Source organism: Streptomyces sp. NPDC002467 (assembly GCF_042889825.1).
Lineage (GTDB): Bacteria > Actinomycetota > Actinomycetes > Streptomycetales > Streptomycetaceae > Streptomyces.
On record NZ_JBIARJ010000014.1, the window covers coordinates 1 to 111784 of the forward strand.

Sequence of the window (111784 nt, forward strand, 5' to 3'; positions counted from 1 at the left end):
GCCCCCGCAGGGCGTCGAACGAAACCCGCTCGTCTTGCCGGTGCCGCATCGGGTTCGACGCCCGAGGAGGTGCCCCGGCGCGCGCCCGGCCCCGACGGCCCATCCTGCGGCCCGGCCCGGGCGGGGGTTCCGCTGCGCGGGGCTGGGTCCCCTACCCGCCCTTCCGCCGTTCCCCGGGCCCCGCGCCTCAAACGCCGGCGAGGCTGGAATGTCGGCGGGGCTGGATCTTTCAGCCCGTCCGGCGTTTGAGGACCGGGGTCCGGGGCGGAGCCCCGGGGCCTGCCGGCCCCGCCGGCGTTTGACGCGCGGGGTCCGGGGCGAAGCCCGGCGGTGGGGGTGGTGGGGCTACAGCTCCGCGTACACCGCCGACGCGTCGTCGTGGCGTTTGCCGCGCGGCACCGCACGGGCGGGGTCGGATTCGATCGCGCGCACCCGCCCGATCAGGGCCTCCGCGCCCTCCTTCCGCAGTACCGCCAGGCACGCGCCCCAGTCGCCCTCCCCGAACGTGTCCGTCCACCGGCTCGCCCCGTCCGTCAGCGCCGCCACCGCCCGCACCCGGTCGCGCGGCCGGCGCCCCGTCACCGCCCGCCGCGCCACCGCCGGATCCGCCGCCGCGGTGAAGAAGCCGCCCTCCGCGTTGCGCAGGGCGTCCGTCGCGGCCGCCGACCGCAGCGCCTCCCTCGGCACCCGGTCCAGCCGGTCGTCCCGCACCGCCGTCACCCCGCCCCCGGGCGCCTGGAGGAGCAGTACGGAGTCCGAGAGCACGAGGTGCTCCACGTACTCCTCGTCCCAGCGGACCATCACCACCGTCACCTGGGGCGTGCGGACGTGAGAAAGGTCACACGTCCCCCGATGGGCATCGGCCGTGCCGCGGATCGCCTCCGCCAGGATCCGGTCCAGCGGCATGTCCCGCCGCGATCCGGACAGTTCGGTCAATCGGCCGCCGAGCCGGGCCGTGAACCACGGCACCCCGTGCGCGCACCCGACCTCGCCGGCCGGTGGAGTGACCCCGTCCAGGGTGATCAGGACCCCGCCTCCCGAGGCGGGGATCGCCGCCGACACCCAGTCCTCATTGGGGCGTTCCCGGTCGCCGGGGGCGGAAGCGAGGTCGATGCGCATGCGGACATACTGCCCGGCGGGCCCCGCCGCACGCGGGAAGGTCCGTACCAAGTGATGCCAGGTTCCGCGTGAAGTTCCGTACCGGGGCGCCAACGGGCGGGCGGCGCCCGGCGCCGGTGTGGGCGCGCATATTGCCAAGCCCCCCTCGATCTTTCAACCGCCCGTCCACGGCGGCGCTGTGGAGCCACCTGTCCGAGTTGGAAGCCAACTCATCCGTGATGTTCACTCGTTCGAGTGGCCGGGTGGGCGATGTGCGGCTCTCTCCCCTACACGCTGCAAAGGTCTGAAGCGGTACGAGGGGGCAGGGGGCGTTTACTTGTTGACCGGCCGTTACCTCGGCCACACGAGTAGACGAGCTAGAGCACACGTACAGGATTGCGAGCACCGGTGCAGAAGAAGCGGTCTCGGAAGAACGGCACCGCCACCGACGGCCCGGCCCCCGCAGGACGACGCGTCCGCGTGCGCCGCAGGCTGGTCGTCGGAGTGGCGGTCACCGGCCTCACCGTCCTCGCGGCGGGCGCACCCGCCGTCGTCTCCGCCACGAGGGAGCTGAACGACTCCCAGCACCTCGTCACCCTCGCGGAACAGACGGGGCAGGCGCTCACCCTCACCCACCTCCTCGGCGACGAGCGCGACGCCGTCGTCGAGTACGCCGCCAAGGGTCGCCCCGGCAACGCCAAGGGTCCCGTCCAGGAGCGCATCGCCCGTACCGACCGGCAGCTCGCCGAGGTCCAGGCCGACGCCGACGAGGCGACCGCCCGCTCCCTCGCCCGGATCCGGGCCGTCCGCACCGAGGCCGTCGACGGCAAGGGCAGCGCCCTCGCCGCCCACCAGGCCTACGCGGGCGTCATCGCCGAACTCCTCGCCCCCGGCGACCGGCTCGCCGAGCTGACCCCGCCGCGCGCCACCGCCGCCCTCGCCACCACGCGCCCCCTGGCCCCGCTCGGCCAGGCCGTGGAACAGGCCTCCGCCACCCGCGGACTGCTGCTCGCCGCACTGGCCGTCCCCCGCGGCGAGCAGCTCCCCAACTCGGCCGTGGTCGACGAACTCACCACCGCCGCGCAGCGGGCCCGCGTACGCGAGCAGGCCGCCCTCGACGACTTCGCGCGGGCCGCGCGTCCCGACGTACGGCAGACCCTCGCCGCCACCGTCACCGGCCCCGAGGTCAAGGCCGCCGACGACTACCTGAAGAAGCTCACCGACCGGCCCACCCTGAACCCGGCCGACCGCAAGACCGACGCGGGCGCCGTGGGCTCCGCGCTCACCGCCCGCCTCGACCGCATGCGGTCCGTGGAATCGACGCTGGCCGGCCAGCGGTCCTCCGCGCTCGCCGCCCAGCGCGACGACGACGTGACCCGGCTCGAACTGGTCATCGCGGCGATGGGCGTCCTCTTCCTCTTCGCCGTCGGCTTCGCGACCGCCGTCGCGCGCTCGCTCACCCGGCCGCTGTCCGTCCTGCGCCGCGGCGCGGAGCGGCTGGCGACTCCGGAGGGCTCGGTCGAGCCGGTGCGGTTCACCGGCCGCAACGACGAGTTCGCCGAGGTCGTGCGCCACCTGAACGCGGTCCGCGAGCAGACGGTCTCCCTGCACACCAAGATCGCCGGGCTCGACGCCGACAAGCGCCGCATCAACGGCCGCAACGAGGCGCTGACCGCCGGCCGCGAGGCGCTGGAGGAGGAGCTCACGCAGCTGCGGGCCGGTCTGGAAGAACACCGCCGCATCATGTCGACGACCTCCGTCTCGCTGTCGCTGCGCACCCTGGGCCTGGTGGAACGCCAGCTCTCCGTCATCGAGGAGCTGGAGTCCAAGGAGCAGGACCCGGACCGGCTCTCGACCCTGTTCAAGCTGGACCACCTGGCGACGGTGATGCGCCGCCACAACGAGAACCTGCTGGTCCTCGCCGGTCAGGAACACGGCCACGGGCAGGGCCTGCCGGTCCCGCTCGTCGACGTCATGCGGGCCGCCGTCAGCGAGATCGAGCGCTACGAGCGGGTCGACCTCGCGGTACTGCCCGCGGGCACGCAGGTCGCGGGGCACGCGGCCGACGACATCTCGCACGTACTGGCCGAGCTGCTGGAGAACGCCACCACGTTCTCGCCGCCGGACGTGAAGGTGAAGGTGTCCGGGTGGCTGGTGGACTCCGGTGACGTGGTGCTGTCCGTCGTGGACGAGGGCATCGGCATCACCGAGGACCGCCTGGAGTCGCTGAACGCCCGCCTCTCCACCCCCGACGCGTACGACGAGGAGCCCGAGGAGGAACACGGCCTCGGCCTCGGCCTGTACGTGGCCGGCCGGCTCGCGGCCCGGCACGGCGTGACGGCGGAGCTCCGCGCGCCCCGGCACGGCGGCACCGAGGCACTGGTCGTCGTCCCGGTCTCCCTCCTCCCGACCACCCCGCCGGCCTCCCCGGTCCACGCCCTGTCCACCCCGGGCGGGCCCGCGCTGCACCTGCCGGGCGTGATAGCGGAGGCGAACGAGAACACCCTCCTGGCCCGCCCCCGGGGCGCGGACGCGGTGGCCGAGGACACGGAGCCGACGGAGGACGCCGCGTTCGACGCGGCGGCCGACACGGGTTCCGAGCCCGGTGCCGCCTCCGACGTGGACGCCGGTTTCGGTGTGGCCGCGGACCTGGAGGCCGCCTTCGGCACGGGTGTCGACGTGGCGCCCGAGGCCGAGGCGGACACCGTCGAGCCGGACGCCTTCGCGGGCGACCCGGAGCACGGCTTCGCCCCCTCGGTCGAGGAGAGCTCGGACGCCGCGCTCCGCGTGACCGCCGACGGCGCGGGACTGCCCCCGGCCGACCAGGTGTTCACCGTGTCCGCGGGTGCCGATGCGGCTGTCGGTGCGGCGGAGGAGGCCCCGGAAGGGGCCCCGTTGGCGGACGCCCCCGGGGAGCAGCTGCTCGCCCGTGTCGTGCCCGACGCCGACGCGACCGCCGCCTTCGTGCCCGACCCCGCGCCGGGGGACCCGGCCGCCGCGGACCACGCCGACCGCGTGGCCGACGTACCGCGGACCCCGGCGGAGCCGGACCCGCACAGCCACACCCCCGCCGAGGGGAACTGGCTGCCCCGCCAGGGCAGCCACCCCGACGGGGAGGACGTCACCGACAAGGGCCTGCCCAAGCGGACCCCCCGCTCCGCCACCGCAGCCGCCCGCGCCGAAGCGCCCCGCCCCGCCCCGGCCCGGCGCGTCGACGCCGACGAACTGCGGCGCCGGCTCGGCGGTTTCTACCAGGGGGCCCAGGACGGGCGCAGGGTCTTCGCCGCCGAGGTGGCGGAGGCTGCCGACGCGCAGGAACAGGGCGAGGGGCACACCGACCAGGGGGACACCGCACAGGAGGCACGCACATGACCGCGCCCAGTACGTACGGACTGAGCACCCAGGCCCGCAACCTGCAATGGCTGCTGACCGACCTGGTCGAGGAGGTACCCGGCGTCAATTCCGTCGCCGTGGTCTCCTCGGACGGGCTCCTGCTCCTGTCCTCCGACCCCGGTGCGGCCGACGCGCAGTCCGGGAACGCGGGCAACGGCGCGGGCAACGGCCGGAGCAAGGGCCCGCGCGGCGCCTCCGCCGACCTCGCCACCATCGTGTCCGGTCTCGGCAGCCTCACCACGGGCGCCGCGTCTCTCATGGACTGCGGATCCGTCAAGCAGACCATGGTGGCCATGGAGCACGGATCCGTGTTCGTCATGGCCATCAGCGACGGCTCGTTGCTGGGCGTGCACGCCACCCCCGACTGCGACATGGGCGTCGTCGCCTACCACATGGCCCTGTTCGTCGGCCGCGCCGGCCACGTCCTGACCCCCGAAGTCCGCAGTGAGCTGCGCCAGTCGATGGAGAAAACCCCGTGAGGAGTCCGGCCTCCGACCGGCTGCCTATACGCGGCGCCGACCGCCGCCCCGCCCGCGTCCGCCCGTACTCCCTCACGGGCGGCCGGACCCGGTTCACGCAGGTCCTGCTCGTCGAGACCTTCGTCGCCGCCCTGGAGACGAAGGCCTCGCAGCCGCAGAAGCCCGACCGCATGCCCGAGATGCGCGCCATCGTCGAGGTGACCCGCCGCATGCGCACGATCGCCGAGATCGCCGCACTGCTGAAGCTGCCGCTCGGCGTCGTCCGCGTGCTCGTCAGCGACCTCGCCGACCAGGGACGGATCCGTGTCTACGGGACCGGCCACGGCACGGGCCGTCCGGACCGCGCGCTGCTGGAAAGGGTGCTCAGTGGTCTTCGCCGTCTCTGACGAACCGGTTTCCCCGCCGGAGTCGGACGACGAGCCCGTCCAGCCCTGGCAGTACGACCGCTCCCGCGCCCCCGTCGCCGTGAAGGTGCTGGTCGCGGGTGGCTTCGGCGTAGGGAAGACCACGTTCGTCTCCTCCCTCTCCGAGATCACCCCGCTGCGCACCGAGGCGGTGATGACCCAGGCGAGCGCACCGACGGACGACCTGACCGGCACGCCGGACAAGAACACGACGACCGTCGCCATGGACTTCGGCCGTGTCACGCTCGATGACGATCTCGTCTTGTACGTGTACGGGACCCCGGGCCAGGAGCGCTTCTGGTTCATGTGGGACGACCTCGTACGCGGTGCCGTCGGCGGCATCGTGCTCGCCGACACCCGGCGGCTGCGCGACTGCTTCCCCGCGCTCGACTACTTCGAGACCTGCGGGCTTCCGTACGCCGTCGCCGTGAACCACTTCGAGGGCTCCGACTCCTACGAGCCCGAGGACGTGCGCGAGGCGCTGACCGTGCCGCCGCACGTACCCGTCGTGATCATGGACGCGAGGAACCGCCGCTCGGTCGTCGAAGCCCTGCTGACGCTGGTCGGGCACGCCCTCGACACCACTCCCGATTCCGAATAGAGAACGTGAGAGATGCGCAAGATACTCGTCGTGGGAGCCGGCCAGGCCGGTCTCCAGCTGGCCCTCGGACTCCAGGCGAAGGAGTACGACGTCACCCTCATGTCCAACCGGACGGCGGACGAGATCCGCACCGGTCGGGTCATGTCGACGCAGTGCATGTTCGACACGGCGCTCCAGCACGAGCGTGACCTCGGGATCAACTTCTGGGAGCAGCAGGCACCGAAGATCGAGGGCCTCGGAGTCTCGGTCGCCGGCCCCGACAGCAGCCGCGCCGTCGACTGGCTGGGCAAGCTCAAGGGGTACGCGCAGTCAGTCGACCAGCGCGTGAAGATGGCCGGCTGGCTGGACACCTTCACGCAGCGCGGCGGGCAGCTGGTCGTCCACGGCGCGTCCGTCGCCGACCTGGACTACTTCTCCCGTGCCTACGACCTGGTGCTGGTCGCCGCCGGCAAGGGCGAGCTGGTGTCGATGTTCGAGCGCAACGCGGTGCGTTCCCCGTACGACGCCCCGCAGCGCGCCCTGGCCGTCTCCTACGTGCACGGGCTCGGCCCGCGCCCGGAGCACCCCGGGACCGAGGCGGTCCGCTGCAACCTGGTGCCGGGCGTCGGCGAGCTGTTCGTCATGCCGACGCTGACGACGTCGGGGCGCGCGGACATCCTGTTCTGGGAGGGCGTCCCGGGCGGCCCGCTGGACGTCTTCAACGGCGTGCGGGACCCGAAGGACCACCTCGCGCTCACGCTGGAACTGATGGAAAAGTTCACGCCCTGGGAGCACGCGCGGGCGACGAAGGCGGAACTGACGGACGCGGGCGCCACTCTCGCGGGCCGTTACGCGCCGGTGGTCCGCAACCCCATCGGGCGGCTGCCGGGCGGCGGGCTGGTGCTGGGCGTGGCGGACGTGGTCGTAGCGAACGACCCGATCACGGGGCAGGGCTCGAACTCGGCCGCCAAGTGCGCGGCCTCGTACCTGTCGTCCATCCTGATGCACGGCGACAAGCCGTTCGACGAGGCGTGGATGAAGGGCACCTTCGACAAGTACTGGTTCACCACCGGCAAGCCGGTGACCCAGTGGACGAACGCCATGCTGGGCGTCCCGCCGGAGCACGTACTGAACCTGATCGGCGCGGCCGGGCAGCTCCAGCCGGTGGCGAATCGATTCGCCAACGGCTTCGACAACCCGGCCGACTTCGACGCGTACTTCTACGACCCGGAGGACGCGGCGGACTACCTGGAGGAGGCTGCGGCTGCTGTCGCGGCTGCTTCGGCTTCTGGTTCCGCTTCCGGTGCTTCGGCTGGTTCCGCTGGTTCCGCTGGTTCCGCCGGGGACTCCTCCGACGAGTAGCCCGTGTCGTCCCCCTCCGCCGCGGTCGCTTCAGGCAGCGGCGGAGGGGTGAACTCCGCCAGCGGGGCCCCGTCCGGGTCCGGTCGCACCGCCCCGAGCAGCGGGTTCGCGGCGATCGGGGAGACCTTGACCCGGGTTCCCGGGCGGGGGGCCTGGATCACCTTGCCGCCGCCGACGTACAGGCCCACGTGCGTGGCCTTGGGGAAGTACACCACCAGGTCCCCGGGCCGCAGCCGGTCCAGCGGCACCTTCGGCAGCCGGGCCCACTGCTCCTGGCTGGTCCGCGGGATGGCGCGCCCGGCGTGCGCCCAGGCCTGCGAGGTCAGCCCCGAGCAGTCGAACGAACCCGGCCCCTCCGCTCCCCACACGTACGGCTTGCCGATCTGGGCCGCCGCGTACCTGAGGGCAGCGCCGCCCGCCGCCGTGGGCGTGCCGGTGCGGGTGGGGAGCCGGCCGGAGTCCAGCAGCTTCTGCTGCGCCGCGTTGGTGTTCTCGGTCTCCCGGGCGCCGAGCTGGGTGAGTTGCTCCGGGGTGAGGGCGGCCAGCATCCGCTCGACCTCCTTGAGCTGCGCCCCGACCTCCTCCTTCTGGGTCTTCTGCCGGGCGGCCAGGGTCTGCTGGGTCTCCAGGGACTTCCGGGCCCGGGCGGCCAGCGCGTCGGCTTCCGCCTTGTTCCGGGTGAGCTTGTCCAGTACGCCGGCCCGCCGTGCCCCCTCACGGGCGGCGAGCCGCCGCTCGTCGAGGGCGGCCTGCGGGTCCTTGGCGAGCAGCATCCGGGCGTACGGGGAGAGCGCGCTCCGGGTGCCCTGGTACTGCTCCCGCGCCAGCCGTCCGGCGAGGGCCTTCTCGGCATCGAGGGCACCGCGCGCCTTTCCGAGCTCGGCGCTCCGCAACCGCTCCTCCTCCCGGCCGGCCTTGAGGGCCACCTCGGTGGCGTTGTACGCCTCGGTGGCCTCCTCCGCCTTCTGGTACAGGCCCTGGAGGCGGGCGAGCAGCGCGGGGACGGGCTCGGTGGGGGCGGCGGGGACCGGGGCCGGCGCGGCGGGGGCCGGAGCGGCGGGGTTCGCCGGCTCGGCGCCGGCCTGCGGGACGGGACCCGCGACGAGGAACGCTGCGGCGACGCAGCAGGCAGCGCGAAGCGGCCGCTGTGACATGGGAATCACCTCCGAGGCGCCCGATGCTGCCACGCCCGGTATGACAAATCGCCCAGGCGAGTCGGCGGGGTGAGGCGGGGTCACCCGGTTGGGGGGAGGGGGAGACGGGTTCACGCGTGGGCGGGACTTCTACCCCCTTGGGTCCGCCCCCCGGGTCAGGGGCGTTCGCGTTCGCGGAGGAGTTCCTCGACCGCGCTGGGGAAGGTGGTCTCGAAGTCGATCAGTTTCGCCCAGGTCGGGGTCACGACGATCCGCACCATCTCGCGGTAGAGCGAGCGGACCTCGGCCTCCCACTCGGCCCGTTGCTCGGGGGTCATCGCCTGTGTGGAGTTGGCCTGGAGGTACTCGTCCGGGATGCCCTCGACGACGTCGAGCTCGGCACGGCCGCGGATGAGCAGGATCCGTGGTGGGTGCGCCTCGGTGTCGATGGTCAGGGCGACGGCCGGGTTGTGGCGCAGGGCCGTCAGTTTCGGGGCGTTCGTCGGAGTGCACATGACGATCTGCGCGTCGCTCCAGACGAAGGAGATCGGGATGGCCCGGGGTGTGCCGTCCTTGGCCACGTAGGCCAGGCGGGCCACGTCGCGGGCCAGGAGTTCCCGGCTGATGGGGCGGTTCAGGATCTCGGTGATCTCGCTCGGCTGCACGGTCGGATCCTGCCCGATGGGGAGGCGGCCGGCCGGGAGGGGGGCGGGGCGGTCCCCCGGATGGGGGACCGGGCCCCGGTCCGGGGGTCAGTTCACGGACTGCTTCACCAGGGTGGCGATGGCGGCCTCGGTGGCGGCGGTGATCTCCTTCAGGGCGTAGGTGGTCGGCCACATGACGCCCTCGTCGAGGTTCGCCTGGTCGCTGAAACCGAGGGTCGCGTACCGGGCCTTGAACTTCTCCGCGCTCTGGAAGAAACAGACGATCTTGCCGTCCTTGGCGTACGACGGCATTCCGTACCAGAGCTTCGGCGCGAGGCCCGGTGCGGCGGACTTGACGATCGCGTGGACGCGTTCGGCCAGGACGCGGTCGGAGTCCTGCATCTCGGCGATCTTCGCGACCACCGCCGCTTCGTCCTCCGCCGCCTTGTCGGCCTTCGAGGTGCGCCGCGCGGTCGTCTTCAGCTCCTTGGCGCGCTCCTTCATCGCGGACCGCTCCTCGTCGGTGAAGGCGTCGGCCGTGGTGTCGGTGGTCGTGTTCATTTCGGGTTCCTCTCGTCGGGTGGTCTTCGGGTGGTGGGGGGGCGTCCGTCAGCCCCAGGCGCCGGCGATCTGACGGGTCGTGGCGTTCAGGCGGTTGAACATGTTCGTGACGCCGATCATCAGGATGATCGCGGCGAGCTGCTTCTCGTCGAAGTACGTGGCGGCGGTGTCCCAGACCTCGTCGTTCACGGCGTCGGGACGGTCGGCCAGCCGGGTCGCCGCCTCGGCGAGCGAGAGCGCGGCACGCTCCTCGTCGCTGAAGTACGGGGTCTCCCGCCACACGGCGACCGTGGCCAGGCGCTCGTCGCTCACACCGGCCTTGCGGGCCGACTTGGCGCCGCCGTCGACGCAGGCGCTGCAGCCGTTGATCTGGCTGACCCGCAGGTGCACCAGCTCCAGGATCTGGCCTTCCACCCCACCGGAGTGCACGGCCTTGAAGATGTCCTGGATGGGCTGCATCGCGCCGGAGAGGACCATGGCCGGGTTCTGCATACGAGACTTCATGTCTGTTCTCCTCTTTCGTGGTTCTCGCTTGCGGTGTGACTCCATAACAGCCGTTGCCGGCCGATCGCAGGAGGGCGATGGGACGCCGTGGGACAGGCGGAACAGCCTTGACCAGCGAAGATTCGGGCGGAAATACTGCTGCCCGAGCGGGACAACGAAAGAGGGGGAACGGTGGAACAGGACGAGCTGGCCGGCCGGTTGCGCGCACTTCAGGAGCTGTCCGGGTTAGGCGTACGAGCCCTCGCGCGGGACAGCGGTCTGAGCTCCTCGTCGCTCTCGCGCTACCTCAGCGGCCAGACCGTGCCGCCCTGGCCCGCCGTGGTGGCCCTGTGTCGCCTGGTCAAGCGCGACCCCCGCCCGCTGCGCCCTCTGTGGGAACGCTCCTCGAACCCGCTGCCGGCGCCCCCGAAGGCCAGCCGCCAGGTCCCGCCGCGCCCCCGCAACGATCTGCCCCGCGACGTACCGGACTTCACCGGCCGCGAGGACCAGCTCGCCGCTCTGCTGGCGGCGGTGAAGAGTCATCAGGTGGTCGCCGTCGACGGCATGGCCGGTGTCGGCAAGACCTGCCTGACCGTGCACGCCGCGCACCGGCTCGCCGCCGACTACCCGGACGCCCAGCTCTACGCGGACCTGCACGGATTCACCGAGGGCCGGGAGCCGATGACTCCCGACTCCGTACTGCGCATGCTGCTCGGCGCGCTCGACGTCCCCTCCGAGAGGGTCCCGCAGGAAGGCCTGGAGCAGCTGGCCGCGTGCTGGCGCGCGGAACTGGCCGGCCGGCGGGCCGTCGTGGTCCTCGACAACGCCGCCGACGCCGAGCAGGTACGACCCCTGCTGCCCGGCGCCGGACCCTCCGTCGTCCTGATCACGAGCCGCAACCGGTTGCTGGGCCTCGACGAGGTCCCCCCGGTCTCCCTCGACGTACTGAGCCCCCAGGAGAGCGCGGAGCTCCTGACCCGGGCCAGCGGCGCCGACGCCCGGCTGTCCAAGGACCCGGATTCCGCCGCCGAGGTGCTCCGCCTGTGCGGCCACCTCCCCCTCGCCCTCCGGCTGGCCGCCGCCCGGCTGCGCCACCGTCCCGGCTGGACCGTGGGCATCCTCGCCGAGCGGCTCTCGCAGGGCACGGGCGAGTTCGACGCGGCGTTCGCGATGTCCGTCAGACAGCTGGACCGCTCCCAGGCCCGCCTGTTCCGACTGCTGGGCCTGCTGCCCGGCGGAACCTTCGACGAGTACGTCGTGGCGGCCCTCGCGGACCTCCCTCTGGCCGGCGCCCGCGTGATGCTGGAGGACCTCCTCGACGCCCACCTGGTCCAGCAGCCGACCACGGGCCGCTACCGCCTGCACGACCTGGTGCACCAGCACGCCCGCCGCGCTTGCGCGGAAGAGGACTCGCAGACGGACCGCGAACGCGCCCTCTCCCGCTTCCTCGACTACTACGTCCACGCCGCGGCCGCCGCCGACGCCGCGATGCCGGTCCTGGCACCCGGCCGATCCGCCTCCGCGGGCCGCCCCCCGGCCGAGCTCCCGCGGTTCGCCGACAAGAACCACGCCATCGCCTGGCTCACCGCCGAGTACGAGAACATGATCGCCGCCTTCGAGACGGCGGACGCCGTCGGTGCCGACCTCCACGTGTGCGAGCTGCCCCGCTTCCTCCGCGCGTACTTCGCCCGCCGCTGCGGCACCACGCACCTCAACTACCTCTTCGAACGCTCACTCGCCGCCGCCGAGCGCCTCGGCGACCCCCTCCAGCTGGCCGAAGCCCACAGCGACCTGGGTTTCGCCCGCTACAACGCGGGCCGGATGGCGGAGGCCGCCGCCGAGTACGAGGCGGCCGAACTCCACGGCGACACCCCCGAGCTGGCCATGCGCCGGGGCTACCTCAGCTGGGACGAGGGCCACGCCGAAGAGCCCCTCGAACTCTTCCGGCTGGCCGCGAAGCTCTACGAGGAATCCGACTGTCCCACCGGCGCGGCCCACGCCGCCGCATCCGAGGCCTGGTCACTCCTCCAACTGGGCCACCGCGACCGGGCCGCCCGGCGCGCCCGCGAGGTCCTGGACGTCCCCCACCCGGACCCCGCATGGCCCCCCACCCTGACGGCCCGCATCACCCTGGGCGTGGCCATCGCGACCGAAGCCCCCGACGAGTCCATGGAACACCTGGACCGCGCCCTCGCACTGGCCCGCGAGGACGGCCACATGAACAACGAGGCCTGGTGCCTCAACTGCCAGGGCGTCGCCCTGCGCGAGATGGGCCGGTACGAAGAGGCACTGAAGAGCCACCGCGAAGCCTTCGCCCTCCTGGACGAGCTCTTCGAGGACCACTGGAAGATCCGTTTCCTCAACGCCTACGCAGAGACCTGCCGCCTGGCCGGCCTTCCCGACGAGGCCCTCCGCCTCCACCGCCAGGCCCTGGAGCTGGCCCCCGACCTGGGATACCGCCACGAGGAAGCCCTGGCCCACGAGGGCATCGCCACCCTCCTCCAGACCACCGACCCGACCACCGCCGCCGAACACCGCACAGCGGCCGAATCCATGCTCGTCCGCCTCTGACCAGCCCCGAACGACCGCCGGCCGCCGCCAAGGAGAAGCACGCAGCGATCCACCGCGAGACCAGCCCCGGACGGGGGCCGGACGCCGTCGTGGAGGAGCGCGTAGCGATGTGAGGCGCTCGGCCCCCCCGGTGGTGGACGGGGGAGGGCCGAGCCTGGGAGGCCCCACCGGAGCCGGGTCGGGCATCCGGGAAACCCCCAAACCCTCTCCGACTCCGTCCAGCCGTCACTCCCGCAACAAGCGCCCCTTGGCCGTCGCGAATTCCTGCGGGGTCAGCAGCCCCTCCCTGGCCAGTGAGGCCAGCTGTGTCAGCTCCGCGACGAACGACCCCGCCGGGCTGCCCTCGGCATGGCCGCCGGGCCCGGGCTCAACGTCCGCCACCTCCACACCGTCCTCCAGGCCCTCCTCCACACCGTCCTCCCCCTCCACACCGTCCTCCCCCTCCACACCGTCCTCCACCCCCACGGGCTCCGGCTCGATCGGCCCGGCCGTACTCCACCGCACCCCCTGACGCGGCCCGTCCACGTCCACGGACCCCGTCCCGGTGGCCTGCGCCAGCAGCCCCCGCAGCAGCGGATGCCCCGAGGGCCGGTCCGCCGATCGCACCGTCACTCCCACCGGCCGAATGAACATCAGGAAACCTCCACCCGATCCGCCGGAATCCGTACCGAGCCCGCGATGTGCCCGCCGGCCGCCCGTACCGCGATCGCAGCGTCCTCGGCCCACACGTGCTCGACCAGCAACAACAACGCACAGCTCCCGCGTTCGAGCAGCTCCGCCGCCTCCCGCACGTCCTCCGGACCGATCAGCCGCGCCGCCTCCCGCCCCGTCAGCAGGCCCCGCAGCTCCACGAACTCGTCGAACTCCGCCGCGAGCACTTCCCCCGCAGCCGTCCGCGTGGCCACCAGCCCGTCGATCAGCCGGACCACGCCCGTCTTGCGCAGCCCCATGACGGCCTCGACCGCAGGCACCCGCAGCTGTTCCTCCGGGAACGCGAGGACGATGAATTCCACAGGCCCCATCAGCTACCCCGTCTCCCACTCCCACCGACCACAGCCGACAGCCGACAGCCGACAGCCGACAGCCGACAGCCGACAGCCCACCGACCACAGCCGACAGGCCACAGACCTGACCGTTTCTGACGACTCTTCGGCACACTATGACATAAGCGGACATAGCATCCATCCGCTTGCTACGTTTCGCTGTATGACCGCTCTGACGGCACAGGTGGCGGAGCCCGCCCCGCCCCCGCCCCCCGACGCCCACGCCCCCAAGCGTCGCGGCGTCGAGTTGGCGCTCCTCGCCGGAGCCGTCCTGATCTCGGTGCTCGGCTACCTCTACGTCGGTCTCGCGACCACCGGCCGCATCCCCGGCCCCGCCGCCCACTACGCCGGCGGCCTCGCCGCGGCCGCGCTCCTCGCGCACCTCGCCGTCCGCCTGAGGGCCCCGTACGCCGATCCCCTCGTGCTCCCCATCGCCGTACTCCTCAACGGCCTCGGCCTCGTCCTCATCCAGCGGCTCGACGCGACCACCCCCACCCACCTCACCGCCGGGGACCAACTCCGCTGGTCCGCGCTCGGGATGGTGCTCTTCGTCCTCGTCGTCTCGCTGCTCCGCGACCACCGCGTGCTCCAGCGCTACGCGTACCTCTCGGTCGCGGCGGCCCTCGTCCTCATGCTCGTCCCCGTCTTCTTCCCGGCCGTCAACGGCGCCCACATCTGGATCCGCTTCGCCGGACTCTCCTTCCAGCCGGGGGAGTTCGCCAAGATCCTGCTCGCCGTGTTCTTCGCCGCCTACCTCGCCGCGAACCGCATCGCCCTCGCCCTCACCGGCCGCCGCCTCTTCTGGAAGCTGCGCCTTCTCCCCGGCCGCGTCCTCGGTCCGATCCTCGCGATCTGGCTGCTCAGCGTCGCGGTGCTGGTCCTGGAACGCGACCTCGGCACCTCGCTCCTCTTCTTCGGCCTCTTCGTGATCATGCTGTTCACCGCCACCGGCCGGATCGGCTGGATCGCGATCGGCCTGCTCCTCGCCGGCCTCGGCGCGTACGCCGTCGGGACCTTGGAGCCGCACGTGCACAGCCGCGTCGACGACTGGCTGAATCCTTTCGCCTCCATCGACCGAGGCGAGGGCCCCGGCCAGCTCGCCCAGTCCCTGTTCGCCTTCGGCGCCGGGGGCCTCCTCGGGGCCGGCCTCGGCCACGGGCAGTCCTTCCTCATCGGCTTCGCCGCCAAATCGGACTTCGTCCTGGCCACCGCCGGCGAGGAACTCGGCCTCGTCGGCCTCGCCGCGATCCTGCTCCTCTACGGACTCCTCGTCGCCCGCGGATTCCGCGCCGGGCTCGCGCTGCGCGACTCCTTCGGCCGTCTGCTCGCCACCGGGCTCTCCTCGATCGTCGCGCTCCAGGTGTTCGTCATCGCCGGCGGCGTCACCGGGCTGATCCCGCTGACCGGCATGGCCATGCCCTTCCTGGCCCAGGGCGGCTCGTCGGTGGTCACCAACTGGATCATCGTGGCCCTCCTCGTCCGCCTGAGCGACAGCGCACGCCGCCCCCGCCCAACGGCACCCAACCCCGCACCCGCACCCAACCCGGCACCAACCCCCACTCCCCAGGAGCCCAAGGCGTGATCCGCTACATCCGCTGGTGCGCCTACTTCTGCGCGGCCCTCCTGGTCGCCCTGCTGGTCAACGTGGCCCGCGTCCAGGTCTGGGAATCCGCCTCCTACGGCGCGAACCCGGCCAACAAGCGCCCCGTCATCGAGCGCTACGCCGAGCCCCGCGGCGACATCCTGGTCGACGGCCGCCCGGTCACCGGCTCCCGCGACAGCCGTCAGCTCCTGCGCTACGAGCGCACGTACGAGAACGGCCCGCTCTACGCCCCCGTCACCGGCTTCTCCTCCCAGACGTACGGGACCAGCTTCGTGGAGCGCGCCGAGGACGGCATCCTCTCGGGCACCGACCCCGGCCTGTCCGCCTTCCCCCTCTGGTACGAGCTCTCGCGCGGCCGCCCCGCCGGCGGGAACGCGGTCACCACCGTCCGCGCCGCCGTGCAGCTGGCCGCGTACAAGGGGCTCGCGGGCAAACGCGGCGCGGTCGCGGCGGTCGAGCCGGCCACCGGGAGGATCCTCGCGCTGGTCAGCAGTCCCTCGTACGACCCCGCCCTCCTCTCCGGTACGGGTACGCGCGTCAAGGCGGCCTGGGCGCGGCTCAACGCCGACCCGACCAAGCCGATGCTCAACCGGGCACTGCGCGAGACGTACCCGCCCGGCTCCACCTTCAAGATCGTGACGGCGGCCGCCGCCCTGGACGCGGGCGTGGTCACCGATGTGGACGCCCCGACGGAGACCCCCGACCCGTACCCGCTGCCCGGAACGAGCACCCTCCTGCCGAACGCGGGCACGGGCTGCCAGGACGCCTCGATGGCCGACGCCGTGCAGTGGTCCTGCAACACGGTGATGGCGAAGATCGGCGTACAGGTCGGTCTGCGCGGGATGGTGGAGGCGGCCGGGCGGTTCGGCTTCAACGACGACGGGCTGCGCGTGCCGTCCTGGGTCTCGCGCTCGAACTTCGACACCGACATGAGCCAGGACCAGCTGGCCCTCTCCTCGATCGGCCAGTTCAACACCAAGGCCACGCCGCTGCAGATGGCGATGGTGGCGGCCGCGGTCGCGAACGGCGGCGAGCTGTACTCGCCCTACCTGGTGGAACGCACCACCCAGGACGACGGGGACCAGGTCCGCCGCGGGAGCCTGCGCAGCATGGGCCGGGCCATGAACCCGGCCACGGCGCTGCGGCTGCAGCAGCTGATGGTCAAGGTGGTGGAGAACGGAACGGGCCGGAACGCGGCGATCCCGGGCGCGGTCGTCGGCGGCAAGACCGGCACGGCGCAGCACGGCGTCGGCAACGCCGGCACCCCGTACGCGTGGTTCATCTCCTGGGCCAAGACGGAGGGCGCGCCGCTGCCGGCGGTCGCGGTGGCGGTGGTGGTCGAGGACGCGTCGGCGGACCGCGGCGAGGTCTCGGGCAACCTGGCGGCCGCCCCGATCGCACGGTCGGTCATGGAGGCGGCCCTCAAGCACTGAGCCGCCCCACACGGCGACGGCCGCCGGGACGGCTCTCCGGGGGTGTCGACTAGGGTTTCGGAGGCAGAACAGCCGGCCCCACGCCAACTGCACGCCAACCCGCACGCCAACCCACGCACGACCCCGAGGAGCAGCCGTGAGCGAGCCCGCGTCCACCGCCCTGCAGCAGGAGATCGCCCGCGACCTCCTGGTGAGCGAGACCTTCGACGCGGAGCGCGAGATCGAGCGCCGGGTGGCCTTCCTCACCGAGCGGCTCACCTCGACCGGCCTGCGCTCCCTGGTCCTCGGCATCAGCGGCGGCGTCGACTCCACCACCGCCGGCCGCCTGTGCCAGCTCGCCGTGGAGCGGGCCCGTGCCGCCGGGCACGAGGCCGTCTTCTACGCCATGCGGCTGCCCTACGGGGTCCAGGCCGACGAGAAGGACGCCCAGCTCGCCCTCTCCTTCATCCGCGCCGACCAGGTCCTGACCGTCGACGTGAAGCCGGCCAGCGACGCCGCCCTCGCGGCCTCGCTCGACGCCGGGGTCTCCTTCCGCGACGCCCACCACCAGGACTTCGTCCAGGGCAACATCAAGGCCCGCCAGCGCATGATCGCGCAGTACGCGGTGGCCGGCGCGCACGACGGCCTGGTCGTCGGCACCGACCACGCCGCCGAGGCGGTCTCCGGCTTCTTCACCAAGTTCGGCGACGGCGCCGCCGACCTCGTCCCGCTGACCGGCCTGACCAAGCGCCGGGTGCGCGCCGTCGCGGACGCCCTGGGCGCCCCCGCCGAGCTGGTGTGGAAGGTCCCGACCGCCGACCTGGAGACCCTCGACCCGGGCAAGGCGGACGAGGACGCGCTCGGCGTCACGTACGACGACATCGACGACTTCCTGGAGGGCAAGCCGGTGGACGAGCGCGCCTTCGAGATCATCGCCCGCCGTTACCGCCTCACGGAACACAAGCGGCAGCTCCCGCTCGCGCCGTAACGCCTGCGGCGAGCACCCTCCCGCCCCGCCCCCGCCGGACGGCGCGTGCGGCAGCCACCGATCCCCATCCGGCCCCGCTTCAGTCTCGCCGGCGTTTGAGGCGCGGGGCAACTCCAGCCCGTCCGGCGTTTGAGGACCGGGGGTCCGGGGGCGGAGCCCCCGCCGGGTCCGGGGGCGGCGCCCCGGGGGGCGGCGCCCCGGGGGGCGGCGCCCCGGGGGGCGGCGCCCGGGGTCGCGAGCCCCGGTTTCGGGAAGGGGCGGGGTGGGGGCAGCTCCGCGCAGCGGCACCGCCCCGGCCGGGGCCGGGCCGCAGGGTGGGCCGTCGGGGCCGGGCGCGCGGCGGGGCACCTCCTCGGGCGTCGAACCCGATGCGGCACCGGTAAGGCGAGCGGGTTTCGTTCGACGCCCTGCGGGGGCACCCCGCCGCACACCCGACCCCGACGGCGCGGGAGCGCCGAGTGGGGGCCGCCCTGCCAGGGCACCGGGGGGCACGCCCCGGCGCGCCGATCCGGCCCGGCCCTCCGCGCCAGGAGCCGGCCCTCCGCGCCAGGAGCCGGCCCTCCGCGCTAGGAGCGGCCCCCCTCAGAGATCGCCGCCCGCACCTCCGCCACCCGCTCCGCCTCCTCCGCCGCGAACCGCTCGCGGTCGAGGGCCTCCGCGATCTCCTCGTCCTGGCTCATCAGCAGGTCGAGGTTCGAGTCGCCCATCTCGAAGACGCCCATGTCCAGGTACGCCTTCTGCAACCGCTCGCCCCACAGCCCGATGTCCTTCACGCACGGCACGATCCGGCTGAAGAGCAGCTTCCGGAACAGGTGCAGGAACTCCGACTGCTCGCTGTACTCCTCCGCCTCCCGCCGCGGGATGCCGAAGTTCTCCAGCACCTCCACCCCGCGCAGCCGGTCCCGCATCAGGTGGCAGCCCTCGATGACGAACTCCTCGCGCTCCCTGAGCTCCGCGTCCGTCAGCTGCCTGTAGTAGTCCCGCAGCGCCATCCGCCCGAAGGCCACGTGCCGGGCCTCGTCCTGCATCACGTACGCCAGGATCTGCTTGGGCAGGGGCTTGTCCGTCGTATCGCGGATCATGCCGAACGCGGCCAGCGCCAGCCCCTCGATCAGCACCTGCATCCCCAGGTACGGCATGTCCCAGCGGGAGTCGCGCAGGGTGTCGCCGAGCAGCCCCTGGAGGCTGTCGTTGATCGGGTAGAGCATCCCCACCTTCTCGTGCAGGAAGCGCCCGAAGATCTCCGCGTGCCGGGCCTCGTCCATGGTCTGGGTGGCGGAGTAGAACTTCGCGTCCAGGTCCGGCACCGATTCCACGATCCGCGCGGCGCAGACCATCGCGCCCTGCTCGCCGTGCAGGAACTGGCTGAACTGCCAGGCGCTGTAGTGCCGGCGCAGCTCGCCCTTGTCCTTGTCGGTGAGCTTGGCCCAGTGCCGCGTGCCGTACAGCGTCAGCACCTCGTCCGGGGTGCCCAGCGGATCGTACGGGTCCACCTCGATGCCCCAGTCGATGCGCTTGGCACCGTCCCACTGCTTGTCCTTGCCCTTCTGGTACAGGGCCAGCAGCCGCTCGCGGCCCCCGTCGTACTCCCAGCTGAAGCGGGCCGAGCCGGTGGAGGGGATCTGCCAGACGCCCTCGCCCGGGTCCGTGGTGTAGCGCTCGTACGTCGACACTGACGCCCCCTTGTCGCGCGAATCACGCGAATCACGCGCACCTCGCGAATCACGCGGAGCCGCGTACTGCCGCACAGGACTGGACAGTTGGCAGCGTCACACGTTGGTAGACGCGGGGTCAACAAGTCGTGCGCGAGGGATTGACGACCTTGCTGACAAGCAGTCTCATAAGCAGTGACCGCAGGTAACCCGACCACGAGGTGTCCGAAGCCATGACGACGGTGACCGACCGAGCCGAGCTGAGGGACGCCCTCGGCCTGCTCAAGGACCGTGAACAGATCGCCGAGCGGCTGCTCGAATCCTCGGCGAAGCACTCCTTCGACCCCGACAAGGAACTCGACTGGGACGCCCCGCCCATCGACGGCAAGTACTACTGGCCGCCCGAGCTGCTCTCCCTCTACGACACCCCGCTGTGGAAGAAGATGGGGGAGGAGCAGCGCATCGACCTCTCCCGCCACGAAGCCGCCGCGCTCGGCTCGCTCGGCATCTGGTTCGAGATCATCCTGATGCAGCTGCTGGTCCGCCACATCTATGACAAGTCCCTGACCAGCAATCACGTCCGCTACGCGCTCACCGAGATCGCCGACGAATGCCGCCACTCGATGATGTTCGCCCGGCTGATCAAGCAGTCCGGAGCTCCCGACTACCCGGTCTCCCGGCTCAACCACAACCTCGCCCGGATCCTGAAGACCGTCTCCACCACCCCCGGTTCCTTCGCCTGCACCCTTCTCGGCGAGGAGATCCTGGACTGGATGCAGCGCCTCACCTTCCCGGACGAGCGCGTCCAGCCCCTGGTCCGCGGAGTGACCCGGATCCACGTCATCGAAGAGGCCCGGCACGTCCGCTACGCCCGCGAGGAACTGCGCCGCCAGATGCTGACCGCCCCGCGCTGGGAGCAGGAACTCACCCGCATCAGCTGCGGCGAGGCCGCCCGCGTCTTCTCGGTGGCCTTCGTCAACCCGGCCGTCTACGAGAACATCGGCCTCGACCGCCGCGAGGCCGTGGCCCAGGTCAAGGCGAGCGGTCACCGCCGCGAGGTCATGCAGACCGGCGCCAAGCGGCTCACCGACTTCCTCGACGACATCGGTGTCCTGCGCGGCCCCGGCCGCCGCCTGTGGAAGAGCTCGGGCCTCCTCGCGTAACCGCGGCCGACGCGCGCGTACGGTCGTCTACCCTGCGGACATGACGACCGTACGCGCCTACCGCAGGCTCAGCGTCGAGGAGCGGCGAGCCCAACTCCTCGACGCCGCCCTCTCGCTGTTCGCGCACCGGGTGCCGGAGGAGGTCTCGCTCGACGACGTCGCCGAGGCCGCCGGCGTCTCCCGCCCGCTCGTCTACCGCTACTTCCCGGGCGGCAAGCAGCAGCTCTACGAAGCCGCCCTGCGCTCCGCCGCGGACATCCTCGAACTCTGCTTCGCCGAACCCCAGCAGGGCCCCCTCACCCAACGCCTGAGCCGCGCCCTGGACCGCTACCTCGCCTTCGTCGACGAACACGACGCCGGCTTCGCGGCCCTCCTCCAGGGCGGCAGCGTCGTCTCCACCTCCCGTACGACGGCCACCGTGGACGGCATCCGCCGCGCCGCGGCCGACCAGATCCTCGTCCACCTCGCGGTCCCGGCCCCCGGGCCGCGCCTGCGCATGATGGTCCGTACGTGGATCACGGCGGTCGAGGCGGCCTCCCTCATCTGGATCGACGAGGGCAAGCAGCCCGAGGTCGAATCCCTCCGGGACTGGCTGGTGGACCACTTCGTCGCCCTCCTGACGGCCACGGCGGCCACCGACCCCGAAACGGCGGCCGCCGCCCGCGCGGCCCTGGCCCTCGAATCCGCGGACGGGCCGGTCGGCGTCCTGGCCCGGCGGGTCATTCCGGTGGTCTCCGAGGCCGCCCACCTCCTGTGACACTGGTGGCGTGAGAAGCCAACCGACCCCCTTCGAGGGCGGCCCGATGGACGGCCGCGTCCTCCCGATCCTGCTGGGCCCGACCGGCCACCCGCCGAAGTGGTACGAAATCCCGGTCCCGACGCCGGACGGCCCGCCGACGGTACTGCTGTACGAGCGCGTCCCGGCGGGCTACTCCAAGCGCCTCGGCCTCCAGAAGGGCTGGAAGTACCAACACCGCCCGGACGCCGTGAAGCCGAAGCCCCGCTGGCCCTGGACCAAGCCGGAGCGCCCCCGCGGGGACGGTGCCTGAGGACCCCTTCAGCCTCGCCGGCACCATCCAGCCCCGCCGGCGTTCGCGGGGCGGACAATCCCAGCCCCGCCGGCGTTTGAGGCGCGCGGTCTGGGGCGGAGCCCCAGGACGGGTCCGGGCGGAGCCCGGGGAACGGTGGAAGGGCGGGTAGGGGACCTGCTCCGCGCAGCGGGACCCCGGCCGGGGGCGGGCCGCGGGGCGGGCCGTCGGGGTCGGGCGCGCGCCGGGGCACCTCCTCGGGCGTGAACGTGGTGCGGCACCGGCAAGCACAGCGCACAGCGTTCGACGCCCTGCGGGGGCGCCCCGCCGCACACCCGACCCCGACGCGCGGGGGTGCGGCGGCGCGGGGGCACCCGCCACGCACACCACGCCGGCGGGGAACCGGCCGGCTAGCCCGCCAAACCCCCCGCACCGGGAAGGGTCAGCACCGCCAAGGCCCCGCCCCCCTCCGCCCGCCGGAACGACAGCGACGCGCCGATGGCCTCCGCCTGCCCCACCGCGATCGTCAGCCCCAGCCCGTGCCCCTTGCCCCCGCCACTGCGGAACCGCTGCGGCCCGTGCTCCATCAGGTAGTCGGGGAACCCGTCCCCGTGATCCCGTACGGTCACCACCGGCCCGTCCACGGTCAGCACCACCGGCGCCCGCCCGTGCTTGTGCGCGTTGGCCACCAGATTCCCCAGCACCCGCTCCAGCCGCCGCCGGTCGGTCTCCACGTGCGCGTCCCGGACCACCACCAGCTCCGTGTGCGCGTCCGTCCCCGACGCCCGTACCACCCGCCCCGCGAGCCGCCCCAGCTGGTGCAGGTCGGTCTCCACCACCTCGCTGCCCGAGTCCAGCCGCGAGATCTCCAGCAGGTCCTCCGTCAGCTGCCGCATCGTCCGTACGCGCTCCCGCACCAGCTCCGTCGGCCGGCCCTCCGGCAGCAGCTCGCTCGCCGCCTGCAACCCCGTCAGCGGCGTCCGCAGCTCGTGCGCCACGTCCGCCGTGAACCGCCGCTCGCTCTCCAGCTTCGTCTGCAAGCTCCCCGCCATCGTGTCCAGCGCCCCGGCGACCGTCGACACCTCGTCCTGGTGCCGCGAGGGATCCTTGGTGCGCGGGTCGCCGACCCGGGCGTCGAGGTCGCCCTGGGTGATCCGCCGCGCCACGGACGCCGTCTGGTGCAGCCGCCGCGTCACGCGGGTCACCGCGAAGGCGCCCACCAGCAGGGTCCCGCCGATCGCGAGGACCGACGACCCGATGATCGCGTTGTCCAGCCCGTTGATGGTGCGCGCGCTCTGCTCGTAGTCGATGGCCGTGGCCAGCGCCCGCCCGTCCGCGGGCGCCGCCGCCCACATCGTCGGGCGGCCGTCGAGGTCCGCCACCATCGTGCCCCGGTGCCCTCCGACGGCCAGCGCCCGCAGCTTCGTCGGCAGCCCCGCGGGGTCCAGTCCCGAACCGGGCGGCAGGGCCTCGCCCGCCTCGTAGGCGCGCGAGACGTCGTGCAGTTTGCCGAGCGCCTTGTCCCGTGCCGTGGCCACCGTCTGCCGGGTCACCTCGACGTGCACGAGCGCACCCAGCAGGGCCGCCAGGGTGCAGCACATCACCACGATGAAACACGCCGACTTCCAGGTCAGCGTGGCCGTCCAGGCGGGCAGCCGGACCTTCACAGCGAGCCGGTCCCGACGCCGGGGCGGCCACCGCCACCGCCGTTGCCGCCGCCGCCCCCGTTGCCGCGCCCGCCACCCGTACCGGGCCCCGTACCGGCCCCGCCCCCGCCCCCGGGAGCCTTGGTACGCGACGGGGTCTTCCCGCCCGAGGGCTTCGCCGGTGACTGCGGATTGGCCGGCACCCGTACGATCTGCTCGCGCGTCGGCAGCATGGTGAGCTGCTTCTCGTCCCAGGACCAGGCGGTGATCAGCTCGTATCCGTTGCTGCCGCTGGGCGCCCGCAGGATCACGTCCTGGCCGGCCAGTTCCACGGTGATCACGCTCTGCGTGGTCGCCATGATCCGGTTGAGCCGCCCGTCGGGGTCCGCCGTGTACACCCGTACGGACATCTCCTTCTCGGGGACGTCCGGGCCGGTGCCGAACTCGATGCCGATGATCAGCTCGTCGATGCCGTTGCCGGTGAGGTCCCGGTAGTACGGCTTCAGCACCGGGCACTCGGCCCCGGCCGAACCGTCCTCCGCGTCCCCGTCCGCCTCCCGGCACGCGAGGATCGCGGCGGCGGTCTTCGGGGGCATCCCGTCGGGGCCGACGTCCGTGCCCGGGTGCGCGCGCAGCTCCGCCTGGACCAGTGCCACCGGGTCGACGGCGTGCACGTCCTGGTTCTTGACGGGCGGGATCCCCTTGACGTACTCGGGCGGGGCCCCGCCCGGATCGGCGGGCGGCACGGTCGCGCCCTTGCGCTCCGGCCACAGGTGTACGGGCCCACGGGCGGTCGGGGTGGCACCGGCACCGGCCAGCCCACCCGTGTCACCGCAGCCGGTCAGCAGCGGGAGCAGCGCGACGGCGCCCACGACGAGGACGGCGGCGGCCGCACGCAACGGAAACCTGTTCACAGAACGCCGCGCCCTCCTGCCCGCGCCACGACAGCCGGTCGCGTCAACCTTATGCGGAGCCCCAGCCTGTTTGCCCACGGCGTTGACGCGCGTCAATGATCCGTGGCCGGTCCGTGTCCGCCCCGTATCCGGCACGCCCCGCGGCCCGCCCCTCCACGGCCACTCCCCGAACGATCGCTCAACCGCCCGCTCAACAGGTCACCCAACCGGTCACCCAACCAGTCACCCAACCGGACCGTCAGCCGTTGGTCCGACCGCGCCGCAGCATCGCGAAACCGAGCCCGGCCGCGCCGATGGCCGCGATGCCGCCGCCCGCGGCGAGCAGCAGCACGCCCTCGCCGGGCCCGTCGGCCAGGTTGCCGAGCCGCTGCACGGTACCCGCCTTGCCGGACGCCGCCACGGGGACGGAGTGCCCGCTGCGGGTGCCGGTCTTGTGGCCGTCGCCGGCGATGACGTGACCGCCCCGCGGGTCGGTGACGTTCCCGGCCCAGGAGGTGAGCCGTCCGTCGGAGTCCAGCGCGGCATGCAGTGCACCGGCACCGCCGGTGGAGCCGCCGTCGCTGGTCAGAGTGGTGGTGCGGTGCCCGTCGGCGCCCAGGATCTCGGCCTGGTAGACGCCCTTCGAGACCCGGTAGACGTTCGCCGTGGACACCCCGTCCGCGAGGGCGAGTGTCTTGACGAGGGTCCGCTGCGGGGCGGGGGAGTGCGCGGAGGAGGCCGCGGGCAGCCCCTCGGCGAGCGCGGCGGCGGTGGGTACGGCCAGCAGGCTTCCGGCGCAGGCGGTCACGGCGGCGGCGCGAACGAGGGTGCGACGGCGGACGATGCTCACGGGGAGTCCTCCGATGCTGGTCAGGGCCTGGCGGGTCCAGGCGGGACCAACGTAGGGGCCCGCCGTTGCGGCGGAGCCCCGTTCGTGTAACAGCGGAGCCGCAACGTCCCGTCGGAGTCGTTACACATCCGGGGGATTGCCGTGCGGGGCCGGGGCTGCTCCCATGGACGGTGGGGGGTGAGCTCGATGTCGGCTCTCAAAGTAATGCCGTCAGCCAGCCGCGCGGGCCGTGGGCGGCTGTACGTCAACCGGCCCGACGGGCAGGCGGTGGCCTGGTACGACCGCCAGGCGAACCGCATCAGCGTCCTGGCGGACGACCACCGGGAAGCGATACTCGCGGCCCTGCGCCCCTATCTGAGCGGGACGGTCTCCATAGGCCCGCCCCCGGTCCCCACCGCCGCCGACCTGCGACGCCTGGCGCTCCCGCCGGACGCGGACCTGGCGCCGAACCGGCCGGGGGAGACCCTGCTCGGCGAACTGGAACACGGCCCCGCGGGCACCCGGGCCCGCCACCGCCTCCGCCAGGACCTGGCGGCCCAGCAGCGGATGGGCGACGTACTCGACGCCCTGGAGCCGGACGGCTGGCGCACCCTGCACTGCGTCCCGCTCCCGGGCCTGGGCCGCATCGACCACCTGCTCATCGGCCCGGCGGGGATCTTCTGCGTCCGCACGGCCCCGGGCCGCCGCCAGCGGGCCGCCGTCGGCGACCTCCTGCTCACGGTGGGCCGCGCCGAACCCCGCCCGGACCCCCGCTGGCTCCGCCGCGCGGCGGCCCGGGCCGGCCGAGCCCTGGAGGCCGAGGTCATCCCGGCCCTGGCGGTGGTGGACGCCTCCCGTGTGGACGTGGCCCCCACGGTCCGGGACATCCGCGTCCTCCAACCCCTGACCGCCCTGTCCGCTCTCACGACGGCCCCGACCACCCTCAAACCCGGTGACGTGGAAGCCCTGTTCGCCCTGGCCCGGGACACGAGGACCTACTTCAACCCCACAGGCGACACCTTCAGCCCGTCCGGCGTTTGAGGACCGGGGTCCGGGGCGGAGCCCCGGGGTTCTCTCCAGCCTCGCCGGCGTTTGAGGCGCGGGTCCGGGCGGAGCCCGGTTTCGGGAAGGGGCGGGGTGGGGGACAGCGCCGCGGGCCACGCCCCCCCACCCACACCTGCACCCGCCCCACCCACCAACCCACCCACCACGCACACTCAGGCAGAGGTCCGCTTCCGCGGCGTGGCAGCCTTCTTCGAACCGGCCGCCGTCTTCTTCGCAGCGGCCGAAGTGGACTTCGTACCCCCCGCCTTGCCCGCGGTCGTCGACTTCGACGTCGACTTGGACGTGGACTTGGTCGCCGCCGCCGTCTTCTTGGAGGCCGCCGCAGTCTTCTTGGCCGAAGCCGCCGTCGACTTCTTCCCCCCGACCGCCTTCGGCGCAGCCGCAGCCGACGCCGCCCGCTTCCGCCGAATCGGGGTGACCTCGGCCTCCGCCGCCTCCTCGCCGGACGCACCGGCAGCGCCGGAGTCGCCCCCGCCCTCCCCCCGAGACGCCTTCGCCGCCCGAACACTCCGCTCCAACGCCGCCATCAGGTCGATCACCTGCCCGCCGGCCGGCTCCACCACCGCCTCCGACGACGGCTCGAACGCCCCGCCCGCCTTCGCCGTGATCAGCTCCTCCACGGCCTCCCGGTACTCGTCCTTCAGTGAGCTCAGCTCCACGTCCCCCAACGTGGCCATCAGGGCGTCCGCCAGGTCGAGTTCGGCGTCCCGTACCGAAACCGAGGCTTCCGGAGCCACCCCCTCCGGCTCCCGGATCTCGTCCGGCCACAGCAGCCCGTGCATCGCGATCACGTCACCGACGACCCGCAGCATCCCCAACCGCTCGCGCCCCCGCAGCGCGTACTTGGCGATCGCGACCTTCCGGCTCCGCTTCAACGCCTCCCGCAGCAGCGTGTACGGCTTCGCCGCCGTCGCCCCGTTCGCCGCCAGGTAGTACGCCGCGTCCATCTGGAGCGGATCGATCTCCTCGGCCGGGACGAACGACATGATCTCGATGGTCCGGGCGGTGGCCAGCGGCAGCTGCGCCAGGTCCTCCTCCGTGATCGGGACGATCGACCCGTCGGCCTCCTCGTACCCCTTGCCGATCTCGGCGGCCGGCACTTCCTCCCCGTCCAGTTCGCACACCTTGCGGTACCGGACACGACCCCCGTCGGCGAGGTGGATCTGGCGGAAGGAGATCGAGTGGCTCTCAGTGGCGTTCACGAGCTTGATCGGAATGCTGACCAAGCCGAAGGAGATCGCCCCGTTCCAAATGGATCGCATCGCTCGCCCGCTTCGTCCGATTTCGTGGCAGTCTCATCGTATGACGCCGATCACATTGGTGGAGGGCCGTCGCATCACGCTCAGCAATCTCGACAAGGTCATCTACCCCGAGACCGGCTTCACGAAGGGCGAGGTGCTGCACTACTACGCCACCGTCGCCTCCCCCTTCCTGGCCCACGTCGACAACCGCCCGGTCTCCTTCCTGCGCTACCCGGACGGCCCGGACGGCCAGCTCTTCTTCACCAAGAACCCGCCGCCCGGCACGCCCGACTGGGTGAGGACCACCCCCGTGCCCCGCTCCGACGAGCCGTCCGCCGAACAGGTCGTCGTCGCCGACATGCCTTCCCTCATGTGGGCCGCGAACCTGGTCGTCGAGTTCCACACCCCCCAGTGGCCCGCCGGCAGCCCCGCCGTCGCCGACCGCCTGATCCTCGACCTCGACCCGGGCCCGCCCGCCTCCGTAGTCGAGTGCTGCGCCGCCGCCCTCTGGCTGCGCGACCGGCTCGCCGCCGACGGCCTGAGCGCCTACGCCAAAACCTCGGGCTCCAAGGGCCTGCACCTCTCCGTCCCCCTGGAACCGACCCCGTCCGCGCAGGTCTCCGCGTACGCCAAGGCACTCGCCCAGGAGGCCGAACGCGCGCTCCCCGCCCTGATCGTCCACCGCATGGCGAAGGCCCTGCGCCCCGGGAAGGTCTTCGTCGACCACAGCCAGAACGCCGCCGCCAAGACCACCGCGGCCCCCTACACCCTGCGCGCCAGGAGACTGCCGACCGTCTCCGCACCCGTCTCCTGGAAGGAGGTCCAGGCCTGCCGCACCCCCGCCGACCTGCTCTTCCTCGCCGACGACATCGGACCGCGGCTCGCCCGCGACGGTGACCTCTTCGCCCCTCTCCTCGATCCCGACCTGGCAGGGCGACTGCCGTGATCCGCGTCGCGCCGGCCGCTGCCGTACGGACACTGCCGCGCGGGGCCGGACTGACGTACGAGCCGAAGTTCGACGGTTCTCCAGACACTTTGAGATGTCTCATCCGGGTGCCTCTCCGAGCCCGTCGTCATCCCACTCGACCGTGCTCACACCATCCGTGAGTGACCTTCGAGCCCGCGCGCGAGGCTGTTCCGGTGACAGGCCAGCCGGACCAGCGAGCCCCACCGTCCCGAAGACCGGGCCGGCAGACCCTGGCGGAATGGATGAGAGTTCGCCGAACGTGGTCCTCCAACCGCCCCTCGAAGTCATGCGCCCGCGCCCGGCTGATGAGATCCCCGAGCAGGACAGCATGCCTGGGGGGTTTCAGTACTCCCTCAAGCTGGATGGGTTTCGCTCACTCGCCTTCATCTTGGAGGGCGGAAGAGTGTTCTTGCAGTCACGATCCGGGAGGGACCTCACCGGAGAGTTCTCGGAGGTTTCCGCCTACCTGCAACAGAATCTACCGCCCGGAATCGTCCTGGACGGCGAGCTCTGCGCCTACCGCGACGGGCGACTGAACTTCACTGATCTGCTTCGATCCCGGGCAGATCGCGAACGGTCAGGAATTCCGGTCTACTACATCGCCTTCGACATCCTCGCCATCCCAGGAACTGACGTCAGGGGCCTGCCTCTGTCGGAGCGGTGGGAGCTCCTCGGTGCGGCTTTGGGCGATGCCGAGCCGCCCCTTCAGCGTGTGCTGGCCACGCTGGACGAGGGAATCGCGTACCTCTGGTTTCGCGAGATGAGGGCTGTGGGCGTCGAAGGGATCGTGGCGAAGTCGCTCCGTTCGACCTATCTGCCGGGGGAAACATGGGCCTGGAGGAAGATCAGGCACTCCGATACCCGAGACGGCAGACTCCTCGGCGTGTTCGGCCCGGAACAGCGACCGCACGCTCTCCTCGTGGAGTTTCCCGACGGCCGAACCGTGAAGACATCGCCGCGCCTGACGGGAATGCAGGCTCGGGAGGTCGGCGAATCCGTACGTGGTCTCCTGGGTGAGCGGACCGAACATCCCGACCACGGCCTCATGACCCCAGTCGTCGAGCCTGTCCTGGTTGAAGTACGGGAGACGGCCGGTCGCCACGAGACGGCGAAGTTCGTGCGTGTCCGGTTCGAGGGATGAGGTAGCGCGTTCTCCAACCGAAGAGCGCCCCGCACGGGAACATCATCCGCTCAAGACGCACACAGCGTCGTTCGGCGTCGCCCTGCGCCATGCCGCCTGGTTGACGCGCGACATGTCAGGGCTTGATCTCGTGGTACGCGCTGAGTGCGCTGCGTTCGACATTGGCGAGCAGTCCCTGCTGGGTCTGTTCATCCATCTTGCGCTGCTGGGCCCACGTGCGGGCCATATCGACACCTTGCGTACGCAGCAGGTCGAAGGGCTCCTCCGCGGAGGCGGTCTTCAGGTTCTGGAGCCATGCCGCGGTGAGATGGGCGGCCTGGGGATCCTGATCACTCTTCGAGGAGGCCTGTCCGTCCAACAGGGTGTCCAGGACAGCCGTGCGCCACGCCCGCGCCTGCCCCTTGTCCTTGCCGTGAGCGACCGCGTCGGCGATGCCGTCGAGGATGCCGAGTGCTCGCGCGCTCTCCGTCGGGGGAACGCTGAGGCTGTGGTCCGTGGCGTCGGCGGGGACCGCCGCGAGCCTCTGAGCCGTGGTCCGGGTCTCCGTCATGCGCAGCAATGCGTAGGCCTCGGGATCCTGCGTTACAGCGCGGACGACCCTCCTGAGGGTGTCGGCGAGGACGGTGAGGTGGTGGGTGCCGTCGGACTGCCACGGCGGGGCCTGGGGTGCGGCCTTGGCCAGGAAGTCGGTGATGCCAATACCGCCGAGCATCTCGTGCAGATCGGGTGCGTAGTCGGCCAGGGCGGTGGCAAGGGGGATACGCAGTGCGGGATCCAGGGTGAGTTCCGCTGGTTCTCCGGATCCGAGGGCGACGAGCACGTCCTTCAGCGCCTGGGCCTGAGCCTGGGTGTGACGGCCGGGAGCGTCCCCGGCCGACGCCTTCACGATGGCCTGGGCAAGAGCTGCGCAGTTCATGCCCGGGTGGACTGCCGCGCCCAATGACTTCTGCACACGTTCGTCCCCGGCCAGGCCATTGCACGGTTCAGCGGTTTCCCTGCTGAGCAGCAGCCATGCCCCAACGCCTCCCAGCAGAGCCAGACATAGCCCGAGCACGATGAACGACTTCACCCGTGTCGCTCGCGGGTGGTCTCCCCCCGTCATGACCCGGTCAGCTCGTTCAAAGCGTCCCGGTACGCGCTGCCGCCGCGCTCTTCCACTTGGGTGAGCAGGGCCGTCAGCGGTGCGGCATCGACGTTTCGTTCCTGGGCCCAAGTGCGGGTCATATCCACTGCCTGGGTGCGGAGCCGGGCCATCCGCTCCTGCTCCGGCGCTGTCCTCAGACCGTTTAGCCACTCAGCGGTGATGGCCGCTGAATCATGACTGGCTGCGGTGGAGGGGGGTGTGGCCACCAGATGGCTGCTGACCGCAGACTCCCACTGGCTCTTGTTCTTTCCGATGTCGCGAGTCACCGCAGATGCGATCGCGTCGAACGTACCGAGCGCTTTGGAGTTGCGGACTGCGGGCATCGAGAAGTTGGCGCCTGTGGCGCCGCCCGGCACAGCAGCGAGTTCCTGTGCGGCGTACCGGGTCTCCGCGATACGCAGAGTTGCGTATGCTGCTGGGTCCTCGGACACGGCGCGCAGAACGTGCTGGAGCGTCGACTGGTACACCGCCAGGCGGAAGCCGTCGGGTGATTCCCAGGGTGCTGCCTCTGTGCCGTCCTTCATGGCGTACTCGCCGTCGAGCGAGTGGAGCATGGTGTGGGTGTCCGCCGCGTAGTCCGCAAGCGCGGTCGCCAACGGCCGGCGCAGCGCCGGGTCGAGCCGGAGAGACTTACCATCGGGGAATCCCAGCGCGAGCAGGACGGACTTCATGGTTTGGGCCTGAGCCAAGGAGTGCCGTCCAGGCACTTCGCCCACGGTGGCCCTCTGGATGGCCTCGCCCAGCCCTGCGCAGCTCGGGCTCGGTGTGAGGGCGCTGCCCAGAGATTGCCGGACTCGCTTGTCCTTCAGCAACCCGTTGCACGGCACGGCCGTGTCCCGACCGATCAGCAGCCATACGGCGATGCCACCCACCAGGGCCAGGCATACTCCCAGCACGACGAACGCCATGGTGGCGGGGCGGCCGCGAACGACTGTCTCAGGCATGGTGTTCCTCATATGCCGTGCCGGCACAGCTAGTTGGTTGTGTCCGTCAGATACTTCTGGGCTGTGTTCACGCCGCGGTCGTGGCCATGGAGGATGACGTCGCTGAGCTGCTGCACCGCATTGCCACTCAGCTCCGGTCGGTCCTTGGCCCACTCGCCGACCATGATCGGTACCTGCTTGTTGACGCTGAGGTACTTATCGGCGACTTCCCCGTTCGCCTTCGTGTCTGCCTCCGCCTTCATGTCGTTGCCCATGACCCATGCCCAGACGTCGACCCCGCGCTGCTGCGAGTCGCCGAGAGCAAGGGTCATGCCGCCCGCCGTCGTGAAGTACAGGGGTGTCACAGCGCCGCCGATCACGTGATAGGCGATCTTCGACTTCCAGTCCGCTTCGCTGTACGCGGCCATGCGGCCGTCGTTGATGACGTCCTCCCGGATGGAGCTGAACGCCCCCAACGCCGCTCCAGCCTTGCTCAGGGGGTTGGACTGATCGGGGCCGAGGGCACCGTTCGGAATCCGTCCCATTTCCAGATCGATGTACCGCGACTCCGCCTTGTGGAGTGTGGCGTACGCTTCGGGATCGTCCGAGAGGCCGCGCATGAACTGCACCAGGTCCTTCTGCGACGCCGACATGTGGGTTGTACCGCCGGCCTGGAAGTAGCCAGTCCCATCCGCGGCGATGTAGCGGGAGTCCAAGCCGGCCAGGATTTCGTGGGTATCCGCCGCGTACGAGCTCAGAGCCCGGGCCAAGGGTTCGCTCACGTTCTTGTGAATCGTCTGAGAGGGGCCGAGCTCGCCGATGACGTCGTGCATGACGCGTGCCTGGGCGTCGGTGTGCGGCATCTCTGGCCAGGGGTCCTGCTTCGGGCCGAGCGGAGTGTGACCTGTGGCAGCAGCCTCCAAGGCCAAGCCGAGACCGACGCGGCTGGTCGGATGGTCCAGCGTTGTGACCTGATAGCCGAGTACCTCATTGTGGGGCCACTCGCGGGTTCCGTTGCCACTGCCTGCCAGGTAGTGCAGATGATCGTTGGTGACCTTGTCACCGTCCGGGCCGTTGCCCTTCGCGTCGAAGAATGCCGTCGCCGCGTCGGGGTTCTTGCTCATGACACCGAGGAGCCTGTCGATGGCATCCGTCTCGATGCCGTCGTGACCGGCTCCATACTGGATGAACATGCCGGGATGGTTCTTCTCGGCAGATATGAGGTCGTCGCCGAGGTCATACAGGAACTGGTCGTCGAACGCGGTGTCGGCGTGCTGCATCAGATTGACGAACGACTGGTAGCCGTAGAGCGGGTTGTACTTCTCCCCGGTCGCCGCGACGCCAGCCTTGTCCAGGCCGTCGGTGAACTCCCGGTAGAACTTGCCGTCGGAGCCGGCCAGCCACTCCTTGAAGTTCTTGGACCCGGGCGGGGCGTCGGAGACCTTCCCTGGGACCTCAGTGGCACCCGCCAGCGTATTGGCGAGGCCCTTCTGGAGGTTCTGGTACCGGTCGCTGTTCTTCTTGTCCGAGTGAAGTGCCCGGTCGTTGAGCTTGTCCGTCAGCGTGATGGTGCCGCCGGGTCCGATGCCCGAGAGGAAGGTCTGGCTGAACGCTCTGTTCCCGGCGTTGTCGCGGAAGGAGCGGTCGAGCTCGGCGTAGTCGGCGGCCGAGACGTTCCCACCGCTGTTGATGCGGGTGGCGATGTCCTCGGCGTTGCGGGCCTCGTAGACCTCGATGTCGTTCTGCGCGCCGGCGTTGAAGCCGTTGTACGTCTCGTCGTTGCCCTTGCCGAAGGCGTCCTTGTTGCTGTCGACACCCACCGCGTCGAGCGCGATCTTGACGCCCTGGTCGGCTTCCGAGACGGCCTTCACGCAGTCGTCGAGGTGCTGCTGCCACTGTGTGACGGCCTTCTGTAGCTCGGCCTTGCCGTCCGGATCGTGCTGGTAGGCGCTTCGCTCGGACGGGGTGAGCTTGGCGTGGTCGAAGGCGACGTTCCCCTGTTCGGAGACGATCATGCCCGCGGCTATCGCCTTGTCCCGTGCGGTCTCAAGTCTGTTCTTCAGGTCGGTGAACTGACCGTGCGCGTCTCGCAGCAGCCCGGCTATGGCCTTGGCCTGGATCTGTGCCGCGGAGTACTCGTACCGGGTGGCTGCGAAGTTGGTGTGGGCGACGCCGGCGCTGATGCCGGTCCAGTTCTGGCCCATGGTGATCTTCTGGACGCTGTCGCCGTACCGGTCTTCGACCTTCTTGATCTCACCGGCCATGGATTCCCACTTGTCGGCCGCAGCCGTCAGCAGGCCCAGATCCGTCGTCATCACTTCGTAGTACGTCAGCACCCGCGACCCCTACACCCCGTGAAGTTTCGACTGGCCGATCGGCCGGAACTGGTCACCCAGACCGATGTCATTGCGCACGATGAGACCGTATGCCCCACGCAACTGAATCTTCTCGGCCCCGAGGCGCCCCATCAGGACCTTTACCTGCTTGTCCCAGGTATCCGCGAGCTTCTTCAGGCCCGCTGCGGTGTCCCACCCGTCGAAGCCCTTGACCGCGGTGTTGGTCGCCTCGTCAGCGTGCTCCGTGGCCGTCTTCGTCTTGTCCTCAAGCTCATTTTCGATCGTGTTCGCGGCCGCGTTCTTCTCCGCCGGTGTGGACCCGAACGTCCCCGATCCCCCAGGTGCGAGCGGTCCTGCGGGAGCGCCCGTACCGTTCAAGCGCATGTCGACCTGACCCGACGCGTCAGCGCGTGACTGGCCCCATTCCCGGTCGAAATCCCCCATGATGCACCTTCCGCCGAAACTTCTCGTGATCATAGGCATGGCCACTGCACCGGGCCCACCGGCTTTCGCGCCACACTGGCCGATCACGCCACAGGACGCATACAGCCACCGGGTGTAACTCTGCGTTGACACGAAACGTAGTAGCGGCGTCCAGCGCCTTTCAGCAGTGCCGAAAAGAGAACTTCGATGCGTCTCATGAGACACATCGAAGTCTGGAGAACGACGGCCACCGCCTCCTCGTCGTGCGCACGGAGGACGACGTCACGCTCCAGGCCCGCTCGGGCCGCATCGTGACCACAGCCTTCCCGGACCTGGTCGCGGCCGCCCTCCGACTGCCCGCCGGGACGGTCCTGGACGGCGAGGTGGTGGTCTGGCACGGGGGTCGTACGAACTTCGCCCTGGTCCAGCGGCGCGCGGCGGCCACGGCGGCCCGCGCGGCCGTGCTCGCCCAGAGCCTGCCGGCCTCGTACGCCGCCTTAGACGTCCTTGAACTGGACGGCCTCGACCTGCGGCCCAGCCCGTACGAGCGCCGCCGTGCACTCCTCGTGGACCTGCTCCTGCCGCTGGGCCCGCCCCTCCAGCCGGTCCCCATGACCACGGACCCGGAACTGGCCGCCACCTGGTACGAGACCCTCCCCGCCAGCGGCATCGAGGGCCTGGTCGTCAAACGCCTGGACCAGCCCTACCCGGCCGGGCGGCGCGGCTGGCGCAAACTGCGGCACACGGACGTCCACGACGCGGCGGTGGTCGGCTACACGGGCACGGCCCGGAGCCCGCGCGCGTTGGTACTCGTCCTCCCGGTCGGCGACGGGACCCCCCTGGTCTCCAGCCCCCTGACCTCGACGCTCCGAGCCGACCTGGCGCAGGAACTGACCACCCGCCCCCGATCCGCCGACCCGCCCCCCACGGTCACGGCGATCGGCTTGGGCGAGGTCCTGTACCGCCCCCTGGACCCGCCCCTCACGGCCGAGGTCCGGGCCGCCTCCGCCCGCCACCCGCCCCCGGAGGTGCTCCGCCTCCGAACAGACCTCTGACCCGCACCGACGGCGCGGGTCAGAGGAAGCGATGACCGGCGATCATCGACGATCAGGCATGGGCACCACGCCCGGCATCCGGCGGAGCCCCCGGCTGCGGGTGCGGGCCGGGCCCCTCGACGTGCTCGTACCCGGACTCCCGTTCCTTCCTGACCTCGTCCGGATGGCTGGAGGTGGTGGAGCCGAAGTTCCCGTACCCCTGCATCTCATGGGGCCTCAGCCCACCGTTGGGGATCTCCACGGGGTCCCGCTCCTCGCGGACCTCGTAGACCGCCCCGCCGTTCGGCAGGTGGGGTTGCTCCTCGGGGGAGGGCGGCGGCGGCTCCTTGGCCCGTACCCGCTGGCCCAGCTTGAACCCGCCGAGCAGCATGGCGACGACGAGCACGCCGACGACCGCGAACCACGCGATGTGGGTGAGAACCGCGTCCACGCTCAGGATCATGTCCATATGACCCATTTTCCCGCACATCCCACCAACATGCGCACTTCGGTACGCGCTCCGTTAGGCACTCCGGGTCAGGGATTGATGGGCCCCACGGTGTCCCGCAGCGCACCGGCCCCGATCCGGGCCCCGAGCACCCCGAGGATCTCCGCACAGATCGCCAGCGCCGTCTCGGCCGGCGTCCGCGCGCCCAGGTCCAGCCCGATCGGCCCGTGGACCAGCCCCAGCTGGGCCTCGGTCACCCCGGCGGCGATCAAGCCCTCCCGCCGCCGCGTCGCCGTACGCCGCGACCCGAGCGCCCCGATGTACGGAACCCCCTCGGCCAGCGCGAACCGCAGCGTCGGCACGTCGAACGCCTCGTCGTGGCTCAGCATGACCACGCACGCCGCGTCCCGCCGCGCCGCGATCACCTTCTTGGCCTCGGCCGCGTGTTCGACGAGCACGGCTTCCCACCCCAGCAGCAGCGCCTGCCGCTCGATGATCCCGGCCAACTCACCCCCGCCCCCGATGACCACGTACGGAGCCGACGGGTACGCCTCGACCAGCACCAGCCCGTTCTCCCCGTACAACGCGTCCCGCCCGGCCCGCCGAGTGGCGAGCAGCTCCCCGGCCCGCCGCGCCGCATCGTCGACCGCCGCCCCATCGGCCCGGACGACCTCACTCACGGCCTGATCGGCGTCCTCGTTCAGTCGGGTCACCAGAGCGACCCCGACCCCCTCCCCGAGCAGCTCCCACCATTCCCCCGGAACGGCGCTCAAGGGCTGCAACAGCACCTCGGCCTGCCCGCCGCAGGTCAGCTTCGCCTCCTCGGCCTCGGCCCGGCGCACGGACACCTCGCACACCCGCGCCGTCACCCCGGCCCCCATGGCCGAGGCCTCGGCCACGAGCTCGGCGTCGAAAACCCCGTGGTACAGCCCGCCGAAACACTCCCCCCGGGCATCGACGAGCACGGCCCCACCCGGATCCCGCGGTCCGAACCCCTGCTCGGTGACGGGCCGCGCCAGGTACGCCACCCGCCCCTCAGCCACCCACTGCCGCGCCGTGTCCACCAGCTCACGCATCCGCGTCGCCCCATCCTCATTGTCAGAGCACGCCACGAAGTGCCTGGTCAGCAGCACAAGGTGGCCTCACCAACCAACCTACGCAGCCGCCCTACCCCCACCCACCCCCCAATCCCACAGACCCCACCCCACCTACCTCGTACAGACCACCGGAACCGCCTGCTCCCCGGCCCCCGCGCCACCTCGACGCCGATGTCCCGCCTCGGGACCGATCAAGGCTCCGGCTCCTCGTGGCCGCTGAACTGCGAAATCCGCATCGAGGTTTCCGACACCCGAGGTGAGCGCCGACCCCGGGCCCGCGACGACCTCCCGGTGCCCCCACCGCCATGGCCGAGCTGGATCTCCCACTGAACTTCCCTTCCCGGTGGGGTTGTTAGGGTGATCGCTTCCGATTCGTACGCCAGGGGGGCTTCGATGACGTTCGACGAGGAATGGGCGGCCGCCAAGCAGGGCGCCGCCACACCGGGCGGTACTTCGTTCGATCTGGTCGTCACCCAGGACGACCTGGGTGCCGTCGGACACGAGGCGTTCGTCGTCCACGGTGAACTGCGCAAGAAATCGGACATCGCCGGCACCGGGGCGACCGGCCGGGCCGCGACCGAATGCTCCATTCGGAACCTGGCCATGGGCCCGGAGCTGTCGGCGACCCTCTCCACGTGGGACTCGCAGGTCAAGACGGTCCTGCAGATGTACGCGCACATCTCCAATCACCTCGACTACTCCAAGAAAGCGCACGCGAACAACGACGAGGTCATCGCCGCCAGCATGCGCCACCGTGACGGGTCCGCCATGTCGGTCTCCGAGATACAGGGGTACGTGAAGTGACCTTCACCTGGACCGACCTCATCACGCTCGACCTCGGCAGGCTGAACGAGTCCGTGGCGGAGTGGAAGACGGCCGCGGAGGAACTCGCGAAGCTGCACGGCACCGTGCGCGACGGCCTCGTGAAGAAGTCGGAGGCCGCCCGCTGGGAGGGGGTCAACGCCGCTGTCACCCGGGAGTTCGTCCGCAGCGCCGCGAAGGAGGTGGACGACCTCCGGCGCGAGGCGCAAAGCATCCAGGCAGTCCTCGCCGACGCCCATGAGGAGCTGACGCGGATCCAGAAGCAGGCGAAGGCCCTGGCCGACGAGGCGAGGGAGGGTGATCCGACCCACGACCCCGAGCCGGACCCCGGGCTGCTGGTGTCCGACGGCGGCGGTGGCAAGGTGCGGGTGGAATCGTCCATCTGTGATGCGAAGGGTCCCAACCAGCGTACTCAGGACATGATCCGCTGGTACGCCGACACGCTCACCAGCCTGGTCAGCCACGCGGCCGAGGTGGACGCGGCCGCTACCCGGGCTCTGCGTGCCTCCCACGGCGCCGACCCGTACAACGCCGGGCACGCCGAGTACACCTCGCTCGACCAGGACCAGCTGCCGCGGGCCATGAAACTGGCCGCACTGGGCGAGACCGCCAAGCCCGACCAGCAGGCTGAACTGCGAAGGCTGTGGCAGTCACTCAGCTCTGACGCCCGCGCGCAGCTGTGGACTGCCCACAGGGGCGACCTGCTTGCCGCCGGACTCTTCAGCCCGTCGGTCAAGCAGGTGGCGCCCGACCGGGGATCCGGCAAGCACGGGGCGGAGGGAATCGAATGGAATGACTGGGTCACCAGGTCGAAGATGCAGGCGCTCGTCGTCTTCGCCGACGGCGGGGACCTGAACGACGCCTCACGTCATATGAAGCACTATCTGGACAACACCGGCACTCCCATGGAGCTCCCCGTCGACAAGATGCTCACCGACAACGACGGATTCCAGAGCCATGTGGACAGGCGCCACCTCCTCAACAACGAGGCGGAATGGCGCGAGCAGGCGCTGGCGGAGTACGAGAGGAACGGCGGCCGGGCCGTCGTGATACCGGTCGAGACCCACAACGAGGACTACTACTTCACCGAGACGGCGGACCGGAACTGGTTCTACGCGGTCGGTGGCACCCGGTCGAACGTGACGGGGGTGGTGACCGTCGTGCCGGGGGCGGACGGCAAACCGGTGGTTGGCCTCGACTACCAGGTCAACGTCTGGGACAGGTACAACTGGGACGAGGGCAAGGGCGTGCACATCGGGAAGTTCGAGATACCCGACGGCGAAATGGGCCAGCAGCACAAAATTGGCCTGGCCCAGGAGTTCAACATGGCCGGAAGTAGTTCGGTCAAGCACTACGAACTGGGCAGCGGCGCCGCCGTGCCTGTCCCGGACGATCCCGGGCGCGCCGGCGAGCGCAGTGATCCCGGTCGCCATGCCCGGGACGGCGGAGGGGATATCGACCGATGAGCCACCCTGAGGTTCCGGCCGGGGTCGGGATTGGAGAGCGGCCCTGGCGGCGAAGGCTCGTCGTCGGTGCCTGGGTGTTCTCCGGCCTGTGCGTTCTCGGCGTCCTCGGCACGGTCCTGATGGTCATGTACGGGTTGCGGTACCCCACCGACGAGCAGAAGAAGTGCTGCTGGGAGCAGAACGTCACGCCCGAGTGGATGGCGAAGACGATGGGGTTCCAAGTGCCGGAGACGGCCACCGACCAGCGGGCCGGGCTTCACACGAACGCTCAGTACGACGTCGCACTGCTCGCGTTCACCGTGACGACCGTGGAGGCGGACCGATTCCTCAAGCCGCTGCAGCCGGAGGGCACGCAATTGGTCCGCAACGCCCACCCCAAGGAGCCGGGGTACACCCGTAGTGACGGGTTCAGTCACCTCGGCCTGCCCGAGCCCGAGACATTTGTCGATGGCATGCGCATCGGCGGTCTCTGCCGTGGTGACGCCAAGACGCCCGAAGGCCAGGCAGTCCAGTTCTGTACGGACATCTACGCACACGAGTTCCAGCCCGGCACCACCCGCATCTACCTTTGGGCCGGCAGTGACGCGTCCATCAAGAAACCGCCGACCTGACGGTGGGGCCTTCAGGCAGACCGAGCCGGGCCTGCCGCAGTTGACAGCAGGGCTCGGTGAGGGGGAACGAAGAACAATGCTCCGCCATAGTCCGCCGACACCATGCCGACGCCCTGCCCGTCATCGAGGCCTACGGGCAGTGGGCGGGGGGTACGGCCGAAGCGCTGTCGAATCTCACGACGCGCCCTGATGTCAGTGGCCTCGACGGGACTCGGGAGCAGTACTACGAGCGGGCGCGACGGGTGATCAGGGATGCGTCCGACTGACGTGTGGCCCACACGATCCTCACACGGGACCAGTGCGTAACAACGACAAAGGCCCGGACTCAGTGGGACTGAGTTCGGGCCTTCATGCTTGGCACTTCAGCTGGTCAGTGGCGTGATCGCACTGTCTCTGCTGGAGTGCCCCCGGCAGGATTCGAACCTGCGCACACGGCTCCGGAGGCCCCGTGCGTCTCACGCAAATCACCTGTTCAGGAGCCTAGGACCAGCGTCCGCAGCCCCGTAGGTCCACGAATGGGCCGCAGCTTGCAGGGGGACCGTTCAAGCGCTGCCTCGGAACACAGTTGCTAGCGGAGGAACGAGTACACCAGCACGACCACCACGAGGACGCCCAGCCATAGTGGGACGCCGGTCGTTGTGAAGCGTCCCTGGTTGTCCCTAGGTTGCGGCCGTCGTCGCTTGGCCATTCCAGCCCCCTACGATCGCGATGCTTCCCAACGCCCAGGGTGGGGCCGACGACCACTCGCAGATAGAGCGAGAACCAGTCGCAACTGTCTGAGCACTAGTTCTGAAGACCACGTACCCACCTCCATCCTGACCAGCCGACCGCTGACCTGCACGTTCCCGCCCGCCTCCCCGGGACTCCCCGAGGCTCCCCACCGAAGACTTCTCGCTCGGGCACGTGGAGGACACTGCCCGTCGGGCTCTGGAGGGATAGAGGCGGTGAGTGGCATACGAGGTTGCGGCATGTGGCTGCCACATCACAGGATGTCGGCGGGTCGATGTCAGACCGCCCTGACATGCTGCGCCCGTGAGAATGACATGGGCCGACTTCTGGTTGCTGATAGGCACGTTGAACGGCCAAGCTACCGAGGCGAGCTGCCGCCGCCTGGCCGAGGAGCTGGGACGTCGCTCCGTTCACGACATCATCGGCTTCGCCGAACGTCATGCCGAGGCCCTCTACCGCTTGGACCAGGAGAGGTTTGGCACCCTTCCTGTCGCCAACCTGAGTGACCAGGACGGGAGCCCCTTCCCTCAGTCGGCCGACCAGTTCCTGTACACACGTTGCGCGGTCGTCGCGGCAGGACAAGCCGTGTGGGAGGGCGTCTTCTTCGACGTCGACAAGTTCGTGCCGTACACCTCCACGGAGTACGACGGCGAGTGGCTGCTGTACGTGCCGGACCGGGCGTACGAACTGGCCATTGGCAAGGAGTGGGACCGCACCACGCGGTACTGCTTCGAGACCTTCTCCAACAGGGATGGCTGGCCGCACTTGCGGAGCTGAGGCGAGCTACCGCTTGATGGGGATCTCGTAGACGATCTCGCACAGCGCCGCGGGGATGACGATGTCCGCGGTTTCCACGGGCTGTCCCTGGTCGCTGTAGTACGTCCGCCGGATGTGCGTGACCAGAGCAGCCTTCTGGATCCCGAGGAGCGATGCCTCCTCGGCGGTCGCCTGTCGCGGCTCCGGCTGCTCCACGGCATGGCTGACCGTGATCCCGATCGCGGCCATCCGGTTCACGACGCCAACGCCGGCGTGCGGTCCACCTTCCGGCAGGACGACGAGCGTGCCTGTGGTGAGTTTGTACGGCTCCCAACTCGTCGACAGCTGTACGGGCCGACCATCGGCGAGGAACTCGTAGACGGTTCGTACGCACAGATCACCCGCGGCGATTCCGAGCCGCGCTGCGACCTCAGCCGGGGCCGGCACCTTCGCTTCGGTCCGGCTCTCCCAGTTGCCCTGCTTGCCCAAGGCCTGCATGTCCGCCCGGAACGGAGAACCGCCGGGCTGCTCGCGGGCCGATGACCGGACGACCCGTACGCGCCGACGAGGCTCGGCAACGTACGTGCCCGAACCCGCGCGACCCTCCAGCACTCCCTGAGAGATCAGTAGCTCCTGGGCCCGGCGAACCACGTTCTCGCCCACGCCACACTCCTCGGCGATCTGGCTGCGAGAGGGTAGCCGATCCCCGGCCGTCCACACATGCTCCGCGATCCGCTGCCGCAGGACGTCGGCGATGCGGAGATAAGGCGGCTGCTCAGGCATGTGGAAAATCTAGTCCACTAGCTCTAATCTAGTTAACTAGCTTCACTCAACGTGTTCAATCGGCGACGGAGGCCCTCTGTGCCCGCTTCGGAAGCAAGGGCAGAGGACCTCGCCGCCCGGTTGTCGGTTCTCGGGCTGACCACGCGCGTGGAGCCGCACACCACGTACACGTCGATCGAGGCGGAGGTACCGGAAGCGCTGCCCGCCGAATCGTGGCGGGAGGTCCTGGAAGTCGTGGCGGAGGCCGACCGATTCGGGCTCCTCGCCAGCAGCTTGACCGGCCGCACCCTCTGGGCCGCCGTAAACGAAGCGGTCCCCGTGACGGGCGATGTCCGGGGACCTGGCCATCAGCGATAGGAGCTGATCAGCGTGTCGAACCGTATGGTCCCCACCCCCGCCCACACCAGTGGGCGCCCGCTCAGGCCGGGCCCACCACCCGGCGCGGACGATCCCTACCGGTCGAGCTCGTGCGCGATCGGCACCCACAGTGAGTGCGCACAGTCATCCCCTGCCACGACCCCCATCGGAGTGCCCGTAACCTACGAAGCCTGTGACTGCACGTGCCACACGGCGGGCGACCCGTCCGAGCCGCGGCGGGTGACCCAGTGAGGGGATGGACGCCAGCCGGCGCCCTCGCCACGAACGTCGAGATCACCTCGAAAAGCGTGCAGCGCGGCGACGTAATCCAGGTCGGCGGACAGCATTGCCGCGTCATCGACCTGATCCAACTCCCCGCCAACGCCAAGCGACTGCGATTCGAATCGGGCGAGCAGCTGACCATGCACGCGCGGACCCGACTCGTCGCGCTGCGGATGCGGAGGCACTGGTGACCCAGCCTGCGCCCACCCGCTGGCACGCCATCGCTGATGACCTACGAAACCAGATCTCGGTGGGCCGCCTGAAAGCCGGCGACCGCCTCCCCTCAGAGACTCAACTCGCGTCCCATTACAGGGTCAGCACGCCAACACTCCGGAACGCCCTCGCTCTCCTCCAGGGCGAAGGCCTCGTGGAGAAGATCCACGGCAGCGGCAACTTCGTCCGCCACCCGCTCCGCAGGACCACATACGTCGGCGGCGGATACACATCGAGCGCGCCACCCCTGGTCGAAGAGGACCTCCATACCACCGTCCACGCCAGCAACCTCCGAGCGCACGGCCATCTGACCGCCCTCCTGAACGTCTCGCCCCGTAGCCCCCTAATGGAATTTCGCTGCCTCAGCCACCAGGGGAAAACACCGCACAGCCTGGCCCGAATCTACGTGCCCCGCGACCTGGCGCCGGCCGACCTCCCGGAAGGGTTGTTAGTTGCACGTCTGCCAGACCTGCGCCCACCGCTGGCCTTGGTCCAGGAAACGGTCAGCGCCCGTCTCCCCACTCCAGACGAAGCGACGACCCTTCGCATCAGCTCGGCCCTGGCCATCCTCTGCATCACGCGCGTGGCAACCGATACCACCGGCCGCGTGGTCGAGGCGGCCCTCCTGGCACTCCCCGGCGATCGTGCCGATGCCGTCTTCACCACCCACCACACGACCGAAGCCAGGAAGGCGGAAGCGTGACACCTTCAAACGAACTGCGACTCCTGCCGTGGTTGGGCCCAGACGGCAAGCCCTGCTTCCTGAGCGCCGACGACAATTCTGGCTACCTGTCCCGCCTCGCCGACAAGACCGAGGCTGCGCAGCTCAGCTTGGGGGCCGAACTACTCGACCACGCCGCTGAAGTCCTTGCCGACGAAAAGGCGGATCTGCGTGAACTCCGCCTCTTGGTAACGGACCTGGCTGGAGCCTTGGGGGAAGTGGTCCGCGTAGCAACTAGCCGCGGCCATCGCCTAGCGATACCAGCCTTCTATACCCTCGAGGAACGCATCGCAGCTCCTCGCCAGCCAGCAGCCTCTGAATAGCAGCTCCACACCAAGGACAGTGAATCCCCCAGTAGCTCTCTGGTGGCTTCACTGTCCTTGCGTGACGGCTTCGGAGGCGCTATCCCTCTTCGTAAACCCTGATCGCGGCCACGGCGAGGGTTCTTCAGCTGCCGCCCGTCCATAAACGGCCCATGTTCACCACAAACTGCGGCTGCCGTGAAGGCGGCTACGGGATTGAAGATGGGCTTCGCAGCCAGTTCCTACCCAAGCGTGAATACCTTACAGGCATTCTCGAGAAGATCATCTCTTCTTTTTTCATACTCGGCAATAGACCATTGATCGTGGGCTGCCAGATTCTTGGTCATCCCCACTCGACTTGGTGCATAATAGGTCGTCTTCTTCGATGCGAAGTCCTTGTTTCCGGCCTTCGAGTTCTCGTCAGGGCCGAAAAACGTAAGGTTTCCCAAATGGTGACAGACGGCGTCGAGCTGAGGGTTAGATGTGAAAGCCCCAGGATTCTGCGGGTGAATATGTTCGATCGTGACTCGATCTAGATCGAAAACCATCATCGTGTCGGGTTTAGGCAGGCCAATTCCACCCTTATTGAGCCACGTGCTATGTTCCTCGAGAGTAGTAAGAAGCTCCCGGATATTACTACGTTGCGCTCCACCGTAATCGTAGCGAAGTCGGGACTCCAGAGCAGACTTAAACTGGTCATCCGGTGCCGATTTTTCGATGAGTGCCTTCAGCTCGGATCGCAGCCCACCCCAATTGACTGCCTTGCTTTCCGCCTTTGCGTCTCTCACTTTTTTCGCTTCTGCGTAGTATCGCTTGGCCGGCGCAGTGGCGTGCCCCCCACACACGTTCTTATATCGGAACGAGAAGATTTCGAGCATGTAGACCAGTTCGGCAAACCTTTTCTCGTCGACGCTGCATGCAGCGGAGAGTAGAAGTGGCATTGCAAGTTCATGCTTAAGGCTGATGACTAGGCGCCGCAGGCGGTCTTTGTGCCACGCCGTGACTGCGGGGGCGGCGCCCGGGGTTACGTGAGATTTGTATGGCCAATCCCCCTTCCTGATTTTGAGGAAAAGCTCCATTTCATTACGGAACTCGTTAACCTTGTCGATCACCGCGCTTGCTTCCGACTCGTCGCTTGCTTCCGAGTTTGGGAAGTACTCCTCCTTTAGTTCCTTAAAAATCGGCAGCCCAGTGCGCCCGCCCGTAGTGGAGGGATAGTAGGCAAGGAAGAAGTCACTAACGTCCTTGCTGGGCGCGGAGAGGATTTTGTCCCAGATTTCCGCCACCTTGTCTTGGTGCTTCGGGAACCGGTGAACAGTTTCTAGGGTGTAGCTGCGAAGGAGATCGGCGTCCTCCAATGAGCGTCCGCGATCATTCAGTACGCTGAATAGCTGATACGCGCGATCGCGATCGCTTGAAACAATCTGAATTACGTGCGATTGGGATACGATAGCCGTACGGATCCTGTCCAATGCGGCTACCTGCTCTTGGTGGGTGCCTTCCTTCAGGGCGCGGTCTATCAGAGCTGTGCGGATCTGCGCTTCTGCGGCCGCAAGTAGCTCGTGACTCTCACGATCCGGCTGCACTTCCTCGCCAGAAATCAAACACTGAAAGAAATCATCGTCAGCGCGGGAAAGGGCCAATCGAGGAAGCGATTCGGTGACGCCGGCGCTTACGTTCGCGTTTCGCCACTCGAGGAAACGATCACGAGTGTCAGTTGCGAGAGTTTCCGCGGAGGCTGCTGCTTGACTGTCTCCATGCTCCGTCGCGTCGTTCTTTACCGACAGTGCGGCGCGATAGATCTGTGCGAGAGTCAGGACGATGGTCGCCAGGCGTTGCTGCCCATCCACGATCTCGTACTTGTGAGGGCGAGGCTGCGTGTGGTCTGTGTGCTCGATGCATACCAAGCCACCGAAAAAATGACTCGCTACATGAGGATTTCCAGACATCAAGTCTTTCACATCGTCTGTGAACGCCGTGACTTGATCCTCCCACGCGTAGGATCGTTGATAGCGGGGCACGAAGAAGGGGTGGTGCTCTTGCAGCAAGTTGCCGATGGCGACGCTGCGCGGGGTTACCGATTCGGCACCAAAAGCCATGCTTCTCTCCTGTCTGTGGGGCCAAGGGCATCATTATGGACAGCTCGTGGCGATCACCGCAGGCGAATCGCTGTACTGGCCTGCCGGAGCCCCTCGAGGTTGGGTACGCCGGGCAGCCCCAGCTCTGTATGCGACGTTGCCGGGTGGTCACGGCCTGACTGTCCGAGGGGCCGCTTCGGGTTAAGGCTCGCAGTCGGCATCGTTGGCCCCCATCCGTGTGGCGAGATGCCATGCATCACTGCGATCTGGCCAGGCGTTTTAGTGAGGGACGGATCCCGCCTGCAGTCGATGCCGGATGCCGGAGGAGAGTTCAAGATTCCGCACAACGGTGCATTATTTCAAAGAAGAACTGCTCGCCGGTTTTCCACAACTTGATATCATCGGTCCGAGTCTTAAACTTGCTTATCCTTAGGGCGAAGCAGGAGGAGCACCAGAACTGTGAATCAGCCTTCACTGGCGAACCCGTAGTGATGACGACGTTCCTATAGCAGCCCTCGCAGCGAATTAGAGTATCCTGGCTGGCGGTATTCACTAGAGAGGATTTGCGTACGCGTCGAGTCCTGATTTCGCGTTGATCGTGCGCCCCCACAGCGCAGCGCTCCCATGCCCGAGCCCATGCCTCAACATCGACTTGCCCGCAGCCCCGGGCGAACGCCAGCGTGAACTCTCGACTCGGCTTGGATTTGTTCCAAAAGAATCGACTCAATGTGCTGCGCGATAGAGGGCCGTAGGCATCAGGATTGGACGCCAATTCTCGATAGCTGGGACTTCCAGCGCGCTCGTAAGCGCCGATCAGGCATCTGCGGAGTTCATGAAATGTGTCTACATATTCGATGTTCAGCAGCCGGCCGAGGGGCTCGTTTATCTTCCTTCGACGGTTCCCTACATGAGCATTTCTTCGCAGCCGTTCAGCCTCTCTTGGATCTGCTCCGCAGGCGTCGGCAAACATGCGGACCACCCCTCGTGTGGGTACTACCTTGCCGGAGGCGGCACGGCGTAAAGTGTCCTCGCTGTACTTGGTCCTAATTGCAAGCTCGCGATAGCTGATGCCCGCACGCTCACGTTGACGTCTAAGCCAAAGAGCGAGTGTGCGGGCAACACCATCGGCGCCGACGGGCTCTTCGCGGCGCCCCATGCCTAGGAGCTAACTGTGGAGGTGATCACAATCGGACGCACGCCGCAAGTCTCGCGGAGGCGCAACGCGAGGTCCACGGTTTGGATGAGGAGACCAATCCCCACCGCCTGCGGAATGCCAACGAGCGGCAAGGCCACAACTATCAAGATCATAATTACAACGATGTTGACGTGAGGGCGCGTGACCCATCCGGTCAAGTGGCCGATACACCCACGGACACATCCCGTTTGCTTCATGGCGAAGGTCTCCTCAGTTTCGATGCCGGTTGCGACTGCCTCGCTGCCGCACGACTAGATGGTGGCCTCATGGCACCTTCGAACTCCACTCAGGAGTAGCGCTAGTTGCAGACCTGTCCCATGAAAGCCGCTCCGGCCGGGACGAAGCCCTCAACTATTTCCATGTACCTACTCCCAGCTCAGGGTGGGCTTGGGGCGCTTGTTAACCGCAGGTTTGTCCCATCCGAAGTCGCATGCTCCGGTGAGCGGTAGGAACGGATACCACAAGGGTGGAGGGGTCCTGAAGCGCATGTGCTCGTGGCTTGCAGGAGCTCCGCCAGCCCACCACTCACCTCAACTTCCATCCCTCCGCCCTCGACTCACACCGTGCAAGCCGGCATGGGCCAGGGCGCCAACACGGAGTGCGTCCCTGTACTAACAACCCCAGACTCAACGACACGCTCGTTGGCCACAGTGAGACCGGTACCGACGCGGAGCGACCACACCGGCCAGCGCCACTTCGCGGCAGCAGCTGCTCCCCACCCGCCAATTCCCGGTGGTGCGTTCGCCTCACGCGCCCGTCATCCGTGACGGCGGGGGTACGGCGCCTGGCCAGATTCAGGCCCGGCAGTCGGCCCGCCTTGCGTAAGAGGCCACCCCTCCCTCGCCGCTGGCCGTCTTTTGGCGCCCCCCTCTCGGCCGCAGTCGGCGGCGCTCCAGGCCACGCATGCCATGTGACGGTTGCCGTGTCTGTAGGTCAGCTTGGACTGCCCATCAACCCGAGCCCTAGGCGTGCGGACGGCGGGCGGGCTGGAGCGGGGCGGAGACAGGAGCGCAGGCCCGGGCGACGGGCCGCACGCGCCGCGCCGTGCGCGGCGGGTGCCTTGATGAAGTAGCGAAAGTCTTACCGCGCCCGGCTCAGAGCGCGAAAGGTTCGTATGCGAGTGCTCGGTCTACGACCTTCTCGGCAGTCAGGTCGGGGTCGAAGTCCCAGAAGATGTAGTCGCTGATGTGAGGGCAGCCGAGGCCTACTTTGAGGGACTCCAGGGCTGCGCCTGCTTCGGGCTCGTCGGTGATGCTGCCGTCCATGAGGCGTTGGACGAGCTTCACGGCTTCGTCGCGTGTCACGCGGTGAGGAGTTGGCGGCCATCGTGGCTGCGGACGTGGGGGCCTGCTTCGTCGAGGGCGTCCAGGAGGCGGATCGCGTAGACCTCGGACATCTGGGCTGCGACCTCTTCGGGGGTGAGCCAGGCGACCGCGGTCGATTCCGCTGAGGTGCGCTCTGTGCCGCCTGTCGGCTCGCAGCGGAAGACCAGGGCGACGATGCCGCGGGTGGTGTTCTTGTAGACCCCGGTGAGCTCCTGGACCTCGACCTCGATGCCGGTTTCCTCCAGGACCTCGCGGCGGACGCCGGCCTCTGGGGATTCGGTGAGTTCGAGGACTCCGCCGGGGAGCTCCCAAGTTCCGTTGTCCGCTCGGCGGATCGCCAGGAGTCGGCCGTCCTCGCGGAGCACTGCCCCGGCTACGGACACGGAGTGCAGTGGCGTTGACTTGGCCTGCGGGGAACCCGTACTCATGTACAGGAGCATAGGAGGAAGAGAAGGACTATGGGAACCGCAGTAGGAGGTGGCCGAGGGGCTGTGCCGCGCTACGTGCAGATCGCCGACGACATCGTTCAGCAGATTCGGGCCGGCGCGTTGAAGGCAGGCGACATGGTGCCGAGCGAGTCCGAGTTGGTGGAGCGCTACGGCGTCGCTGGCGGGACTGTCCGCAAGGCAATGCTGGAGGTCCGCGCGAGTGGGCTGGTCGAGACGCGGCACGGCAAGGGCTCGTTCGTGAAGGCCCGGCCGCCCGTGCGGCATCGATCCTCGGACCGCTTCCGGCGTACGCACCGGCAGGAGGGCAAGGCGGCGTACCTTGCCGAGTCGGCCCAGTCCGGGGCTGAGGCCTCGGTGAGCATGCTCTTCCGCGGGCCTATGGAGGCGCCGGAGGAGATCGCTGAGCGGCTCGGGGTGACTGTGGGGACTCAGGTGCTCGCACGGCGGCGGCTGTACTTCCGAGACGGGACGCCGGTCGAGACTGCTACCTCGTACCTGCCGTGGGACGTCGCGAAGGACATCCCTGAGCTGTTCGCCGACAACCCCGGGCCTGGCGGCATCTATGCCCGGCTGGAGGATCACGGGCACGTCTTCGCCGAGTTCGTGGAGACGCTCCAGGCCCGGCCGGCGGCCAAGGCCGAAGCAACCGAACTGTCGCTGAGCCCCGGTTCCCCGGTCGTGCACCTGCTGCGCAACGCGGTCACCGAGGAGGGGCGCGTGGTGGAGGTCTGCGACACCCTCATGGCTGCTGACCAGTTCGTCTTCGAGTACAGGATCCCCGCGCGCGACTGACGCTCGCTCAACTCCTCGCAGCCCGCCCCGAGTTTCCGCTCGCGGCGGGTTGACTCATGTATAGGAGTGATGCACTCTTCTTCATATCACTCCTATAGAGGAGTGAAGGAGTTCGACCCCTTTAGAGGAGTGATCTGTTGTGCGTCAGATTCCCGTCGACACCTCCGGCGCGACCGTGATGGTCGCCCAGCCCCCGCAGCTGAAGATGCGGGACAAGAAGACCGGCCAGATCGCCCTGGACGGCGACACCGGCGACAACCTCATGACCGTGGACGTGCTGTTCGTGATGAACGGCAACGCCGAGGTCATCCCCGTGACGGTGGCCGAGCCCGGCATCTCCGGTGAGCTGGCCATGGGTACCCCGATCGCGCTGACCGGCCTCGTCGCCCGGCCGTGGGAGAACGAGTTCAACGGTCAGAAGCGCCACGGGATCAGCTTCCGCGCCGTGGCGGTGACCTCGCTGGTCAAGGCGGGCTGAGCATGGACGCCTTATGGGTCACGCTGCTGGTGGTCCTGGTCGCCGCGCTCTTGCTGCGCTGGCTGCGACCCACCTGGTACTGGCTGACCTTCGGAGTCACCTTCGCGGCGGTCCGCGTCCTGATCCGCTACCGCTCGGTGATGGACGCCTGCGGGCTCACCGTCCCGCCCGCCCGCTGGCGGCTGGCCCTCGCCCGGGTCGCCAACCGGCCTGTTCCTGAAGCCCGGTCGCCCCGCATCCTGTGGCTTCGTCCCACAGCGACCGGCCTGGTGCTGAGGCTGAAATTGCGGCCCGGACAGGACGCCTTCGACTTCTCCGCGTCGTCCGACCGGCTGCGCCACTCCTTCTCGCTCCACAACGTCGTCTCGCGAGAGATCCGCTCGGGCGTGGTCGAACTGAGGATGACGGGCTACGACGTTCTCAGGCGGGTGCGCATGCCGGCGGTCGTTCCCGGTGAGGGGCTCCGGGTGCCGGTAGCGCTGCGGGAGGACGGGGAAGTCCACTACCGGGACTACCGGCAGGTCCCTCACGCCCTGAACGTCGGTGCGACCCAGTCGGGGAAGTCCGTGTATCAGCGGACTCTTGTTGCGGGGCTGGCGCCGCAGAACGTCGCCCTCGTCGGGATCGACTGCAAGAACGGCGTGGAGCTCGCGCCGCTGGCAGCGCGGTTCACTGCCCTGGCGGACAACCCGGACGCCGCAGCTGACCTGTTGGCGGCTCTTGTCGCCTACATGGGGCGCGTCTACGAACTCATCCGTACCGAGCAGCGGATCAGCGTAGGCCTGCCGGACGCGGAGATCACCGCGGACATCTGGGACCTGCCCGCGCACCTGCGGCCTGTGCCGGTCGTGCTCCTGGTCGATGAGGTCGCGGAGCTGGCACTCGCCGCGAACAAGGCGGAGGAGGCTCGGCGAGATCAGATCGTCACCCACCTCGTGCGGCTCTCCCAGCTCGGCCGCGCCGCCGGCATCTACCTGGAGATTTGCGGGCAGCGTTGCGGCTCCGAGCTCGGCAAGGGGATCACCATGCTCCGTGCCCAGCTCACCGGCCGTACCGCACACCGCGTCAACGATGAGACTTCGGCGAACATGGCCTTCGGGGACATCTCCCCGGATGCCGTCCTCGCCGCCGTCCAGATCGACAAGGACCGCCCCGGCACGGCTGTGGCCGGCGACTCCTCCGGCGGCTGGTCCCGGATCAGGGCCCCGCACACCACGCTCCGGCAGGCCGTGGACACCTGCAACGCCCACGCGTACCGCACCCCGAGCATCCCGGAGCTGGAGCCCTTCCGGCCCGCGGTCCCGGTTCGTGTCCTCATCGGCAAGGTCCAGCCGAAGCCCACTGCGGCAACTGCCTTCTAAGCACTTGGTCCCACCCGGTCGGCGCGGCCTCACGCGCCAAGTCCCTACCCCACCCATGCCTGAAAGGAGGTGAATCCCATGCCCCGCCTGGTCCGTCCGGACGCCGTCCTCGTCCAGGCCGTCATCGCTGGAGCACTCTCCTTCGCCCACCTGCACGACCTCGCCGAGGCCGCCGGTCAGCACGGCTGGAAGGCCTGGGCCTACCCGGTCAGCGTTGACCTGCTCCTCGTCGCAGCCTGGCACCGTCTCCGCAGCCTGCGGGACGCGGGGGAGTTCGCGGGCTCAGCCTGGTCGTGGTTCGTCGTTGCCCTCGCGGCCTCGCTCGGCGCGAATGTCGCCACCGCCGGCCTCCTCGACCTGGGCGACGTCCCGGACTGGCTCCGGATCCTCGTCGCCGGATGGCCCGCGCTCGCCTTCCTCGGCGGCACGCTCCTGGTCCATCGGCCTACGCCGCCCAGCGAGCAGGAGCCGGAGCCTGACCCGGAGATCCCGCCCGCGGTCGAGCGGGCGGCAGAACCCGGCGTACAGGTCGCCTCGGTCCCCGCTCTGCCGGCCCCGGAGGCTGCCGCTGCGGTCACCGCTCCGCCCGCGCTCGTCGCGCACGCCCAGAAGGTCGCCGCCGACCACCGAACCCGCACCGGCTCGGCCATCGACACCGAGACCCTGCGCGCCCGACTCGGTGTCCCGTCCCCGATGGCCGAAGCCATCGCGGCTCAGCTCGTCTGAGGAGTTCCCATGCCCGTACGGATCAACTTCCGCTCGCTCATGAAGATCGGCCCCGTCCAGATCGGCACGTACCGCGACCGGCACGGCCGCACGAAGGACGCCGCCGTCTGCGTCAACGACGGCTGCGGCTGGTCCTCCGACTACAGCTCGTCGACCGCCGCCCAGCTTGCCGCCCGCTCTCACCGCTGCCGCGTCAGCTGACCCCAGAAGGAGCCCTCTCGTGGATGTCCCGCTCTGGCTCGCCCTCATCGTCGTCGGCGTTCTCGGCTGCAAGCTCATCCGCCCGCCGCTCTGGCTCGTCGCAGTGATCCTGCTCGGCGGCTTCCTGCTCGCGGACAGCTTCCTTGCCCCGGCCATCGACACCGCGATCAACAAGTAGCCCGCCCCGGAAGGAGAACCACATGATCCGGCCCAAGATCCCGGTCAACCCGCTCCCGACCGGCCTCGTCACCCCGCTCGTCCAGCCGAACACAGCTGTCGAGCCCCACCGCGGCACGGCCGCGGTCTGCGGCTGCTCTCAGGCGCCTGCACCCAGCCAGTCGGCCGCCCGCGTGCTGCCCGCGGTGCGCCTTACTCCGGCTGGCCTCGTCGCCGCCGTCGCCGGGGGAGCGGGCTTGGTGCTCGTCGTCGGCGCGGTTCTCGTCTCGATGCTCCTGGCCGTCGCCATGACCGGCGCCTCGGTCGCCGTCTGCGCCGTCGTCCTGCGCTCGCTGCTCAACGGCCGGCACCACCGCTAACCGGCCCCGGGACGGCCTCAACCGCCAAGTCTCCGCCGTCCCGGCGCCGTGCTCCTGCCCGAACCAGATGATCCGGAAGGAAGCACCATCATGTCCCAGCACCACCCCACCCCGGCGCAGGTCTGCCTGAACTGCGACGGCTTCCCCGCCGTGAGGGTCTCCCTCGGCGGCCGGGACCGCACCGGCGCCCTGCGCACCATCACCGCCCACTGCCCGGCCTGCCACGGCACCGGCCTGCGCCGCCCCGCCCTCGCTCACCAGCAGGTGACCGCGTGACCGACTCCGCGACCCTCGCGGACCTGGATCCCGGCCTCCTCGGCGACATGCTGAAGGTGGCCGGGGCTCCCGGTTACGCCCGCTGGGAGGACCAGATTCGCCGTACCGGCGGCTGCTCCGACCCGATTCACATCACCGGCTGGAGCGTCGCCAAAGACAAGGCTTCGGGGGAGGTCCTGCACCGGTACTCCACCGAGAACGAACCCGGCGCCCGCCTCCGCATCGCCTGTGGTAACCGCCGCGCCTCCCGCTGCCCCGCCTGCGCCTGGACCTACTCCGGGGACACCTACCACCTGATCCGGGCCGGCCTCGCCGGGGACGACCGCCGGAACATCCCCGCCGCCGTCCGCGAGCACCCCCGCGTCTTCGCCACCCTGACAGCACCGTCCTTCGGCCCGGTCCACAACCGCCCCTCCGGCCGCCCGTGCCGGTGCGGCAAGCACCACCAGGAGGACGCCCCAGAGCTCGGTACCGCCCTCGACCCGGACACCTACGACTACGCGGCCGCCGTCCTCTTCAACAACCACGCCGGACAACTCTGGCAGCGCTTCACCACCCGCCTGCGCCGCGAGATCGCCGCCTGTGCGGGGTTGACCCAACGTGAGCTGAAGGAAGTCGCCCGGGTCTCCTACGGCAAGGTCGCCGAGTTCCAGAAGCGTGGCGCCGTCCACTTCCATGCCGTGATCCGCATCGATGGCCCCGACGGTCCGGACACCCCGCCGCCGGCCTGGGCCACGACCGGATTACTCGACCGCTCCGTCCGCGCTGCCGTCGCCCATGCGTACACGTCGGTCACGGACCCGGCCGCCGCCGATCAGCCCGCCCGGACCTTCCGCTGGGGCACGCAGCTCGACGTACGACCCATCAAGGCCTTCGGGGACGGTTCTGACATCACCGAACAGGCCGTCGCCTCGTACGTCGCCAAGTACGCGACCAAAGCCGCAGAGAACACCGGCACCCTCGACCGTCGCATCGGCAACCGCGAAGCACTCGTACTCCTGGACGTGCCAGACCACGCCGCCCGGCTCATCGAGGCATGCCTCGACCTCGACCCGCTCTATCCGGACCGCCGCCTCGCCGCCTGGTCCCACATGCTCGGCTTCCGCGGCCACTTCTCCACCAAGTCCCGGCAGTACTCGACCACGCTCGGGGCACTTCGCCAGACCCGCGCCGACTACCGGGCCGAGCAGGAGCGCCAGGAGCGCGGCCTCGGCGACGTCGAGCCGGACACCGTGCTCGTCCTCGCCTCCTGGCAGTACGCCGGCCACGGACACAGCCCGGGGGAGTCCGTCCTCGCCGCCACCATCGCCCGCGGCATCCAGCTCAACCGTCAAACCGCCCGTGAAGCCCTGCAAGAACTGCGCGCCCAGGAAGGAGTCGCGACGTGAAGGACGAGCTGATGACCACTGCGGAGATCCTCGCCGAGCTGAAGGGGATCTCGCGGCGGACCTTCTACCGGTGGCGCGAGCTCGGCAAGGCACCCAAGGCCTTCACGTTGCCGAACGGTGAGCTGAGGGTCTGGCGCTCCGACTTCCACGCCTGGCTTCGGTCGCGGGAAGGAGCCGCCGCGTGAAGTCGCTGGACGTCAAGATCTGGAGTGTCCGGAAGCGAGACACCAAGCGTCCGTCCTACGACGTTCGCTGGTCCGTGGCCGGGCAGGTCTTCTCCGAGTCCTTCCGGACGAAGGGGCTCGCGGACAACTACCGGTCCAAGCTCATGCGGGCTGCCCGTGACGGGGAGGAGTTCGACACGGCGTCCGGGCTCCCCGCCTCGATGGCCGAGCCGAAGACGACGTTGACCTGGTACGCCTTCGCGTTGAAGTACCTCGCGATGAAGTGGCCGCACGCGGCGCCGAACACCCGGGACGGCATCAACGAGTCGCTGACCTCGGTGACGATGGCGCTCCTGAGCGAGCTCCCTGGCCGCCCCGCGGACGCCGAGCTGCGGAAGGCCCTGAGGAACTGGGCGTTCGTCCTGCCCGGCCCCGATGACCGGTACCTGCCGGCGGACGTCGGCAACATCCTGCACTGGGTCGCCAAGGCTTCCCGGCCGCTGTCCGACCTCTCCGACCCGGCCTTGGGGCGGGCGGTCCTCGACTCGCTGAAGATCAAGCTGGACGGGACCGCGGCAGCTGCCGAGACCGTACGGCGGAAGCGGCGCACCCTGGTGAATGCCCTGCTTTACGCCGTGGACCTCGGAGAGTTCCGGGAAAGCCCGCTGGCGGCCGTCCGCTGGCAGAAGCCCAAAGTCTCCAACGAGGTGGACCCCCGGGTCGTGGCCAACCCGGAGCAGGCCCGTTCGCTGCTTCACGCGGTCTCGTATGTCGGTGGCTACCGCCGGGCACGCGGCCGCCGGCTGGTTGGCCTCTTCGCCGGAATGTACTTCGGGGGCTTTCGGCCGGCCGAAGCCGTGGGGCTGTCCGAGCCGGACCTGACGCTCCCGGGCTCCGGCTGGGGCACCGCGTTGCTTCACCGGACGAGGCCGAGCGTCGGGAAGCAGTGGACCGACTCCGGGCAGAGTCACGACGATCGCGGCCTGAAGAACCGGCCCACGGAAGACGTCCGCCGGGTGCCGATCCCGCCCCAGTTCGTGTCCATCCTCCGCGAGCACCTGGACACCTTTGGCACGGCCGCGGACGGCAGACTGTTCGCCAGTGAGGGCGGGGGAGTGGTGTCCTCGTCCACCTACTACCGGGTGTGGCAGGAAGCTCGGATCCTGGCCCTGCCGCCGGCCGTCGCGGCCACTCCGCTCGCCAGCCGGCCGTACGACCTCCGGCACTCGGCGCTCTCCACGTGGCTCAACGCCGGCGTCGACCCGACCGAGGTTGCCGAGCGGGCAGGCAACAGCGTGGAGGTGCTGCTCAGTCGGTACGCGAAGTGCCTCGACGGGCGCCAGGAGGTGGCCAACCGTCGGATCGAAGATCTGCTGCGCGAGTACGAGTGACCACTAGTCGGCGATGCGGTGCGAGGCCCCTGGACCTGTCCGGGGGCCTTCCGCGTTTCTCAGGCTGACCTGCGGCGATGCGTCAAGATCCTGTCCACGAATAGTCCACAGGGTCTGACATAGGGGTGCACAGGGCGGCAGTTGGCTGCACATACGCGAAGACCCCGGCTTCAGCGTTGCCGCTGATGGCGGGGTCTTTGGGCACTTCCTGCGAAGTGCCCCCGGCAGGATTCGAACCTGCGCACACGGCTCCGGAGGCCGTTGCTCTATCCCCTGAGCTACGGGGGCGCTGTCGCTGGTGTTGCTGCGACGGGTTGAACACTACCAGCTTCGGTGGGGTGATCAGGAACCCGTTTACGCGGGAGTAGGGGGGTGGGTCCCCCGGACGGGGTGGAAGTGGCGAAAAGCCGGACGCGGGGGGCCCGGTCGACCTACTCTCGAGTTGTGCCAGGCGTCTCAGGCCGGGTTCTTGTTGTCGACGACAACAAGGTCATCCGGCAGCTGATCAAGGTCAATCTCGAGCTGGAGGGCTTCGAGGTCGTGACCGCGAATGATGGTGCCGAGTGTCTGGACGTGGTGCATCGGGTCTGTCCCGACGCGATCACCCTTGATGTGGTCATGCCCCGGCTGGACGGGTTCGGGACCGCCGCGCAGTTGCGGGCCGATCCGCGGACGCGGGACGTGCCCGTTGCGATCGTGAGCGCCTGTACGCAGCAAGAGGTCGAGGCCGGGATCGCGTCAGGGGTGGACGCCTTTCTCGCGAAGCCCTTCGAGCCCGCCGAGCTGGTGCGGGTCGTGCGGCGGTTGATCGAGCGCAAGGACCGGCGCGACGGGAGGAAAGGGGCTCCCGCCGGGAGGGGGAGGGGCTGAGGTTCGCCCGGCTCGGTCCGGGGGTTGCGCCGTGGGCTTCTGTTCACATGGCGAAACTCTTCGCGGGATGAGAGGGCGTCTCCCCTAGGCTGGTCCCGTGACCCCCGCTGACCTCTCCCGTTGCGTCGTACGTGCCGTGCGCCGCGCCGTCGAGGACGGGGAACTGCCGGCGGAGACGGTCGTGCCGGAGCGGGTCGTCGTCGAGCGGACCCGGCCCGGTGGGGTGGGGGACTACGCCACGCCCGTCGCCTTCCAGGTCGCCAAGGGTGTCGGGTGCCCGCCGCGCGGTGTGGCGGACGTGCTCGCCCGCCTGCTTGGCGAGGTTCCCGGTATCGAGCGGGCGGACGTCACCGGTGCCGGCTTTCTGAACTTCACGCTCGGTCCGCGGTCCGTCGTCGGCCTCGTACGGGACATCCGCGAGCGCGGGACCCGGTACGGGTACGCCGACGGGGCCGTCGAGACCGAGCCGTTCTGCTGGGAGCGCGCCGCCGGGCTGCGGCAGCGGGCCGTCCACGAGGCTGCCGTGCGGCTCCTGCGCAGTCAGGGAGAGGGGTACGGCGGGCCTTGGCCGGGCGTCGCGCCCGTCGCCAAGCGGGACGGGGACGTGGTGGCCCGGTACGGCCCCGATGCCGTCCGCTGGGCCGCGCTGACCGTGCCCGCTCGTGAGACGCCCCATTTCGATGATCGTCTGCTCGTGCAGGGGGAGACGAGCGAGCTCTTCCGGGTGCGCTACGCCCATGCGCGGAGCCGCGCCCTGCTCAGGAACGCCGCCGGACTGGGTTTCGACCCAGAGGCCGGGGACGTGCCCGGTGCCCACGGGCTGGTGCAGACCCTCGCCGACTACCCCCTCGTACTCGAAGCCGCCGCGCACCACCGTGCGCCCGAGCGGCTCGCCAGGCATCTCGTCGAGGTGGCCGACGCGCTGCTCGACTTCCAGCACTGCGTACTGCCCAAGGGCGACGAGAAACCCTCGGCCGCCCACCGTGCCCGGCTGGCTCTTGCCGAAGCCGCCGGGACGGTGCTGGCCGGCGGCCTGGCCCTGCTCGGCATGGACGCACCCGAACGCCTGTGACACGCGAAGAGAGATACCGATGAGCCGTTCCGCGCACCCCGCCGGACCCCGTCACGCCGATGTGCTGCCCGAGGGGCACTACTCGCCGCCGCCCGCCGACCTCAACGTGCTGGATGAGAAGGTCTGGGCGCGGACCGTCGCCCGTAATGCGGAAGGCGTCGTGACGGTCGGGGGGATCGAAGTCACCAAGCTCGCCGAGGAGTTCGGGACCCCCGCCTATTTCCTCGACGAAGAGGACTTCCGGGCCCGCTGCCGGGCCTGGGCGCACGCGTTCGGCAAGGACGCCGACGTGTTCTACGCCGGGAAGGCGTTCCTCTCCAAGGCCGTCGTGAAGTGGCTGCGGGAGGAAGGGCTGAACGTGGACGTGTGTTCCGGTGGGGAGCTGGCGACCGCGCTGGCCGCCGGGATGCCTGCATCCCAGATCGCTTTTCACGGGAACAACAAGTCCGAGGGCGAGATCCGCCGGGCCGTCGAGGCCGGTGTCGGGCGGATCGTGCTCGACTCCTTCCAGGAGATCGCCCGCGTCGCCCACATCGCCCGCGAGCTGGGCGTGCGCCAGCCCGTGCAGATCCGCGTGACGGTGGGTGTGGAGGCGCACACCCACGAGTTCATCGCCACCGCTCATGAGGATCAGAAGTTCGGGATCGCCGTCGCCGACGGCAGCGCCGCCGAGGCCGTGCGCCGGGCGCTCGGGCACGACAGCCTCCAGCTGCTCGGCGTCCACTCCCACATCGGCTCGCAGATCTTCGACATGGCCGGCTTCGAGGTGTCGGCGAAGCGCGTGGTGCAGCTGCTGGCGGCCGTGCGGGACGAGCACGGCGTGGAGCTGCCCGAGATCGACCTCGGCGGCGGGCTCGGCATCGCGTACACGTCCGACGACGACCCTCGCGAGCCCCACGAGATCGCCAAGGCGCTGACCGAGATCGTCGCCCGGGAGTGCGAGGGCGCGGGGCTGCGGGCGCCGAGGATCTCCGTCGAGCCGGGGCGGGCCATCGTCGGGCCGACGGCCTTCACGCTGTACGAGGTCGGCACGATCAAGCCGCTCGAAGGGCTTCGGACGTACGTGAGCGTCGACGGGGGGATGTCCGACAACATTCGGACGGCCCTGTACGACGCCGAGTACTCCATCTCGCTCGTGTCCCGCACCTCCGACGCCGAGCCGATGCTCGTCCGCGTCGTCGGCAAGCACTGCGAGAGCGGCGACATCGTCGTGAAGGACGCCTTCCTGCCCGCCGACCTGGCGCCCGGCGACCTCCTCGCCGTGCCCGCCACCGGCGCCTATTGCAGGTCCATGGCCAGCAATTACAACCACGCGCTGCGGCCGCCCGTGGTCGCCGTGCGCGATGGTCAGGCCCGGGTGATCGTCCGGCGCGAGACGGAGGAAGATCTCCTGCGACTCGACCTCGGGTGATTCCGTTATTTCTGGGGGATGCCCTCCGAACCCAGAAATAATGGCCTCAGGAGTCTCAAGGGGTGTCTCACGCATTGGACCGAGGGTGGAAACTGCTGTCCATTGCGTGAGACTTGTTCTCATCCCGCGTTCCCACCCCGCGCGCAAGCCGCGCGCGGGGTACTGATGGAAGATCGAAAGGCGTAGGTCGAATGATGCGTACGCGTCCGCTGAAGGTGGCGCTGCTGGGCTGTGGAGTGGTCGGCTCGGAAGTTGCCCGCATCATGACGACGCACGCCGACGATCTGACGGCCAGGATCGGCGCGCCCGTCGAGCTCGCCGGCGTCGCGGTGCGTCGTCCGTCCAAGGTGCGCGAGGGCATCGACCCGGCGCTCGTCACCACCGATGCGACCGCTCTGCTCAAACGCGGCGACATCGACGTGGCCATCGAGGTCATCGGTGGCATCGAGCCCGCCCGGACGCTGATCACCACCGCGTTCGAGAACGGCATCTCCGTCGTCTCCGCCAACAAGGCGCTGCTCGCGCAGGACGGTGCCGCGCTGCACGCCGCCGCCGAGACCCACGGGCTGGACCTGTACTACGAGGCCGCCGTCGCCGGCGCGATCCCGCTGGTCCGCCCGATGCGCGAGTCCCTCGCGGGCGACAAGATCAACCGTGTGATGGGCATCGTCAACGGAACGACGAACTTCATCCTCGACAAGATGGACTCGACCGGCGCCGGCTACCAGGAGGCGCTCGACGAGGCCACGGCCCTCGGGTACGCCGAGGCCGACCCCACCGCCGACGTCGAGGGCTACGACGCCGCCGCCAAGGCCGCGATCCTGGCCGGCATCGCCTTCCACACCCGCGTCCGCCTCGACGACGTCTACCGCGAGGGCATGACCGAGGTCAGCGCCGCCGACTTCGCCTCCGCGAAGCGGATGGGCTGCACGATCAAGCTGCTGGCCATCCTGGAGCGCGCCGCCGACGGCGAGTCCGTCACCGCGCGCGTGCACCCGGCGATGATCCCGCTCACCCACCCGCTCGCCTCCGTCCGCGAGGCGTACAACGCGGTCTTCGTCGAGGCGGAGGCCGCCGGGCGGCTCATGTTCTACGGGCCCGGCGCGGGCGGTGCCCCGACCGCGTCCGCGGTCCTCGGCGACCTCGTCGCCGTCTGCCGCAACAAGCTCGCCGAGGCAACGGGGCCCGGCGAGTCGGCCTACACCCAGCTGCCGGTCAGCCCCATGGGGGACGTCGTCACCCGCTACCACATCAGCCTCGATGTGGCGGACAAGCCGGGCGTGCTCGCCCAGGTGGCGACCACCTTCGCGGAGCACGGGGTCTCCATCGACACCGTGCGGCAGCAGGGCAAGGACGGCGAGGCCTCCCTCGTCGTCGTCACCCACCGCGCACCCGACGCCGCCCTCTCCGGGACCGTCGAGGCGCTGCGGAAGCTGGACACCGTCCGCGGTGTCGCCAGCATCATGCGTGTTGAAGGGGAGTAAGGACCCATGAGCAGCAATCGCACCCACCAGTGGCGCGGCATCATCGAGGAGTACCGGGACCGCCTGCCGGTGACGGACACGACCCCGGTGGTGACGCTCCGCGAGGGTGGCACTCCTCTCGTTCCCGCTCAGGTGCTCTCCGAGCGCACCGGCTGCGAGGTGCACCTCAAGGTCGAGGGCGCGAACCCGACCGGGTCCTTCAAGGACCGCGGTATGACCATGGCCATCACCAAGGCCAAGGAGGACGGCGCCAAGGCCGTCATCTGCGCCTCCACGGGCAACACCTCGGCCTCCGCCGCCGCGTACGCGGTGCGCGCCGGGATGGTCTCCGCGGTGCTCGTGCCCCGCGGCAAGATCGCGCTGGGCAAGATGGGCCAGGCCCTCGTGCACGGCGCCAAGATCCTCCAGGTGGACGGCAATTTCGACGACTGCCTCGACCTGGCCCGCTCGCTGTCCGACAACTACCCGGTGGCGCTGGTCAATTCGGTCAACCCGGTACGCATCGAGGGCCAGAAGACGGCCGCGTTCGAGATCGTCGACGCGCTCGGTGACGCGCCCGACATCCACGTGCTGCCCGTCGGCAACGCCGGCAACATCACCGCGTACTGGAAGGGCTTCAAGGAGTACAAGGCCGATGGCCTGGCCTCCCGTACGCCCCGCGTGTGGGGTTTCCAGGCCTCCGGTTCCGCGCCCATCGTGCGCGGTGAGGTCGTCAAGGAGCCGCACACCATCGCCACCGCGATCCGCATCGGCAACCCGGCCTCGTGGGACTACGCGCTGGCCGCGCGCGACGAGTCGGGCGGCTTCATCGACGAGGTGACGGACCGCCAGATCCTCGCCGCCTACCGGCTGTTGGCCGCTCAGGAGGGCGTCTTCGTCGAGCCCGCCTCGGCCGCCTCGGTGGCCGGTCTGCTCAAGGCCGCCGAGCAGGGCCTGGTCGACCCCGGCCAGAAGATCGTGTGCACCGTCACCGGCAACGGCCTGAAGGACCCCGACTGGGCGATCGCCGGCGCTCCGCAGCCGGTCACCGTTCCGGTTGACGCCGAGGCCGCCGCGATCAGGCTCGGCCTGATCTGACACGGGAGCCGGTTCCGGAGGGCCCTGGAGGCCCTCCGGAACCCGGCAACTCACCCCGTACGGCCGCAAAAGGGCCGTCCAGGCCGGTCCCGAACCGGCCGAACGCACGTCGAAGGCAGTCGAGGGTGCGACACGCATCGTGCGCCTCCTGTGCGCCCTATGTCGCGAGGGAACCTACCTTCGATACGCTGTACTTACATCCGCCACCGCGCATATGACCGTGGTGCTGCCCCGAGGGCCTTCGGGTGTCGTACGTTCTCAAGTACATTTCGCAGCGAGCCAGCGAAGAGCGAAGTTCTCGCACAGTCACAAGGAGTGTCATCGGACGATGGCCGGTCCAGCGTTCCGCGCCGCCGCCGTACGGGTGCGCGTCCCCGCCAGCAGTGCCAATCTCGGCCCGGGCTTCGATGCCCTCGGCCTGGCCCTGGGGCTCTACGACGACGTAGTCGTCCGGGTGGCCGACTCCGGCCTCGACATCGACATCGCGGGTGAGGGTGCCGACACCCTCCCGCGGGACGAGAGCCACCTGCTCGTACGCTCCATGCGCACCGCCTTCGACCTGCTGGGCGGACAGCCGCGCGGTCTCGAGGTCGTCTGCGCCAACCGCATCCCGCACGGCCGCGGCCTCGGCTCCTCCTCCGCCGCCATCTGCGCCGGCATCGTCGCCGCCCGCGCCGTGACCATAGGCGGCGAGGCCAAGCTCGACGACGCCGCGCTGCTGGAGCTCGCCACCGAGATCGAGGGCCACCCCGACAACGTCGCGGCCTGTCTGCTCGGCGGCTTCACCCTGGCCTGGATGGACGGGGGGAGCGCCAGGGCGATCCGGATGGACCCCGCCGATTCCATCGTTCCGGTGGTCTTCGTACCTTCCAAGCCCGTCCTGACGGAGACCGCGCGCGGCCTGCTGCCGCGCACCGTCCCGCACGTGGACGCGGCCGTCAACGCGGGTCGCGCGGGTCTGCTCGTGGAGGCCCTGACCAGGCGTCCCGAGTTCCTGCTGCCGGCCACCGAAGACCGGCTCCACCAGGAGTACCGGTCCCCGGCGATGCCCGAGAGCGTGGCACTCGTCAACCGACTGCGGGCGGACGGCATCCCCGCGGTCATCTCCGGCGCGGGCCCCACGGTCCTCGCGCTGGTCGACAACGACGCGGCCGACAAGGTCGCGCAGCTCGCGGGCGAGGGGTGGGCCGCGAACCGGCTCGCGCTCGACGCCGCGGGTGCGAGCGTGCTTCCGCTGGGTACCCAGGGCGGCTAGGGCAGAACAGAGCCAGCCAGGGGCGGGCGGTCAGGGCAGGCCGCCCGCGCGGAAGCAGCGCGATTGCCGGTGATCGAGAGGGGGAATATCTGTTGGATCCGGTAGTGTTAGTCTCAAGTGCGCATCGGAAGCCGCCATGGCTCGGTGCTCAGTGTCCCCATCCGGGACCACCTTTCTTCCGGGAGCCTCCCCGACTGCTTTGATCACTTCCAGCAGTTTCGAGCACGCTCCGGAATCGGCGTGACTTTCCCACGCTTTCAGCTCGGGGGCTTCTCGCCGGTACCACCCACGCACGTTTCTCTCCGCCGTATCTCTACCGGCGGACCACCGCCCCGGCACGGTCCACACCTAGACCGCTGTCGGACAGCACAACCGGTCGCCGAGCCAGACAGGCCGACGTCCGCTCCAGGGAAGGACCCTTCGTGAGCGACACCACCGATCTGATGGGCGCTGCCGACACCTCTGTCGACACCAGTGCTCCCGCCGCGGGCGCCGCGCCCAAGCGTCGCCGCACCGGCACCGGCCTTGACGGCATGGTCCTCGCAGAGCTCCAGCAGGTCGCGTCCGGCCTCGGTATCAGGGGCACCGCGCGGATGCGCAAGAGCCAGCTGATCGAGGTCATCAAGGAGGCGCAGGCCGGTGGCGGCGCCCCCAAGGCCGCGGCTTCCGCCGCCGCCGGCGACACCGCCGAGGCCAAGCCGAAGCGCCGCGCCACCAGCAAGGCCCGCACGGGCGAGGCCGCCGCGGAGGCGCCCGCCGAGAAGCCCGCCGCCGCTCCGGCGCAGATCGAGATCCCGGGCCAGCCGGCCTCCGAGGACGCCCCGGCCGGCGAGCGTCGCCGTCGTCGGGCCACCGCCCCGTCGGGCAGCCCGGAGGGCTCGGCACCCGCCGCCGTCGTCCAGGTCGAGCAGAAGACCGAGACCGTCGCGGCTCCGCAGGCCGACGCCAAGGCCGAAGCCGCCACCGCCGTCTCCGCCCCCGCACAGGGCCAGGACGGCGAGGGCCGTGGCCGTCGCGACCGTCGTGACCGCGGTGACCGTGCCGAGCGCGGTGACCGTCAGAGCCGCCGCGAGCGCGCCGCCAAGACCGACGAGCAGGGCCAGGGCGGCCAGGGCCAGGGCGGCCAGGGCCAGGGCGCGCAGGGCGGCCAGGGCGGCCGTCAGGACCGCGCCGAGCGCGGCGACCGCCAGCAGCAGGGCGGCCGTGGCCAGGGTCAGGGCCAGCAGGGCCGTCAGGACCGTCAGGGTCCCCAGGACAACGGTCCGCAGGACGACTTCGACGACGAGGGCGGCCGTCGTGGCCGTCGCGGCCGCTACCGCGACCGCCGTGGCCGTCGTGGCCGCGACGAGTTCGCGCCGAACGAGCCGCAGGTCGCCGACGACGACGTGCTGATCCCCGTCGCGGGCATCCTCGACATCCTCGACAACTACGCGTTCATCCGGACCTCGGGTTACCTGCCCGGCCCGAACGACGTGTACGTCTCCCTCGCCCAGGTCCGCAAGGCGGGTCTGCGCAAGGGCGACCACACCACCGGTGCGGTGCGCCAGCCCAAGGACGGCGAGCGCCGCGAGAAGTTCAACGCCCTCGTGCGCCTGGACTCCGTCAACGGCATGGCTCCCGAATCCGGGCGCGGCCGGCCGGAGTTCCAGAAGCTGACCCCGCTCTACCCGCAGGACCGGCTCCGCCTGGAGACCGACCCGGGTGTGCTGACGACCCGCATCATCGACCTCGTGTCGCCGATCGGCAAGGGCCAGCGAGGCCTGATCGTGGCCCCGCCGAAGACCGGCAAGACCATGATCATGCAGGCGATCGCCAACGCGATCACCACGAACAACCCCGAGTGCCACCTGATGGTCGTCCTGGTCGACGAGCGTCCGGAAGAGGTCACCGACATGCAGCGGTCGGTCAAGGGCGAGGTCATCTCCTCGACCTTCGACCGCCCGGCCGAGGACCACACCACCGTCGCCGAGCTGGCCATCGAGCGCGCCAAGCGTCTCGTCGAGCTGGGTCACGACGTGGTCGTCCTGCTGGACTCCATCACCCGCCTGGGCCGCGCGTACAACCTCGCGGCGCCCGCCTCCGGCCGCATCCTGTCCGGTGGTGTCGACTCGACCGCGCTGTACCCGCCGAAGCGCTTCTTCGGTGCCGCGCGCAACATCGAGGACGGCGGCTCGCTGACCATCCTGGCCACCGCGCTGGTCGACACCGGCTCGCGCATGGACGAGGTGATCTTCGAGGAGTTCAAGGGCACCGGCAACATGGAGCTCAAGCTCGACCGGAAGCTCGCCGACAAGCGCATCTTCCCGGCCGTCGACGTCGACCCGTCGGGCACCCGCAAGGAGGAGATCCTCCTCAACGCGGAGGAGCTCGCCATCGTCTGGAAGCTGCGCCGGGTGCTGCACGCGCTCGACTCGCAGCAGGCGATCGAGCTGCTGCTCGACAAGATGAAGCAGACGAAGTCGAACGCCGAGTTCCTGATGCAGATCGCGAAGACGACCCCGTCGGGCAAGAACGACGACTGAGTCCTCTCCACCTGAACACGGCCGCCCCCGTCGCACGCGCGACGGGGGCGGCCGTGTTCGTACGGTGCGACCTTCGCCACACGGCGGCCCCGCCCGCCCCGGGGGCCGCCGTGCCGTGTCCCTGGGGGAAACCGCAGGTGAGGGTGGGGTTACAGAGTGTTTGCCGCGGAACACGCCCTTCGCGGCCCGGTCCGGAGGGCCTGGTGGCCCTGGAACCCTGGGGGACGTTCGTCCGTCTGTGTCAAGGGACAGGGGACCGTATCCAGGACTGAGGAGAGCATGAGCCAGGACAGCAACGGCGCCGGCCACCGTGCCGCGGGCCGGCGACGCCGCAAACCCGCGAAGAAGCGCAGGGCCCTCGTCGTGGTGGCCTGGAGCGCGGCCGGCGTGGTCCTGCTGGGCGGGGCGGGCCTGGGCTGGTTCTACTTCAAGCTGAACGGCAACCTGAAGACGGTCGACATCGACCAGGCGCTGGGCAAGGACCGCCCGCAGAACATCGACAACGGCTCGATGGACATCCTCGTCCTCGGCTCCGACTCCCGCGGCGGTGCGAACTCCGAGTACGGCCAGGACGACGGCGGCTCCGCCCGCGCCGACACGGCGATGATCGTCCACCTGTACGAGGGCCACAAGAAGGCGAGCATCGTCTCCATACCCCGCGACACGATGACCGCCCGCCCCTCGTGCCCCACGGGCAACGGCAAGACCGACCCCGGCGGCCAGCGCCGGCAGTTCAACGAGGCCTACACGGTCGGCGGGGCCGCCTGCGCGGTCAAGACCGTCGAGAAGATGTCGGGGATCCGCATGGACCACTACATCGAGGTCGACTTCACGGGCTTCAAGAAGATCATCGACACCCTCGGCGGGGTCGAGGTGACCACCACCAAGCCCCTGAAGGACTCCTACAGCCACCTGGACCTCCCGGCCGGCCCCAACCGGCTGAACGGCGAGCAGGCGCTCGGCCTGGTCCGCACCCGCCATGCCGTCGGGGACGGCGGCGACCTCGGCCGAATACAGCTCCAGCAGGCCTTCATCAAGGCGCTGATCAAGCAGGTCAAGACCGTCGGACTGTTCGACAACCCGAAGAAGCTGCTCGACCTCGCCGACACCGGCACCAAGGCGCTCACCACCGACAAGGCGCTCGGCGACGTGAAGTCCCTCATGGGCTTCGCCCAGAGCCTCCAGGGCATCGACGCCCAGAACATGCACATGATCACGCTGCCGGTCACCACGGACGCCGTCGACCCCAACCGCGTGGCCCCGCTGAAGAAGGAGTCCCAGCTGGTCTGGGACGCCCTCCTGGCCGACCAGCCGATCCCCGCCGAGGCCACCGCGAACTCCACCGGCGACAAGGGCACGGCCGGTTCCGTCGTCCAGTGAGCCTCCGGTGAGGACGTCTTCCGGGCCTGCCGGAATAGATGCCGACCCCTCTCCGTTGAGGGAGGCGTCCTCAGAATTTTGACAGGCAGCCCGGTCCTGGCAGACTGGTCTGTCGGCCCCGGTTCACGCAGTGCGCAATTCGGCTCCTGCGACCCGGCGCCCTCCCGAATCTAGGAGACACCTTGAAGCGCGATGTTCACCCCGAGTACGTCGAGACCCAGGTCAGCTGCACCTGTGGCGCGTCGTTCACCACCCGTAGCACCCTGACCGAGGGCACCATCCGTGCCGAGGTCTGCTCCGAGTGCCACCCGTTCTACACGGGCAAGCAGAAGATCCTCGACACCGGTGGCCGTGTGGCCCGCTTCGAGGCCCGCTTCGGCAAGGGTGCGGCCAAGAAGTAGCGCGACCCAGGCGCCGGTTTCCGGTCGCCCCCTGACCATCCGGGGGCGGCTGGACCGGCGCCTTTGTCGTCGTCCCGGTCCCTGACCACTTGCAGCCCTTTCGTACTTTTACCCCAGGAGTCTCCCGATGTTCGAGGCGGTCGAGGAACTGGTCGGCGAACACGCCGATCTCGAGAAGAAGCTCGCCGACCCTTCGGTGCACTCGGATCAGGCCAACGCGCGCAAGCTGAACAAGCGCTACGCGGAGCTGACCCCGATCATCGCGACCTTCCGGGCCTGGAAGCAGTCGGCAGAGGACATCGAGACGGCCAAGGAGTTCGCGGCCGACGACCCGGACTTCGCCGCCGAGGTCAAGGAGCTGAGCGCGCAGCGCGAGGAGCTCACCGAGAAGCTCCGCCTGCTGCTGGTCCCGCGCGACCCCAGCGACGACAAGGACGTGCTCCTCGAGGTCAAGGCGGGCGCGGGCGGCGACGAGTCGGCGCTGTTCGCCGGCGACCTGCTGCGCATGTACCTGCGCTACGCCGAGCGCGTGGGCTGGAAGACCGAGATCATCGACGCCACCGAGTCCGAGCTCGGCGGCTACAAGGACGTCCAGGTCTCCGTCCGCACCAAGGGCGGCAACGGCGCCACCGAGCCCGGCCAGGGCGTGTGGGCCCGCCTGAAGTACGAGGGCGGCGTGCACCGCGTCCAGCGCGTTCCGGCCACCGAGTCCCAGGGCCGCATCCACACCTCCGCCGCCGGCGTGCTCGTCACCCCGGAGGCCGAGGAGGTCGAGGTCGAGATCAACGCGAACGACCTGCGCATCGACGTGTACCGCTCCTCCGGCCCCGGCGGCCAGTCCGTCAACACCACCGACTCGGCCGTGCGCATCACGCACATCCCGACCGGTGTGGTCGCCTCCTGCCAGAACGAGAAGAGCCAGCTCCAGAACAAGGAGCAGGCCATGCGCATCCTGCGTTCGCGCCTGCTGGCCGCCGCGCAGGAGGCCGCCGAGCAGGAGGCCTCCGACGTGCGCCGCAGCCAGGTGCGCTCCGTGGACCGTTCCGAGAAGATCCGTACGTACAACTTCCCGGAAAACCGCATCTCGGACCACCGCACCGGCTTCAAGGCGTACAACTTGGACCAGGTGCTCGACGGCGACCTCGACTCGGTCATCCAGGCCTGTGTCGACGCCGACTCCGCCGCCAAGCTCGCGGCCGCGCAGTAAGCAGACGCGCAGCACCGCGGTAACCACCCGTACCACCCCCCGTACGACAGCAGCCCGGAGGACCAGCGTGAACTTGCTGCTTGCCGAGGTGGCCCAGGCCACCCAGCGGCTGGCCGCCGCCGGCGTGCCCTCACCGCGTTTCGACGCGGAGGAGCTCGCGGCCTTCGTGCACGGCGTCAAACGGGGGGAACTGCACCACGTCAAGGACGCGGACTTCGACGCCCGCTACTGGGAGGCCGTCGCCCGCCGCGAGGCGCGCGAGCCGCTCCAGCACATCACCGGCCGGGCCTTCTTCCGGTACCTGGAGCTCCAGGTCGGACCCGGGGTCTTCGTGCCCCGGCCCGAGACCGAGTCGGTCGTGGACTGGGCCATACACGCCGTCCGCGCGATGGACGTCGTCGAGCCGTTGATCGTCGACCTGTGCACGGGCTCCGGCGCGATCGCGCTGGCCATGGCGCAGGAGGTGCCCCGCTCGCGCGTGCACGCCGTCGAGCTGTCCGAGGACGCCCTGCGGTGGACCCGCAAGAACGCCGAGGGCTCGCGGGTCACCGTCCACCAGGGCGACGCGCTCAGCGCGCTGCCCGAGCTGGACGGGCAGGTGGACCTCGTCATCTCCAACCCGCCGTACATCCCCCTCACCGAGTGGGAGTACGTCGCCCCCGAGGCCCGCGACCACGACCCGGAGATGGCCCTCTTCTCCGGCGAGGACGGCCTCGACACCATCCGCGGCATCGAGCGCACCGCGCACCGGCTGCTGCGGCCCGGGGGCATCGTCGTGATCGAGCACGCGGACACCCAGGGCGGCCAGGTCCCCTGGATCTTCGCCGAGGAGCAGGGCTGGGCCGACGCCGCGGACCACCCCGACCTGAACAACCGTCCGCGCTTCGCGACCGCCCGCAAGGCCATGCCGTGATGGGCGCGATCCTTCCTGTCACCCCCCTGCTGCTTGAGGAGGCCCGCTGATGGCCCGGCGATACGACTGCAACGACGCGACGGACCGCAAGACGGGCCTGCGCGAAGCCGCGTCCGCCGTGCGCCGCGGCGAGCTCGTCGTGCTGCCCACCGACACCCTGTACGGGATCGGCGCGGACGCCTTCAGCCCGGAGGCCGTCCACGACCTCCTCGCCGCCAAGGGCCGCGGCCGCGGCATGCCGACCCCGGTGCTCATCGGCTCCCCGAACACCCTGCACGGCCTGGTCACGGACTTCTCCGAGCAGGCGTGGGAACTCGTCGACGCCTTCTGGCCGGGCGCGCTGACGCTCGTCGCCAAGCACCAGCCCTCGCTGTCGTGGGACCTGGGCGACACCCACGGCACCGTCGCCGTGCGCATGCCGCTGCACCCCGTCGCGATCGAGCTGCTGACCGAGGTCGGCCCGATGGCCGTCTCCTCGGCGAACATCTCCGGCCAGCCGGCGCCCGAGGACTGCGACGCCGCGCGCACGATGCTCGGCGACTCAGTGTCCGTGTACCTGGACGGCGGTCCGACGCCCGGCATCGAGCCGTCGTCGATCGTCGACGTCACGGGGAAGGTTCCCGTGCTGCTGCGGGCCGGTGCGCTCACCGCCGAGCAGCTGCGGGAGGTCGTACCCGACCTCGAGGTCGCCCCGTGAGCCCTGAGGGGCGTGGCATAGCGAAGGACTCGTTCCGCATACTCCACGTCAGCACCGGCAACGTGTGCCGCTCGCCGATCACCGAGCGGCTGACGCGGCACGCCCTGTCGCACCGGCTGGGCGGGCTCGTGACCGGGGACCTCATCGTGGAGAGCGCCGGTACGTGGGGGCACGAAGGTGCCCCGATGGAGGCGAACGCCGCCGCGGTGCTGGCGGACTTCGGAGCGGACGCGTCCGGTTTCACTGGGCGGGAACTGCTGGACGAGCACGTGATCCGGGCCGACCTGGTGCTGACCGCCACGCGGGACCACCGGGCGCAGGTCATCTCGATGGGGCACTCGGCCGGGCTGCGGACCTTCACGCTGAAGGAGTTCACCCGCCTGGTACGAGCCATAGACCCGGCCACGCTGCCGCCGCTGGACGACGGCATGGCGGAGCGGGCGCGGGCCCTGGTCCGGGCCGCGGCCGCGCTGCGGGGGTGGCTGCTTGCCCCTTCGCCGGACGCGGACGAGGTGTACGACCCGTACGGAGCGCCGATCACCTTCTTCCGCTCGATCGGCGACGAGATCAACCAGGCGCTGGAGCCGGTCGTCACCGCGTTGACGGGTGTGCCGGCCTCTCGCTGAGCGTGCGGGGCGTGGGCGCGGGCGTGGGTTGGCCGCTGCGCGGAGCCCTCCCCGCCCCGCCCTTTCTCCGTTTCCCGGGCTCCGCCCGAACCCGGTCCTCAAGCGCCGGACGGGCTGGATTTTGGCTGATGCCGCCGACTTGGTGCCGCTGGATTGCCCGCAGGGCAATTTCAGCCCCTCCGGCGTTTGAGGAGCGGGGTCCGGGGCGGAGCCCCGGTGTGTGTGCGGCCTGCCGCGGGGCGATATGGGCGGCTTCGGCCTACAGTGGCTGGTACCCGGTACCCCTGGAGTCGCGCCATGAGCGTCATCACCCAGCCCACTGACCTCCTGCGGCAGCAGGATCCGCAGATGGCGGACGTACTCGCGGGGGAGCGGCAGCGGCAGGGCGCCACCTTGCAGATGATCGCCGCCGAGAACTTCACCTCCGGCTCGGTGCTCGCCGCGCTCGGGTCGGCGCTCGCCAACAAGTACGCCGAGGGGTATCCCGGCGCCCGGCACCACGGCGGGTGCGAGTACGCCGACATGGCCGAGCGGGTCGCCATGGAGCGGGCCACCGCGCTGTTCGGGGCCGAGCACGCCAACGTGCAGCCGCATTCCGGCTCCTCCGCCGTGCTGGCCGCCTACGCGGCGCTGCTGCGGCCCGGGGACACCGTGCTGGCGATGGGGCTTCCGTACGGGGGGCACCTCACCCACGGCTCACCCGCCAACTTCTCCGGCCGCTGGTTCGACTTCGTCGGGTACGGGGTCGACGCCGAGACGGGGCTCATCGACTACCGGCAGGTGCAGGAGCTGGCCCACGCGCACCGGCCCAAGGCGATCGTGTGCGGATCCATCTCCTATCCCCGGCACCCGGAGTACTCGGTGTTCCGGGAGATCGCCGACGAGGTGGGGGCCTACTTCATCGCCGACGCGGGCCATCCGATCGGGCTCGTGGCCGGCGGGGCCGCGCCCAGCCCCGTCCCGTACGCCGACATCGTGTGTGCGACCACGCACAAGGTGCTGCGCGGCCCGCGCGGCGGGATGATCCTGTGCGGCTCCGAGTTCGCCGAGCGCGTGGACCGTGCGGTGTTCCCCTTCACGCAGGGCGGCGCCCAGATGCACACGATCGCCGCGAAGGCCGTCGCGTTCGGGGAGGCGGCGACCCCCGCCTTCACCACCTACGCCCACCGGGTCGTCGCCAACGCCCGGGTGCTGGCGCAGGCGTTGGAGAAGCACGGGTTCGCGATCACCACCGGCGGCACAGACACGCACCTGATCACCGCCGACCCGGCCCCGCTGGGTCTGGACGGCCCGACCGCCCGCGGGCTGCTGGCCGCCGCGGGGATCGTGCTCGACACCTGCGCCCTCCCGTACGGGGACCAGCGCGGGATCCGGCTCGGCACCGCGGCCGTCACCACCCAGGGGATGGGGGAGGCCCAGATGACCGAGATCGCGGCACTCTTCGCCCGCGCACTGCGCGGCGAAGGCGCGCAGACCCGTACGGACGTCGGCGATCTCACGAGGGAATTTCCACCTTACGGGGAGTAATCAGGGCAAGCGGGGCGTACTGCAACCGGGATACGGACCCCTCGCGTCCTCGGTGGAGGGGACATCGCAGCTAATGTGTGGGGCTGAGATGGCCGGCGATACATCTGGGGCAGCCAGTGCGTGAATATCTGCTGACGCTTTGCGTCACGGTCGCGGTGACCTACCTGCTGACCGGGCCCGTGCGGAAGTTCGCGATCGCGGCCGGTGCCATGCCGGAGATCCGCGCCCGTGACGTGCACCGCGAGCCCACGCCGCGACTGGGCGGCATCGCCATGTTCGGCGGACTGTGCGCGGGACTGCTGGTCGCCGACCACCTGCGCAACCTCAACGGCGTCTTCGAGCTGTCGAACGAACCGCGCGCGCTGCTCTCCGGAGCGGCCCTGATCTGGCTGGTCGGCGTCCTCGACGACAAGTTCGAACTCGACGCCCTGATCAAGCTCGGCGCGCAGATGATCTCCGCCGGCGTGATGGTCATGCAGGGTCTGACCATCCTGTGGATCCCCGTCCCGGGCATCGGCACCGTCCCGCTCACGCAGTGGCAGGGCAACCTGCTCACCGTCGCGCTCGTCGTGATCACCATCAACGCCGTGAACTTCGTCGACGGCCTCGACGGCCTCGCCGCCGGCATGGTCTGCATCGCGGCCGCCGCGCTGTTCCTCTACGCGTACCGGATCTGGTTCGGCTACGGCATCGAGTCGGCCGCCCCCGCGACCCTCTTCGCCGCCATCCTCATGGGCATGTGCCTGGGCTTCCTGCCGCACAACATGCACCCCGCTCGGATCTTCATGGGCGACTCCGGCTCGATGCTCATCGGCCTGGTGCTGGCCGCCTCCGCGATCTCCCTGACCGGCCAGGTCGACCCGGACGCCCTCGCCCTCTTCGCGGGTGGTGAGCGCAACGCGACGCACGCGATGCTCCCCGCCTACATCCCGCTGATCCTGCCGCTGACCGTCATCGCGATCCCGATGGCGGACCTGGTCCTCGCCATCGTCCGGCGTACCTGGAAGGGCCAGTCGCCCTTCGCCGCCGACCGCGGACACCTGCACCACCGACTGTTGGAACTCGGGCATTCGCACAGCCGCGCGGTGCTCATCATGTACTTCTGGTCGGGACTCATCGCCTTCGGCGCGGTGGCCTATTCGGTGCATTCCACGTCGATGTGGATCGTGCTCGCCATCGCCGCACTGAGCGCAGTCGGCCTGATCCTGCTTCTCCTGCCGCGCTTCACCCCGCGCGCCCCGCGGTGGGCGGAGGGTCTTGTTCCGCCGCGTTACCGGCACGCCGCACGAGCCGCCGAGGCGGCGGCGGAAGCGGCGCTCCAGGACGTCTCGGGTGCCGAGCCGGCAGCCACCCGACCGGTGGCGGCGGGGGTGTCCGGCGTCAACGGGGCGACCGCCGTGGGCCCCCGTTCGCGCTTCCCCGACCGGCGTAAGGCTGAATCGACGCGCTGACGACGGCGGGTGCATGTCGGACATGAACGCCCTTTAGCACACAAGACACTTGGCTGTCGCGCACACACGCGCAGGGTCCCTCTCATGTGTGACAGTCAGCACACCCACCAGGTAAAGCTCTCATCAAATAGTTTGTGATACCGTTCACTAAACCCGGCGACAGAGCCGAAGGACCGTAGTGCGACGGTCCATTGGCCCGAGGACCTCACTCGGACCGGGCTTACGCTCGTCCCGTACGAGTCCCGTGCCCCCACCACCACGCGGAGCAAACCGCCATGCGGTCAAACGACGTCCGACTCCTCCTGCAAGCCGCTGTACCCACGGTCATCGCCGGCGCTGTTGCCGCCGCGATCAGTGCCGTCGTGGTCGGCGGCAAGGGTGCGCTCGGTGCCGTCATCGCGACGCTGTTGGTGATTCTCTTCATGGGCATCGGATTCGTCGTTCTGCAGCGCACGGCGAAATCGCTTCCGCATCTCTTCCAGGCCATGGGGCTCATGCTCTACGCGGCCCAGATCCTGCTGCTCTTCGTCTTTCTCGCCGCGTTCAAGAACACCACTCTGTTCAATCCCAAGGCCTTCGCGATCACGCTCGTTGCGACCACCCTCGTGTGGATCGCCGCGCAGACCCGTGCTCACATGAAGGCCAAGATCCTTTACGTGGAACCGGACTCGACTCCTGGCGACAAGCCCGGAAATTCGGGGCCGAAGACGTGAAGGGTAGGGCCGGGATAAGTGCGCGTTCGAGATCCTGCTATCGTCCGGTGCCATATGCGGCACTGCGGGCGCGGGCACCTGAGCTGACGCCTGTTCCATCGCGAGGCTCGATGCCTGACTGCCGCCCCACCATCCGTAACACCAGTCCAGTGCCGAACCGCGGCTTCGCGCCGCGCCGACACAACGAGGTTGCCGTACCTATGCGCCACGCTGAAGGAGCCCGCGGTGAGTGCTGACCCGACGCAGGTCCTCGCCTTCGAGACCGACTGTCACATCTTCGACGGATGTGGCTTCCCCGGACCGGGCCTGCACTCGTTCCTCTTCGAGCCGCTGTGGGGCGAACCCGGCATCACCAGCACGTACTTCAACAAGCCGATGCTGCTGGCCCTGCTGGGCTCGCTGATCATCGTGGGCTTCTTCTGGGCCGCCTTCGGCAAGCCGAAGGTCGTCCCCGGCAAGCTCCAGATGGTCGCCGAGGCCGGCTACGACTTCGTGCGCCGCGGGATCGTCTACGAGACGCTGGGCAAGAAGGAGGGCGAGAAGTACGTCCCCTTCATGGTCTCGCTGTTCTTCTTCGTGTGGATCCTGAACGTCTGGTCGATCGTCCCCGTGGCCCAGTTCCCGGTGACCGCGATCATCGCGTACCCGGCCATCCTCGCCGCGATCGTGTACTTCATCTGGATGTCGGTGACCTTCAAGCGTCACGGCTTCGTCGGCGGCTTCAAGAACCTGACGGGCTACGACAAGTCGCTCGGCCCGGTCCTCCCGCTGGTCATGGTCATCGAGTTCTTCTCGAACGTCCTGGTGCGCCCGTTCACCCACGCGGTCCGACTCTTCGCGAACATGTTCGCCGGTCACACCCTGCTGCTGCTCTTCACGATCGCCAGCTGGTACCTGCTGAACGGCATCGGCATCGCCTACGCGGGTGTCTCGTTCGTGATGGTGATCGTGATGACCGCCTTCGAGCTCTTCATCCAGGCTGTCCAGGCGTACGTCTTCGTCCTCCTGGCCTGCAGCTTCATCCAGGGCGCGCTCGCCGAGCACCACTGAGTCGGCCCACTCCCAAACCCCCTTGTCGTCCGGTGGCCAACCCCCACCGGATCCGTGAAAGAGAAGGAAGAACTGGCATGTCCCAGATCCTCGCCGCCGCCACCGAAGGCGTCACCGGTTCGCTCAGCTCCGTTGGTTACGGCCTCGCGGCCATCGGTCCCGGCGTCGGCGTCGGCATCATCTTCGGTAACGGCACCCAGGCCCTCGCCCGCCAGCCCGAGGCCGCCGGTCTGATCCGCGCCAACCAGATCCTCGGCTTCGCCTTCTGTGAGGCGCTCGCCCTCATCGGTCTGGTCATGCCGTTCGTCTACTAAGACGAACCGCAACCACTAGTCCGATTAGACGAAAGGCACTGATGTGAACCTCCTGGTTCTCGCGGCCGAGACGGAAAACCCGCTCGTCCCGCCGATCCCCGAGCTCGTCATCGGTCTGATCGCCTTCGTCATCGTCTTCGGTTTCCTCGCGAAGAAGCTCCTCCCGAACATCAACAAGGTTCTGGACGAGCGCCACGCGGCGATCGAGGGCGGTATCGAGAAGGCAGAAGCCGCTCAGACCGAGGCTCAGAGCGTCCTGGAGCAGTACAAGGCCCAGCTCGCCGAAGCCCGGCACGAGGCCGCGCGCCTGCGCCAGGAAGCGCTGGAGCAGGGCACTGCGCTCAAGGAAGAACTGCGCGCAGAGGGCCAGCGGCAGCGTGAGGAGATCATCGCTGCCGGCCACGCCCAGATCGCGGCCGACCGCAAGGCCGCCGCTCAGGCGCTGCGCCAGGACGTCGGCAAGCTTGCCACCGACCTGGCCGGAAAGCTCGTCGGCGAGTCCCTTGAGGACCACGCCCGGCAGAGCCGTACGATCGACCGCTTCCTCAGCGAGCTTGAGGAGAAGGCCGAGGCGGCCCGATGAACGGAGCGAGCCGCGAGGCGCTGGCCTCCGCGCGCGAGCGTCTCGACGCGCTGACGGACAACTCGTCCGTCGACGCGGCGAAGCTCGCCGGCGAGCTGGCAGCCGTCACCGCGCTGCTCGACCGTGAGGTCTCGCTGCGTCGGGTCATCACGGACCCGGCGCAGTCCGGTGAGGCCAAGGCCGAGCTGGTGGGCCGACTGCTGTCCGGCCAGGTGGGCGGGGAGACCCTCGACCTGGTGTCCGGCATGGCGCGGTCCCGCTGGTCGCAGTCCCGTGACCTGGTGGACTCGCTGGAGGAGCTGGCGGCCACCGCCGACCTCACGGCGGCCCAGCAGTCGGGCGCGCTCGACGACGTCGAGGACGAGGTGTTCCGCTTCGGGCGGATCGTCTCCTCGAACACCGAGCTGCGCTCCGCGCTGACCGACCGGGCGGCCACCGCCTCCGCCAAGAGCGCGCTGCTGCACAGCCTGCTCGGCGGCAAGGCGAACGCCGTCACCGAGCGTCTCGTCACGCGTCTCGTCACGCACCCGCGTGGACGTAGCCTGGAAGCGGGACTCGAGTCCCTTTCCGCGCTCGCCGCCGAGCGCCGCAACCGCATGGTCGCCACCGTGACCACCGCGGTTCCGCTCAGCGACGTGCAGAAGCAGCGTCTCGGCGCGGTGCTGGCGAAGCTGTACGGCCGCCAGATGCACCTGAACCTCGACGTGGACCCCGCGGTCCTCGGCGGAATCCAGGTGCGGGTCGGTGACGAGGTCATCGACGGCACCATCGCGGAGCGCCTCACCGAGGCGACCCGTCGCATGGCCGGCTGACCAGCCACCAACTAGTACAACGCATTCCTAGCGGCCCGGTTGGGCCGTGCAGAACTTGCAGAAGATTCCTGGGGGTCGCCCCCAGACCCCTAAGAAGCTTCAGGCCCAACAAGGAGAGCAGGGAACCCAGATGGCGGAGCTCACGATCCGGCCGGAGGAGATCCGGGACGCACTGGAGAACTTTGTCCAGTCGTACCAGCCGGACGCGGCCTCGCGCGAGGAGGTCGGAACGGTCAGCGTTGCCGGCGACGGCATCGCGAAGGTGGAGGGCCTGCCCTCCGCCATGGCGAACGAGCTGCTGAAGTTCGAGGACGGCACCCTCGGTCTCGCCCTCAACCTCGAGGAGCGCGAGATCGGTGCGATCGTCCTCGGCGAGTTCAGCGGTATCGAGGAGGGCCAGCCGGTGCACCGCACCGGTGAGGTTCTCTCCGTAGGTGTCGGCGAGGGCTACCTCGGCCGCGTTGTCGACCCGCTCGGCAACCCGATCGACGGCCTCGGCGAGATCGCGACCGAAGGCCGCCGCGCCCTCGAGCTGCAGGCCCCGGGCGTAATGGTCCGTAAGTCGGTGCACGAGCCCATGCAGACCGGCTACAAGGCCGTCGACGCGATGGTGCCGATCGGCCGTGGCCAGCGTCAGCTGATCATCGGCGACCGTCAGACGGGTAAGACCGCTCTGGCCGTCGACACGATCATCAACCAGCGTGACAACTGGCGCTCCGGCGACGTGAACAAGCAGGTCCGCTGCATCTACGTCGCCATCGGCCAGAAGGGCTCGACCATCGCGTCCGTTCGCGGCGCCCTGGAAGAGGCCGGCGCGCTCGAGTACACGACGATCGTCGCCGCCCCGGCGTCCGACCCGGCCGGCTTCAAGTACCTGGCGCCGTACACCGGTTCCGCCATCGGCCAGCACTGGATGTACGCCGGCAAGCACGTCCTGATCATCTTCGACGACCTGTCGAAGCAGGCCGACGCCTACCGCGCCGTGTCGCTGCTGCTGCGCCGCCCGCCGGGTCGTGAGGCCTACCCGGGTGACGTCTTCTACCTGCACTCCCGTCTGCTGGAGCGCTGCGCGAAGCTGTCCGACGAGATGGGTGCCGGTTCGATGACCGGTCTGCCGATCGTCGAGACCAAGGCGAACGACGTGTCGGCGTTCATCCCGACCAACGTCATCTCCATCACCGACGGCCAGTGCTTCCTTGAGTCCGACCTGTTCAACGCGGGCCAGCGCCCGGCGCTGAACGTCGGTATCTCGGTCTCCCGCGTCGGTGGCTCCGCCCAGCACAAGGCCATGAAGCAGGTTTCGGGTCGTCTCCGCGTCGACCTGGCCCAGTACCGCGAGCTGGAGGCGTTCGCCGCCTTCGGTTCCGACCTGGACGCCGCGTCGAAGGCCTCGCTGGAGCGCGGCAAGCGCATGGTCGAGCTGCTGAAGCAGGGCCAGTACCAGCCGATGCCCGTCGAGGAGCAGGTCGTCTCCGTCTGGGCCGGCACCACCGGCAAGATGGACGACGTCCCGGTCGAGGACATCCGCCGCTTCGAGTCGGAGCTGCTGGAGCACCTGCGTCGCGAGCGCAAGGACCTCCTGACCTCCATCGCCGACGGCGGCAAGATGTCGGACGACACGCTGGGCTCGATCGCCGACGCGATCGCCGGCTTCAAGCGCCAGTTCGAGACCTCGGACGGAAAGCTCCTGGGCGAGGACGTTCCGGCCGTCAACGTCTCCAAGTGACGACGGAAGGGACCTGACTCATGGGAGCGCAGCTCCGGGTCTACAAGCGTCGCATCCGTGCCATCACGGCGACCAAGAAGATCACCAAGGCGATGGAGATGATCGCCGCCTCGCGCATCGTCAAGGCGCAGCGCAAGGTGGCGGCGTCGATGCCGTACGCGACCGAGCTCACCCGTGCGGTGACCGCGGTGGCGACCGGTTCGAACACCAAGCACGCCCTGACCACCGAGGTCGAGGCGCCGACCCGCGCCGCGATCGTGCTCATCACGAGCGACCGCGGTCTGGCCGGCGGCTACTCCTCGAACGCCATCAAGCAGGCGGACCGGCTCACCGAGCGGCTGCGCGCTGAGGGCAAGGAGGTCGACAGCTACATCGTCGGCCGCAAGGGTGTCGCCTACTACGGTTTCCGTGAGCGCAAGGTCACGGACTCGTGGACCGGCTTCACCGACAGCCCGGCCTACGCGGACGCCAAGCGCGTCGCGGCGCCGCTGATCGAGGCCATCCAGCTGGACACGGCCGAAGGCGGCGTCGACGAGCTGCACATCGTCTACACGGAATTCGTGTCGATGATGACGCAGAACGCGGTGGACGGCCGGATGCTGCCGCTCAGCCTCGACAAGGCTGCGGAGGAGGACGGTGCGAAGGGCGAGATCCTTCCGCTGTTCGAGTTCGAGCCGTCGGCGGAGGACGTCCTCGACGCCCTTCTGCCGCGCTACGTCGAGAGCCGGATCTACAACGCACTGCTGCAGTCGGCCGCTTCCGAGCACGCCGCCCGCCGCCGCGCGATGAAGTCGGCGACCGACAACGCCGGAGACCTCATCAAGAGCCTCTCCCGGCTTGCCAACGCGGCCCGCCAGGCCGAAATCACCCAGGAAATCAGCGAGATCGTCGGTGGCGCCAGCGCCATGGCCGACGCGACCGCGGGGAGTGACAAGTAATGACGACCTCTGTTGAGACGGCCGCCGCCACGGGCCGCGTCGCCCGGGTCATCGGCCCGGTCGTCGACGTGGAGTTCCCCGTCGACGCGATGCCCGACATCTACAACGCGCTGAAGGTCCAGGTCGCCGACCCGGCCGAGGACGGCGCGCTCAAGACGCTGACCCTTGAGGTCGCCCAGCACCTGGGTGACGGCATGGTCCGCACGATCTCGATGCAGCCCACCGACGGTCTGGTCCGCCAGGCCCCGGTGACCGACACGGGCGAGGGCATCACCGTCCCCGTCGGTGACTTCACCAAGGGCAAGGTGTTCAACACCCTGGGTGAGGTGCTCAACTACCCCGAGGCGAACGCCGAGGTCACCGAGCGCTGGCCCATCCACCGCAAGGCCCCGAGCTTCGACGAGCTCGAGTCCAAGACGGAGATGTTCGAGACCGGCGTCAAGGTCATCGACCTTCTCACCCCGTACGTCAAGGGTGGAAAGATCGGTCTGTTCGGTGGTGCCGGTGTCGGCAAGACCGTTCTGATCCAGGAAATGATCTACCGCGTCGCCAACAACCACGACGGTGTGTCGGTGTTCGCGGGCGTCGGTGAGCGTACCCGTGAGGGCAACGACCTCATCGAGGAAATGGGCGACTCGGGCGTCATCGACAAGACCGCCCTTGTCTTCGGCCAGATGGACGAGCCCCCGGGCACCCGTCTGCGCGTCGCGCTCGCCGGTCTGACCATGGCGGAGTACTTCCGCGATGTTCAGAAGCAGGACGTGCTGTTCTTCATCGACAACATCTTCCGGTACACCCAGGCCGGTTCCGAGGTGTCGACCCTGCTCGGCCGCATGCCCTCCGCGGTGGGTTACCAGCCGAACCTGGCCGACGAGATGGGTCTCCTCCAGGAGCGCATCACCTCGACCCGCGGTCACTCGATCACCTCGATGCAGGCGATCTACGTCCCCGCGGACGACCTGACCGACCCGGCGCCGGCGACCACCTTCGCCCACCTCGACGCGACGACGGTTCTCTCCCGTCCGATCTCCGAGAAGGGCATCTACCCGGCCGTGGACCCGCTGGACTCGACGTCCCGCATCCTCGACCCGCGGTACATCGCGGCGGACCACTACGCGGCCGCCATGCGTGTCAAGGGGATCCTGCAGAAGTACAAGGACCTCCAGGACATCATCGCGATCCTCGGTATCGACGAGCTGGGCGAGGAGGACAAGCTCGTTGTCCACCGTGCCCGTCGTGTCGAGCGCTTCCTGTCGCAGAACACCCACGTGGCGAAGCAGTTCACCGGTGTGGACGGTTCGGACGTTCCGCTCGACGAGTCGATCACCGCGTTCAACGCGATCTGCGACGGTGACTACGACCACTTCCCCGAGCAGGCGTTCTTCATGTGCGGTGGCATCGAGGACCTGAAGGCCAACGCCAAGGAGCTGGGCGTCTCCTGATCCGGCGCGCTCCGCGAGGAGCGCATCCGGTTCGCAGGTTTCGAAGGAGAGGGGCGGGTGTGTCCCGTCCCTCTCCCCACGCCCATTAGAATTTGACCCAACACCCGGCTGACCCGCCGGGTGGTGACCCGAGGAGCCACCTTGGCTGCTGAGCTGCACGTCGAGCTGGTCGCGGCGGACCGCAATGTCTGGTCCGGCGAGGCCACCCTTGTTGTCGCCCGCACCACGTCCGGCGACATCGGCGTCATGCCCGGTCACCAGCCGCTTCTCGGTGTGCTGGAATCGGGCCCGGTGACCATCCGCACCAGCGAGGGCGGCACCGTCGTCGCCGCGGTGCACGGCGGATTCATCTCGTTCGCGGACAACAAGCTGTCCCTGCTGGCCGAGATCGCCGAGCTCGCGGACGAGATTGACGTCCAGCGTGCGGAGCGGGCACTGGAACGCGCCAAGTCGGACGCCGATGCGGCATCCGAGCGACGCGCCGAAGTCCGGCTGCGCGCCGTCGCGGGGCACTGAGCCCCGTACCAAAGTGTGAAACCTCAGCCGCGGTCCGTTCCGGAATTTTCCGGAGCGGGTCGCGGCTGAGGCGATGCAGGTCTGTTTTTCATCTGTATTCGATGAGCGAGGAGGTCGGTGAAGATGCTCCTCGCTCTGCTTGTGAGCGGCCTGGTCGTAGCCCTGGTGGTGATCGGGCTGTTTGTGTTCGGGCTGCGCCGCCGGCTCATCCAGCGTTCGGGCGGGACCTTCGACTGCAGCCTGCGCTGGGGCGTGGCCGAGGAACCCGACGTATCCGGCAAGGGCTGGGTGTACGGGGTCGCCCGCTACGGCGGTGACCGCATCGAGTGGTTCCGCGTCTTCAGCTATGCGCACCGCCCGCGCCGGGTACTGGAGCGGGCCTCCATTGAGGTGATCGCGCGTCGCGCGCCCGAGGGCGAGGAAGAGCTGGCCCTGCTGTCCGACGCCGTCGTGCTCGGCTGTCTCCACCAGGGGACCCGCCTGGAGCTGGCGATGAGCGAGGACGCGCTGACCGGGTTCCTGGCGTGGCTGGAGGCCGCACCGCCCGGGCAGCGGGTGAACGTGGCCTGACCGATCGATCGCAGGCGTCGAAAAGCCGGGAAGACGAGGGGGCGGACCCCCGTCTTCCCGGCTTTCGTTCTTACCGGCTTACCGGCCTACTGGAGACCGGTGTGGATCGCGTTCGCGAGCTCACCGTTCGTGGTGTCGCCGCTGAACTCCCAGAAGAAGGCGCCCTTGAGCCCCTGCTGCTTGGCCCAGGTCATCTTCCCGGCGATGGTGGCGGGGGTGTCGTAGCTCCACCAGTTGCTGCCGCACTTGGCGTAGGCCGTGCCGGCGACGGTGCCGGTGGCCGGGCAGCTGTTCTTGAGCACCTTGTAGTCCTCGATGCCCTGCTCGTACGTGCCCGGGGCGGGCCCGGTGGCGGTGCCGCCCGGGGTGGCCTGGGTGACGCCGGTCCAGCCGCGGCCGTAGAAGCCGATGCCGAGGTTGAGCTTGGAGCCGGGGATGCCCTTGCCCTTGAGCTTGGTGATGGCCGCCTCGGAGTTGAAGCCGGCGATCGGGATGCCCGCGTACGAGGTGAGCGGGGAGTGCGGGGCGGTCGGGCCCTTCGCGTCCCAGGCGCCGAAGAAGTCGTACGTCATGACGTTGTAGAAGTCCGCGTACTGCGCGGCGCCCGCGTAGTCGGCCAGGTCGAGCTTGCCGCCGTTGGAGCCGTCGGCGGAGATCGCGGCGGTGACCAGGTTGGAGCCGCCGAACTTGGCGCGCAGCGCCGACATCAGGTTCTTGAACGAGGCCGCGCCGCTGGTGTCGCAGGACAGACCGCAGGCGTTCGGGTACTCCCAGTCGATGTCGATCCCGTCGAAGACGTCGGCCCAGCGGGGGTCCTCGACCAGGTTGTAGCAGGACTGGGCGAAGGCGGCCGGGTTGGCCGCGGCCTGGCCGAAGCCGCCGGACCAGGTCCAGCCGCCGAAGGACCACAGGACCTTGATGTTCGGGTACTGCTTCTTCAGCTTGCGCAGCTGGTTGAAGTTGCCGCGCAGGGGCTGGTCCCAGTTGTCGGCGACGCCGTCGACGCTCTGGTCGGCGGTGTAGGCCTTGTCGTAGTCGGCGTAGGCGTCACCGATGGTGCACGCGCCGTTCTGGACGTTGCCGAAGGCGTAGTTGATGTGGGTGATCTTCGCGGCGGAGCCGGAGGTGACCAGGTTCTTCACGTGGTAGTTGCGGCCGTAGACGCCCCACTCGGTGAAGTAGCCGAGCTTGACGGGGCCGCCGGGCTGCGGGGGCTCGGTGGTGCCGCCGGTGGTGCTGACCGTGAGGCTGCCGGAGGAGGGGCCGGTCTGGTCGATGGTGTCGCGGGCGGTGACGGAGTAGGTGTACGTGGTCGCCTTGGTCAGGCCGGAGTCCGCGTACGTGGTGCCGGTGACCGTCGCGATCTTCGTGCCGCCGCGGTAGACGTCGTAGTTCTTGACGCCCTTGTCGTCGGTGGCCGCGCTCCAGCTCAGGGTCAGTGCGGTCTCGGTGACGCCGGTCGCGGTGGGGGTGCCCGGTGCGGTGGGGGGAGCGTCACCGGGCTGGGTGGTGCCGTCGCAGGAGCCGCCGTTGACCTTGCAGCCGGTGGGGGCGCCGCCGCCGGTGCCGTTGAAGCCGAAGCTGGCGGTGGCGCCGGGGGCGAGGGTGCCGTTCCAGCCGACGTTCTTGCCGGTCCAGTGGGTGCCGGAACTGGTGACGGTCGCGTCCCAGGCCGAGGTGACGGCGGTGCCGGCGGGGAAGTCCCACTCGACGGTCCACGAGGAGATGGTCGTGGTGCCGGTGTTCTTCACCGTCCACTTGCCCTCGAAGCCGGTGCCCCAGTCGGAGACCTTGGTGTACGTCGCGGTCGCGGAAGCGGCGGCCTGGGCCGGGCCGGCGAGTGCGACGAGCCCGGTGACGGGCACGGCGAGGGCGGCGATGACGGCCGCGACTCTGGTGAAGAACCGGGTGCGCCCGGTGCGGGGTGGGGGTGCTGTGCTCAAGGGTGCTCCTCCGTAGGTCCGTCTCCGTCGTGGGGCCGACGTCGACATGGGGGTGGGACCTGCGCCGCCCGTGAGCACGCTTTGTCATGGCACGCTCACCACAGTGTTGCGGTGAGAGTAGAAAGGTCTGGACCAACCGTCAAGAGGTCCAGACCGGTGCCGCCGGAGGTTCAGTGGAGCCCCAACTCCTGGGCCAGTACGGCCGCTTGAAGGCGGCTGCGGAGCTCCAACTTGCCCAGGAGGCGGCTCACGTGCGTTTTCGCCGTAGCCTCCGCCATGTCCAGCCGTACGGCGATCTCCGCGTTCGACAGCCCCTCGCCCAGGCAGGACAGGACCTCGCGCTCCCGTCGGGTCAGGGTCGCCAGGGCCGGCGGGGCGGCCGGTCTCGCGGGGCGCGCCGGAGCCGCGAACTCCGCGATCAGCCGCCGCGTCACCGCGGGGGAGATCAGGCCCTCCCCGCGCGCCACGGTCCGTACCGCCCCGATCAGCTCCGCCGCCTCGGCGTTCTTCAACAGGAAGCCGGCCGCCCCCGCCCGCAGCGCCCCGAACACGTACTCGTCGAGGTCGAAGGTGGTCAGTACCAGGACGTCCGCCAAGCCGTCCGCGACCACCTGGCGGGTCGCCGACACCCCGTCGAGCCTCGGCATCTGCACGTCCATGAGGACGAGGTCCGGCCGCAGCTCCCGGGCCAGGCGCACCGCCTCCTCCCCGTCGGCGGCCTCGCCGACCACCTCGATGTCGCCCGCGCTGCGCAGGATGAGCACCAGCCCGGCCCGCACCGCGCTCTGGTCCTCCGCCACCACCACCCGGATGGTCATGCCTCCACCGCCTCCAGTTCCGCGGGCAGGCTCGCCCGTACCCGCCACGACTCGCCGCTCCGGCCCGCCTCGAACTCCCCGCCGAGCAGTTCCGCCCGCTCCCGCATGCCGACCAGCCCGGCTCCCGAGCCCGGCGCGCGGGGGCCGGGGCGGTCCCCGTACGGGGAGTCCACGGCCACCGTCAGCGCGGCACCGGTGCGCGCCACGCGGACCGTGACCGTACCCGGGCAGGCGTGCTTGAGGGCGTTGGTCAGCGACTCCTGGACGATCCTGTACGCGGCCAGCTCCACGGGCGCCGGCAGGGCCCGGCCGGGGGGCCGCTCGTCGGCGAGCACGAAGTCCAGCCCGCTCGCCGACCCGTTGGTCCGGGCCTGCTCCAGGAGGGCCTCCAACCCGTCCAGAGAGGGCACGGCGGCCGCTTCCTGCTCCGCCCCCGCGTCACGCAGCAGCCCGATCAACCGGCGCATTTCGGCCAGTCCCTGCACGCTGTTCTCCCGGATCACCCCGAGCGCGTCCCGGCTGGTCTCCGGTCGGTCGATGGAGAGGGCGGCGGTGGAGTGGATGGCGATGGCGGAGAGGTGGTTGGCCACCATGTCGTGCAGTTCCCGCGCCATCCGGGCCCGCTCGGCGGCGACGGCCTGGCTGCGGTCCATCTCGGCCAGCAGGGCGGTCTGCTCGGCGCGCAGCCGGGCGGCCTCGGCGGCCTCGCGGTGGTTGCGCAGGGTGGCTCCGGTCAGCGCCGGGGCGAAGCTCACGATGCCGGTGATCGTGCCGATCAGCAGGGCCTGCGGGGTGCGCAGCCAGGCCACCGAGGCGATGGTGACCACGACGGTGATCAGGCCGGTGGTGACGGGGAGCCGGCGGGCCATGGTCGGCGGGCCGTACACGACGGCGGCGTACATCAGGTCCGTGAAGATCACGACGGTGGCGAGGCTGCCGACCGTGAACTGGTCGGCGACCACCCCGACGGTCCCGACGGCCAGGGTCAGGTTCGGCTTGGTGCGGCGCAGCAGCTCCATCGCGCCGAGGGCCACGAGCGGGACCAGGGCCGCCCAGGCCGGCAGGAAGTCCCGGCCCGGGCTGCTGTAGACGCCGAGCGACCAGAACAGCAGGCCCGCGGCCGTGCTGACCACCGCGAGGAAGACGTCGTCGCGGTGGGGGCGCAGGCTCTTCTCGGTCACGGTCCCATCCAACAGGGTGCGCGGGCCCCACGCCTCGGCGCGGAGGCCGAGGTGCGGGTACATCGAACGATGCAGGCCCGGATGGTCAATGGAGACGACGCGGCGGGTCCGGCCGGACGGGAGTCTGGGAGGGAACGGAGAACCGAGCGGACGGGGGAGTCCCATGATCGTCGCGCTGATCATCGCCTGCGAGGTCGGCTTCTGGGTACTGCTGGCCGCCGGCCTGGCCCTGCGCTACCTCGCGAAGCGGCCCGGGGCGGGGGCGGCGGTCCTGCTGTGCGAGCCCGTGCTGGAGCTGGTCCTGCTGGTGGTCACCACGCTCGACCTCGCCAACGGCGCGGAGCCGGACTGGAAGCACGGCGTGGCCGCCCTGTACCTGGGCTACACCGTCGGCTACGGCCACTACACGATCAAGTGGCTCGACGGCCACGCCGCGCACCGGCTGGCCGGGGGGCCGAAGCCGCCCGGCCCCGGTCACGGCAGGGCCCGGGCCGTCCACGAGTGGAAGCTGTGGCTGCGCACGGTCGTCGCCGCCGCCGTGGCCCTCGGCCTGCTCCAGGCCGCGATCGCGTACGTGGGCGACGCGGGTGACGTCAGCTCGCTCAGGGCCTGGCAGTTCGGCGCCCTGCGGGCGGTCGGCATCCACGCCCTGATCGCCGCCGCGTACACGATCTGGCCGAAAAAGGCCCCTGCCCCGCAGGGTCTCTAGTGCTCTGACCGGAAAGGTTCACCGCCTCACGACGCCCGGCACGGCACCTCGCCGCGTTGTCGCGCCACGCAAGTACGTCCAGTACAAGGCGTGGCCCTCCGCCTTGCGATGCACCGCACCGGACGCCGCGAGCCGGCAAACCTTTCCGGCCAGAGCACTAGCGTTCGCCGCCCGGCACCCACAGCACGTCGCCGACCTCCTTGTTGGCCACCCGGGCCAGGATGAACAGCAGGTCGGACAGGCGGTTGAGGTAGGTCGCGGTCAGCGGGTTCATCACCTCGCCGTGCACCTCCAGCGCCGCCCAGGTGGAGCGCTCGGCGCGCCGGACCACGGTGCAGGCCTGGTGCAGCAGGGCCGCGCCCGGGGTGCCGCCGGGGAGGATGAAGCTGCGCAGCTTCTCCACCTGCTCCAGGAAGGTGTCGCAGTCCGCCTCCAACTTGTCGACGTAGAACTGCTCCACGCGCAGCGGCGGGTACTCGGGGTTCTCGACGACCGGGGTGCACAGGTCGGCGCCGACGTCGAACAGGTCGTTCTGCACGCGGACCAGGACCTTCACGACCTCGGGGGACAGCCCGCCGAGCGCGATCGCCGTCCCGATGGCCGCGTTGGCCTCGTTGGCGTCGGCGTACGCCGAGATCCGCAGGTCGGTCTTGGCCGTACGGCTCATGTCGCCGAGGGCGGTCGTGCCCTTGTCGCCGGTACGGGTGTAGATGCGCGTGAGGTTCACCATGCGGCCAGGGTAGACGGGGCCGCCGGGGAAATTTCGGGCGCGGTGGCGGGCGCCCGCAGTACTGTCGGCCGGTGATGCAGGGAAGGAGCGGATTGACCGACTTCTACGCGATACGGCTGCGGGCCGAGGCGCTCCAGCGGATCGACCTCCTGGCGGGCTTCCTCGCCGCCCGTTACCCGGACGACCCCGACACCCGGCGCGAAGTGGCCGAATGCGCCGAGCGCGGGCGGGCCCTCGCGGCCGAGGGGCGCGTGGGCGAGGCCTGGGACCGCGTCCTCGACCTGCGAGACCACGCGTACGCCTGGACCGGGCATCCGCACCACCCGGGGGATCCCGGCGCCGACGCCACGGCCAGGGCCGATGCCCACCACATCGCCGGGCGCGGGTCCATGGCCGTCGAACTCGGTCATCTGGCCGCCGCGCGCGCGGAGCTGGAACGGCTGCGCGAGCTGAGGCGCGGGCTCGTGGACGCCGACGACGACAAGGGCGGCGCCTGAACTGTGAGGCAGCGCACGGCTGCTGGGCCGGACCGGTGTGATGTCCGTCATTTGAGACGTGACGCGTGTTACTTCAGGGTCACTCCGCGGCGCCCGGGCGCTAGTCTCCGCCGGAGTGGCTACGAGACCGGGCCCTGACGGGGCCGGGGTCCAATCGAGAACTTGGGGTGTGCAGTGGCTGGGAAGCTCGCCGTCATCGGTGCCGGGCTGATGGGTTCCGGAATCGCTCAGGTCTCCGCTCAGGCGGGTTGGGACGTCGTGCTGCGCGACGTCACCGACGCGGCGCTGACCCGGGGCACGGACGGGATCAAGGCCTCGTACGACAAGTTCGTCTCCAAGGGCAAGCTGACCGCCGAGGACGCCGAGGCCGCGCTCGCCCGCATCACGACGACCACCGACCTGGACGCGGCCGCCGACGTCGACATCGTCGTCGAGGCCGCCTTCGAGAAGATCGAGATCAAGCACGAGATCTTCCGTGCCCTCGACAAGATCGTCCGCGAGGACGCGATCCTCGCCTCCAACACCTCCGCCATCCCGATCACCAAGATCGCGGCCGTGACGGAGCGTCCGGAGCGGGTCGTCGGCGCGCACTTCTTCTCGCCCGTCCCGATGATGCAGCTCTGCGAGCTCGTACGCGGCTACAAGACGAGCGACGAAACCCTCGCCGCCACCCGCGCGTTCGCCGAGTCCGTCGGCAAGACCTGCATCGTCGTCAACCGCGACGTCGCCGGCTTCGTGACGACCCGTCTGATCTCCGCCCTCGTCGTCGAAGCCGCGAAGCTGTACGAATCGGGCGTGGCCTCGGCCGAGGACATCGACATCGCCTGCAAGCTGGGCTTCGGTCACGCGATGGGCCCGCTGGCCACCGCCGACCTCACCGGCGTCGACATCCTGCTCCACGCCACCAGCAACATCTACACCGAGTCGCAGGACGAGAAGTTCGCGCCGCCGGAGCTCATGCGCCGGATGGTGGACGCCGGCGACATCGGCCGCAAGAGCGGACAGGGCTTCTACAAGCACTGAGCCGTCGGGCCGGGCCGGCCGAGCCGGCCCGGTCACTGAGCACCAGTTCGAATGCCCTCACCCTTCGGGGTGAATTAGGTATCGGTTCGCTCACGGTCGGCAACTTCCCTGCCCGTGAGGCAGTCAGTTGCAGTGAGAGTTGCCGACCACGGACCAATCGGACCATACGTACGCGGTACTGCCGGGAGCACACATGCACATCAGGGGCGACCACGCCGAACTCGCTGTCGGGGGCCGCCTCGACGTGCGCAGCGCGGCGGACGCCCGTACGGCCCTCCACACCGCCCTCGACGACGGACACGGCGACCTCGTGCTCGACCTGACCGGACTCGACTCGTGGGACGCCACGGGACTCGGCGTGATCATGGGTGCGCACCGGCGGGCCGGCCGGACCGGACGGCGTCTCGTCCTGCGCGGGGTGCCGCCCCAGATGCAGCGGCTGCTCGTCGCGACCCGGCTGCACCGGATCCTCGCGATCGAGGGCGGCCTGGAAGCCGAGTCCCTCCCCCGGGTCTGACCCGTCACCCCACACCCCGCACCCCGCCGCCACCGCCCCGAGCCCAGGCCCCGCCACCTGCACATTTCCTGCGGGAACGTAACGGTCCGGTGGTGATGGCACCCCTGCGGTTCCCCGCACCGCCGGCCACCGTCTAGGGTTCGGGCGGAAACCGGACCAGTAGCGAGAGCGGCGTGTGCGAAGGCCGGGCGGGAAGACGGCGACGGCGCGCAGCGCGATCGGGGGACTGGGGCATGGACCTTACGCAGGGGCAGACCGATCCGGAGAAGCGTTCCGGGGCGGCGGCCGGCGCGGCCGCCCGGACGCCCGCGTCCGCGCCCGCCGCGCGACTGGTCAACCTCACCGCGGGCGAATTCACGCTCGCCGTCAACCCCGTCGACGGCAGCGAGATCGAAGTACTGCGCCCCGGCACCGACACGAGCCGCCCCGCCAAGCGCGACGCGGCCTCCCGCGCTACCCGGGACACCGCCGCGCGTCCGCCCGCCCTGCCCGGCCCGCCCATACCCGTCCGGCCCCTCCTCGGGCGCGAGCAGGAACGCGAGCGCCTCGTCCGACTCCTCGGCCGCGGCCGCTCCGTACGGCTGACCGGCCCCGCCGGATCCGGCCGCACCGCACTGCTCGACGCGGTCGCCGCCCGCTGCGCGAACCTGGCGCCCGACGGCGTCGTACGGCTCTCCGGCCACGGGCACCAGCAGCCCGGCGAGCTCCTCCAGGCGCTGTACGCGGCCGTGTACGAGGCCCCCCGCGAGCGGCCCGACCGGATCGCGCTCCTCGCCCGCGTACGGGACATCGGCGCCATCGTCCTCCTCGACGACCTGGACATGGGCGCGGGCGCCCTCGACGAGCTGCTGCGCGCCACCCCCGAGTGCGCCTACCTGCTGGCCTCGACCCCCGAGACGAAGGCGCCCGGTGACGACGCGCACCTCGAAGAGGTCTTCCTCGACGGCCTCGGCAAGGCCGAATGCACGGCGCTCCTGGAGGCGGGCGTCGGACGGCCGCTGACCGATGCGGAGGCCGCCTGGGCGGCCGACCTGCGGTTCGCCTCCGAGGGGCTGCCGCTGCGCTTCGTACAGGCCGCCGCCCTCCTGCGGCAGCGCGACGAGCTCAACCGCAGCGACGAGGACGACGACGAGGAAGAGCCCGGCGTCTTCGAGGGACGCCAGCGCGGCGCCGCGCACGTCCCGCTGCCCACTCTCGCCGAGGGCGCGGCCCCGGCGGAGCTGCTGGCCTCGCGGGTCAGCGAATCGGCGCGCGCGGCCCTGCGGATCGCGTGCGCGCTGGGCGGGGAGATGCCGCACCACACGCACCTGCCGGCGCTGGTGGGGGACACCCACGCGGACTCGGCGGTGGCCGAGCTGCTCGCCTGCGGACTGCTGACCCCGGTCGGCGCCCGCTACCGGCTCGCCGAGGGCGTCGCACGCCAGTTGGAGGAGGCCGGGTACGGGGACACCGCCGCCGAGGAGGCCCGCACGGCCGCCCGGCACTACGCCTGGTGGACCGGGCACGCCTCGGTGACCCCCGAGCGGGTCGCCGTGGAGGCGGAGGCGGTGCTCGCCGCGCTGGGCGGCGCGGACGTGGTGGCGGCGGTACTGCTCGCACGGACCGCGGCCCCCGCGTTCGCGGCCTCGCTGCACTGGGAGGCCTGGGAGCGGGTGCTGCGCGCGGGCGCGGAGGCCGCGCGCAAGGCGGGGGAGGTCGCCGAACAGGCGTACTTCCACCACGAACTCGGCGTGCTCGCCCTGTGCGAGGGGCGCCTCGACCGGGCGCGGGCCGAACTGGAGACCTCGATCGGACTGCGCGGCGCGCTGGCCGACAAGCGGGGCACGGTGGCCGGGCGGCGGGCGCTGGCCCTGGTCGTGGACCGCGAAGCGGCGGGGGTGACCTCGTCCCCGCCGCTGCGCCTGGAGCCTCCGGCGGCCCCGGGTGGTACGGCGGCCCGTCCCGGCTCCGGCGGCACGGCACGCTGGGCGGGCGCCGGTGCCCTCGCCGGGCAGGGTGGTGCGAGTGGTGCGGCCGAGCTTCCGGCGGGCCCGGGTGACGCCGCCGACGCCGCTGGTACCGCCGCTGCGGCCGGCGCCGGCGGCGGCGCGGCGGGCGCCGGTGTTCCGGCGGGCGCGGATGGTGCCGGTGGCGCCGCCGCCCCGGCCGGGCCCATGGGCGGGCTCAAGCTGCGCGGGTCGGGGGCGGGGTCGGCCGGTGCCGGTGGTGCGGCCGCGTCCTCGGAGGGCTGGGCGGGCAAGGGCGGGTCTGCGGGTGCCGCCGCCCCCGCGGGGCAGGGTGGTGCGGCCGGCGGCCGGCCCGGTGCCGGTGCGCCCGGCGGGGTCCAGCTGCGCGGGCCCGGGGTCGGTGGCCCCGGTGTCGGCGGTGTCGGCGGTCCCAAGGGGGCGGGGAACACCGGGGCGGTGACTTCGCCGCTGCCCGTGCCGGTTTCGCCGGAGGCGGTGACCCGGGTGACCCCCGTGGTGCCGCTGCTGCCGCGTACGGACACGCCCACCACGCTGTCGGCCGTCTTCGAGGACGCGTTCCCGCTCGACCCGAAGCCCGCCGTCGCCCCCGAACCCCAGCCCGCCGCCGGGCGGGACGGGGGCCCCGGCCGCCGCCGCAAGGTGCTGCTGGCCGCCGCCGGCGCGCTGACGGTGGTCGCGCTGGGCACCGTGGTGAGTCTGGCCATGAGTTCCGAGGACACCGCGCCCCCGGCGCAGGGTCCCTCGGTGTCGGCGAACCCGACGCGGGTCGCGCCGTCCTCGGCGCCCGGCACCACCGACCCCGCCGCGCAGCCGCCGGTGGCGCCCGCGACGTCGCAGTCCCCGACTTCGAAGGCGAGCACGGCCCAGAGCACCCCGAGCCGGACCCCGTCCCGGAAGCCGTCCTCGACCCCGTCGAAGTCCCAGCCGACGTCCTCGGCATCGCAGTCGCCGGAGACGTCCCCGGCCCCGTCGCCCTCGCAGACGACCCCGACCCCGTCGCCGACCGTGGACCCCACCGCTTCGACCAGCGAAACGGGCCCGCAGCCGGGCACCCCCTAGCCAGGGCGTGTCGTCAGACTCCCGTCTGCCCCGCGGGCGACGACGGGAGTTTGACGACAGGCCCCGGGCGCCCCGGCGTACGGGCCCGTCTCAACGGCCTGGCAACGGCCTCAGAAAAGGCGGAGCTTGTCGTCCTCGATGCCGCGCATGGCGTCGTAGTCCAGCACCACGCAGTCCATGCCGCGGTCCGTGGCCAGCACCTTCGCCTGCGGCTTGATCTCCTGCGCCGCGAACACGCCCCGGACCGGGGCCAGGTGCGGGTCGCGGTTCAGCAGTTCCAGGTAGCGGGTCAGCTGCTCGACGCCGTCGATCTCGCCGCGCCGCTTGATCTCCACGGCCACGGTCGCGCCGGAGGCGTCCCGGCACAGGATGTCCACCGGGCCGATGGCCGTCATGTACTCGCGCCGGATCAGCGTGTAGCCCTCGCCCAGCGTTTCGATGCGGTCCGCGAGGAGTTCCTGGAGGTGCGCCTCCACACCGTCCTTGATCAGTCCGGGGTCGACGCCGAGTTCGTGGGAGGAGTCGTGGAGGACTTCCTCCATGGTGATGATGAGCTTCTCGCCCGCCTTGTTGACGACCGTCCAGACACCGGCCTCGTCGCCGCTCCCCTCCTTGAGGGTGCACGGGGGCGACATCCAGTTGAGCGGTTTGTACGCCCGGTCGTCCGCGTGGATCGAGACACTGCCGTCAGCCTTCACGAGGATCAGACGGGGTGCCGAGGGCAGATGGGCGGTGAGCCGGCCCGCGTAGTCGACGGAGCAGCGGGCAATGACGAGACGCATGGTCGGCAACGCTACTCGACGAGAAGGCCTCCACGCGATTCGCCCCTGAAAGCCCCCTTCGCCGATGGCGCGTTGTATGCGCATTCTCCTGGTGCGTCACCCATGGGGCGCCTACCGTGGTGAGCGGGAGGTTGCGGAGCGTGCACGCTGCGTCGCGATCTCCTTCCCTGCCCGTAAGGCTCCGGCAACCCAATCGGCCGGGGCCGCGAGAGGAGAACCCATGTCGCTCGACGTCTCACCGGCCCTACTCGAACAGGCCGAGCGAGGCGAGGTCGACGAAGCCGCCTTCGTCGACTGCGTCCGGACCTCCCTGCCCTACGCATGGGAGATGATCAGCTCGTTGGTGGCCCAGCTGAAAGTGGACGGCGGAGAGTTCGCCGACAACCAGACGCCGCCGCCGGACGAGCAGGCGCGTGGGCAGCTGCTGCGCGCCCTCGCGAGTGACGCGATACGAGGTGCCCTGCAGCGCCACTTCGGAGTGCGCCTGGCATTCCAGAACTGTCACCGGGTAGCGGTGTTCCCGCTTGATCCCTCGGTGGACGACCGGCTGGCCAAGTTCACTTCGATCCGCGGCCAGCTGCTCAACCAGTCGCCGGAACTGCGCGACTGCTAACCAGTCCCGTCCGCACCATCCGCACCACCAGTACTGCCTTCCGGCAGATCTCAGCCGAGACGGGGCAGGACCTCGGCGCCGAGGCGCCGTACGTTCTCCTCCGTCGCGGCGAGATCCCCGGAGCCCTCCGTCAGGAGGGCGAAGCGCGTGATGCCGGTCCGGGCGGACGTGGCCGCCAGCCGGTCCGCCGCCAGGTCCGGGGTTCCCACCGGGTGCAGGTCGCACAGGAGTTCCGTGTACGCGACGGGATCCCGCATCGAGCGGATCCGGCCGTCCACCGTCACGTGCGCGTCCAGGCCCTGCTTCAGCCAGCCCGGCATCGATTTCAGCAGCGTTTCGCGGGCGTCGGCCGTGCTGTCCGCCAGCTGGCACACCCCGGCGGACACATGGCCCGCGTCGGCCACGAAGGCCCGGGAGTGACCCGCCGCCAGCGCGCTGCGCCGCCACAGCGCCACCATCTCCGCCTTGTCCTCGTCCCCGCAGTGCATGCCGAGCAGCATCGGCAGTCCGCGCTCCGCGGCGAGCCTGACCGAGGCGGGGGACGTACAGGCCACGATGACCTCCGGGCCCGTCCCGTCCCCGTCGAACGCTTCCGAGGGGCGCGGTACGACGGCCACCTCGCGGAAGCCGTACCGCTCGCCGGCCGCTCCCACGCGGGGCTCGGTCAACCAGCGCCGCAGCAGGTCCAGCGCCTCCGGGAAACCGTTCTCGTACGAGTCCAGCCCGCCCTCGAAGACCTCCAGGTCCACCCACGGCCCGCCGCGGCCGACGCCGAGCGTGAACCGGCCGCCGGAGGTCAGGTGCAGCAGAGCGGCCTGCTCGCCGAGGGCCACCGGGTGCGCGTTCGGCAGTACGCTCACCGCCGTGCCCACCCGCAGCCGCCGGGTCCGGCCCAGCAGCAGGGCGGCCAGGGTCACCGCCGAGGGACACACCCCGTACGGGACGAAGTGGTGCTCGGCGAGCCAGACCGCGTCGAGTCCGGCCTCCTCGGCCACCTCGGCGGTCCGCACCGCCCGGTGCAGTGCCTCGCCCTGTCCCTGGCCCGGGAACTGGGCTGCCAGTACAAACGCTCCTACACGCATCGCCTTTAGCCTCCTCGCGGCTGACGCGGCCTCCCCAGGTGGACCGGTTCTTCCTATGGCAACAACGTCTGACACGTGCCAAAGGCACGGGCTGACAGGAAAGTTATTGGGATTGTCGGGCCATTTCCCGTCACGCTGCCGCCTTCCTCGACCACCCTGCGGGTACCCGGGCTCGCTGCGCGTAGTCTGGAAGAAAGTCCCTGCCGTCGGCTCATCCGTGAGGTATACGTGTCACCGCGCCACAACCGCCCCCGAGGCGGCGAGACCCCGGAGGAACGCACCGGCACCGGCTTCGACCGGTACGGGCTGGAGCGCACCGAGGAGTACCTGGGCGAGGACTGGAAGGTGCGGCACGTCGCGGGGGCCAGTGCGGTGGGCAAGCGCTACCGCTGCCCCGGCTGCGACCAGGAGATCCCCTCCGGCACCCCGCACCTGGTGGCCTGGCCGGAGTACGGCGGTGTGGACGACCGGCGCCACTGGCACAAGGCCTGCTGGAACGCGAAGGACCGCCGCACCTCGAAGGTGCAGCGGTCCCGCAACGCGCCCAGGTACTGACGCCGGCTAGACGTCCCGGCGGCCTACCACCACGTAGGAGGCGGCCACCGCGGCGCCGGTGACCACGGCGATCAGCGCCATGTGGGTGAAGGCGCTGGGCGGCGAGCTCATGTCGCTCCCGGCCGGCATCCCGAACAGCTTCATCAGCGCCACCGGCGCGTTGTGCCGCAGGATCGCCGTCCCGACGGGCTGGAGCGCCTCCCAGCTGCTGAGCATCCCGCCTATCACCGGCGGCAGCGTGACCAGGCCGAGCATCACGGCGATCGCCCCGGCCGAGTGCCGCAGCAGTGCGCCGACGGCCAGTGCGAGCACGCCGAGCAGGGTCACGTAGAAGGCGCCCGCGATCGCGCCGAGCCACTCGGCCGCCGCGTGCGGTCCGGCGGCCGAACCGTCGTGGGCGAACGCGGCGGCGATGCCGACCAGGAAGACGGAGCCCGCCGTGGTGAGGAAGGCCGTGATGCCGAAGACGAGGTACTTCGCGGTGAGCACGCGGTGCCGGTCGGGGGCGGCGGTGAAGGTGGTCCGGGCGAGGCCGGTGGCGTGCTCCGAGGTGATCGTCAGTACGCCGAGGACCATCACCGCGAGCTGCCCCACCAGCAGGCCGAAGAGGGCCGGCGTGGTGAAGGAGATGTCCGCGTAGTCCCGGTCCACGGTCTGCGCGACGAAGAGCAGCCCGATGCCGACGACGGTCGCCACGAGCGCCCCGAGCGTCCACAGGGTGGAGCGGACCGAGACCATCTTGGTCCACTCCGAGGCCAGGGCGTGCCCCAGGTGCGGCCTCGGGGTCGGCAGCGGCGAGGTGTAGGTGGCCGGGGCGGTCATCGTGCGTCCTCGGGGTCGTTCTTGACGTCGTTCTTGACGGCGCCGGCGAGCTCGCCGGGGTCGGTGGGCATCAGGAAGGGCCGACCGCCCGCTCCGGGCGGAGGGGGAGCGAAGAACCCCGCCTGCGGCACCTCCGGGGCGGCCGCGTCCTCCTCCCACGCCGGGACGGTGAGCGGCTCCGGCTCCCACAGCTCGGCCCGGGGGTCGTCGGTGGAGGTGTACTCCACGGAGGACTGGGTCATCCGCATGTACGCCTCCTCCAGCGAGGCCCGGTGCGGTGACAGCTCCCACAGCCGTACGCCGGCCCCGTGCGCGAGGTCGGAGATCCGGGGCAGTTCCAGGCCGGTCACGCGCAGTGCCCCGTCGGCCTCCTGGAGGACCCGGCCGCCCGCCTCGCGCAGGGCCGCACCCAGTGCGTCCCGGCCATCGGGGTCGGTGTCGGCCGCGCGGACCCGAGCGAATCCGGCCGAGTTGTGCGTGATGAATTCCTGCGTGCCCATGTCGGCCAGCAGCCGGCCCCGGCCGATGACGATCAGGTGGTCGGCGGTCAGCGCCATCTCGCTCATCAGGTGCGAGGAGACGAAGACGGTACGGCCCTCGGCGGCGAGCCGCTTCATGAGGTTGCGCACCCACAGGATGCCCTCGGGGTCGAGGCCGTTGACCGGCTCGTCGAACAGCAGTACCTGGGGGTCGCCGAGCAGGGCGGTGGCGATGCCGAGCCGCTGGCCCATGCCGAGCGAGAAGCCCTTCGTACGGACCTGGGAGACGTCCTGGAGGCCGACCACCGCCAGCACCTCGTCCACCCGCCTCTCGGGGATCCCGGAGAGCTGGGCGATCGACAGCAGGTGCTTGCGCGCCCGGCGGCCGCCGTGCACGGCCTTGGCGTCGAGCAGGGCCCCGACGTGCCGCTGGGCGTTCGGCAGCTCCCGGAAGGGGTGGCCGTTGATGGTGACCCGGCCGGCCGTGGGCCGGTCCAGGCCGAGGATCATGCGCATGGTGGTGGACTTGCCGGAGCCGTTGGGCCCCAGGAATCCGGTGACGTGACCCGGCTTGACCTGGAAGGACAGCTGGTCGACGGCGGTCTTCGCGCCGTAGCGCTTGGTCAGGCCGACTGCCTCGATCATCTTTACTGCCCCTTACCAGGCCGGGACGACTTTCGCCCGCGTAAGGCTTAAGAGGATAACGAGCTTCCCGTGGTTCCGTCCCGAGCCGATCCCCGAGCCGCCCCTGAGGCCGACCCGGGGATGACCCGTAGTCCTTCAGACGGAGGCGGGGCTCACGCGTCCCTCTTCTTGAGGACGAGGTAGCCACCGAGTACCGCGGCCAGCGCCCACAGGACCATGATCCCGAAGCCGCCCCAGGGGCCGTAGGGCGCGACTTCGCTGCCCATCGCACCCGGGACCACCTGCATGATCTTGGAGCCGGCCTGGTCCGGGAAGTACTGGGCGACCTTCCGGGTCGCGGAGACGACGCCCAGGATGTTCGACACCAGGAAGAAGAACGGCATCAGGATGCCGAGCGACATCACCGAGCTGCGCAGCATGGTCGCGACGCCCATCGAGAACAGGGCGAGCACGGCCATGTAGAGGCCCGCGCCGATCACCGCGCGCAGCACGTGCGGCTCTCCGATGCCGATGGCGCGCTCGCCCAGGATGGCCTGGCCGACGAAGAAGGACAGGAAGCTGGTGAACAGGCCCGCGACCAGGGCCAGCGAGGTGGCCACGAGGAGCTTGGCCGCGAGGAAGCTCTCACGCTTGGGCACGGCCGCCAGCGAGGTGCGGATCATTCCCGAGCTGTACTCGCTGCTGACGACCAGGACCCCGAAGACGATCACGGCGAGCTGGCCGAGGTTCATGCCGGCGAAGCTGGTCAGCGTCGGGTCGAAGGTCGCCTTCTCCTCGGGCTTCATGCCCTCGAAGCTGTTGTTGACGAACACGCACAGCAGGGCGCTGATCCCGGCGGTGACCACCACGGCGGAGGCCAGGCTCCAGGTGGTGGAGGCGACGGTGCGGATCTTGGTCCACTCGGACCGGAGGACGGCGGAGAAGGACATGGTCACTCGCCGCCCTTGCGCGTCGTCTCGAAACCGGCGCCCCACGCGGGGACGTCGGCGGGCCTGGCCGGATTGAAGCCGGGGCCTCCAGGGGCACCGGGCTGTCCGGGGCCGCCCGGAGCGTGGGCGTGGTACTCGACGGAGTCCGCCGTCATGCGCATGAACGCTTCCTCGAGTGAAGCCCGCTGTGGGCTGAGTTCGTGCAGCACGATGCGGTGCTGGGCCGCCAGTTCGCCGAGCCGCTCCGGTTCCACGCCGTCGATCTCCAGCGCGCCGGTGGCAGGGACGCTGATGGAAGCGATCCCCGCCTCGTGGAGGACGTCCTTCAGCTGTTCCTGCTGAGGAGAGCGCAGTCGGACGTAACTTCGTGCGTTCTGCTGAATGAAATCGGCCATCGACAGATCGGCCAACAGCTTTCCCTGTCCGATGACGATCAAATGGTCCGCGGTCAGGGCCATTTCGCTCATCAGGTGGGAGGAGACGAAGATCGTCCGCCCCTCTGCCGCCAGACCCTTCATCAGATTGCGGATCCAGAGAATTCCCTCCGGGTCCAGACCGTTGACGGGTTCGTCGAACATCAGGATTTCCGGATCGCCCAGCAGCGCGGAGGCGATTCCGAGGCGCTGGCCCATGCCCAGCGAAAATCCTTTGGACTTCTTCTTCGCCACGGCCGTCAGGCCGACGAGGTCCAGGACCTCGGTGACCCGTCGTTCCGGGATCCGGTTCGACTGGGCAAGGCAGAGAAGGTTGTTGTACGCGCTGCGAGCACCGTTCATGGCTTTCGCGTCCAGCAGCGCCCCGATGTACTTCAGCGGCTCCGGCAGGTCCCGGTAGTGCTTCCCGTCGATCCGGACCGTACCGCTGGTCGGGTTGTCGAGGTCGAGCATCATGCGCATGGTCGTGGACTTGCCCGCCCCGTTGGGGCCGAGGAAGCCGGTGATCACCCCCGGTCTGACCTGGAAGCTGAGGTTGTCCACGGCGGTCTTCGCGCCGAATCGTTTGGTAAGGCCCTCAAGCTCGATCATGCAGGCCACGCTAGAACGACGAAGGGCCGTACGCCACCTACGAAAGGTGACGCACGGCCCTGCTTTGGTCGCGAAGCGGGCGAACCGTACCGCCCGGTAACCGCGAACGGGGCGTCAGCGGGTCTGCTGCGCCGGGACGCCGCGGGTGACGGGCTCGTCGTCCACGATCGGGTTGGCCGCCGCGACGGCCGCACCGGTCAGCGTCGCCAGCATCTCGCGGACGTTGGTCAGCTGGGCGTTGATCGAGTCGCGGCGGTTGGTGAGCGCCGCCAGCTCGCGCTCGGACTCGCTGCGGATGCGGTCGGCCTTGGCGTTGGCGTCGGCCACGATGTCCTCGGCCTGGCGCTGCGCGGTCTCCACGGTCTGACGGGCCCGACGCTCGGCGTCCGTGCGGAGCTTCTCGGCCTCCAGGCGCAGCTGCTCGGCGCGGTGCTCGATCTCGGCGAGACGCTTCTCCGCCTTCGCCTGACGCGAGGCCAGGTCGCGCTCGGACTGCTCGCGGCGCTTGGCGAGGTTGGTCTCGAAGTCCGCGGCGGCCTGGGCGGCCTTGGCGCGGGTCTCCTCGAACAGGGCGTCGGCTTCCTCGCGCTTGGAGGCCGCGTCCTTCTGGGCCTCGGCGCGCAGGGTGGCGGCGTCGCCCTTGGCCTTCTCGACGATGCGGACGCCCTCGTCCTCCGCCTTCGACTTGCGGTCGGCGGCGAACGACTCGGCGTCGTTGCGCACCTGCTGCGCGGCCGACTCGGCGAGCTCACGGTGCTGCTCGGCCGCGCGACGGGCCTCCTCGCGCAGGTCCTTCGCCTCCTCCTCGGCCAGGCGCAGGATCTTCTCGACCCGGGCGCCGAGGCCGGCGTACGACGGCTCCGCGTCGCTCACCTGGGCCTGGGCGTTCTGCGTTTCGAGGTGCAGTTCCTCGATCCGCTTTTCCAGAGAGTTGATACGTCCAAGGGCGCTGTCGCGGTCGGAGACCAGCTTGGTAATGCGGTCGTCCACCTGACCGCGGTCGTAACCGCGCCGCACGAGCTCGAAGCCGAAGGGGGAGGAAGGGTCGCTCATGGGGTTCCTGTCGAATGAGACCGATGAGGTGCTGCGTGAGGTGTTAGGGGAATCCTAGGCGCCAGGACGGCGTGTCTTCGAGTCAATCCGCGATTGATCTGGACAATGACCCCCCTTTTGAGTGGCAAGGCGACGGAAAGCTTGTCACTCGTCCGCCTGAACCACCGTCAGGAGCACACTCGTCGCGCACGGACTACCCCTCCGACGACTTCCCACCCGAACGAGTGGAACCCGCCGTCGCGCCGGCCTTCGCTCCCCCCGGGCCCTGGCTGCCGATCGACGGCTTCGCGCCGCCCGAAGGCGCCTCGAATGATTCCAACGCCTCAAGAACGTCCTGGACACGGGAGATCTCGCCCTGAATGTCCTGCCGCCTGCGCACCAGGACCTCCAACTCGCGGCGGCCCTCCTCGACGAGCCGCTCGGCCTCCGCCTTGGCCTCGGCCAGGGCGCTCTCCGCCTCCCGGGCCAACTCCGCCTTCTTCGTCTCGGCTTCCTTGAGCAGGGCCTCGGCCTTGCGCACGGCCGCGATGCGCACCTTGCTCGCCTCGCTGCTCGCGTCCGACACCAGAGCCTTGGCCTTCGCCTCGGCCTCGACGCTCTGCTCGGTCGCCGCGCGCACCAGCTTGTCCACGCGCTCACCGGCCGACTTCATCTGCTCGGCCGACTCCCGGCGGGCCCGCTCGTGCAGCTCCTCGACCTCCGACTCGACGCGGCCGCGCAGCTCTTCCGCCCGTTCCCTTATGGCGGCGGCGTCCGAGCGCGCGCCGACCAGCAGCTCGTCGGCGTCCGTACGGGCCTTCTCCACCACGGAGTTGCCCTCGACGGTGGCCTCCGAGGTGATCCGCGCGGCCTCCTTGCGGGCCGCGTCGACCATCGCGTCGGCCTGCTCCTCGGCCCCCGTGGTGGCGGCCAGGGCCTGCTTCGCCGCCTCGGCGGTGAGCTTGTCCGCCTCCGCCGCGGCCTCGGTGATGAGCCGGTCGACCTGCTCCGCGGCCTCGCTGCGGCGCTTGTTGGCGGCCTCGCGCGCCTCGTCCAGCAGTCGCTCGGATTCGTCGCGTGCCTCGCCGCGGATGCGTTCGGCCTCGGTCGCCGCCTCCGCCTTGACCCGCTCGGCCTCCGACCGGGTACGGGTGGCGTGCTCCTGCGCCGACGACAGCGACTCCGACGCCTCCGCGCGCAGCCGTTCCGCCTCGTTCGAGGCCTCGCCGACCGTCCGCTCGTTCGCCTTGCGGGTCTCGGCGGTGAGCTTGTCGGCCTCCGCCGCGGCTTCCGTGATGAGCCGGTCCGCCTGCTCGGCGGCCTCGCTGCGCAGCCGGTTGCCCTCTGCGCGGGCCTCGTCGAGCGTCCGCTCGGACTCCCGCTCGGCGCTCGCCAGGGTCTCGTTCGCCGCGGCCGTGACGCGCTCCGCCTCCGCGGTGGCCTCGCCGATGATCCGGCCGCCCTCCGCCCGCGCGTCCTCCAGGACCTTCGCGGCCTCGGCGACCGTGGCCTCGTTGGCCACGCGGGTCTCGTCGACCAGCCGGTCGCCCTCGGTACGGGCGTCGACCAGCACGCGCGTCGCGTCCCTCTCGGCCGAGACCAGCGCCTCGGCCGCCTGGGCCGTGAGCCGCTCCGCCTTCGTGCGCAGCGCGTCCGCGGCCGCCTCGGCCTCGCCGACGGTGGCCTCGTTGGCGGCGCGGGTCTCCTCGGTGAGGCGCTCGGCCTCGGCCGTGGCCTCGGTGATGAGCCGGTCCGCCTGCTCGGCGGCCTCGGTGCGCAGCCGGTTGCCCTCGGCACGGGCCTCGTCCAGGATGCCCGCGGCCTCGGTGCGCGTCGCGTCCGCGGCCTCGGCGGCATCGCGGGTGAGCCGCTCGGCCTCCGCCGCCGCCTCGCCGACGGTCTCCGCGTTCGCGGCGCGGGTCTCCTCGGTGTGCCGCTCCGCCTCCGCGGTGGCCTCGGCGGTGATCCGGGCCCCCTCGGCGCGGGCCGCCTCCAGGGACTCCGCCGCCTCGCCGCGGATCCGGTTCGCGTCCTCGCGGGCGTCCGCCCGGGTACGGGCGGCGTCCCGCTCGGACGCGGCCAGCGCGTCCGTGGCCTCCGTACGCACCCGCTGCGCGTACTCCGCCGTGTCGCTGCGCAGCTGCTCCGCCTCGGCGATCGCGTCGCCGACCGTGCGCTCGGCCAGGGCCTTCGCCGCGTCCGTCTCGGTACGGGCCTCGCCGCGGATCCGGTTGGCGTCCTCGGTGGCCCGCTCCCGCTCCGCGTACGCGTCGGCGCGGACCCGCGCGGCCTCTTCCTCGGCCTCCGTCTTCGTACGCTCCGCCGCGTGCTCGGCGGCGCTGCGCAGCCCGCTGACCTCTTCCTCGGCCTGCTCGTGCAGACCGGCCACGGAGTCCCGCACCTGCTGCGCGGTGGCCTCCGCCGCCGACACGACCTCCGACGCGCGCCGCTCGGCCTCCTCGGTCAGCCAGACCGCCTCGGCCTGCGCCTCCTCGGAGCGCTTGCGCGCCTGCGCCAGCAGTTCCTCGCTCTGCTCGCGAGCCTGGGCCCGCTCGCTGTCCGCGTCGGTCCGCGCCGAGGCCAGGGTCTCCTCGGACTCCCGGCGGCGCCGGGCGGCCTCCTCCTGCGCGGCGGCCAGCGCCTCCGCGGCCTCCTCGGCGACCCGCTCGGCCGCCGCCTTCGCCTCGGCGCGCAGCCGGTCCGCGGTCTCCTGCGCCTCGGTGCGCACCCGCTCGGCCTCGGTCTCGGCCTCGCTGCGCAGCCGTACGGCCACCTGCTCGGCCTCGGCGCGCACCCGGCCCGCGTCGTCCGCGGCGTCGGTGCGCAGCTGGTCGGCCTCGGTCTCCGACTGCGTCTGGAGCGTGCGGATCCGCTCCGCGGACTCGGCGCGGAGCCGGTCGGACTCCTCGGCCGTCTCCCGGCGGATGTTCTCCGCCGCCGCGCGGGCGTCGCGCAGCGTCTGCTCGGCCGTGGCCAGCCGGCCCTCGGCGTCCGTGTGCAGCCGTACGAGCTCCTCGTCGGCCTCCGCGCGCTTCGCGGCCAGGGCCTGCTCGGTCTCCTCGCGCCGTGCGAGGGCCGCCGCCTCGGCCTCGGCCACCGCGGCCTGCGCCTGCTCCTCGGCCTCGGAGCGCATCCGCTCCGCCTCGGCGCGGGTCCGCTCCAGGGTCTCCTCGGCCTGCTTGCGCAGGGTGCCGGCCCGCTCGACGGCCTCGGCGCGGACCCGCTCGCTCTCGGCACTCGCCCCGCCGCGCAGCTCGTCCGCGTCCGCCTTGGCCTTGCCGAGCAGCTCCTCGGCGGTCCGGGCCGCCTCCTCGATCTGCTGGACCGCCTCGCGGCGGGCCTCGCCGCGGATCCGCTCGCCCTCGGCGACGGCCTCCGCGCGCAGCTGCTCGGCCTCGCCGCGCAGCCTGCGGGCCTCCTCCTGGAGCTCGACCGTACGGGCCCGGTACTCCTCGGTGTCGTCCTTCGCGGCGCCCTTGAGCTCGTCGGCGGTCGCCGCGGCCTGGAGGCGCAGCCGGTCGGCCTCCGCCTCCGCCTCGCGACGGATCCGCTCGGCCTCCTCGGACGCGGCGCGGGTGGTGGCCCGGGCGTCCTCCGAGGCCTTGTTCAGCACGTCCTCGGCGGTACGGGCCGCCTTCGCCAGCTGCGCCGCCATGTCCTCGGCGGCGGCCGTACGGGCGAGCTCCCCGGCCTCGGTGCGCAGCCGCTCGGCCTCTCCGCGGGCGTCGGCCAGCGTGTGCTCGGCCTCCGCCTTGAGGCTCTCGGCCTCCTTGGTGGCCTCGCCGACCAGCCGGGCGACCTGCTCCTTGGCGGTACGGGTGCGCTGCTCGTTGACGGACTCGGCCGACGAGAGCTGGCGGGCCGCGCTCTCCTTGGCCTCGGCGAGGAGCTTCTCGGCCTCGGCCCGGGCCCCGCGCAGCGCGGCATCGGCCTCTTGGGCCCGCGCCTCGGCCACCCGGCCGAGGTCGAGGGTCTGCTGCCGGGTCTGCTCGGCCTCGGCGGAGGTGGTGGAGCGCAGCCGCTCCGCGTGCTCGGTGGCCTCCTGGGCCTGCGTGGAGGCGGCGGTCAGCAGCCGCTCGGCCTCCTTGCGGGCGCGCAGCAGCGTGGCCTCGGTCTCCGTGCGCGCGGCTTCCGCGTCGGCGGCGATCCGGCGGCGGGTCTCCTCGGCAACGCGGGCGGCCTCGGCGCGTGCGGCGTTGAGGGACTGCTCGGCCTCGGCGCGGGACTCCTCCATGAGCCGGCGCGCCTGGGACTCCGTACGGGCGCGGAGCTGCTCGGCCCAGGCCACGTTCTCGTTGACGTGCGCCTCGACGGTCTGGCGGCGCTCGTTGAGCTCCTGGTCCAGCCGCTGGCGGCGGTTGACGGCCTCGGTGTGCAGCTCGGCCTGGAGCCGTGCCTGGTGCTCGGCGTGCTCCTGGAGGATGCGCTGGGTCTGGGCCCGGGCGTCGCGGAGCTCGCGCTCGGCGTCGGAGCGCATCTGGTCGGCCTGGATCTGGGCGTTGCGGAGCAGTTGCTCCGCCTGGTAGCCCATGTCCGCGCCGTCGTAGGCGGGTCGGGACGCCAGGGCCCGTCGCACCTCGTGGAGCTTGGCGCGCAGCACCTCGACCTGGTAACCCAGGTCCTCAGCGTGCTGGACGGCCTTCCCGCGCTCCTTCTTCAGCCGCTCCATCTCGGCCTCGAAGCGCGAGAGATGGTCGGCCTCGGCCTGATGGCTCTCCTGGCTTTCGTAGCCCCGCACAGCGCGGTCCCATCCGTCCCCTGGTCGCAAGCTCACTCCCAATGAGCATCGCTCGCCCGCTGAACGACGCCCCCGGGGGAATGGTGTCAGATATCGGGGCAGAGCTCACAGGCCCCGACCCCGTCTCCGCACCGAACCCCGGCCGAGCCATGGCCACTCTACCGGCCGGGGATACGGGACATCAGTGCGCTCTTGCGGCTGCTCCGGGAGGCGGGCTCGCGGCAATTCCCCCGCCGGGTCCGCGGAGGGGTGATTTGCGGCGTTCGACCGTGGATGCGGAGCGTTCGGGTCCGGAAGGGCGGGCCGCCCGGTATGTGATCAAGGAAACGCGCGGTGTCCGTACGGCGGACGGCACACCACGGCCGGTGGTGTGCCGTGCGCGGGTCCGTCAGTGGTGGTCGGCCGACTGCTCGGGGTTGGAGGTGACGAGCTCGGTCAGGACGCCGTGGCAGTCCTTGGGGTGCAGGAAGGTGATGGAGGAGCCCATGGAACCGGTGCGGGGCTGGTCGTACAGGACGCGGACGCCCTTGCCGCGGATGGCCTCCGAGTCGCCGAGGACGTCCTCGGTGCCGAACGCGATGTGGTGGACGCCCTCGCCGTTCTTCGCCAGCCACTTGCCGACCGCGGAGTCCTCGCGGGTGGGCTCCAGGAGCTGGAGGTAGGAGGCGCCGCCGTCCGAGGTCTCGTTGATCTTGAGCATGGCCTCGCGGACGCCCTGTTCCTCGTTGACCTCGGAGTGGAACACCTCGAAGCCGTACGTGGCACGGTAGAACTCGACGGTCTTGTCCAGGTCGAAGCAGGCGATCCCGATGTGGTCGATTCTTGTCAGCATGGGACCAGTGCACCGCCCGCGGGGGTGGTCACGCAACGTGCCAGCGATCACACCGACAGGCCGGTGACGACGCGGGTACCGCTCAGTACATTCGGGTAAACCCTCGTTCACTCCTCATCTTCAAGGGGCTGTGCCTCATGTCCGGAACGAACAACACCACGTCAGTGATCGTCGCCGGGGCCCGCACCCCCATGGGGCGGCTGCTCGGTTCGCTGAAGTCCTTCTCGGGCGCCGACCTCGGCGGCTTCGCCATCAAGTCCGCGCTGGAGCGGGCCGGAATCTCCGGCGACCAGGTCCAGTACGTCATCATGGGCCAGGTCCTCCAGGCCGGCGCGGGCCAGATCCCGGCCCGCCAGGCCGCCGTCAAGGCCGGCATCCCGATGAACGTCCCGGCGCTCACCATCAACAAGGTGTGCCTCTCCGGCCTCGACGCGATCGCGCTGGCGGACCAGCTCATCCGCGCGGGCGAGTTCGACATCGTGGTCGCGGGCGGTCAGGAGTCCATGACCAACGCCCCGCACCTGCTGCCGAAGTCCCGCGAGGGCTTCAAGTACGGCGCCATCGAGATGCTCGACGCCATGGCCTACGACGGCCTCACCGACGCCTTCGAGAACATCGCGATGGGCGAGTCCACCGAGAAGCACAACACCCGCCTCGGCATCGAGCGCGCCCCGCAGGACGCGTTCGCCGCGGCCTCCCACCAGCGGGCCGCCGCCGCGCAGAAGAACGGCGTCTTCGAGGCCGAGATCACCCCGGTCGAGATCCCGCAGCGCAAGGGCGACCCGGTCGTCTTCTCGCACGACGAGGGCATCCGCCCCGAGACCACCGTCGAGTCCCTCGGCAAGCTGCGCCCGGCCTTCGCGAAGGACGGCACCATCACCGCCGGCACGTCCTCGCAGATCAGCGACGGCGCCGCCGCCGTCGTCGTGATGAGCAAGGCCAAGGCGGAGGAGCTGGGCCTGGAGTGGATCGCCGAGATCGGCGCCCACGGCAACGTGGCCGGTCCCGACAACTCGCTGCAGTCGCAGCCGTCCAACGCGATCCTGCACGCCCTGAAGAAGGAGGGCCTGGAGGTCGGCGACCTGGACCTCATCGAGATCAACGAGGCCTTCGCGGCCGTCGCCGTGCAGTCGATGAAGGACCTCGACGTGGACCCGGAAAAGGTGAACGTCAACGGCGGCGCCATCGCCCTGGGTCACCCGATCGGCATGTCCGGCGCCCGCGTGGTGCTGCACCTGGCGCTGGAGCTGAAGCGCCGCGGCGGCGGTGTCGGCGCGGCCGCGCTGTGCGGCGGCGGCGGGCAGGGCGACGCGCTGATCGTGCGCGTGCCGCAGGCCTGACGGCCGCAGTCCCATCCGGTCCGTACCCCAGAAGCACCCGAGGAGCGCAGCACGTATGACGGCGGTGGACGTCCCCCAGCTGGTGGCCCAGGCCCGTGAGGGCAGGCCGAGAGCGGTGGCCCGGCTGATCTCGCTGGTCGAGGGGGCGTCCCCGCAGCTGCGGGAGGTGATGGCCGCCCTGGCCCCGCTGACGGGCGGGGCGTACGTGGTGGGGCTGACGGGGTCGCCGGGCGTCGGCAAGTCCACGTCGACCTCCGCGCTGGTGACGGCGTACCGCAAGGCCGGGAAGCGGGTCGGCGTCCTCGCCGTCGACCCGTCCTCGCCCTTCTCGGGCGGGGCGCTGCTCGGCGACCGGGTGCGGATGTCGGACCACGCCTCGGACCCGGGCGTGTACATCCGGTCCATGGCCACCCGGGGGCACCTGGGCGGTCTGGCGTGGGCCGCGCCGCAGGCGATCCGCGTGCTGGACGCGGCCGGCTGCGACGTGATCCTGGTCGAGACGGTCGGGGTCGGGCAGTCGGAGGTGGAGATCGCCTCGCAGGCCGACACCTCGGTGGTGCTGCTGGCCCCCGGGATGGGCGACGGGATCCAGGCCGCGAAGGCGGGCATCCTGGAGATCGGCGACGTGTACGTGGTGAACAAGGCCGACCGGGACGGCGCGGACGCCACGGCCCGGGAGCTGAACCACATGCTGGGCCTGGGGGAGGCGCGCGGCCGCGAGGACTGGCGGCCGCCGATCGTGAAGACGGTCGCGGCGCGGGGCGAGGGCATCGACGAGCTCGTCGAGGCGCTGGAGAAGCACCGAGCGTGGATGGACGAGCGCGGGGTGCTGGCCGAGCGGCGGGCGGCGCGGGCCGCGCGGGAGGTGGAGACCATCGCCGTCACCGCGCTGCGGGCCCGGATGGCCGATCTGCACGGTGACGCGCACCTGGACGCGCTGGCGGCGCGGGTCGCCGCGGGCGAGCTGGATCCGTACGCGGCTTCCGACGCCTTGCTGGCGACGCTGACGGAGGGCTGACCGCTCGGGCGCGGAGCGCTTGGGCGCGGGGTGCGGTGCGGCGCCGTCGCGGGGGCTCTGCCCCCGGGCCCCCGCGCCTCAAACGCCGGCGGGGCTGAAAGATCGGGGCGCTGCCCCGGCCCCCGCGCCTCAAACGCCGGCGGGGCTGGATTGTGCGGCCGAGCCGGGCAGCGGGGGTGGGTTCAGTCGTTGTCGTCCGAGTCGGAGTCCGAGCCGGATGCGGTGGCCTTGGCCGTCGTCGGGTCCACGTGGGCGTTCCAGGTCTTGCCGCTGGAGTCCTTGACCTCGACGTGCCAGTAGGTCGCGCCGTCGTCGTCGTCCCATTCGACCGCCCAGGCCTTGCCCGGGTGCGCGGCCGTGGCCGCCTTCATCGCCTGCTGGGCGTTGACTTTGGCGGCCAGCAGGGCCTTGTACTCGCCGGGGTTGTCGTTCGTGTCCTTGCTGATCCGGGTGACCGTGCCGTTCGAGGCCACCTCCAGCTCGGCGTGGCCCTTCCCGTCCTTGCTGATCACGTCCACGTGCCAGACGGAGCCGTCCTTGTCGAGCGACTCGACGACGCCGGGGTACTTCTTCAGGGCCGCTTCCGCGGCCCCCTGGGCGTCCACGTCGGCCCGGGCCGACGCCGCGGGGGCGGTTCTCGCCGTGTCGGCGGTGGCCGCTGCCGCGGCCGCCACCGGGCCTCCCACGATCAGGACCACGGACGCGGCCGCGGAGATGTACACGTTGCGCTTCATGGCTTGGACCTCCTCAGGCCGGCCATGTCGCTTACGGTTGCTCGGCGGTCGGCCGGCAGCGGGCGGATAGTGCCCATTGTCCGGCCGACCGAGCGGCGGCGCTCGGTGGCGCTCGGCGGGCCTCAGGCCTTGCCGCGGTTGGCGCGCAGGTGCTCCGCCACCGGGGTCAGGGAGGCGCGGATGGCCGCCAGGTCCTCCGGGGCCAGCAGGTCGATGAAGTGCCGGCGGACCGATGCCACGTGGTGCGGGGCGACCTTGCGCATGGTCTCCATGCCCTGGTCGGTGAGCACCGCGTACAGGCCCCGGCGGTCGGACTCGCAGTTCACGCGGACGACGAGGCCGGCCGCCTCCATGCGCGTGATCTGGTGGGACAGCCGGCTCTTGGACTGCAGGGTCGCGGTCGCGAGATCGCTCATCCGCATCCGGTGGTCGTCCGACTCCGAGAGGTTCACGAGGATCTCGTAGTCGTTGTTGGTGAGGCCGAAGGGCTGGAGATCCTTTTCCAGCTGGTGCATCAGCAGCCTGCTGACGTCCAGGTGGGTGCGCCAGAGGCACTGCTCGGCGTCCGTCAGCCAGGGGGTCCCCCCGGACGGAGTCTGGGGGAGGGCGGCGGTCTCGGTCTCCATGGTCTCCATGAGTGAACTCTACCTAAGAAGTTGAATTACGTACAAAAATCGGATGGGGGGCGCGAGGATCACAGTCCGAAGCGGCGCTGCAGATCACCCAGCTGCCCCGGCATCCGCGGCACGCCCAGCTGACCCAGCGGTCCCTGGCCGGCCCCCGGAACGCCCTGCGCGTTGCCCGTGGCCGCGCCCGCGCCGACCGCTCCCACGTTCTGCTCCGCCATCAGCATCTCCGAGGACTGCAGCAGCACCGTGCCCGCCCCCACGAACTCGAACTGGTGCTCCTCGCCCGAAGTTCCCCCGATGCCGGTGAGCGAGCGCAGCCCGCCCATGACCCCCGACATGTAGCCGTGGTCGTAGTGGTGGCACGGGGACGGGCAGTCCGCCCAGCCCACCAGCGCCTGCGGGTCCACGCGCAGCGGCGGCTCCATGAACACCACCGGCCCGTTGGACGCGGCCACGAACTTGCCGGTGCCGATCAGCGTCAGGAAGCCCGGGACGATCGACTGCTTGAGGGCGAGGGACGGCTGGTAGGCGAGCAGGTTGCCCGACCGGATCGTCAGGTTGCCCTTGTCCAGGTCGTACGAGTTCACGTCGAAGGCGCGGTCGGCCAGCAGCATCTTGCCCTGCCCCTCGGCCACCACCCAGTCACTGGCGTGCAGCGGCGAGTGGAAGCTGGTGCGCAGCAGGCGGTCGAAGCGGCCGTTGCCGATGCCGTTGAACTCGATGCTCCCGTAGTACGAGATCATCTTGCCCTTCTGCAGGAACCACTGGCTCCCCTTGAGCTCCACGCAGAAGGTGTAGGCGTTCACGTTGTCGTCGGAGGGGAGCGTGTACGGGTCGAAGACCGTCGGGCCGCCGGGGCCGCCGAGGCCGCCGACGACCGTGGGCGGGGGGCCGAAGCCGCCCTGGCCGGGGACCGGGGCCGAACCGTATCCGGATGCGGGTCCGTAGTTCACAGCTTTTCCTCCGAGGCCTGTACGTACACCGCGCCCTGACCGGACAGCTCCAGCTGGAACGCCTCACCCGAACCGCGCCCCACCATGTCCCGCCAACCGAGCGCCGTGGAGAGCTTGTTGCGGACGTCCCCGTGGTGGGCGACGTACGCCTGCGGGTCCACGTGCACCGGGCGGTTCGGGTGGATCGGGAGCTCGATGACCCCGCCGTGGGCCATCACGGCCACCGAGCCGTGGCCCTTGAGGGTGGTGGTGAACAGGCCCTGGCCGGTCACCTGGCCGCGGACCATGCCCATGACCCCGCCCTGCGAGCCCATGAACATCGTGCCCTGCTGGAGGGTGCCGTCGAAGGCCAGCAGCCGGTCGGCCTCGACGTAGAGCGTCTCGCCGGT

At 70.4% G+C, this 111784-nt stretch carries 108 protein-coding genes, 1 tRNA gene and 1 pseudogene (1 of these 110 cut by a window edge); 68 read left to right on the forward strand and 42 right to left on the reverse strand.

The window, feature by feature from the left end; translation table 11 throughout:
* Positions 1 to 345: 345 nt before the first annotated feature.
* A complete protein-coding gene (locus ACFYYJ_RS26490; RefSeq protein ID WP_389136017.1) occupies positions 346 to 1119 on the reverse strand; it encodes a hypothetical protein in 774 nt (257 codons plus the stop codon).
* A 387-nt stretch (positions 1120 to 1506) separates the two neighbouring features.
* Between ACFYYJ_RS26490 and ACFYYJ_RS26495 the strand changes: the two genes are divergently transcribed.
* The 5 genes from ACFYYJ_RS26495 to ACFYYJ_RS26515 are packed head-to-tail and all read left to right on the forward strand — an operon-like array spanning position 1507 to position 7316.
* Entirely contained in the window at positions 1507 to 4470 is a 2964-nt protein-coding gene (locus ACFYYJ_RS26495; RefSeq protein ID WP_389136019.1) for a nitrate- and nitrite sensing domain-containing protein, read from the forward strand.
* The gene (locus tag ACFYYJ_RS26500) at positions 4467 to 4970 is read left to right on the forward strand and encodes a roadblock/LC7 domain-containing protein (RefSeq protein ID WP_385128049.1); all 504 of its coding nucleotides are present in this window, start codon (positions 4467 to 4469) and stop codon (positions 4968 to 4970) included. The genes ACFYYJ_RS26495 and ACFYYJ_RS26500 overlap by 4 nt, the downstream gene beginning before the upstream one ends.
* Complete coding sequence (locus ACFYYJ_RS26505; protein ID WP_384592907.1) at positions 4967 to 5356, forward strand: DUF742 domain-containing protein; 390 nt, start codon at positions 4967 to 4969, stop codon at positions 5354 to 5356. Before ACFYYJ_RS26500 ends, ACFYYJ_RS26505 begins: the two co-directional genes overlap by 4 nt.
* Positions 5337 to 5975, forward strand: a complete 639-nt coding sequence (locus ACFYYJ_RS26510) for an ATP/GTP-binding protein (protein ID WP_385128050.1) — start codon at positions 5337 to 5339, stop codon at positions 5973 to 5975. Before ACFYYJ_RS26505 ends, ACFYYJ_RS26510 begins: the two co-directional genes overlap by 20 nt.
* 12 nt (positions 5976 to 5987) lie before the next feature.
* On the forward strand, positions 5988 to 7316 hold the full coding sequence (locus ACFYYJ_RS26515) for a styrene monooxygenase/indole monooxygenase family protein (RefSeq protein WP_389136023.1): 1329 nt from the start codon (positions 5988 to 5990) through the stop codon (positions 7314 to 7316).
* Here the strand turns inward: ACFYYJ_RS26515 and ACFYYJ_RS26520 are convergent.
* The 4 genes from ACFYYJ_RS26520 to ACFYYJ_RS26535 all read right to left on the reverse strand — a co-directional run bounded on the left by ACFYYJ_RS26520 (position 7199) and on the right by ACFYYJ_RS26535 (position 10158).
* Complete coding sequence (locus ACFYYJ_RS26520) at positions 7199 to 8470, reverse strand: NlpC/P60 family protein (protein WP_389136025.1); 1272 nt, start codon at positions 8468 to 8470, stop codon at positions 7199 to 7201. The two genes, ACFYYJ_RS26515 and ACFYYJ_RS26520, sit on opposite strands and share 118 nt — an antisense overlap.
* 155 nt (positions 8471 to 8625) lie before the next feature.
* Complete coding sequence (locus ACFYYJ_RS26525) at positions 8626 to 9114, reverse strand: pyridoxamine 5'-phosphate oxidase family protein (RefSeq protein ID WP_389136028.1); 489 nt, start codon at positions 9112 to 9114, stop codon at positions 8626 to 8628.
* An 87-nt stretch (positions 9115 to 9201) separates the two neighbouring features.
* Positions 9202 to 9654 (reverse strand): iron chaperone, encoded by a 453-nt coding sequence (locus tag ACFYYJ_RS26530; protein ID WP_385364814.1) that lies wholly within the window; start codon positions 9652 to 9654, stop codon positions 9202 to 9204.
* A 48-nt stretch (positions 9655 to 9702) separates the two neighbouring features.
* Positions 9703 to 10158 (reverse strand): carboxymuconolactone decarboxylase family protein, encoded by a 456-nt coding sequence (locus ACFYYJ_RS26535; RefSeq protein WP_384592891.1) that lies wholly within the window; start codon positions 10156 to 10158, stop codon positions 9703 to 9705.
* Between the two features lie 171 nt (positions 10159 to 10329).
* On the opposite strand from ACFYYJ_RS26535, the gene ACFYYJ_RS26540 reads away from it, so the two are divergent.
* Positions 10330 to 12708 (forward strand): helix-turn-helix domain-containing protein, encoded by a 2379-nt coding sequence (locus ACFYYJ_RS26540; protein ID WP_389136031.1) that lies wholly within the window; start codon positions 10330 to 10332, stop codon positions 12706 to 12708.
* 225 nt (positions 12709 to 12933) lie between these two features.
* Here the strand turns inward: ACFYYJ_RS26540 and ACFYYJ_RS26545 are convergent, their stop codons facing one another.
* Entirely contained in the window at positions 12934 to 13341 is a 408-nt protein-coding gene (locus tag ACFYYJ_RS26545; RefSeq protein WP_389136033.1) for a hypothetical protein, read from the reverse strand.
* The gene (locus tag ACFYYJ_RS26550; RefSeq protein WP_385128058.1) at positions 13341 to 13730 is read right to left on the reverse strand and encodes a DUF6325 family protein; all 390 of its coding nucleotides are present in this window, start codon (positions 13728 to 13730) and stop codon (positions 13341 to 13343) included. Before ACFYYJ_RS26550 ends, ACFYYJ_RS26545 begins: the two co-directional genes overlap by 1 nt.
* 184 nt (positions 13731 to 13914) lie before the next feature.
* On the opposite strand from ACFYYJ_RS26550, the gene ACFYYJ_RS26555 reads away from it, so the two are divergent.
* From ACFYYJ_RS26555 to nadE, 3 genes are all read left to right on the forward strand, one after another.
* Complete coding sequence (locus ACFYYJ_RS26555; protein WP_389136035.1) at positions 13915 to 15333, forward strand: FtsW/RodA/SpoVE family cell cycle protein; 1419 nt, start codon at positions 13915 to 13917, stop codon at positions 15331 to 15333.
* The gene (locus ACFYYJ_RS26560) at positions 15330 to 16787 is read left to right on the forward strand and encodes a penicillin-binding transpeptidase domain-containing protein (protein ID WP_389136037.1); all 1458 of its coding nucleotides are present in this window, start codon (positions 15330 to 15332) and stop codon (positions 16785 to 16787) included. The genes ACFYYJ_RS26555 and ACFYYJ_RS26560 overlap by 4 nt, the downstream gene beginning before the upstream one ends.
* Positions 16788 to 16923: 136 nt before the next feature.
* The gene (gene nadE, locus ACFYYJ_RS26565) at positions 16924 to 17754 is read left to right on the forward strand and encodes an ammonia-dependent NAD(+) synthetase (RefSeq protein ID WP_385128061.1); all 831 of its coding nucleotides are present in this window, start codon (positions 16924 to 16926) and stop codon (positions 17752 to 17754) included.
* 566 nt (positions 17755 to 18320) lie between these two features.
* Here the strand turns inward: nadE and ACFYYJ_RS26570 are convergent.
* A complete protein-coding gene (locus tag ACFYYJ_RS26570) occupies positions 18321 to 19427 on the reverse strand; it encodes a ferritin-like domain-containing protein (RefSeq protein ID WP_385366843.1) in 1107 nt (368 codons plus the stop codon).
* Positions 19428 to 19639: 212 nt separating this feature from the next.
* On the opposite strand from ACFYYJ_RS26570, the gene ACFYYJ_RS26575 reads away from it, so the two are divergent.
* Genes ACFYYJ_RS26575 through ACFYYJ_RS26585 form a run of 3 tightly spaced genes read left to right on the forward strand, consistent with a single transcriptional unit; the run spans position 19640 to position 21618 of the window.
* Entirely contained in the window at positions 19640 to 20569 is a 930-nt protein-coding gene (locus ACFYYJ_RS26575) for a diiron oxygenase (protein WP_385128063.1), read from the forward strand.
* 40 nt (positions 20570 to 20609) lie between these two features.
* Positions 20610 to 21326: a TetR/AcrR family transcriptional regulator gene (locus ACFYYJ_RS26580; protein ID WP_389136040.1), complete on the forward strand. Its 717-nt coding sequence runs from the start codon at positions 20610 to 20612 to the stop codon at positions 21324 to 21326.
* A 10-nt stretch (positions 21327 to 21336) separates the two neighbouring features.
* Entirely contained in the window at positions 21337 to 21618 is a 282-nt protein-coding gene (locus tag ACFYYJ_RS26585) for a hypothetical protein (protein ID WP_385128064.1), read from the forward strand.
* Positions 21619 to 22007: 389 nt separating this feature from the next.
* Here ACFYYJ_RS26585 and ACFYYJ_RS26590 read toward each other — a convergent pair whose 3' ends face one another.
* The 3 genes from ACFYYJ_RS26590 to ACFYYJ_RS26600 form a co-directional block, all read right to left on the reverse strand.
* A complete protein-coding gene (locus ACFYYJ_RS26590; RefSeq protein WP_389136043.1) occupies positions 22008 to 23264 on the reverse strand; it encodes an ATP-binding protein in 1257 nt (418 codons plus the stop codon).
* Positions 23261 to 24157 carry a hypothetical protein gene (locus ACFYYJ_RS26595; RefSeq protein WP_389136046.1) on the reverse strand — a complete coding sequence of 299 codons (897 nt, stop codon included), beginning with the start codon at positions 24155 to 24157 and terminating at the stop codon, positions 23261 to 23263. Before ACFYYJ_RS26595 ends, ACFYYJ_RS26590 begins: the two co-directional genes overlap by 4 nt.
* 238 nt (positions 24158 to 24395) lie before the next feature.
* On the reverse strand, positions 24396 to 24986 hold the full coding sequence (locus ACFYYJ_RS26600; RefSeq protein WP_389136050.1) for a hypothetical protein: 591 nt from the start codon (positions 24984 to 24986) through the stop codon (positions 24396 to 24398).
* A gap of 204 nt (positions 24987 to 25190) precedes the next feature.
* Here ACFYYJ_RS26600 and ACFYYJ_RS26605 point away from each other — a divergent pair, with 204 nt between their 5' ends.
* Entirely contained in the window at positions 25191 to 26006 is an 816-nt protein-coding gene (locus ACFYYJ_RS26605) for a nuclease-related domain-containing protein (protein WP_389136052.1), read from the forward strand.
* A gap of 176 nt (positions 26007 to 26182) precedes the next feature.
* Here the strand turns inward: ACFYYJ_RS26605 and ACFYYJ_RS26610 are convergent, their stop codons facing one another.
* On the reverse strand, positions 26183 to 27292 hold the full coding sequence (locus ACFYYJ_RS26610; protein ID WP_389136055.1) for a Ku protein: 1110 nt from the start codon (positions 27290 to 27292) through the stop codon (positions 26183 to 26185).
* A gap of 40 nt (positions 27293 to 27332) precedes the next feature.
* Between ACFYYJ_RS26610 and ligD the strand changes: the two genes are divergently transcribed.
* Both ligD and ACFYYJ_RS26620 read left to right on the forward strand, forming a co-directional pair.
* Positions 27333 to 28217, forward strand: coding sequence for a non-homologous end-joining DNA ligase (ligD, locus tag ACFYYJ_RS26615; RefSeq protein WP_389136058.1), 885 nt, complete (start codon positions 27333 to 27335; stop codon positions 28215 to 28217).
* A gap of 259 nt (positions 28218 to 28476) precedes the next feature.
* A complete protein-coding gene (locus tag ACFYYJ_RS26620; protein WP_389136061.1) occupies positions 28477 to 29379 on the forward strand; it encodes a DNA ligase in 903 nt (300 codons plus the stop codon).
* A 115-nt stretch (positions 29380 to 29494) separates the two neighbouring features.
* Here ACFYYJ_RS26620 and ACFYYJ_RS26625 read toward each other — a convergent pair whose 3' ends face one another.
* From ACFYYJ_RS26625 to ACFYYJ_RS26640, 4 genes are all read right to left on the reverse strand, one after another.
* Positions 29495 to 30331, reverse strand: a complete 837-nt coding sequence (locus ACFYYJ_RS26625) for a hypothetical protein (protein ID WP_389136063.1) — start codon at positions 30329 to 30331, stop codon at positions 29495 to 29497.
* Between the two features lie 146 nt (positions 30332 to 30477).
* Positions 30478 to 31467, reverse strand: a complete 990-nt coding sequence (locus ACFYYJ_RS26630; protein ID WP_385364492.1) for a hypothetical protein — start codon at positions 31465 to 31467, stop codon at positions 30478 to 30480.
* Between the two features lie 29 nt (positions 31468 to 31496).
* A complete protein-coding gene (locus ACFYYJ_RS26635) occupies positions 31497 to 33782 on the reverse strand; it encodes a hypothetical protein (RefSeq protein WP_389136066.1) in 2286 nt (761 codons plus the stop codon).
* A 9-nt stretch (positions 33783 to 33791) separates the two neighbouring features.
* On the reverse strand, positions 33792 to 34226 hold the full coding sequence (locus ACFYYJ_RS26640; protein ID WP_389136069.1) for a hypothetical protein: 435 nt from the start codon (positions 34224 to 34226) through the stop codon (positions 33792 to 33794).
* A 221-nt stretch (positions 34227 to 34447) separates the two neighbouring features.
* Here ACFYYJ_RS26640 and ACFYYJ_RS26645 point away from each other — a divergent pair.
* Positions 34448 to 35260, forward strand: a pseudogene (locus ACFYYJ_RS26645) (ATP-dependent DNA ligase); the annotation flags it as partial.
* A 52-nt stretch (positions 35261 to 35312) separates the two neighbouring features.
* On the opposite strand, the gene ACFYYJ_RS26650 reads toward ACFYYJ_RS26645, so the two are convergent.
* Both ACFYYJ_RS26650 and ACFYYJ_RS26655 read right to left on the reverse strand, forming a co-directional pair.
* Complete coding sequence (locus tag ACFYYJ_RS26650) at positions 35313 to 35708, reverse strand: DUF6479 family protein (protein WP_385364484.1); 396 nt, start codon at positions 35706 to 35708, stop codon at positions 35313 to 35315.
* Between the two features lie 68 nt (positions 35709 to 35776).
* Complete coding sequence (locus ACFYYJ_RS26655) at positions 35777 to 36763, reverse strand: XdhC family protein (protein ID WP_385364482.1); 987 nt, start codon at positions 36761 to 36763, stop codon at positions 35777 to 35779.
* A gap of 414 nt (positions 36764 to 37177) precedes the next feature.
* Between ACFYYJ_RS26655 and ACFYYJ_RS26660 the strand changes: the two genes are divergently transcribed.
* The 4 genes from ACFYYJ_RS26660 (at position 37178) to ACFYYJ_RS26675 (ending at position 41189) form a co-directional block, all read left to right on the forward strand.
* Positions 37178 to 37588: a hypothetical protein gene (locus tag ACFYYJ_RS26660; protein ID WP_385364480.1), complete on the forward strand. Its 411-nt coding sequence runs from the start codon at positions 37178 to 37180 to the stop codon at positions 37586 to 37588.
* Complete coding sequence (locus tag ACFYYJ_RS26665; RefSeq protein WP_389136073.1) at positions 37585 to 39072, forward strand: hypothetical protein; 1488 nt, start codon at positions 37585 to 37587, stop codon at positions 39070 to 39072. The genes ACFYYJ_RS26660 and ACFYYJ_RS26665 overlap by 4 nt, the downstream gene beginning before the upstream one ends.
* A complete protein-coding gene (locus ACFYYJ_RS26670; protein WP_385364477.1) occupies positions 39069 to 39683 on the forward strand; it encodes a hypothetical protein in 615 nt (204 codons plus the stop codon). The genes ACFYYJ_RS26665 and ACFYYJ_RS26670 overlap by 4 nt, the downstream gene beginning before the upstream one ends.
* Positions 39684 to 40721: 1038 nt before the next feature.
* Entirely contained in the window at positions 40722 to 41189 is a 468-nt protein-coding gene (locus ACFYYJ_RS26675; RefSeq protein ID WP_389136320.1) for a DUF4240 domain-containing protein, read from the forward strand.
* Positions 41190 to 41195: 6 nt separating this feature from the next.
* Here the strand turns inward: ACFYYJ_RS26675 and ACFYYJ_RS26680 are convergent, their stop codons facing one another.
* Entirely contained in the window at positions 41196 to 41951 is a 756-nt protein-coding gene (locus tag ACFYYJ_RS26680; RefSeq protein WP_389136078.1) for a GntR family transcriptional regulator, read from the reverse strand.
* Between the two features lie 78 nt (positions 41952 to 42029).
* Here ACFYYJ_RS26680 and ACFYYJ_RS26685 point away from each other — a divergent pair, with 78 nt between their 5' ends.
* From ACFYYJ_RS26685 to ACFYYJ_RS26695, 3 genes are all read left to right on the forward strand, one after another.
* Positions 42030 to 42308, forward strand: a complete 279-nt coding sequence (locus tag ACFYYJ_RS26685; RefSeq protein WP_389136080.1) for a hypothetical protein — start codon at positions 42030 to 42032, stop codon at positions 42306 to 42308.
* 248 nt (positions 42309 to 42556) lie between these two features.
* Positions 42557 to 42781 carry a hypothetical protein gene (locus ACFYYJ_RS26690; RefSeq protein WP_389136083.1) on the forward strand — a complete coding sequence of 75 codons (225 nt, stop codon included), beginning with the start codon at positions 42557 to 42559 and terminating at the stop codon, positions 42779 to 42781.
* Entirely contained in the window at positions 42778 to 43506 is a 729-nt protein-coding gene (locus ACFYYJ_RS26695) for a GntR family transcriptional regulator (RefSeq protein ID WP_389136086.1), read from the forward strand. The genes ACFYYJ_RS26690 and ACFYYJ_RS26695 overlap by 4 nt, the downstream gene beginning before the upstream one ends.
* Before the next feature lie 140 nt (positions 43507 to 43646).
* Here the strand turns inward: ACFYYJ_RS26695 and ACFYYJ_RS26700 are convergent, their stop codons facing one another.
* From ACFYYJ_RS26700 to ACFYYJ_RS26720, 5 genes are all read right to left on the reverse strand, one after another.
* The gene (locus tag ACFYYJ_RS26700; protein ID WP_389136088.1) at positions 43647 to 43772 is read right to left on the reverse strand and encodes a hypothetical protein; all 126 of its coding nucleotides are present in this window, start codon (positions 43770 to 43772) and stop codon (positions 43647 to 43649) included.
* Positions 43773 to 44068: 296 nt separating this feature from the next.
* The gene (locus tag ACFYYJ_RS26705) at positions 44069 to 45925 is read right to left on the reverse strand and encodes a DUF262 domain-containing protein (RefSeq protein ID WP_389136091.1); all 1857 of its coding nucleotides are present in this window, start codon (positions 45923 to 45925) and stop codon (positions 44069 to 44071) included.
* Positions 45926 to 46235: 310 nt separating this feature from the next.
* Entirely contained in the window at positions 46236 to 47060 is an 825-nt protein-coding gene (locus tag ACFYYJ_RS26710) for a helix-turn-helix domain-containing protein (protein ID WP_389136094.1), read from the reverse strand.
* 1133 nt (positions 47061 to 48193) lie between these two features.
* Entirely contained in the window at positions 48194 to 48403 is a 210-nt protein-coding gene (locus tag ACFYYJ_RS26715) for an e9imm peptide (RefSeq protein WP_389136097.1), read from the reverse strand.
* Entirely contained in the window at positions 48400 to 48864 is a 465-nt protein-coding gene (locus ACFYYJ_RS26720) for an NUDIX hydrolase (RefSeq protein ID WP_389136100.1), read from the reverse strand. Before ACFYYJ_RS26720 ends, ACFYYJ_RS26715 begins: the two co-directional genes overlap by 4 nt.
* Positions 48865 to 48882: 18 nt before the next feature.
* Here ACFYYJ_RS26720 and ACFYYJ_RS26725 point away from each other — a divergent pair, with 18 nt between their 5' ends.
* The 11 genes from ACFYYJ_RS26725 (at position 48883) to ACFYYJ_RS26775 (ending at position 56186) form a co-directional block, all read left to right on the forward strand.
* The gene (locus ACFYYJ_RS26725) at positions 48883 to 49665 is read left to right on the forward strand and encodes a GntR family transcriptional regulator (protein ID WP_030819190.1); all 783 of its coding nucleotides are present in this window, start codon (positions 48883 to 48885) and stop codon (positions 49663 to 49665) included.
* 139 nt (positions 49666 to 49804) lie between these two features.
* The gene (locus tag ACFYYJ_RS26730) at positions 49805 to 50143 is read left to right on the forward strand and encodes a hypothetical protein (protein ID WP_389136103.1); all 339 of its coding nucleotides are present in this window, start codon (positions 49805 to 49807) and stop codon (positions 50141 to 50143) included.
* Positions 50144 to 50145: 2 nt separating this feature from the next.
* Positions 50146 to 51504, forward strand: coding sequence for an FtsK/SpoIIIE domain-containing protein (locus ACFYYJ_RS26735; RefSeq protein WP_389136105.1), 1359 nt, complete (start codon positions 50146 to 50148; stop codon positions 51502 to 51504).
* 78 nt (positions 51505 to 51582) lie between these two features.
* Positions 51583 to 52230, forward strand: coding sequence for a DUF2637 domain-containing protein (locus tag ACFYYJ_RS26740; protein ID WP_389136108.1), 648 nt, complete (start codon positions 51583 to 51585; stop codon positions 52228 to 52230).
* Positions 52231 to 52239: 9 nt separating this feature from the next.
* Positions 52240 to 52431 (forward strand): mobile element transfer protein, encoded by a 192-nt coding sequence (locus tag ACFYYJ_RS26745; protein WP_030650006.1) that lies wholly within the window; start codon positions 52240 to 52242, stop codon positions 52429 to 52431.
* Between the two features lie 19 nt (positions 52432 to 52450).
* Entirely contained in the window at positions 52451 to 52609 is a 159-nt protein-coding gene (locus ACFYYJ_RS26750; RefSeq protein ID WP_389136111.1) for a hypothetical protein, read from the forward strand.
* Positions 52610 to 52631: 22 nt separating this feature from the next.
* Positions 52632 to 52967: a SpdD-like protein gene (locus ACFYYJ_RS26755; protein ID WP_389136112.1), complete on the forward strand. Its 336-nt coding sequence runs from the start codon at positions 52632 to 52634 to the stop codon at positions 52965 to 52967.
* Between the two features lie 90 nt (positions 52968 to 53057).
* Positions 53058 to 53243 carry a hypothetical protein gene (locus tag ACFYYJ_RS26760; protein WP_389136114.1) on the forward strand — a complete coding sequence of 62 codons (186 nt, stop codon included), beginning with the start codon at positions 53058 to 53060 and terminating at the stop codon, positions 53241 to 53243.
* Positions 53240 to 54631 (forward strand): replication initiator protein RepSA, encoded by a 1392-nt coding sequence (gene repSA, locus ACFYYJ_RS26765; RefSeq protein WP_389136116.1) that lies wholly within the window; start codon positions 53240 to 53242, stop codon positions 54629 to 54631. The genes ACFYYJ_RS26760 and repSA overlap by 4 nt, the downstream gene beginning before the upstream one ends.
* A gap of 11 nt (positions 54632 to 54642) precedes the next feature.
* Entirely contained in the window at positions 54643 to 54816 is a 174-nt protein-coding gene (locus ACFYYJ_RS26770; RefSeq protein WP_389136323.1) for a helix-turn-helix transcriptional regulator, read from the forward strand.
* Positions 54813 to 56186 (forward strand): tyrosine-type recombinase/integrase, encoded by a 1374-nt coding sequence (locus ACFYYJ_RS26775; RefSeq protein ID WP_389136119.1) that lies wholly within the window; start codon positions 54813 to 54815, stop codon positions 56184 to 56186. The genes ACFYYJ_RS26770 and ACFYYJ_RS26775 overlap by 4 nt, the downstream gene beginning before the upstream one ends.
* A 216-nt stretch (positions 56187 to 56402) precedes the next feature.
* Here the strand turns inward: ACFYYJ_RS26775 and ACFYYJ_RS26780 are convergent.
* A tRNA-Arg gene (locus tag ACFYYJ_RS26780) sits at positions 56403 to 56474 on the reverse strand.
* 156 nt (positions 56475 to 56630) lie between these two features.
* Here ACFYYJ_RS26780 and ACFYYJ_RS26785 point away from each other — a divergent pair.
* The 25 genes from ACFYYJ_RS26785 (at position 56631) to ACFYYJ_RS26905 (ending at position 82743) form a co-directional block, all read left to right on the forward strand.
* Positions 56631 to 57056 (forward strand): response regulator, encoded by a 426-nt coding sequence (locus tag ACFYYJ_RS26785; protein WP_389136122.1) that lies wholly within the window; start codon positions 56631 to 56633, stop codon positions 57054 to 57056.
* A 97-nt stretch (positions 57057 to 57153) separates the two neighbouring features.
* The gene (gene nrtL, locus ACFYYJ_RS26790) at positions 57154 to 58128 is read left to right on the forward strand and encodes an ArgS-related anticodon-binding protein NrtL (protein WP_389136125.1); all 975 of its coding nucleotides are present in this window, start codon (positions 57154 to 57156) and stop codon (positions 58126 to 58128) included.
* Positions 58129 to 58147: 19 nt separating this feature from the next.
* The gene (gene lysA, locus ACFYYJ_RS26795; RefSeq protein WP_389136128.1) at positions 58148 to 59539 is read left to right on the forward strand and encodes a diaminopimelate decarboxylase; all 1392 of its coding nucleotides are present in this window, start codon (positions 58148 to 58150) and stop codon (positions 59537 to 59539) included.
* Between the two features lie 194 nt (positions 59540 to 59733).
* Positions 59734 to 61023, forward strand: a complete 1290-nt coding sequence (locus tag ACFYYJ_RS26800) for a homoserine dehydrogenase (protein WP_384586237.1) — start codon at positions 59734 to 59736, stop codon at positions 61021 to 61023.
* A 6-nt stretch (positions 61024 to 61029) separates the two neighbouring features.
* Entirely contained in the window at positions 61030 to 62100 is a 1071-nt protein-coding gene (gene thrC, locus ACFYYJ_RS26805) for a threonine synthase (RefSeq protein ID WP_389136131.1), read from the forward strand.
* A gap of 328 nt (positions 62101 to 62428) precedes the next feature.
* Positions 62429 to 63355, forward strand: coding sequence for a homoserine kinase (gene thrB / locus ACFYYJ_RS26810; RefSeq protein ID WP_385122060.1), 927 nt, complete (start codon positions 62429 to 62431; stop codon positions 63353 to 63355).
* Between the two features lie 422 nt (positions 63356 to 63777).
* The gene (gene rho, locus ACFYYJ_RS26815; RefSeq protein WP_389136134.1) at positions 63778 to 65877 is read left to right on the forward strand and encodes a transcription termination factor Rho; all 2100 of its coding nucleotides are present in this window, start codon (positions 63778 to 63780) and stop codon (positions 65875 to 65877) included.
* Positions 65878 to 66156: 279 nt separating this feature from the next.
* A complete protein-coding gene (locus tag ACFYYJ_RS26820) occupies positions 66157 to 67257 on the forward strand; it encodes an LCP family protein (RefSeq protein WP_384746979.1) in 1101 nt (366 codons plus the stop codon).
* Between the two features lie 182 nt (positions 67258 to 67439).
* Positions 67440 to 67658, forward strand: coding sequence for a 50S ribosomal protein L31 (rpmE, locus tag ACFYYJ_RS26825; protein ID WP_007266580.1), 219 nt, complete (start codon positions 67440 to 67442; stop codon positions 67656 to 67658).
* A gap of 127 nt (positions 67659 to 67785) precedes the next feature.
* Positions 67786 to 68865, forward strand: coding sequence for a peptide chain release factor 1 (gene prfA, locus ACFYYJ_RS26830; protein WP_384746981.1), 1080 nt, complete (start codon positions 67786 to 67788; stop codon positions 68863 to 68865).
* 67 nt (positions 68866 to 68932) lie between these two features.
* Entirely contained in the window at positions 68933 to 69778 is an 846-nt protein-coding gene (gene prmC, locus ACFYYJ_RS26835) for a peptide chain release factor N(5)-glutamine methyltransferase (protein WP_384746983.1), read from the forward strand.
* Between the two features lie 49 nt (positions 69779 to 69827).
* Entirely contained in the window at positions 69828 to 70475 is a 648-nt protein-coding gene (locus ACFYYJ_RS26840) for an L-threonylcarbamoyladenylate synthase (protein ID WP_384586229.1), read from the forward strand.
* The gene (locus tag ACFYYJ_RS26845) at positions 70472 to 71101 is read left to right on the forward strand and encodes a protein-tyrosine-phosphatase (RefSeq protein WP_384586231.1); all 630 of its coding nucleotides are present in this window, start codon (positions 70472 to 70474) and stop codon (positions 71099 to 71101) included. Before ACFYYJ_RS26840 ends, ACFYYJ_RS26845 begins: the two co-directional genes overlap by 4 nt.
* A gap of 297 nt (positions 71102 to 71398) precedes the next feature.
* Complete coding sequence (gene glyA / locus ACFYYJ_RS26850) at positions 71399 to 72628, forward strand: serine hydroxymethyltransferase (protein ID WP_385122068.1); 1230 nt, start codon at positions 71399 to 71401, stop codon at positions 72626 to 72628.
* Between the two features lie 116 nt (positions 72629 to 72744).
* Positions 72745 to 74079: an MraY family glycosyltransferase gene (locus ACFYYJ_RS26855; protein WP_389136141.1), complete on the forward strand. Its 1335-nt coding sequence runs from the start codon at positions 72745 to 72747 to the stop codon at positions 74077 to 74079.
* 275 nt (positions 74080 to 74354) lie between these two features.
* Positions 74355 to 74792 carry a hypothetical protein gene (locus ACFYYJ_RS26860; protein WP_385122073.1) on the forward strand — a complete coding sequence of 146 codons (438 nt, stop codon included), beginning with the start codon at positions 74355 to 74357 and terminating at the stop codon, positions 74790 to 74792.
* 210 nt (positions 74793 to 75002) lie between these two features.
* On the forward strand, positions 75003 to 75842 hold the full coding sequence (atpB, locus tag ACFYYJ_RS26865) for a F0F1 ATP synthase subunit A (protein WP_384747034.1): 840 nt from the start codon (positions 75003 to 75005) through the stop codon (positions 75840 to 75842).
* Between the two features lie 77 nt (positions 75843 to 75919).
* Positions 75920 to 76156: a F0F1 ATP synthase subunit C gene (locus ACFYYJ_RS26870; protein ID WP_266955157.1), complete on the forward strand. Its 237-nt coding sequence runs from the start codon at positions 75920 to 75922 to the stop codon at positions 76154 to 76156.
* 43 nt (positions 76157 to 76199) lie between these two features.
* Positions 76200 to 76739: a F0F1 ATP synthase subunit B gene (locus ACFYYJ_RS26875; RefSeq protein ID WP_384588962.1), complete on the forward strand. Its 540-nt coding sequence runs from the start codon at positions 76200 to 76202 to the stop codon at positions 76737 to 76739.
* Entirely contained in the window at positions 76736 to 77551 is an 816-nt protein-coding gene (locus tag ACFYYJ_RS26880; protein ID WP_389136144.1) for a F0F1 ATP synthase subunit delta, read from the forward strand. Before ACFYYJ_RS26875 ends, ACFYYJ_RS26880 begins: the two co-directional genes overlap by 4 nt.
* Positions 77552 to 77681: 130 nt before the next feature.
* Positions 77682 to 79277 carry a F0F1 ATP synthase subunit alpha gene (gene atpA, locus ACFYYJ_RS26885; protein WP_385122079.1) on the forward strand — a complete coding sequence of 532 codons (1596 nt, stop codon included), beginning with the start codon at positions 77682 to 77684 and terminating at the stop codon, positions 79275 to 79277.
* Positions 79278 to 79297: 20 nt separating this feature from the next.
* Positions 79298 to 80215 carry a F0F1 ATP synthase subunit gamma gene (locus ACFYYJ_RS26890; protein ID WP_385122082.1) on the forward strand — a complete coding sequence of 306 codons (918 nt, stop codon included), beginning with the start codon at positions 79298 to 79300 and terminating at the stop codon, positions 80213 to 80215.
* Positions 80215 to 81657, forward strand: coding sequence for a F0F1 ATP synthase subunit beta (gene atpD, locus ACFYYJ_RS26895; protein WP_361598909.1), 1443 nt, complete (start codon positions 80215 to 80217; stop codon positions 81655 to 81657). The genes ACFYYJ_RS26890 and atpD overlap by 1 nt, the downstream gene beginning before the upstream one ends.
* 141 nt (positions 81658 to 81798) lie before the next feature.
* Positions 81799 to 82173, forward strand: coding sequence for a F0F1 ATP synthase subunit epsilon (locus ACFYYJ_RS26900; protein WP_329379191.1), 375 nt, complete (start codon positions 81799 to 81801; stop codon positions 82171 to 82173).
* A 123-nt stretch (positions 82174 to 82296) separates the two neighbouring features.
* Complete coding sequence (locus ACFYYJ_RS26905; RefSeq protein WP_384588951.1) at positions 82297 to 82743, forward strand: DUF2550 domain-containing protein; 447 nt, start codon at positions 82297 to 82299, stop codon at positions 82741 to 82743.
* A gap of 86 nt (positions 82744 to 82829) precedes the next feature.
* On the opposite strand, the gene ACFYYJ_RS26910 is transcribed toward ACFYYJ_RS26905, so the two are convergent.
* From ACFYYJ_RS26910 to ACFYYJ_RS26920, 3 genes are all read right to left on the reverse strand, one after another.
* On the reverse strand, positions 82830 to 84734 hold the full coding sequence (locus ACFYYJ_RS26910) for a glycosyl hydrolase family 18 protein (protein ID WP_389136149.1): 1905 nt from the start codon (positions 84732 to 84734) through the stop codon (positions 82830 to 82832).
* Positions 84735 to 84856: 122 nt separating this feature from the next.
* Positions 84857 to 85504 (reverse strand): response regulator, encoded by a 648-nt coding sequence (locus tag ACFYYJ_RS26915; RefSeq protein WP_385122087.1) that lies wholly within the window; start codon positions 85502 to 85504, stop codon positions 84857 to 84859.
* On the reverse strand, positions 85501 to 86685 hold the full coding sequence (locus tag ACFYYJ_RS26920) for a sensor histidine kinase (protein ID WP_389136152.1): 1185 nt from the start codon (positions 86683 to 86685) through the stop codon (positions 85501 to 85503). Before ACFYYJ_RS26920 ends, ACFYYJ_RS26915 begins: the two co-directional genes overlap by 4 nt.
* 163 nt (positions 86686 to 86848) lie before the next feature.
* Here ACFYYJ_RS26920 and ACFYYJ_RS26925 point away from each other — a divergent pair, with 163 nt between their 5' ends.
* On the forward strand, positions 86849 to 87394 hold the full coding sequence (locus ACFYYJ_RS26925) for a hypothetical protein (RefSeq protein ID WP_385359531.1): 546 nt from the start codon (positions 86849 to 86851) through the stop codon (positions 87392 to 87394).
* A gap of 157 nt (positions 87395 to 87551) precedes the next feature.
* On the opposite strand, the gene ACFYYJ_RS26930 is transcribed toward ACFYYJ_RS26925, so the two are convergent.
* On the reverse strand, positions 87552 to 88124 hold the full coding sequence (locus ACFYYJ_RS26930) for a cob(I)yrinic acid a,c-diamide adenosyltransferase (RefSeq protein WP_384747005.1): 573 nt from the start codon (positions 88122 to 88124) through the stop codon (positions 87552 to 87554).
* A 92-nt stretch (positions 88125 to 88216) separates the two neighbouring features.
* Here ACFYYJ_RS26930 and ACFYYJ_RS26935 point away from each other — a divergent pair, with 92 nt between their 5' ends.
* From ACFYYJ_RS26935 to ACFYYJ_RS26950, 4 genes are all read left to right on the forward strand, one after another.
* Positions 88217 to 88621 (forward strand): hypothetical protein, encoded by a 405-nt coding sequence (locus tag ACFYYJ_RS26935; RefSeq protein WP_389136155.1) that lies wholly within the window; start codon positions 88217 to 88219, stop codon positions 88619 to 88621.
* 174 nt (positions 88622 to 88795) lie between these two features.
* On the forward strand, positions 88796 to 89644 hold the full coding sequence (locus ACFYYJ_RS26940) for a 3-hydroxyacyl-CoA dehydrogenase family protein (protein WP_030964237.1): 849 nt from the start codon (positions 88796 to 88798) through the stop codon (positions 89642 to 89644).
* Positions 89645 to 89837: 193 nt separating this feature from the next.
* Positions 89838 to 90161, forward strand: a complete 324-nt coding sequence (locus tag ACFYYJ_RS26945; RefSeq protein ID WP_030153791.1) for an STAS domain-containing protein — start codon at positions 89838 to 89840, stop codon at positions 90159 to 90161.
* A 233-nt stretch (positions 90162 to 90394) separates the two neighbouring features.
* Entirely contained in the window at positions 90395 to 93187 is a 2793-nt protein-coding gene (locus tag ACFYYJ_RS26950; protein WP_389136159.1) for an ATP-binding protein, read from the forward strand.
* Positions 93188 to 93297: 110 nt separating this feature from the next.
* On the opposite strand, the gene nucS is transcribed toward ACFYYJ_RS26950, so the two are convergent.
* Positions 93298 to 93969 carry an endonuclease NucS gene (gene nucS / locus ACFYYJ_RS26955; protein ID WP_384747012.1) on the reverse strand — a complete coding sequence of 224 codons (672 nt, stop codon included), beginning with the start codon at positions 93967 to 93969 and terminating at the stop codon, positions 93298 to 93300.
* Positions 93970 to 94189: 220 nt separating this feature from the next.
* Here nucS and ACFYYJ_RS26960 point away from each other — a divergent pair, with 220 nt between their 5' ends.
* Positions 94190 to 94582: an SCO5389 family protein gene (locus tag ACFYYJ_RS26960; protein WP_226724241.1), complete on the forward strand. Its 393-nt coding sequence runs from the start codon at positions 94190 to 94192 to the stop codon at positions 94580 to 94582.
* A gap of 50 nt (positions 94583 to 94632) precedes the next feature.
* On the opposite strand, the gene ACFYYJ_RS26965 is transcribed toward ACFYYJ_RS26960, so the two are convergent.
* On the reverse strand, positions 94633 to 95664 hold the full coding sequence (locus ACFYYJ_RS26965) for an LLM class flavin-dependent oxidoreductase (protein ID WP_389136163.1): 1032 nt from the start codon (positions 95662 to 95664) through the stop codon (positions 94633 to 94635).
* A gap of 228 nt (positions 95665 to 95892) precedes the next feature.
* Here ACFYYJ_RS26965 and ACFYYJ_RS26970 point away from each other — a divergent pair, with 228 nt between their 5' ends.
* Positions 95893 to 96219: an ATP/GTP-binding protein gene (locus tag ACFYYJ_RS26970; RefSeq protein ID WP_385122103.1), complete on the forward strand. Its 327-nt coding sequence runs from the start codon at positions 95893 to 95895 to the stop codon at positions 96217 to 96219.
* A 6-nt stretch (positions 96220 to 96225) separates the two neighbouring features.
* On the opposite strand, the gene ACFYYJ_RS26975 is transcribed toward ACFYYJ_RS26970, so the two are convergent.
* From ACFYYJ_RS26975 to mce, 7 genes are all read right to left on the reverse strand, one after another.
* Positions 96226 to 97041 (reverse strand): ABC transporter permease, encoded by an 816-nt coding sequence (locus ACFYYJ_RS26975; RefSeq protein ID WP_385359521.1) that lies wholly within the window; start codon positions 97039 to 97041, stop codon positions 96226 to 96228.
* A complete protein-coding gene (locus tag ACFYYJ_RS26980; RefSeq protein WP_385122108.1) occupies positions 97038 to 98165 on the reverse strand; it encodes an ABC transporter ATP-binding protein in 1128 nt (375 codons plus the stop codon). Before ACFYYJ_RS26980 ends, ACFYYJ_RS26975 begins: the two co-directional genes overlap by 4 nt.
* Before the next feature lie 152 nt (positions 98166 to 98317).
* On the reverse strand, positions 98318 to 99094 hold the full coding sequence (locus ACFYYJ_RS26985; protein ID WP_385122110.1) for an ABC transporter permease: 777 nt from the start codon (positions 99092 to 99094) through the stop codon (positions 98318 to 98320).
* Between the two features lie 2 nt (positions 99095 to 99096).
* On the reverse strand, positions 99097 to 100119 hold the full coding sequence (locus tag ACFYYJ_RS26990) for an ABC transporter ATP-binding protein (protein ID WP_385122112.1): 1023 nt from the start codon (positions 100117 to 100119) through the stop codon (positions 99097 to 99099).
* 114 nt (positions 100120 to 100233) lie between these two features.
* A complete protein-coding gene (locus tag ACFYYJ_RS26995) occupies positions 100234 to 101172 on the reverse strand; it encodes a cellulose-binding protein (RefSeq protein ID WP_376658837.1) in 939 nt (312 codons plus the stop codon).
* Positions 101173 to 101365: 193 nt separating this feature from the next.
* On the reverse strand, positions 101366 to 105889 hold the full coding sequence (gene scy, locus ACFYYJ_RS27000; protein WP_389136168.1) for a polarized growth protein Scy: 4524 nt from the start codon (positions 105887 to 105889) through the stop codon (positions 101366 to 101368).
* Between the two features lie 388 nt (positions 105890 to 106277).
* The gene (gene mce, locus ACFYYJ_RS27005) at positions 106278 to 106721 is read right to left on the reverse strand and encodes a methylmalonyl-CoA epimerase (RefSeq protein WP_376658839.1); all 444 of its coding nucleotides are present in this window, start codon (positions 106719 to 106721) and stop codon (positions 106278 to 106280) included.
* A 137-nt stretch (positions 106722 to 106858) separates the two neighbouring features.
* Between mce and ACFYYJ_RS27010 the strand changes: the two genes are divergently transcribed.
* The gene (locus tag ACFYYJ_RS27010; RefSeq protein ID WP_384596174.1) at positions 106859 to 108061 is read left to right on the forward strand and encodes an acetyl-CoA C-acetyltransferase; all 1203 of its coding nucleotides are present in this window, start codon (positions 106859 to 106861) and stop codon (positions 108059 to 108061) included.
* A gap of 55 nt (positions 108062 to 108116) precedes the next feature.
* On the forward strand, positions 108117 to 109079 hold the full coding sequence (gene meaB, locus ACFYYJ_RS27015; RefSeq protein ID WP_385122118.1) for a methylmalonyl Co-A mutase-associated GTPase MeaB: 963 nt from the start codon (positions 108117 to 108119) through the stop codon (positions 109077 to 109079).
* A gap of 182 nt (positions 109080 to 109261) precedes the next feature.
* Here the strand turns inward: meaB and ACFYYJ_RS27020 are convergent, their stop codons facing one another.
* The 4 genes from ACFYYJ_RS27020 to ACFYYJ_RS27035 form a co-directional block, all read right to left on the reverse strand.
* Complete coding sequence (locus ACFYYJ_RS27020; RefSeq protein WP_385359512.1) at positions 109262 to 109813, reverse strand: PepSY domain-containing protein; 552 nt, start codon at positions 109811 to 109813, stop codon at positions 109262 to 109264.
* 122 nt (positions 109814 to 109935) lie between these two features.
* The gene (locus tag ACFYYJ_RS27025) at positions 109936 to 110439 is read right to left on the reverse strand and encodes a MarR family winged helix-turn-helix transcriptional regulator (RefSeq protein WP_385122367.1); all 504 of its coding nucleotides are present in this window, start codon (positions 110437 to 110439) and stop codon (positions 109936 to 109938) included.
* A gap of 68 nt (positions 110440 to 110507) precedes the next feature.
* A complete protein-coding gene (locus ACFYYJ_RS27030) occupies positions 110508 to 111248 on the reverse strand; it encodes an AIM24 family protein (protein WP_385122370.1) in 741 nt (246 codons plus the stop codon).
* A gap of 143 nt (positions 111249 to 111391) precedes the next feature.
* Positions 111392 to 111784: the 3' portion of an AIM24 family protein gene (locus ACFYYJ_RS27035; protein ID WP_384595834.1), read on the reverse strand. Its footprint extends 258 nt past the window's final position; the window shows 393 of its 651 coding nt (coding positions 259-651); the start codon falls outside the window, past its right edge — the gene reads right to left on this strand; its stop codon occupies positions 111392 to 111394.

Excerpts from the sequence above, each read along its gene's own strand:
- ACFYYJ_RS26490 (WP_389136017.1), bottom strand. The coding sequence starts at position 1,119 with ATGCGCATCGACCTCGCTTCCGCCCCCGGCGACCGGGAACGCCCCAAT.
- ACFYYJ_RS26500 (WP_385128049.1), top strand. The coding sequence starts at position 4,467 with ATGACCGCGCCCAGTACGTACGGACTGAGCACCCAGGCCCGCAACCTG.
- ACFYYJ_RS26515 (WP_389136023.1), top strand. The coding sequence starts at position 5,988 with ATGCGCAAGATACTCGTCGTGGGAGCCGGCCAGGCCGGTCTCCAGCTG.
- ACFYYJ_RS26520 (WP_389136025.1), bottom strand. The coding sequence starts at position 8,470 with ATGTCACAGCGGCCGCTTCGCGCTGCCTGCTGCGTCGCCGCAGCGTTC.
- ACFYYJ_RS26530 (WP_385364814.1), bottom strand. The coding sequence starts at position 9,654 with ATGAACACGACCACCGACACCACGGCCGACGCCTTCACCGACGAGGAG.
- ACFYYJ_RS26535 (WP_384592891.1), bottom strand. The coding sequence starts at position 10,158 with ATGAAGTCTCGTATGCAGAACCCGGCCATGGTCCTCTCCGGCGCGATG.
- ACFYYJ_RS26545 (WP_389136033.1), bottom strand. The coding sequence starts at position 13,341 with ATGTTCATTCGGCCGGTGGGAGTGACGGTGCGATCGGCGGACCGGCCC.
- ACFYYJ_RS26550 (WP_385128058.1), bottom strand. The coding sequence starts at position 13,730 with ATGGGGCCTGTGGAATTCATCGTCCTCGCGTTCCCGGAGGAACAGCTG.
- ACFYYJ_RS26555 (WP_389136035.1), top strand. The coding sequence starts at position 13,915 with ATGACCGCTCTGACGGCACAGGTGGCGGAGCCCGCCCCGCCCCCGCCC.
- ACFYYJ_RS26575 (WP_385128063.1), top strand. The coding sequence starts at position 19,640 with ATGACGACGGTGACCGACCGAGCCGAGCTGAGGGACGCCCTCGGCCTG.
- ACFYYJ_RS26580 (WP_389136040.1), top strand. The coding sequence starts at position 20,610 with ATGACGACCGTACGCGCCTACCGCAGGCTCAGCGTCGAGGAGCGGCGA.
- ACFYYJ_RS26605 (WP_389136052.1), top strand. The coding sequence starts at position 25,191 with ATGCCGTCAGCCAGCCGCGCGGGCCGTGGGCGGCTGTACGTCAACCGG.
- ACFYYJ_RS26610 (WP_389136055.1), bottom strand. The coding sequence starts at position 27,292 with ATGCGATCCATTTGGAACGGGGCGATCTCCTTCGGCTTGGTCAGCATT.
- ligD (WP_389136058.1), top strand. The coding sequence starts at position 27,333 with ATGACGCCGATCACATTGGTGGAGGGCCGTCGCATCACGCTCAGCAAT.
- ACFYYJ_RS26620 (WP_389136061.1), top strand. The coding sequence starts at position 28,477 with ATGGATGAGAGTTCGCCGAACGTGGTCCTCCAACCGCCCCTCGAAGTC.
- ACFYYJ_RS26630 (WP_385364492.1), bottom strand. The coding sequence starts at position 31,467 with ATGCCTGAGACAGTCGTTCGCGGCCGCCCCGCCACCATGGCGTTCGTC.
- ACFYYJ_RS26640 (WP_389136069.1), bottom strand. The coding sequence starts at position 34,226 with ATGGGGGATTTCGACCGGGAATGGGGCCAGTCACGCGCTGACGCGTCG.
- ACFYYJ_RS26650 (WP_385364484.1), bottom strand. The coding sequence starts at position 35,708 with ATGGACATGATCCTGAGCGTGGACGCGGTTCTCACCCACATCGCGTGG.
- ACFYYJ_RS26655 (WP_385364482.1), bottom strand. The coding sequence starts at position 36,763 with ATGCGTGAGCTGGTGGACACGGCGCGGCAGTGGGTGGCTGAGGGGCGG.
- ACFYYJ_RS26660 (WP_385364480.1), top strand. The coding sequence starts at position 37,178 with ATGACGTTCGACGAGGAATGGGCGGCCGCCAAGCAGGGCGCCGCCACA.
- ACFYYJ_RS26670 (WP_385364477.1), top strand. The coding sequence starts at position 39,069 with ATGAGCCACCCTGAGGTTCCGGCCGGGGTCGGGATTGGAGAGCGGCCC.
- ACFYYJ_RS26675 (WP_389136320.1), top strand. The coding sequence starts at position 40,722 with ATGACATGGGCCGACTTCTGGTTGCTGATAGGCACGTTGAACGGCCAA.
- ACFYYJ_RS26680 (WP_389136078.1), bottom strand. The coding sequence starts at position 41,951 with ATGCCTGAGCAGCCGCCTTATCTCCGCATCGCCGACGTCCTGCGGCAG.
- ACFYYJ_RS26700 (WP_389136088.1), bottom strand. The coding sequence starts at position 43,772 with ATGGCCGCGGCTAGTTGCTACGCGGACCACTTCCCCCAAGGCTCCAGC.
- ACFYYJ_RS26705 (WP_389136091.1), bottom strand. The coding sequence starts at position 45,925 with ATGGCTTTTGGTGCCGAATCGGTAACCCCGCGCAGCGTCGCCATCGGC.
- ACFYYJ_RS26710 (WP_389136094.1), bottom strand. The coding sequence starts at position 47,060 with ATGGGGCGCCGCGAAGAGCCCGTCGGCGCCGATGGTGTTGCCCGCACA.
- ACFYYJ_RS26720 (WP_389136100.1), bottom strand. The coding sequence starts at position 48,864 with ATGCTCCTGTACATGAGTACGGGTTCCCCGCAGGCCAAGTCAACGCCA.
- ACFYYJ_RS26725 (WP_030819190.1), top strand. The coding sequence starts at position 48,883 with ATGGGAACCGCAGTAGGAGGTGGCCGAGGGGCTGTGCCGCGCTACGTG.
- ACFYYJ_RS26735 (WP_389136105.1), top strand. The coding sequence starts at position 50,146 with ATGGACGCCTTATGGGTCACGCTGCTGGTGGTCCTGGTCGCCGCGCTC.
- ACFYYJ_RS26740 (WP_389136108.1), top strand. The coding sequence starts at position 51,583 with ATGCCCCGCCTGGTCCGTCCGGACGCCGTCCTCGTCCAGGCCGTCATC.
- ACFYYJ_RS26745 (WP_030650006.1), top strand. The coding sequence starts at position 52,240 with ATGCCCGTACGGATCAACTTCCGCTCGCTCATGAAGATCGGCCCCGTC.
- ACFYYJ_RS26755 (WP_389136112.1), top strand. The coding sequence starts at position 52,632 with ATGATCCGGCCCAAGATCCCGGTCAACCCGCTCCCGACCGGCCTCGTC.
- ACFYYJ_RS26760 (WP_389136114.1), top strand. The coding sequence starts at position 53,058 with ATGTCCCAGCACCACCCCACCCCGGCGCAGGTCTGCCTGAACTGCGAC.
- ACFYYJ_RS26770 (WP_389136323.1), top strand. The coding sequence starts at position 54,643 with ATGACCACTGCGGAGATCCTCGCCGAGCTGAAGGGGATCTCGCGGCGG.
- lysA (WP_389136128.1), top strand. The coding sequence starts at position 58,148 with ATGAGCCGTTCCGCGCACCCCGCCGGACCCCGTCACGCCGATGTGCTG.
- ACFYYJ_RS26800 (WP_384586237.1), top strand. The coding sequence starts at position 59,734 with ATGCGTACGCGTCCGCTGAAGGTGGCGCTGCTGGGCTGTGGAGTGGTC.
- thrC (WP_389136131.1), top strand. The coding sequence starts at position 61,030 with ATGAGCAGCAATCGCACCCACCAGTGGCGCGGCATCATCGAGGAGTAC.
- thrB (WP_385122060.1), top strand. The coding sequence starts at position 62,429 with ATGGCCGGTCCAGCGTTCCGCGCCGCCGCCGTACGGGTGCGCGTCCCC.
- ACFYYJ_RS26820 (WP_384746979.1), top strand. The coding sequence starts at position 66,157 with ATGAGCCAGGACAGCAACGGCGCCGGCCACCGTGCCGCGGGCCGGCGA.
- prfA (WP_384746981.1), top strand. The coding sequence starts at position 67,786 with ATGTTCGAGGCGGTCGAGGAACTGGTCGGCGAACACGCCGATCTCGAG.
- ACFYYJ_RS26840 (WP_384586229.1), top strand. The coding sequence starts at position 69,828 with ATGGCCCGGCGATACGACTGCAACGACGCGACGGACCGCAAGACGGGC.
- glyA (WP_385122068.1), top strand. The coding sequence starts at position 71,399 with ATGAGCGTCATCACCCAGCCCACTGACCTCCTGCGGCAGCAGGATCCG.
- ACFYYJ_RS26860 (WP_385122073.1), top strand. The coding sequence starts at position 74,355 with ATGCGGTCAAACGACGTCCGACTCCTCCTGCAAGCCGCTGTACCCACG.
- ACFYYJ_RS26870 (WP_266955157.1), top strand. The coding sequence starts at position 75,920 with ATGTCCCAGATCCTCGCCGCCGCCACCGAAGGCGTCACCGGTTCGCTC.
- ACFYYJ_RS26880 (WP_389136144.1), top strand. The coding sequence starts at position 76,736 with ATGAACGGAGCGAGCCGCGAGGCGCTGGCCTCCGCGCGCGAGCGTCTC.
- atpA (WP_385122079.1), top strand. The coding sequence starts at position 77,682 with ATGGCGGAGCTCACGATCCGGCCGGAGGAGATCCGGGACGCACTGGAG.
- ACFYYJ_RS26890 (WP_385122082.1), top strand. The coding sequence starts at position 79,298 with ATGGGAGCGCAGCTCCGGGTCTACAAGCGTCGCATCCGTGCCATCACG.
- atpD (WP_361598909.1), top strand. The coding sequence starts at position 80,215 with ATGACGACCTCTGTTGAGACGGCCGCCGCCACGGGCCGCGTCGCCCGG.
- ACFYYJ_RS26905 (WP_384588951.1), top strand. The coding sequence starts at position 82,297 with ATGCTCCTCGCTCTGCTTGTGAGCGGCCTGGTCGTAGCCCTGGTGGTG.
- ACFYYJ_RS26910 (WP_389136149.1), bottom strand. The coding sequence starts at position 84,734 with ATGTCGACGTCGGCCCCACGACGGAGACGGACCTACGGAGGAGCACCC.
- ACFYYJ_RS26915 (WP_385122087.1), bottom strand. The coding sequence starts at position 85,504 with ATGACCATCCGGGTGGTGGTGGCGGAGGACCAGAGCGCGGTGCGGGCC.
- ACFYYJ_RS26925 (WP_385359531.1), top strand. The coding sequence starts at position 86,849 with ATGATCGTCGCGCTGATCATCGCCTGCGAGGTCGGCTTCTGGGTACTG.
- ACFYYJ_RS26930 (WP_384747005.1), bottom strand. The coding sequence starts at position 88,124 with ATGGTGAACCTCACGCGCATCTACACCCGTACCGGCGACAAGGGCACG.
- ACFYYJ_RS26945 (WP_030153791.1), top strand. The coding sequence starts at position 89,838 with ATGCACATCAGGGGCGACCACGCCGAACTCGCTGTCGGGGGCCGCCTC.
- ACFYYJ_RS26950 (WP_389136159.1), top strand. The coding sequence starts at position 90,395 with ATGGACCTTACGCAGGGGCAGACCGATCCGGAGAAGCGTTCCGGGGCG.
- nucS (WP_384747012.1), bottom strand. The coding sequence starts at position 93,969 with ATGCGTCTCGTCATTGCCCGCTGCTCCGTCGACTACGCGGGCCGGCTC.
- ACFYYJ_RS26960 (WP_226724241.1), top strand. The coding sequence starts at position 94,190 with ATGTCGCTCGACGTCTCACCGGCCCTACTCGAACAGGCCGAGCGAGGC.
- ACFYYJ_RS26965 (WP_389136163.1), bottom strand. The coding sequence starts at position 95,664 with ATGCGTGTAGGAGCGTTTGTACTGGCAGCCCAGTTCCCGGGCCAGGGA.
- ACFYYJ_RS26975 (WP_385359521.1), bottom strand. The coding sequence starts at position 97,041 with ATGACCGCCCCGGCCACCTACACCTCGCCGCTGCCGACCCCGAGGCCG.
- ACFYYJ_RS26980 (WP_385122108.1), bottom strand. The coding sequence starts at position 98,165 with ATGATCGAGGCAGTCGGCCTGACCAAGCGCTACGGCGCGAAGACCGCC.
- ACFYYJ_RS26985 (WP_385122110.1), bottom strand. The coding sequence starts at position 99,094 with ATGTCCTTCTCCGCCGTCCTCCGGTCCGAGTGGACCAAGATCCGCACC.
- ACFYYJ_RS26990 (WP_385122112.1), bottom strand. The coding sequence starts at position 100,119 with ATGATCGAGCTTGAGGGCCTTACCAAACGATTCGGCGCGAAGACCGCC.
- ACFYYJ_RS26995 (WP_376658837.1), bottom strand. The coding sequence starts at position 101,172 with ATGAGCGACCCTTCCTCCCCCTTCGGCTTCGAGCTCGTGCGGCGCGGT.
- mce (WP_376658839.1), bottom strand. The coding sequence starts at position 106,721 with ATGCTGACAAGAATCGACCACATCGGGATCGCCTGCTTCGACCTGGAC.
- ACFYYJ_RS27010 (WP_384596174.1), top strand. The coding sequence starts at position 106,859 with ATGTCCGGAACGAACAACACCACGTCAGTGATCGTCGCCGGGGCCCGC.
- meaB (WP_385122118.1), top strand. The coding sequence starts at position 108,117 with ATGACGGCGGTGGACGTCCCCCAGCTGGTGGCCCAGGCCCGTGAGGGC.
- ACFYYJ_RS27020 (WP_385359512.1), bottom strand. The coding sequence starts at position 109,813 with ATGAAGCGCAACGTGTACATCTCCGCGGCCGCGTCCGTGGTCCTGATC.
- ACFYYJ_RS27025 (WP_385122367.1), bottom strand. The coding sequence starts at position 110,439 with ATGGAGACCGAGACCGCCGCCCTCCCCCAGACTCCGTCCGGGGGGACC.